The sequence below is a fragment of the Ruegeria sp. CDSC021 genome (genome assembly GCF_059610845.1).
Genome location: NZ_JBXWOK010000003.1, coordinates 172,403 through 287,745 on the forward strand (window position 1 = coordinate 172,403; position 115,343 = coordinate 287,745).

General features: G+C 56.2%; 94 protein-coding genes and 1 tRNA gene (2 of these 95 running past the window's edge). 41 read left to right on the forward strand and 54 right to left on the reverse strand.

Features of this window, described 5'->3' with window-relative positions:
* The 4 genes in view from AC2FGB_RS07705 to AC2FGB_RS07720 are tightly spaced (at most 4 nt apart) and all read left to right on the forward strand, a layout consistent with a single transcriptional unit that may run on beyond the window.
* Nucleotides 1-412 carry the 3' portion of an ABC transporter permease subunit gene (locus AC2FGB_RS07705; RefSeq protein WP_142636316.1) on the forward strand. Its footprint begins 596 nt before the window's first position, so 412 of the gene's 1,008 nt are visible here — the last part of the coding sequence; its start codon lies beyond the left edge, outside the window; it ends in the stop codon at nt 410-412.
* A complete protein-coding gene (locus tag AC2FGB_RS07710; protein ID WP_185956667.1) occupies nt 412-1,314 on the forward strand; it encodes an ABC transporter permease subunit in 903 nt (300 codons plus the stop codon). The genes AC2FGB_RS07705 and AC2FGB_RS07710 overlap by 1 nt, the downstream gene beginning before the upstream one ends.
* A 4-nt stretch (nt 1,315-1,318) precedes the next feature.
* A complete protein-coding gene (locus AC2FGB_RS07715; RefSeq protein ID WP_142636312.1) occupies nt 1,319-2,296 on the forward strand; it encodes an ABC transporter ATP-binding protein in 978 nt (325 codons plus the stop codon).
* Nucleotides 2,293-3,249, forward strand: coding sequence for an ABC transporter ATP-binding protein (locus tag AC2FGB_RS07720; RefSeq protein ID WP_496693756.1), 957 nt, complete (start codon nt 2,293-2,295; stop codon nt 3,247-3,249). Before AC2FGB_RS07715 ends, AC2FGB_RS07720 begins: the two co-directional genes overlap by 4 nt.
* Nucleotide 3,250: 1 nt before the next feature.
* On the opposite strand, the gene AC2FGB_RS07725 is transcribed toward AC2FGB_RS07720, so the two are convergent.
* Nucleotides 3,251-3,928 carry a GntR family transcriptional regulator gene (locus tag AC2FGB_RS07725; protein ID WP_142636309.1) on the reverse strand — a complete coding sequence of 226 codons (678 nt, stop codon included), beginning with the start codon at nt 3,926-3,928 and terminating at the stop codon, nt 3,251-3,253.
* 157 nt (nt 3,929-4,085) lie between these two features.
* On the opposite strand from AC2FGB_RS07725, the gene AC2FGB_RS07730 reads away from it, so the two are divergent.
* Nucleotides 4,086-5,123 (forward strand): GlxA family transcriptional regulator, encoded by a 1,038-nt coding sequence (locus tag AC2FGB_RS07730; protein ID WP_246097212.1) that lies wholly within the window; start codon nt 4,086-4,088, stop codon nt 5,121-5,123.
* A 32-nt stretch (nt 5,124-5,155) separates the two neighbouring features.
* On the opposite strand, the gene AC2FGB_RS07735 is transcribed toward AC2FGB_RS07730, so the two are convergent.
* The 6 genes from AC2FGB_RS07735 to AC2FGB_RS07760 form a co-directional block, all read right to left on the reverse strand.
* Entirely contained in the window at nt 5,156-5,998 is an 843-nt protein-coding gene (locus AC2FGB_RS07735; RefSeq protein ID WP_496693755.1) for a fumarylacetoacetate hydrolase family protein, read from the reverse strand.
* 19 nt (nt 5,999-6,017) lie between these two features.
* Nucleotides 6,018-6,773 carry an SDR family oxidoreductase gene (locus AC2FGB_RS07740; RefSeq protein WP_496693754.1) on the reverse strand — a complete coding sequence of 252 codons (756 nt, stop codon included), beginning with the start codon at nt 6,771-6,773 and terminating at the stop codon, nt 6,018-6,020.
* Between the two features lie 86 nt (nt 6,774-6,859).
* Nucleotides 6,860-7,690, reverse strand: a complete 831-nt coding sequence (locus tag AC2FGB_RS07745; protein ID WP_496689340.1) for an amidohydrolase family protein — start codon at nt 7,688-7,690, stop codon at nt 6,860-6,862.
* On the reverse strand, nt 7,687-8,115 hold the full coding sequence (locus AC2FGB_RS07750) for an RbsD/FucU family protein (protein ID WP_142636301.1): 429 nt from the start codon (nt 8,113-8,115) through the stop codon (nt 7,687-7,689). The genes AC2FGB_RS07745 and AC2FGB_RS07750 overlap by 4 nt, the downstream gene beginning before the upstream one ends.
* Nucleotides 8,105-9,157, reverse strand: coding sequence for an aldo/keto reductase (locus AC2FGB_RS07755; RefSeq protein ID WP_496689342.1), 1,053 nt, complete (start codon nt 9,155-9,157; stop codon nt 8,105-8,107). The genes AC2FGB_RS07750 and AC2FGB_RS07755 overlap by 11 nt, the downstream gene beginning before the upstream one ends.
* A complete protein-coding gene (locus AC2FGB_RS07760) occupies nt 9,154-9,891 on the reverse strand; it encodes a GntR family transcriptional regulator (RefSeq protein ID WP_281995093.1) in 738 nt (245 codons plus the stop codon). Before AC2FGB_RS07760 ends, AC2FGB_RS07755 begins: the two co-directional genes overlap by 4 nt.
* An 83-nt stretch (nt 9,892-9,974) precedes the next feature.
* Here AC2FGB_RS07760 and AC2FGB_RS07765 point away from each other — a divergent pair, with 83 nt between their 5' ends.
* From AC2FGB_RS07765 to AC2FGB_RS07790, 6 genes are all read left to right on the forward strand, one after another.
* Nucleotides 9,975-11,528: a UxaA family hydrolase gene (locus tag AC2FGB_RS07765; protein ID WP_496693807.1), complete on the forward strand. Its 1,554-nt coding sequence runs from the start codon at nt 9,975-9,977 to the stop codon at nt 11,526-11,528.
* Between the two features lie 40 nt (nt 11,529-11,568).
* On the forward strand, nt 11,569-13,095 hold the full coding sequence (locus AC2FGB_RS07770) for a sugar ABC transporter ATP-binding protein (RefSeq protein WP_496693753.1): 1,527 nt from the start codon (nt 11,569-11,571) through the stop codon (nt 13,093-13,095).
* Nucleotides 13,092-14,099, forward strand: a complete 1,008-nt coding sequence (locus AC2FGB_RS07775) for an ABC transporter permease (protein WP_496693752.1) — start codon at nt 13,092-13,094, stop codon at nt 14,097-14,099. Before AC2FGB_RS07770 ends, AC2FGB_RS07775 begins: the two co-directional genes overlap by 4 nt.
* Before the next feature lie 48 nt (nt 14,100-14,147).
* On the forward strand, nt 14,148-15,092 hold the full coding sequence (locus AC2FGB_RS07780) for an ABC transporter substrate-binding protein (RefSeq protein WP_142636294.1): 945 nt from the start codon (nt 14,148-14,150) through the stop codon (nt 15,090-15,092).
* Nucleotides 15,093-15,245: 153 nt separating this feature from the next.
* On the forward strand, nt 15,246-15,893 hold the full coding sequence (locus AC2FGB_RS07785; protein WP_281995091.1) for a GNAT family N-acetyltransferase: 648 nt from the start codon (nt 15,246-15,248) through the stop codon (nt 15,891-15,893).
* Nucleotides 15,894-15,978: 85 nt separating this feature from the next.
* Entirely contained in the window at nt 15,979-17,748 is a 1,770-nt protein-coding gene (locus AC2FGB_RS07790; RefSeq protein WP_281286267.1) for an adenylate/guanylate cyclase domain-containing protein, read from the forward strand.
* A 52-nt stretch (nt 17,749-17,800) separates the two neighbouring features.
* Here AC2FGB_RS07790 and AC2FGB_RS07795 read toward each other — a convergent pair whose 3' ends face one another.
* The 5 genes from AC2FGB_RS07795 to AC2FGB_RS07815 all read right to left on the reverse strand — a co-directional run bounded on the left by AC2FGB_RS07795 (nt 17,801) and on the right by AC2FGB_RS07815 (nt 22,872).
* Entirely contained in the window at nt 17,801-18,406 is a 606-nt protein-coding gene (locus AC2FGB_RS07795) for a pentapeptide repeat-containing protein (protein WP_246097208.1), read from the reverse strand.
* Between the two features lie 113 nt (nt 18,407-18,519).
* Nucleotides 18,520-19,815 (reverse strand): gluzincin family metallopeptidase, encoded by a 1,296-nt coding sequence (locus AC2FGB_RS07800; protein ID WP_281972927.1) that lies wholly within the window; start codon nt 19,813-19,815, stop codon nt 18,520-18,522.
* 44 nt (nt 19,816-19,859) lie between these two features.
* The gene (locus tag AC2FGB_RS07805) at nt 19,860-21,182 is read right to left on the reverse strand and encodes a TfuA-like protein (RefSeq protein ID WP_496693751.1); all 1,323 of its coding nucleotides are present in this window, start codon (nt 21,180-21,182) and stop codon (nt 19,860-19,862) included.
* On the reverse strand, nt 21,179-22,384 hold the full coding sequence (locus AC2FGB_RS07810; RefSeq protein ID WP_142636285.1) for a YcaO-like family protein: 1,206 nt from the start codon (nt 22,382-22,384) through the stop codon (nt 21,179-21,181). Before AC2FGB_RS07810 ends, AC2FGB_RS07805 begins: the two co-directional genes overlap by 4 nt.
* 403 nt (nt 22,385-22,787) lie before the next feature.
* A tRNA-Leu gene (locus AC2FGB_RS07815) sits at nt 22,788-22,872 on the reverse strand.
* A gap of 664 nt (nt 22,873-23,536) precedes the next feature.
* Between AC2FGB_RS07815 and AC2FGB_RS07820 the strand changes: the two genes are divergently transcribed.
* The 16 genes from AC2FGB_RS07820 to AC2FGB_RS07895 all read left to right on the forward strand — a co-directional run bounded on the left by AC2FGB_RS07820 (nt 23,537) and on the right by AC2FGB_RS07895 (nt 46,241).
* Nucleotides 23,537-24,019, forward strand: a complete 483-nt coding sequence (locus tag AC2FGB_RS07820; protein WP_246097206.1) for a hypothetical protein — start codon at nt 23,537-23,539, stop codon at nt 24,017-24,019.
* 2 nt (nt 24,020-24,021) lie between these two features.
* Nucleotides 24,022-26,034, forward strand: a complete 2,013-nt coding sequence (locus AC2FGB_RS07825) for a dynamin family protein (RefSeq protein WP_142636261.1) — start codon at nt 24,022-24,024, stop codon at nt 26,032-26,034.
* 98 nt (nt 26,035-26,132) lie between these two features.
* Nucleotides 26,133-27,758 (forward strand): dynamin family protein, encoded by a 1,626-nt coding sequence (locus AC2FGB_RS07830; RefSeq protein WP_496693750.1) that lies wholly within the window; start codon nt 26,133-26,135, stop codon nt 27,756-27,758.
* Nucleotides 27,759-27,788: 30 nt separating this feature from the next.
* Complete coding sequence (locus AC2FGB_RS07835; protein ID WP_142636257.1) at nt 27,789-28,190, forward strand: hypothetical protein; 402 nt, start codon at nt 27,789-27,791, stop codon at nt 28,188-28,190.
* 22 nt (nt 28,191-28,212) lie between these two features.
* On the forward strand, nt 28,213-29,085 hold the full coding sequence (locus AC2FGB_RS07840; protein WP_496693749.1) for a hypothetical protein: 873 nt from the start codon (nt 28,213-28,215) through the stop codon (nt 29,083-29,085).
* 67 nt (nt 29,086-29,152) lie between these two features.
* Entirely contained in the window at nt 29,153-31,195 is a 2,043-nt protein-coding gene (locus AC2FGB_RS07845) for a dynamin family protein (protein ID WP_496689350.1), read from the forward strand.
* A complete protein-coding gene (locus AC2FGB_RS07850; protein ID WP_271948831.1) occupies nt 31,192-32,478 on the forward strand; it encodes a dynamin family protein in 1,287 nt (428 codons plus the stop codon). Before AC2FGB_RS07845 ends, AC2FGB_RS07850 begins: the two co-directional genes overlap by 4 nt.
* A 334-nt stretch (nt 32,479-32,812) precedes the next feature.
* On the forward strand, nt 32,813-34,972 hold the full coding sequence (locus AC2FGB_RS07855) for a serine/threonine protein kinase (RefSeq protein ID WP_496689354.1): 2,160 nt from the start codon (nt 32,813-32,815) through the stop codon (nt 34,970-34,972).
* 202 nt (nt 34,973-35,174) lie between these two features.
* Complete coding sequence (locus AC2FGB_RS07860; RefSeq protein ID WP_281995082.1) at nt 35,175-36,146, forward strand: FHA domain-containing protein; 972 nt, start codon at nt 35,175-35,177, stop codon at nt 36,144-36,146.
* Between the two features lie 3 nt (nt 36,147-36,149).
* Entirely contained in the window at nt 36,150-36,938 is a 789-nt protein-coding gene (locus AC2FGB_RS07865) for a PP2C family protein-serine/threonine phosphatase (protein ID WP_281995081.1), read from the forward strand.
* A 19-nt stretch (nt 36,939-36,957) separates the two neighbouring features.
* Nucleotides 36,958-38,199: a peptidoglycan-binding protein LysM gene (locus tag AC2FGB_RS07870; protein WP_496689359.1), complete on the forward strand. Its 1,242-nt coding sequence runs from the start codon at nt 36,958-36,960 to the stop codon at nt 38,197-38,199.
* Between the two features lie 44 nt (nt 38,200-38,243).
* Nucleotides 38,244-39,350, forward strand: a complete 1,107-nt coding sequence (locus AC2FGB_RS07875) for a transporter substrate-binding domain-containing protein (RefSeq protein WP_142636241.1) — start codon at nt 38,244-38,246, stop codon at nt 39,348-39,350.
* A 258-nt stretch (nt 39,351-39,608) separates the two neighbouring features.
* Nucleotides 39,609-41,087: a Y-family DNA polymerase gene (locus AC2FGB_RS07880; RefSeq protein ID WP_496693748.1), complete on the forward strand. Its 1,479-nt coding sequence runs from the start codon at nt 39,609-39,611 to the stop codon at nt 41,085-41,087.
* Nucleotides 41,084-44,458, forward strand: a complete 3,375-nt coding sequence (locus tag AC2FGB_RS07885) for an error-prone DNA polymerase (protein ID WP_496693747.1) — start codon at nt 41,084-41,086, stop codon at nt 44,456-44,458. Before AC2FGB_RS07880 ends, AC2FGB_RS07885 begins: the two co-directional genes overlap by 4 nt.
* A gap of 155 nt (nt 44,459-44,613) precedes the next feature.
* Nucleotides 44,614-45,585 (forward strand): ATP-grasp domain-containing protein, encoded by a 972-nt coding sequence (locus AC2FGB_RS07890; RefSeq protein WP_496693746.1) that lies wholly within the window; start codon nt 44,614-44,616, stop codon nt 45,583-45,585.
* A complete protein-coding gene (locus AC2FGB_RS07895) occupies nt 45,585-46,241 on the forward strand; it encodes an HAD family hydrolase (protein WP_496693745.1) in 657 nt (218 codons plus the stop codon). The genes AC2FGB_RS07890 and AC2FGB_RS07895 overlap by 1 nt, the downstream gene beginning before the upstream one ends.
* Here the strand turns inward: AC2FGB_RS07895 and AC2FGB_RS07900 are convergent.
* From AC2FGB_RS07900 to AC2FGB_RS07945, 10 genes are all read right to left on the reverse strand, one after another.
* Nucleotides 46,216-47,334, reverse strand: coding sequence for a glycosyltransferase family 4 protein (locus AC2FGB_RS07900; protein WP_496693744.1), 1,119 nt, complete (start codon nt 47,332-47,334; stop codon nt 46,216-46,218). The two genes, AC2FGB_RS07895 and AC2FGB_RS07900, sit on opposite strands and share 26 nt — an antisense overlap.
* A gap of 3 nt (nt 47,335-47,337) precedes the next feature.
* Nucleotides 47,338-48,357 carry a glycosyltransferase family 2 protein gene (locus AC2FGB_RS07905; protein ID WP_185956666.1) on the reverse strand — a complete coding sequence of 340 codons (1,020 nt, stop codon included), beginning with the start codon at nt 48,355-48,357 and terminating at the stop codon, nt 47,338-47,340.
* A complete protein-coding gene (locus tag AC2FGB_RS07910) occupies nt 48,318-49,265 on the reverse strand; it encodes an NAD-dependent epimerase/dehydratase family protein (RefSeq protein WP_496693743.1) in 948 nt (315 codons plus the stop codon). Before AC2FGB_RS07910 ends, AC2FGB_RS07905 begins: the two co-directional genes overlap by 40 nt.
* A 10-nt stretch (nt 49,266-49,275) precedes the next feature.
* The gene (locus tag AC2FGB_RS07915) at nt 49,276-50,520 is read right to left on the reverse strand and encodes a class I SAM-dependent methyltransferase (RefSeq protein ID WP_271948813.1); all 1,245 of its coding nucleotides are present in this window, start codon (nt 50,518-50,520) and stop codon (nt 49,276-49,278) included.
* A complete protein-coding gene (locus AC2FGB_RS07920; protein WP_142636227.1) occupies nt 50,520-51,722 on the reverse strand; it encodes a DegT/DnrJ/EryC1/StrS family aminotransferase in 1,203 nt (400 codons plus the stop codon). Before AC2FGB_RS07920 ends, AC2FGB_RS07915 begins: the two co-directional genes overlap by 1 nt.
* 24 nt (nt 51,723-51,746) lie before the next feature.
* Nucleotides 51,747-52,880 carry a CDP-glucose 4,6-dehydratase gene (gene rfbG / locus AC2FGB_RS07925; protein ID WP_281995076.1) on the reverse strand — a complete coding sequence of 378 codons (1,134 nt, stop codon included), beginning with the start codon at nt 52,878-52,880 and terminating at the stop codon, nt 51,747-51,749.
* Between the two features lie 8 nt (nt 52,881-52,888).
* Nucleotides 52,889-53,698, reverse strand: coding sequence for a glucose-1-phosphate cytidylyltransferase (rfbF, locus tag AC2FGB_RS07930; protein ID WP_142636222.1), 810 nt, complete (start codon nt 53,696-53,698; stop codon nt 52,889-52,891).
* 96 nt (nt 53,699-53,794) lie between these two features.
* On the reverse strand, nt 53,795-55,429 hold the full coding sequence (locus AC2FGB_RS07935; RefSeq protein WP_496689374.1) for a glycosyltransferase family protein: 1,635 nt from the start codon (nt 55,427-55,429) through the stop codon (nt 53,795-53,797).
* A gap of 1 nt (nt 55,430) precedes the next feature.
* Nucleotides 55,431-55,853, reverse strand: a complete 423-nt coding sequence (locus AC2FGB_RS07940) for a GtrA family protein (RefSeq protein WP_496693742.1) — start codon at nt 55,851-55,853, stop codon at nt 55,431-55,433.
* A gap of 83 nt (nt 55,854-55,936) precedes the next feature.
* Nucleotides 55,937-57,871, reverse strand: coding sequence for a polysaccharide biosynthesis protein (locus AC2FGB_RS07945; protein WP_185956665.1), 1,935 nt, complete (start codon nt 57,869-57,871; stop codon nt 55,937-55,939).
* Nucleotides 57,872-58,891: 1,020 nt separating this feature from the next.
* Between AC2FGB_RS07945 and AC2FGB_RS07950 the strand changes: the two genes are divergently transcribed.
* The 3 genes from AC2FGB_RS07950 to AC2FGB_RS07960 are packed head-to-tail and all read left to right on the forward strand — an operon-like array spanning nt 58,892 to nt 61,100.
* Complete coding sequence (locus AC2FGB_RS07950; protein WP_281972943.1) at nt 58,892-59,497, forward strand: sugar transferase; 606 nt, start codon at nt 58,892-58,894, stop codon at nt 59,495-59,497.
* Complete coding sequence (locus tag AC2FGB_RS07955) at nt 59,494-60,408, forward strand: methionyl-tRNA formyltransferase (RefSeq protein ID WP_496693741.1); 915 nt, start codon at nt 59,494-59,496, stop codon at nt 60,406-60,408. Before AC2FGB_RS07950 ends, AC2FGB_RS07955 begins: the two co-directional genes overlap by 4 nt.
* Entirely contained in the window at nt 60,405-61,100 is a 696-nt protein-coding gene (locus AC2FGB_RS07960; RefSeq protein ID WP_496693740.1) for a PIG-L deacetylase family protein, read from the forward strand. The genes AC2FGB_RS07955 and AC2FGB_RS07960 overlap by 4 nt, the downstream gene beginning before the upstream one ends.
* A 31-nt stretch (nt 61,101-61,131) precedes the next feature.
* Here the strand turns inward: AC2FGB_RS07960 and asnB are convergent, their stop codons facing one another.
* The 3 genes from asnB to AC2FGB_RS07975 all read right to left on the reverse strand — a co-directional run bounded on the left by asnB (nt 61,132) and on the right by AC2FGB_RS07975 (nt 65,473).
* Nucleotides 61,132-63,081, reverse strand: coding sequence for an asparagine synthase (glutamine-hydrolyzing) (gene asnB, locus AC2FGB_RS07965; RefSeq protein ID WP_496693739.1), 1,950 nt, complete (start codon nt 63,079-63,081; stop codon nt 61,132-61,134).
* A gap of 3 nt (nt 63,082-63,084) precedes the next feature.
* Entirely contained in the window at nt 63,085-64,215 is a 1,131-nt protein-coding gene (locus AC2FGB_RS07970; RefSeq protein WP_496693738.1) for a glycosyltransferase, read from the reverse strand.
* A 94-nt stretch (nt 64,216-64,309) separates the two neighbouring features.
* Nucleotides 64,310-65,473, reverse strand: coding sequence for a DegT/DnrJ/EryC1/StrS family aminotransferase (locus AC2FGB_RS07975; protein WP_496693737.1), 1,164 nt, complete (start codon nt 65,471-65,473; stop codon nt 64,310-64,312).
* 424 nt (nt 65,474-65,897) lie between these two features.
* Between AC2FGB_RS07975 and AC2FGB_RS07980 the strand changes: the two genes are divergently transcribed.
* Nucleotides 65,898-67,130 carry a glycosyltransferase family 4 protein gene (locus AC2FGB_RS07980; RefSeq protein ID WP_496689384.1) on the forward strand — a complete coding sequence of 411 codons (1,233 nt, stop codon included), beginning with the start codon at nt 65,898-65,900 and terminating at the stop codon, nt 67,128-67,130.
* A gap of 24 nt (nt 67,131-67,154) precedes the next feature.
* Here AC2FGB_RS07980 and AC2FGB_RS07985 read toward each other — a convergent pair whose 3' ends face one another.
* The 15 genes from AC2FGB_RS07985 to AC2FGB_RS08055 form a co-directional block, all read right to left on the reverse strand.
* Nucleotides 67,155-67,991: a sulfotransferase family protein gene (locus AC2FGB_RS07985; protein WP_496677161.1), complete on the reverse strand. Its 837-nt coding sequence runs from the start codon at nt 67,989-67,991 to the stop codon at nt 67,155-67,157.
* A 33-nt stretch (nt 67,992-68,024) separates the two neighbouring features.
* Nucleotides 68,025-69,188, reverse strand: a complete 1,164-nt coding sequence (locus AC2FGB_RS07990; protein WP_496693736.1) for a glycosyltransferase family 4 protein — start codon at nt 69,186-69,188, stop codon at nt 68,025-68,027.
* Between the two features lie 75 nt (nt 69,189-69,263).
* Nucleotides 69,264-70,475: a polysaccharide biosynthesis/export family protein gene (locus tag AC2FGB_RS07995; RefSeq protein ID WP_496693735.1), complete on the reverse strand. Its 1,212-nt coding sequence runs from the start codon at nt 70,473-70,475 to the stop codon at nt 69,264-69,266.
* A complete protein-coding gene (locus tag AC2FGB_RS08000; RefSeq protein WP_496689390.1) occupies nt 70,472-71,749 on the reverse strand; it encodes an O-antigen ligase family protein in 1,278 nt (425 codons plus the stop codon). The genes AC2FGB_RS07995 and AC2FGB_RS08000 overlap by 4 nt, the downstream gene beginning before the upstream one ends.
* Nucleotides 71,746-73,092, reverse strand: a complete 1,347-nt coding sequence (locus AC2FGB_RS08005) for a lipopolysaccharide biosynthesis protein (RefSeq protein ID WP_496689392.1) — start codon at nt 73,090-73,092, stop codon at nt 71,746-71,748. Before AC2FGB_RS08005 ends, AC2FGB_RS08000 begins: the two co-directional genes overlap by 4 nt.
* Before the next feature lie 173 nt (nt 73,093-73,265).
* Nucleotides 73,266-75,122, reverse strand: coding sequence for a GumC family protein (locus AC2FGB_RS08010; RefSeq protein ID WP_496689394.1), 1,857 nt, complete (start codon nt 75,120-75,122; stop codon nt 73,266-73,268).
* Nucleotides 75,123-75,412: 290 nt separating this feature from the next.
* Complete coding sequence (locus AC2FGB_RS08015) at nt 75,413-76,978, reverse strand: carbamoyltransferase C-terminal domain-containing protein (RefSeq protein WP_496693734.1); 1,566 nt, start codon at nt 76,976-76,978, stop codon at nt 75,413-75,415.
* A gap of 54 nt (nt 76,979-77,032) precedes the next feature.
* The gene (locus AC2FGB_RS08020; RefSeq protein WP_496689398.1) at nt 77,033-78,355 is read right to left on the reverse strand and encodes an alginate O-acetyltransferase AlgX-related protein; all 1,323 of its coding nucleotides are present in this window, start codon (nt 78,353-78,355) and stop codon (nt 77,033-77,035) included.
* 604 nt (nt 78,356-78,959) lie between these two features.
* The gene (locus tag AC2FGB_RS08025) at nt 78,960-81,176 is read right to left on the reverse strand and encodes an NADP-dependent isocitrate dehydrogenase (protein WP_496693733.1); all 2,217 of its coding nucleotides are present in this window, start codon (nt 81,174-81,176) and stop codon (nt 78,960-78,962) included.
* A 220-nt stretch (nt 81,177-81,396) separates the two neighbouring features.
* Nucleotides 81,397-82,422 (reverse strand): trans-3-hydroxy-L-proline dehydratase, encoded by a 1,026-nt coding sequence (locus tag AC2FGB_RS08030; protein ID WP_496689402.1) that lies wholly within the window; start codon nt 82,420-82,422, stop codon nt 81,397-81,399.
* A gap of 11 nt (nt 82,423-82,433) precedes the next feature.
* The gene (locus tag AC2FGB_RS08035; protein ID WP_496693732.1) at nt 82,434-83,672 is read right to left on the reverse strand and encodes an NAD(P)/FAD-dependent oxidoreductase; all 1,239 of its coding nucleotides are present in this window, start codon (nt 83,670-83,672) and stop codon (nt 82,434-82,436) included.
* Nucleotides 83,669-84,601 carry a 4-hydroxyproline epimerase gene (locus AC2FGB_RS08040; protein ID WP_496693731.1) on the reverse strand — a complete coding sequence of 311 codons (933 nt, stop codon included), beginning with the start codon at nt 84,599-84,601 and terminating at the stop codon, nt 83,669-83,671. Before AC2FGB_RS08040 ends, AC2FGB_RS08035 begins: the two co-directional genes overlap by 4 nt.
* Nucleotides 84,592-85,551: a dihydrodipicolinate synthase family protein gene (locus AC2FGB_RS08045; RefSeq protein WP_496693730.1), complete on the reverse strand. Its 960-nt coding sequence runs from the start codon at nt 85,549-85,551 to the stop codon at nt 84,592-84,594. The genes AC2FGB_RS08040 and AC2FGB_RS08045 overlap by 10 nt, the downstream gene beginning before the upstream one ends.
* Before the next feature lie 159 nt (nt 85,552-85,710).
* Entirely contained in the window at nt 85,711-86,769 is a 1,059-nt protein-coding gene (locus AC2FGB_RS08050; RefSeq protein WP_271948765.1) for an ABC transporter ATP-binding protein, read from the reverse strand.
* A complete protein-coding gene (locus AC2FGB_RS08055) occupies nt 86,766-87,572 on the reverse strand; it encodes an IclR family transcriptional regulator (RefSeq protein ID WP_496693729.1) in 807 nt (268 codons plus the stop codon). The genes AC2FGB_RS08050 and AC2FGB_RS08055 overlap by 4 nt, the downstream gene beginning before the upstream one ends.
* Nucleotides 87,573-87,712: 140 nt before the next feature.
* Between AC2FGB_RS08055 and AC2FGB_RS08060 the strand changes: the two genes are divergently transcribed.
* From AC2FGB_RS08060 to AC2FGB_RS08105, 10 genes are all read left to right on the forward strand, one after another.
* The gene (locus tag AC2FGB_RS08060; protein WP_142636170.1) at nt 87,713-88,972 is read left to right on the forward strand and encodes an ABC transporter substrate-binding protein; all 1,260 of its coding nucleotides are present in this window, start codon (nt 87,713-87,715) and stop codon (nt 88,970-88,972) included.
* Between the two features lie 94 nt (nt 88,973-89,066).
* The gene (locus tag AC2FGB_RS08065; protein WP_142636168.1) at nt 89,067-89,990 is read left to right on the forward strand and encodes a carbohydrate ABC transporter permease; all 924 of its coding nucleotides are present in this window, start codon (nt 89,067-89,069) and stop codon (nt 89,988-89,990) included.
* A 1-nt stretch (nt 89,991) separates the two neighbouring features.
* Nucleotides 89,992-90,840, forward strand: a complete 849-nt coding sequence (locus AC2FGB_RS08070) for a carbohydrate ABC transporter permease (RefSeq protein ID WP_142636166.1) — start codon at nt 89,992-89,994, stop codon at nt 90,838-90,840.
* A gap of 22 nt (nt 90,841-90,862) precedes the next feature.
* Nucleotides 90,863-92,203 (forward strand): alpha-glucosidase/alpha-galactosidase, encoded by a 1,341-nt coding sequence (locus AC2FGB_RS08075; RefSeq protein ID WP_496693728.1) that lies wholly within the window; start codon nt 90,863-90,865, stop codon nt 92,201-92,203.
* A 24-nt stretch (nt 92,204-92,227) separates the two neighbouring features.
* Nucleotides 92,228-93,937 carry an IlvD/Edd family dehydratase gene (locus AC2FGB_RS08080; protein ID WP_496693727.1) on the forward strand — a complete coding sequence of 570 codons (1,710 nt, stop codon included), beginning with the start codon at nt 92,228-92,230 and terminating at the stop codon, nt 93,935-93,937.
* Nucleotides 93,937-94,704, forward strand: a complete 768-nt coding sequence (locus AC2FGB_RS08085) for an SDR family NAD(P)-dependent oxidoreductase (protein WP_496693726.1) — start codon at nt 93,937-93,939, stop codon at nt 94,702-94,704. Before AC2FGB_RS08080 ends, AC2FGB_RS08085 begins: the two co-directional genes overlap by 1 nt.
* Before the next feature lie 4 nt (nt 94,705-94,708).
* Nucleotides 94,709-95,602, forward strand: a complete 894-nt coding sequence (locus tag AC2FGB_RS08090) for a 2-dehydro-3-deoxygalactonokinase (protein ID WP_142636158.1) — start codon at nt 94,709-94,711, stop codon at nt 95,600-95,602.
* Nucleotides 95,599-96,204: a 2-dehydro-3-deoxy-6-phosphogalactonate aldolase gene (locus AC2FGB_RS08095; protein ID WP_496693725.1), complete on the forward strand. Its 606-nt coding sequence runs from the start codon at nt 95,599-95,601 to the stop codon at nt 96,202-96,204. The genes AC2FGB_RS08090 and AC2FGB_RS08095 overlap by 4 nt, the downstream gene beginning before the upstream one ends.
* Entirely contained in the window at nt 96,201-97,061 is an 861-nt protein-coding gene (locus tag AC2FGB_RS08100; RefSeq protein ID WP_142636154.1) for an SMP-30/gluconolactonase/LRE family protein, read from the forward strand. Before AC2FGB_RS08095 ends, AC2FGB_RS08100 begins: the two co-directional genes overlap by 4 nt.
* On the forward strand, nt 97,058-98,977 hold the full coding sequence (locus tag AC2FGB_RS08105) for a beta-galactosidase (protein WP_496693724.1): 1,920 nt from the start codon (nt 97,058-97,060) through the stop codon (nt 98,975-98,977). Before AC2FGB_RS08100 ends, AC2FGB_RS08105 begins: the two co-directional genes overlap by 4 nt.
* 27 nt (nt 98,978-99,004) lie before the next feature.
* Here AC2FGB_RS08105 and AC2FGB_RS08110 read toward each other — a convergent pair whose 3' ends face one another.
* From AC2FGB_RS08110 to AC2FGB_RS08175, 14 genes are all read right to left on the reverse strand, one after another.
* Nucleotides 99,005-100,255: an ABC transporter permease gene (locus AC2FGB_RS08110; protein ID WP_496677216.1), complete on the reverse strand. Its 1,251-nt coding sequence runs from the start codon at nt 100,253-100,255 to the stop codon at nt 99,005-99,007.
* Nucleotides 100,252-101,172 carry an ABC transporter permease gene (locus AC2FGB_RS08115; RefSeq protein WP_142636148.1) on the reverse strand — a complete coding sequence of 307 codons (921 nt, stop codon included), beginning with the start codon at nt 101,170-101,172 and terminating at the stop codon, nt 100,252-100,254. Before AC2FGB_RS08115 ends, AC2FGB_RS08110 begins: the two co-directional genes overlap by 4 nt.
* Before the next feature lie 12 nt (nt 101,173-101,184).
* Complete coding sequence (locus tag AC2FGB_RS08120; RefSeq protein WP_496693723.1) at nt 101,185-102,297, reverse strand: ABC transporter ATP-binding protein; 1,113 nt, start codon at nt 102,295-102,297, stop codon at nt 101,185-101,187.
* 116 nt (nt 102,298-102,413) lie between these two features.
* Entirely contained in the window at nt 102,414-103,538 is a 1,125-nt protein-coding gene (locus tag AC2FGB_RS08125; protein WP_496691368.1) for an extracellular solute-binding protein, read from the reverse strand.
* A gap of 141 nt (nt 103,539-103,679) precedes the next feature.
* Nucleotides 103,680-105,644: a beta-galactosidase gene (locus tag AC2FGB_RS08130; protein WP_496693722.1), complete on the reverse strand. Its 1,965-nt coding sequence runs from the start codon at nt 105,642-105,644 to the stop codon at nt 103,680-103,682.
* On the reverse strand, nt 105,641-107,287 hold the full coding sequence (locus AC2FGB_RS08135; RefSeq protein ID WP_496693721.1) for an amino acid ABC transporter permease: 1,647 nt from the start codon (nt 107,285-107,287) through the stop codon (nt 105,641-105,643). Before AC2FGB_RS08135 ends, AC2FGB_RS08130 begins: the two co-directional genes overlap by 4 nt.
* A 65-nt stretch (nt 107,288-107,352) precedes the next feature.
* On the reverse strand, nt 107,353-108,102 hold the full coding sequence (locus tag AC2FGB_RS08140) for a basic amino acid ABC transporter substrate-binding protein (protein ID WP_142636138.1): 750 nt from the start codon (nt 108,100-108,102) through the stop codon (nt 107,353-107,355).
* A gap of 22 nt (nt 108,103-108,124) precedes the next feature.
* Nucleotides 108,125-109,171 (reverse strand): LacI family DNA-binding transcriptional regulator, encoded by a 1,047-nt coding sequence (locus AC2FGB_RS08145; RefSeq protein WP_271948740.1) that lies wholly within the window; start codon nt 109,169-109,171, stop codon nt 108,125-108,127.
* On the reverse strand, nt 109,171-109,923 hold the full coding sequence (locus AC2FGB_RS08150) for a sugar phosphate isomerase/epimerase family protein (RefSeq protein ID WP_496693720.1): 753 nt from the start codon (nt 109,921-109,923) through the stop codon (nt 109,171-109,173). Before AC2FGB_RS08150 ends, AC2FGB_RS08145 begins: the two co-directional genes overlap by 1 nt.
* A gap of 84 nt (nt 109,924-110,007) precedes the next feature.
* Entirely contained in the window at nt 110,008-111,090 is a 1,083-nt protein-coding gene (locus AC2FGB_RS08155; RefSeq protein WP_496693719.1) for an ABC transporter ATP-binding protein, read from the reverse strand.
* A 3-nt stretch (nt 111,091-111,093) separates the two neighbouring features.
* Nucleotides 111,094-112,749: an alpha-amylase family glycosyl hydrolase gene (locus tag AC2FGB_RS08160; protein ID WP_281995050.1), complete on the reverse strand. Its 1,656-nt coding sequence runs from the start codon at nt 112,747-112,749 to the stop codon at nt 111,094-111,096.
* Nucleotides 112,750-112,758: 9 nt separating this feature from the next.
* A complete protein-coding gene (locus AC2FGB_RS08165) occupies nt 112,759-113,907 on the reverse strand; it encodes a carbohydrate ABC transporter permease (RefSeq protein WP_496689429.1) in 1,149 nt (382 codons plus the stop codon).
* Between the two features lie 3 nt (nt 113,908-113,910).
* On the reverse strand, nt 113,911-114,918 hold the full coding sequence (locus AC2FGB_RS08170; RefSeq protein WP_142636127.1) for a carbohydrate ABC transporter permease: 1,008 nt from the start codon (nt 114,916-114,918) through the stop codon (nt 113,911-113,913).
* A gap of 66 nt (nt 114,919-114,984) precedes the next feature.
* Nucleotides 114,985-115,343, reverse strand: partial view of an ABC transporter substrate-binding protein gene (locus AC2FGB_RS08175; protein WP_142636126.1) — the final stretch only. Its footprint extends 910 nt past the window's final position; only the last 359 of its 1,269 coding nucleotides appear in the window; its start codon lies beyond the right edge, outside the window; the stop codon is at nt 114,985-114,987.

Genomic DNA, 115,343 nt, shown 5'->3' on the forward strand with positions numbered 1-115,343 from the left:
TCGGCATTTGATTCTGCCAACGATTGTTCTGGGGACGATCCCGCTGGCTGTCATTGCGCGTCAGACGCGCTCGGCAATGCTTGAGGTTCTGGGCGAGGATTACATCCGTACCGCGCGGGCAAAAGGTCTGTCACCCACTCGGATCAACGGGCTGCATGCTCTGCGTAATGCGTTGATCCCCGTGATTACGGTGATCGGCCTGTCGGTTGGAACTTTGCTGGCTGGTGCAATTCTGACCGAGACGATCTTTAGCTGGCCGGGCATCGGCAAGTGGATGGTCGACAGCATCTTCCGGCGCGATTACCCGGTGGTGCAGGGCGGTCTTCTGATGATCGCCGTGATCGTGATGCTGGTGAACCTACTGGTCGATGTCCTTTATGGCATCATCAATCCAAAAATCCGGAGGCGGTGATGGCTGAACTATCTGCAAACGCACCCAAAACCGAAGACCGCCCAAGCGCCTTGCGCGAATTCTGGTTTTATTTCAGTGAAAACCGCGGCGCTGTGATTGGCCTGTGGGTATTCGCTGCCTTTGTCTTTTGTGCTGCCTTCGCACCTTTGCTGGCCCCCTACGATCCAACCGAACAGTTCCGCGAGCATATCCTGCAGCCTCCGGCGTGGCAGGAAGGCGGCAGTTGGGCCTTCCCGCTGGGGACTGATCCACTGGGCCGGGATATGCTTTCGCGGCTGATTATGGGATCTCGCTATTCCTTCTTTGTCGGTATCGTCGTGGTTTGTGTGGCCGTGTCAGGCGGTGTGGTTCTTGGCCTGCTTTCCGGGTTTGCACCCAAATGGGTCGACACGATGATCATGCGCGTGATGGATATTATCTTGTCCTTTCCGTCGCTGCTGCTGGCACTGGTTCTGGTCGCCATTCTGGGCCCGTCTCTGACCAATGCAATGATCGCCATCGCCATTGTGTTTCAACCACATTACGTGCGCCTCACCCGCGCCTCGGTTCTGGCCGAACGGCAAAAGGATTATGTGACCTCGGCCCGTGTGGCCGGCGCAAGCAAGGCGCGCCTGATGTTCAAAACCGTGCTGCCGAACTGTCTGGCGCCGATCATTGTCCAGGCGGCGCTGTCCTTCTCGACCGCGATCCTGGATGCTGCGGCACTTGGCTTTCTAGGCATGGGGGCGCAGCCGCCCACGCCGGAATGGGGCACAATGCTGGCCGAAGCGCGCGAATTCATTCTGCGCGCGTGGTGGGTGGTAACTTTCCCGGGCCTGGCCATTCTGGTCACGGTGCTGGCAATCAACCTGATGGGCGACGGTCTGCGCGACGCGCTGGACCCCAAGCTGAAACGGAGCTGACGACATGAGCCTGTTGGAAATCCGAAATCTTTCGGTCGAGTTTGCTACTGCGTCGGGTGAGTTCCGCGCTGTGGATGGCGTTGATCTGTCTGTCAACAAGGGCGAGTTGATGGCCATTGTCGGGGAAAGCGGCTCGGGGAAATCCGTTTCAATGCTGGCGCTGATGGGGTTGCTGCCATGGACGGCGACAATCACTGCAGATGAAATGAGCTTTGAGGGTCGCGACCTGACCAAAATCTCGGCACGGGATCGGCGCAAGATCATCGGCAAAGATATTGCCATGATCTTTCAAGAGCCGATGTCTTCGCTAAACCCCTGTTTCACGGTCGGTTTCCAGATCAAAGAAGCACTGCGTATCCATTTGGGGCTAAACCGTAAAGACCGTCATCAGCGCGCGATTGAGCTGTTTGACCTGGTGGGTATCCCGGCACCCGAGAGCCGTCTGAATACGTTTCCTCACCAGATGTCGGGCGGCATGAATCAGCGGGTCATGATCGCGATGGCGATTGCCTGCACCCCGAAACTTCTGATCGCGGACGAACCCACTACCGCGCTTGATGTAACAATTCAGGCGCAGATTCTGGATCTGTTGGTCCGATTGCGCGATGAGCAGGGGATGGGCCTTGTTCTGATTACCCATGACATGGGTGTTGTGGCAGAAACCGCCGAGCGGGTTCAGGTCCAATATGCCGGTCAAAAGGTCGAGGAACAGCCGGTACGCGATCTGTTCCGCACACCGCGCCATCCTTATACCTCAGCTTTGCTGAACGCTTTGCCTGAACGGGCAACTTCGAAATTGCTGCCGACGATTCCAGGTGTTGTTCCTGGTCAATTTGATCGTCCCAAAGGTTGCTTGTTCAGCCCGCGATGCCAATTCGCCGATGACTTGTGCCGGAACACACCACCCGCTCCGCATGGAGCAGATTTCGGCAAGGCCCGCTGTCACCACGTCAAGGAAATCACCGCTGGAGAATTGGCATGACCGCCCCGATCGTTCAGGCAAACGCGTTGGCCCGGCACTATGAGGTCAAAGGGGGATTACTGTCGAAATCGGCAACGGTCAAAGCCCTGTCCGGTGTGGATTTTGCCCTAGAGCCTGGTAAGACGCTGGCCATTGTAGGAGAGTCCGGGTGCGGTAAATCCACCCTCGCTCGCGTCGTGACGATGATTGAAGAGCCCACTTCGGGAACACTGACCATCGACGGCGTCGATATCACCCCTTCAAAATGGGCTGAGATGCGCGAAAACGTGCAGATCGTGTTTCAGGATCCCTATGGTTCGCTTAATCCGCGACAACGGATCGGTCAGATCCTGCAGGAACCTCTGATCATCAACCGGCCCGATATGACCGCTGCGGAACGGGAAACTCGCGCACGCCAAATGATTGATCTTGTCGGTCTGCGCCCCGAGCATTATGATCGCTACCCCCACATGTTTTCGGGCGGCCAACGGCAGCGGATTGCGATTGCCCGAGCCCTGATGCTGAACCCCAAGGTTCTGGTTTTGGATGAGCCGGTATCGGCGCTGGATGTTTCGATCCAGTCACAAATCCTGAACCTGCTGGTTGAACTGCAAGAGCGTCTGAACCTGGCCTACCTGTTCATCTCGCATGACCTGTCGGTGGTGAAGCATTTCGCTGATGACGTAATCGTCATGTATCTGGGACGTGCAGTCGAGAAAGCTCCGAAAGAACAGTTGTTCGCGGCGCCCCGGCATCCTTACTCCAAAGCGTTGTTGTCGACGACACCGCGTGCCGACCCCGAGGCGCGTAAGGAACGGATCAAGCTGGAAGGTGAGTTGCCCTCACCGATGAATATCCCCAAAGGATGTGCCTTTGCTCAGCGATGCTGGCTGGCAACTGACGAATGCCGTGCGGCACCACCTGATCTGCAAGGAACAACCCATCAGGCTGCATGCTTGCATCCGCTGGGTTAGGTTAGCTCTCGGAGCTGCGCGTTGCGGTGACCATCGCAAGCAAATGGTCTTTTGTGCGCCCAATATGTTGGGTCAACAGCGCGCAGGCTTCCTCAACTTGCCCATTCTCGGCCAGCGTCAGCAGTTGGCGATGGTCCTTTTTTGCGGGCTCGCGTTGTTCCATAACGCTCAGGTGCATACGGACATAGCGATCGGACTGTAGATTGATCCGTTGTAGTATATCATTGGTGATCCCACGGTCTGCAGCAGCGTAAAGCGCATTATGGTACTCGTAGTTCAAACCACCCCACCGCCCTACATCATAGGCTTCGTAGGACGTTTCCATTTCGTCCAGAAACCTTTCGCATTCGGCAAAATTTGCTTCGGTCATCTGTGGAATTGCACGCCTGAACAGATCGACCTCCAACATTATCCGGAGGTCAAATATCTCACCGATTTCTGACAGCGAATGTCTTGTCACCGCAGCGCCGCGATTGTTGGTCAGTTGCACAAGACCCTCTGCATCAAGCCGTTTTAACGCTTCTCGTATGGGCATGCGTGACACGTCATAGTCTTCTGCCAGGGCTTCTTGACGGATGGCTTCACCTTCTGCCATCTCACCGCTTAGAATCCGCTCGCGCAGGTCATTTGTGATGACATCGGGCAAACTTTGCCTGGGAATTGCGCGGGTTCTTGGCATTGTTACAGTCTCTGCTGGTGTAATTTTGTATCCAAAATACAAAATAGACACCGATTTTCCAAGAGCCTTGCATTCACTAATGAATATAAAGTGTTGATTGATTTCAAGCCGCCTCGGCTGCCACAGTTAAAATGGTCACGTTCTATAAGGATTAAACATGAAAGAGGATCGTATGGATAATCCGCGCTTTTTGCCAAAAGGCGCAATTTCCGTGGACGTTTCCTATGACGGGCCGCCCAAGGCCTTCTATTTTCTGCTTTTACCCAACACGACGATGCTGGCTTTCAGTGCCGCGATTGAGCCTCTGCGCATATCAAATCAACTGTCCAGAAAGCAGCTGTTCGAATGGTACGTGCTCTCCACCGACGGAGAACCCGTGACCTGTTCCAACGGCATACGTGTTCAGGCGGATCACTCGGTCCATGACCTGGAGAAGGGAGCGTTTGTCTTTGTGTGTTCCGGAACGCAACCGATGAGGTCTTTCAACACAAATGTCCTGAACTGGATTCGGCGACAAAAGGCGCATGGATGTGAGTTCGGTGGGATTTGTACCGGTGCATTTGCCTTAGCAAAGGCGGGCGTGATCGGAACCAGAAACTTTACCGTCCATTGGGAAAACCGGCCTGGCTTTTGTGAGAACTTCCCAACAATGGAGCCGACCCAGAACCTCTATGAAATTGACGGGAAACTTAGAACATGCGGGGGCGGGCACGCCAGCACTGACATGATGCTTGAAGTTATCGAGGAATTGTTTGGCAACGCCTTGGCGAACAATGTTTCGGAAATGTGCCTGCACAGAAGGCTGGGAGAAGGCGGCAGCAAACAGGTATCGCCGGTTTCGGCGCTTTTGGGCACGCGAAATGCCAAATTGATCGAAGCGGTGCAAATCATGCGCGAGAATATTGAAACGCAGCTTAGCCTCGAGGCAATAGCGGATCAGGCGTCCCTGTCCCGCCGGCATATGGAGCGGCTGTTCAGGCAGCACACTAACATGTCGCCGGGACGGTTCTATAATGAACTCAGGCTGGACCGTGCTTTTGCCCTGTTGAATGAAACAAACCTGAGCGTTTCTGAGATAGCCTTTGCATCCGGGTTTTCCAGTACGGATAGGCTTTCTGTGCATTTCCGGAACCGATTCAGAATATCACCGCATAATTTCCGGCGATCCTGGTCCGAGGAAACCCACCCAGAATGACTGGATGAGCACCACTTGATAGGTCCCTGGGACTATCCCTGTATGACGTTCTGACGTTGAACCCCCAGACCTTCGATCCCCAGTTCCATCTTGTCACCAGGTTTGAGGTAAACCTGCGGATTTTGCCCCAGACCCACACCGGGGGGTGTCCCGGTCGAGATCACGTCGCCGGGTTGCAGTGACATGAACTGCGACAGGTGCGAGATCACCGCTGTGACACTGAAATGCATCGTTCTGGTCGAGCCATCCTGATACCGATGCCCGTTCACCTCAAGATACATTGGCAGGTCTTGGGGATCAGGGATTTCGTCCCGTGTCACCAGCCAGGGACCGATTGGGCCGAACGTATCTGCGGATTTACCTTTGACCCACTGACCTGAACGGTGCAGCTGAAAATCCCGTTCTGACAGGTCATTGATCACACAATATCCTGCCACATGGGCCAGTGCTTCATCCTCCGAGATGTATTTTGCTTCTTTTCCGATGACGACGCCCAGTTCCACCTCCCAATCGGTCTTGACTGACCCGCGGGGGATTTCAACGGTGTCATCGGGGCCTATGATGGCGGATGTCGCTTTGAAAAAGACCACCGGCTCAGCAGGTAGGTCCATGCCGCTTTCGGCCGCGTGATCGGCAAAGTTTAAACCGATGCAGATGAACTTGCCGACACGTCCAACACAGGCGCCGATACGGCTGTCGGCATCGACGGGTGGCAGGGTTTCAAGATCCAGCGCGCGCAGCCGTGCGAGGGTTTCATCGCTAAGCGCTTCCCCAGCAATGTCGGCGACGATCCCCGACAGGTCCCGGATAGTGCCGTCTTTATCAACTATGCCCGGCTTTTCCGCGCCTGCTGGGCCGTATCGTAGCAATTTCATTTCACATTCCTCATTTGCTTCAGATCGTCCAGCCGCCATCAATGGCAAAGGGCTGTCCGGTTGTGTATTTGCTGGCATCGCTGGCCAGATAGAGCGCAAGTTCCGCGATCTCATCTGCGGTTCCGATGCGGCCCATGGGTTGCCGCGCGATAAAATCAGTCATTGCTTTCTCGTAATCCCCAGTTGCGCGTAACCGGTCGTGCAAGCTGGGGCTGTCGACAGTGCCGGGGCAGATCGCATTGCACCGGATGCCTTGAGTAACGAAATCGGCTGCGATCGATTTCGTCAGTCCGATTACGGCGGCTTTCGAGGCGCAGTATGCAAACCTGTTTGGAACGCCCTTCAACGAAGAGGCGACCGAAGACATGTTGATGATAGACCCGCCACCATGTTCCAGCATTGTTGGCAGGGCACATTGGATCAGCCGGTACATCGATTTGACGTTCAGCTCAAAACTGGAATCCCAGTCACGTTCATTACATTCCAGAATGGACCCGCCAGCCACATATCCTGCGCAGTTGAACAAAACATCCAACGGGGGCGTGCCCGCGACGAAGTCCTGCACTGCCGCCGTATCGGTTACGTCAAGTTTTACCGACGTAACGCCTTGGATATTTTGCAACTCTGCCAGAGAGGTATCATTAATGTCGCTGGCAAAAACCTGTGCACCTTCGGCGGCGAACAATTCGGCTGTTGCACGCCCTATGCCCTGTCCCGCGGCGGTGATCAGAGCAGTTTTTCCAGCCAGACGGCCAAGGTTTTCGGATGATGTCATATCTAATTCACTCTCCTTCTAAAATCCAAGCTTCTGGGAACCACGACGGCAAAATCCCATCGGCATACAGCCTCGGAAAGATCAATCTAGTTCCTGAGATCATAGGCATGGGCAGCATTACCGCCCCGTATCGCCTGATGCTCGTGTGGTGACAGACCGGTTAACAGCGTATCGGTCGCCTCGAGCCATCGTTCATAACTGCTGTTTAATGTGCAAACCGGCCAGTCGCTGCCCCAGATCAGGCGATAGGGCCCGAATGTGTTCAGCAGGTGATTCACATAAGGCTTCAAATCTTCTACCGTCCAATTCGCCCCGGCCTCGGTCACCAACCCGGAAAGTTTGCACCAGGCATTTGTATTTCGGGCCAATGTCGACATGTCTTCTTGCCAGCCCTCCATGACTCCCTCCCGGATCAGGGGCTTGGCACCGTGATCAATCACCGTGCGCATATGTGGGTGCCGATCCAGCAGCTGTTGAAGCGGCCCCAGATGTCGCGGCAGGGTCAGCGCATCAAAGGTAAGGTTTGACTGTTGCAGAGAGTCAAAAGCCGGTGTCAGCCCATCCTTGAGCATCCATAATGGGTCGGGAATGTCCTGAACCATGGGGCGCAAACCGACAAAAACCGGGTGGGCAGCCAGTCGTGCGATTTGTTCCGGTGCGTCGGCGGCCTCAAAATCAACCCATCCGACAACGCCTTTTATGAACGGGGCCTGCTCGGCGAGTGACAGCAGATATTCGGTCTCAGCAGCTGTCGGCGCAGCCTGTACTAAGACCGTACCGTCAATTCCCGCTCCTTTCAGCAATGGGGCCAGATCCGCGGGCGCGAAATCCGCGTAAATCGGCCCCAGATCCGGTGTCAGCCAGCCATAGTCTTCGCGCGCCAATGTCCAAAAATGCTGATGGGCGTCGATCTTCATCCAAGAACACCCTTTTTCAGGATGATGTTGCCATACAGCCGACGTTCGCCGGTTTGCACGATCGCAAAAGCTGTGGCCGCCCGGTCGTAAAAGGCGAAACGTTCAAGGCCCTGTATCGTGGCCGGGTGGTCCGCTATTTCGCTGATAATGGTCTGAAAATCGGCTATGGCCTCTGGTATAGCATCCGGATCGCCAACAACCTGCATGGTCAGGGCCGGGTCAGGCACAAATGTGTCCAACGGCATGACAGACAAAATAGCTCTTAGGATTTCGCTGGCGCTTGACCCGTCGGCACGTATGCAGCCCGGCCCAGAGCTGGAGCCGGGGAAATTCGCATCCGCAATCACGATTTCATCGCCATGCCCCATAGCGCGCAGGGTGTACAACAGGTCAGGCGACAGGATGGGATCAATATTACGCAGCATAGGCAGTCTCTCCGGGAAGGGGGGCGTCGGAACGGATCAATCCTTCCGAACACAGATCAGACCAAAGCGCAGCGGGGATTTGACGTTCGAGCAGGGCCGCATTGGCCTGCACCTCGGCCGCATTCACCGCGCCGGGGACAACGGTTTTGACGCAGGGATGGCCAAGGACAAATTGCAAGGCAGCAGCGATCAGTGGTGTATCATGGGCTGAGCAGACAGCCTCGATCTGGCGAACTCGGGCAAGGATGTCTTCGGGTGCATCAGCATAATTGTATTTCGCACCGGAAACAGCGCCGGTTGCGAGGATACCCGAGTTGTACGGCCCGCCAAGAATTATGCCCACGTCCCGCTTTTCGCAAAGGGGTAGAAAGCTGTCTAAAGCGTCTTGTTCCAAGAGGGTATAACGGCCTGCCAGAAGAAACCCGTCAAAGTCGCCCAAGCCCAATAATCTTTCGCAGACCTGCCATTCATTTACACCGGCTCCAATGGCGGAGATTTCACCGGCTTCACGAAGTTCGACCAGAGCTTTGTATCCGCCGCCATCGAACAGTTCCCGGATCTTGGCATCAGATGCCTCCTGACTGCCCTGACTGAACGCACAGACGTCATGCACAAGCAGGATATCGGCGCATGAGACACCCAACCGGTCGCGGCTGGCGTCGTAGGATCGCATGACCCCGTCATAGGTATAGTCGAAAACGATACGTTTCTGCGGCACATCAACAAAGGCTTCGGGTGTGACATGATGCGGTGCGCAATCCAGCAGCAGACGCCCGATCTTGGTCGAAAGTTGAATCTCTTCGCGTCCGAACCGGGCAATAGCCTGGCCAAATCGTTGCTCGGAGCGGCCCAACCCATATTGCGGTGCGGTGTCAAAAAATCGGATACCCAAATCAAAGGCTGCCTGCAGCGCAGCCTGCGCATCCTCGTCTGATACTTTGCGATAGAGATTCCCCAAAGGCGCGCCACCAAAACCCATCCGAGTCAGCGGAACGGGTCGCGCCGTGCGGCCATTTAGAAGCTCTGTTGCGGTAACTGTCATCCTGCCTCGCGTATTGGATGAGGGGAGTCCGTGAAAAGGTGGGACTGTTCCTGCTGCAAGCGTTGAATCCGAGGCATCAACTGCCCCAGATGACGTTGCATGGCGTCCTGTGCAGCTTTTTCATCTCTCTCAAGAACCGCGTTGAAAATGGCGCGGTGTTCGGCCAGCGTTTCCACCACCCGGCCCGGGGTAGGCAGCAGCAGCATTCGCGCTCTGGTCACTTGCAGTGAAACGGTTTGCGCGACGTCGCTTAACCTGTTGAATCCTGTGAATTTCATCAGCAGGCCGTGGAATTCTTCATCCGCCTCGTAAAAGCCGGGGACATCTTCATCTTCGATCAGCAGCTCTTGCAGACGCATGTTGCGGCCCAGTATCTTGCGCTGATCCTCGGTCAAATCGCGCGCGACTTTGGCGACCGTCGCAAGTTCAAGTGCTTCACGCAGGAACATGCCCTCGCGAATTTCGGACATCGAGAAATAGGATACGCGCGTGCCGGATTGGGGCACGACATCCACCAGTCCCTCTGAAGCAAGTCGGGCAATCGCCTCGGTCACGGGCGCACGCGAAACGCCAAGGCGTTCGCATATCGGCGCCTTCCTGAGGTTGTCGCCCGGCGCGAAGTCCAGCGACAGGATTGCATGCTTGATTGAGAGGTAAACGCGCTGAGACAACGAGCCCTCAGACGTAGAAATATCGCGCAGGTGCAGAGCGTTTATGTCCTGTGGTTTATTCATATTTGGTGACCTAGCATACTAACATGTTAGTTGACAAGTGCGTGTCCGACGATTAGCAGTCGGGATCAGCAAACAGGAAAATGATGCAACCAGATCAGAAAATAAAGGCTTCTGAGCTCGCAGCGCGCGATACAGTCAGGTTGAACCCGGACGACAATATCGTCATTGCGCTCCGAGATCTGAAGATCGGCACGCAGCCTTCCGGGCTGAATGTCCCGCTTCGGGATCAGGTTCTGCGTGGGCACAAGATTGCAATTACCCCAATTTCTGCCGGAAAAAACGTCATTCGCTATGGTCAGATCATTGGTCAGGCAAAGGCAGATATCGCAGCCGGAGATCACGTCCATGTCCACAATCTTGGTATGGGGGCCCATCAGCAGGACTATGCCCATGCGACCGCAAATACCCCTTTGCCGCATATCGACGAAGAGCGGAGTTTTCTCGGGTATCACCGGTCCGATGGGAAGGTTGGCACGCGCAATTATATCGGAATTCTGACGACAGTGAATTGTTCGGGTTCAGTAGCCCGGTTCATCGCCGAAGCGGCCTTAAAACATGGGTTGCTTGATCCATATCCCAACGTGGACGGGGTGGTGCCCATCGTGCATGGCACGGGCTGCGGTATGTCGGCCAAGGATGACGGCTATGCTACGTTGATGCGCACCCTGGCCGGGTACGCCCAGCACCCGAACTTTGCCGGCATTCTGCTGATCGGGCTGGGATGTGAGGTCATGCAAGTGGCGAGTCTGGTTGATGGCCGCCCCATCCGCGAGGACGGTGCCTTGCGCTATATGACCATCCAAAACGAAGGCGGTACGCGCCGCACGATCGAGCGCGGGCTTGCCGAGGTGGAGGGGATCGCTCGGCTCGCCAATCAGGCCGTCCGCAAGCCGGCTCGGATCAGTGCGATTACGGTCGGGATGCAATGCGGTGGTTCGGATGGTTATTCCGGCATCACTGCCAATCCGGCGCTTGGATATGCCTCTGATCTGCTTGTGCGCCATGGCGGAACAACAATCCTGTCGGAAACCTCTGAAATTTATGGCGCCGAGCATCTTTTGACCCGGCGCGCAGAAACGCCGGAAATCGGCGAAAAACTGATCGAACGTATTCATTGGTGGGAAGATTACACCAAGCGCAATGGCGGCGAGATGGACAACAATCCAAGCCCCGGAAACAAGCGCGGTGGACTGACGACCATTCTTGAAAAGTCTCTGGGTGCAGTGGCCAAGGGGGGCACGGCCCCGATGCGCGACGTCTACAGATTTGGCGAAATTATCGACAAAAAGGGCTTTGTCTTCATGGACAGCCCTGGGTTCGATCCTTGCTCAGTCACTGGTCAGGTGGCGGCGGGTGCCAATTTGATCGTGTTTACCACGGGCAGGGGGTCGGTCTCCGGATATCAACCCACGCCCTGCATCAAGCTGGCAACAAATTCGGAAATGTACGCCCGCATGTCCGAAGACATGGATCTGAATTGCGGCGACATCGTCACTGACGGGGTCAGTATCGAGGCCAAGGGCGAAGAGTTGTTCGAAATGTTGATCCGTGTCGCATCGGGCGAACAAACAAAAAGCGAAGAGCTTGGTTTTGGGGGTGTTGAATTTGTCCCCTGGCAAATCGGCGCTGTTATGTAGCCGCAGGTTCGTCAGAGGTAGGGGCAAAATGGGAGGAGAGATGGAAAAACTGGTCGAAATGAAGGGGATCGAAAAGTATTTCCCCGGTGTGCACGCGCTGAAATCCGTGCAGTTCGATCTGTTTTCGGGCGAAGTCCACGCGCTTATGGGGGAAAACGGGGCGGGTAAGAGTACGTTGATGAAAATCCTGTCCGGGATCTATCAGCGCGATGGCGGCGACTTGGCCATTCAAGGCAAATCAGCCAGTCCCACATCCCCGCGTGAGGCTCAGAACCTCGGGATCGGGATCATCCATCAGGAACTGAGTCTGATGAATGATCTGACCGTAGCGCAGAACATCTTTATCGGACGCGAGCCCCGGAAACGTTTTGGTCGCCTGGACGAGGCTGCGCTGAACGCTCAAACCGCCGAAATCTTCGGGGCGATGAACCTGAATCTCGATCCCAAAGCGCTGGTCGGCGGGTTGACCATTGCCAAGCAGCAGATGGTCGAAATTGCCAAGGCGCTGTCCTATCGGTCCAAGGTTCTGGTCATGGACGAACCGACCGCGGCCCTGAACGACGCCGAGATTGCCGAGCTGTTCGTCATCATCCGCCGCCTGAGGGCCGAGGGGGTGGGGATTGTCTATATCAGCCACAAAATGGACGAGCTGAAACAAATCGCCGACCGTGTGACTGTCATGCGCGACGGTGAATATGTTGGCACTGTCGGTGCCAGTGACACGCCGATCAGCAAGATCATTGCGATGATGGTTGGGCGCGAAGTATCCGAAGACCCTCTGGATGTGCCGGACCTGAGCGATGCCGAGGTTTCTCTGGAAGTCGCAGGTCTGTCGCGAGGCACGGATCTGAAAGATGTCAGCTTTTCGGTCCGGAAGGGTGAAATCTTGGGCTTTGCTGGGCTGATGGGGGCAGGGCGGACCGAAGTTGCGCGGGCAATCTTTGGGGCTGACACTATCGATGGCGGTGAAATCCGGGTACATGGGCAGATCGTGCCCATCCGTTCCCCTGTGGATGCCGTGCGGGCCGGGATCGGGTACCTGTCCGAGGATCGCAAGCATTTCGGCCTCGCCACGGGAATGAACGTCCGCGACAATATCGCTCTGGCTTCGATGGATAGGTTTACCAGTGCCACCGGTGTTCTGAACGATAGCGAAATCAGCACTACGGCCAAAGGCTATATCGCCCAGCTTGGCATTCGCACACCCTCGGATGTGCAAGAGGTGCGCCTGTTGTCCGGCGGCAATCAGCAAAAGGTAGTCATCGCAAAATGGCTTCTGCGAGATTGCGACATCCTGATCTTTGACGAACCCACGCGCGGTATTGATGTCGGTGCAAAATCGGAAATCTACAAACTGCTCGAAGAACTGGCTGCGCAGGGAAAGACGATCATCGTGATCTCATCCGAATTGCCGGAAATCATGCGCCTCAGCCACCGCATCGCCGTCATGTGCGAAGGCCGGCTGACCGGAATTCTGCCCGGCGGAAACAACACCACTCAGGAAGACATCATGCATCTGGCCACCCAACGCACGGCGGCGATGCAGGTCACAGGGACAGCAATATGACCACAGCAACGGATATAGACAAAAAAAAGCCCCTGGCGGGCCTGTCGGAAAGCGGCGCGTATCAAAAGCTGCTGGCCTTTGCCAGTCTCATCGCCCTGTTGATCGGCTTTTCGATCGCATCGCCGAACTTCATGCAGACCTCGAACATGATAGCCATTCTGCAGGCAACTTCGGTCAACGGCGTACTGGCCGTTGCCGCAACTCTGGTGATCATCACGGGCGGAATCGACCTGTCGGTTGGCACTTTGATGACCTTCTGCGCCGTGATTGCGGGCGTAGCCCTGACTTATCTCGGCATGCCCCTGCTTTTGGGTGTTGCTGCAGCCATTGCAGCGGGTGCGCTTTGTGGTCTGTGTTCGGGCACATTTGTGGCCAAAATGAAAATCCCGCCCTTCATCGCGACGCTGGGCATGATGCTGATCCTCAAGGGTCTATCGCTGGTTATCTCGGGCACACGACCGATCTATTTCAATGACACGCCTGGTTTCGATCAGATCTCGCGCGGGTCTCTGATCGGAGAAATCGTCCCCTCGGTACCTATCCCGAACGGCGTGCTGATCTTGTTTTTGGTCGCGATTGCAGCATCCTATATCCTCAGCCGCACTGTTCTGGGCCGCTATACGTTCGCTTTGGGATCAAACGAAGAGGCGGTCCGCTTGTCGGGTGTCAACACCGACGCCTGGAAGATGCGAATCTACGCGCTGGCCGGGGGAATTTGCGGCATCGGCGGCATCCTGATCGCCTCGCGCCTGAACTCGGCACAACCCGCTTTGGGGCTGGGATACGAACTTGAGGCCATCGCGGCTGTGGTCATTGGCGGAACCTCTCTGTCCGGCGGGCGCGGCACGATCCTGGGAACGCTCATCGGCGCGCTTATCATGGCTGTCCTGACCAATGGGCTGCGCGTTCTGTCTGTCGCGCAGGAATGGCAGACCGTTGTCACTGGCGCGATCATCATTCTGGCCGTCTATGCCGACATGGCGCGGCGCAAAAAGACCGGGTGAACAATTTTTAGGACCAAAGAAGATAACGACCAACTGGAGGAGAATATCATGTTAACACGTCGTTTCGTTCTGGGGGCGCTCAGCGCAGCCACCCTCGCAGCTCCGGCCTCGATGGCCATGGCGGAAGAAATCTATATCCCGCTGGTATCCAAAGGGTTCCAGCACCAATTCTGGCAGGCGGTAAAGCAGGGCGCCGAACAGGCAGCCGAAGAGTTTGACGTCACAATCACATTCGAAGGACCGGACAACGAAACGATGGTCGACCGTCAGATCGACATGCTGGCCGCAGCACTGGCAAACAATCCCAAAGCTATCGGCTTTGCCGCACTCGACAGTCAGGCCGCCATTCCGTTGCTGAAGCAAGCAAATGACAAGGGTATCCCGATCATCGCTTTTGACAGCGGTGTCGACAGTGATATTCCTGTTTCTACTGCCACAACCGATAACCTAGCTGCAGCGGGGCTTGCCGCTGACAAAATGGCCGAAAAGATTGGTGGAAAAGGCAAAGTTGCAGTGGTAGCCCACGACCAGACCAGCCGCACTGGCATTGACCGCCGCGATGGATTTGTGAACCGCATTGCGGAAAAATACCCTGATATCGAAGTTGTCACCGTTCAGTACGGGCAGGGCGATCATCTGAAATCAACCGAGGTGACAAAAGCGATCCTCACTGCAAACCCCGATCTGGATGGTATTTTTGGCACCAATGAAGGCTCTGCCATTGGTGTCGTGAACGGGGTACAGGAATTGGGCACCGAAGGCCTTGTCATCATTGGCTATGACAGCGGCAAAGCCCAAAAAGACGCGATCAAAAGTGGTCTGATGACCGGGGCAATCACCCAGAACCCGGTTGGTATCGGCTATGAAACGGTCAAGGCGGCCGTCGCGGCGATGAAAGGCGAAGAAGTCCCGGCCCTAATCGACACCGGCTTTTACTATTACGATGCTTCCAATATTGACGATCCGAAGATCGCGGCAGTTCTTTACGACTAAGAGCCTGACAGCTTAATACGGACCGGTTCGCCCGATCGGCGGACCGGTTTTTTTGTCTTACTGGGTTGCAACAATCATCTTTTCTGTTTGCGGCGTTTTCATGCTATCCTCTACAGGTTATTTTTTTGATGTTTATTAAAGGTTGAAATTCCGGTGAAAAAAAAGCCCAGCAACAAGACCTATGTCCTGCGTCCCCTGGAAAAATCCGATCTTGAGACAATTCTGCCCTGGTTTCAAAATGTAGAGGATTTAGCCAAATTCGAACGCGTGTCCCGCATTCCTCTTAATCTTGCACAGACAGAGGAAAGCTGGAGCGACATGTTCACCGGCTCAGCCATCGGCCGCAGGTGTTGGTTCGTTGTTGAGAATTCGGCGGGAAAACTGGTCGGCATGAGCGGCCTCGAGGGGATATCGCCGATCAATCGCGATGCTGTCGTTGCGATGTTCGTCGATCATTCGGTGCGCCGCCATGGAGTTGGTATCAGGGCGACGGCTTTGGTCGCCGATTTCGCCTTTCGACAACTGGGGCTGAACCGGCTGACGTCGTATTATAGGGCGGATAATGTCAGCAGCAGAGACCTGGTTGCCAGACTGGGGTGCCAGATCGAGGGGTCGATGCGTCAGGCCTGGTTTGCAGATGGTCAATTTCACGATATGGTTGTGGTCGGGTTGCTGAGCAGCGGTTGGTTCGAAAACCGAAATTCACTGGCGAAAGAATTGGGCGGTGAAACCATCGTTAAGCTTGGCAATAATGCCTCGGATTGCTGGTGTTGGCCCCCGCAAGAGACTGGGTCGGACTAAGAGACGTTATTACCAATCGTTTCAAATCTTTTTTTGTTATACAAAAGTTAGGGTTCGTTCAGAACTCAGGAATCGAGTACCGCCAGTGAATACAGTTAACCCGAATTCATCAATCACTCAGAAGCTGGGTGCAGTCTTATTTGCAGATGTCGTCGGCTATTCTCGCCTGATGAGTGAGAACGAACTCGACACCTACAACGCTTTGAAGACACTTCTATCGCAGATCGAAGCCGCATGCGCCCGTTATCAGGGGCGTGTGGTCGAAGTGCGCGGTGACGGCATCCTGGCCCTGTTTGAAACAGCGACCAGCGCGGTCGAATTTGGTGTTGAGCTGCACCAAATTTCTGCCCAGCACAACGATTCAGGATCAGATCAACAGCAAATCAAGTTTCGCGTTGGCATCCATCTTGGAGAGATCCTGATAGATGAGCGTGGAATTCATGGCGACAACGTCAACATTGCAGCGCGATTGCAAGAAATTGCGGAACCCGAGCGGGTCTATGTCAGCTCTGCGGTGTATGATCAGGTTTGTAACCGGTTGCGGTATGGGTACGAATTTCTTGGTCCGCAGCATCTGAAGAACATTCTTTCGCCGGTTTCTACCTACTGTGTCCGCAGCGAGGTTGCCGGTGCTACTTTGGCGGGCACCATGCGTCCCGACGCTATTGTCGATCTGTTGGAACGCCCGGACACTCCGTCGGTCGCTGTGCTACCGTTCAGCATCAGCGGCGGGGATGAGTCTGACGGCTGGATTGCCGATGGTCTGACTGACGACATCATTCTGAACCTTTCCAAATTCAGAAACCTTTTCGTCATCGCCCGAAACTCATCATTCTTCTTCAGGGCGCAGTCCATGCCACCGAAGGAAGCCGCAAGAAAGCTGAATGTCCGGTATATCGCCCGTGGCAGTGTGCGTCGCTCCTCCAGTCGAATCCGCATTACTGCGGAACTGGTCGATGCAAACACTGAACGCACGATTTGGGGTGAGCGGTTTGATCGAAACATTGACGATATATTTGATATTCTGGACGAGGTGACTGAATGTATCGTCGCGGCCACGGCCGTAATGATCGAATCCCATGAGCGCCAAGTTATGGTTCAGGCCGTTCCTTCAGATCTGGAGGCATATGGCTCTGTCCTGCAGGGGCAGCAGCACATCTTCAAATACACGCGCAACGACAACCGCAAGGCACAGAATTTCTATCAATCTGCGCTGGAACGGGACGGCAACTATGCCCGTGCCGCCGCCGCCTTGTCCCGAACGTTGAATCTGGATTGGCGATACTCGTGGACCGAAGATCCAGGCAGTGCTTTCGAGCAGGCGCTGTCTTTGGCACAGCGGTCGATCGAATTGGACCCGACAGACGCACGGGGATTTGGCGAGCTGGGATTTGTCCATCTGTATCGCAAGGAGCATAGTGCGGCGCTACAGTCTTACCAACGTGCTTTGGCTCTCAACCCCAATGATGCGGATATGCATTCGGATTTCGCCGATGCGCTTGCACATTCGGGGGAAAATGAGACCGCCATCACGCATCTGCAACAGGCCATGCGTCTGAACCCGTACTTTCCGGATCAGTATCTCTGGCACCTCGGCGGCGCCTATTACAATCTCAGGCGCTATGAAGATGTTATCGAAACCGTCAACAAGATGAACAATCCGACCGAGGGTCAACGGATGCTGGCCGCCAGCCATGCGCAGCTGGGCAACATGGATATGGCACGTATGATTGCTGAAAAGCACCGCGCCGCACACCCGAACTTTTCTTTGTCACGCTGGGCCAAGGTGCTGCCCGACCGTCTGGAAGACGACACGCAGCACTTTGTCGAAGGGCTGAAAAAAGCGGGATTTTAGAACGGAAAAAGGCGCGAGATCCCGCGCCTTCTTTGCTGACTTTGTCCGAAGATCAGTCGCCGCCGCGTACTTTGGCTCCGCTAACCTTGGCGCCACTGACCTTGGCACCGCTGACTTTCGCGCCACTGACCTTGGCACCACTCACTTTGGCACCGCTGACCTTTGCACCGCTGATAGCAGGGCTGTCAAAGCCAAAATAGAGGTCTAGAAGAACCTGTTCGAACTGGCCTGTCATGACATCCATGCGCATGGTCTGATCGGACTTATCATAGCTCCAGAACTTGATACCGTCAGCGACCTGATAGTCCGCCGCCGCAACACCGCCAATCGAAGGATCCGTGGGCGCGCGCGAGGCCTGGTTTGGTGGCTCGCCCTTTTTGGCGACATCTTGACCATCGCCGTGAACCAGGAAAATCACCGGCTCGGGCAGGTCGTAGTAGGTGCCTTCATAGGCAAACCCGTAGATCTTGGCAAATTTGGCTTCGTCATTTCCTGAATTCGCGAGTTGCTCATCAAGATGTTTGTTGTTGCCTTTTCCTCTGCTTTTCTTTTTCGCAGGGTCGTAATCCAAATCGTCGATAACTCTGCCGTAAATCAACACTTCCGAAAAACTGAGCAAGGATTCCGCCATAAACTCATCTCCCAAATATGGGTCCATCACCCGAACCCCCTTCGATTAAATCCCGAGGATGACCGCATCGGTGTCTCCTCAAAAATCACCCCGCCTCTAAATGCCATAAATCTGCCGAAAAAAAAAGAATTTTGCTGTCATCAGTCTGGAACCTGCGTGCGGACGGAGTGTGCGTGACTGTCTTCATCAGGGTCAGGCAGCCGCGGACCGGCAGTTGCCACCCCGATATCACGCATCCGAAAGTTTCCTTCGATGATCCGCCGGAAGGCACCCCCGGTAATTTCCTGATCCACCGCCAGCATGGCCTTTTCGACACCGAAATAGCTGAGCATATCGGCGTCCAACATGCTCCAGGCGTCGGCCAGATAGGTGCCCAGGAAATCGCGCGCCTCAAGAAGTGCTACGCGGAATCCATCGGGGTTTTCGGCATATCGCTTGTCAAAAATACCCTGCATGACCTCGCTGTAATCGGGTGAATCCTCTAGCTGATCGGACAGGTCTTCCTCTGCCTGTGTGATAAGGCCATGAACCAACAGGCGCTCATGATAGATGTCCACCAAAATGTCGAACATTGCACCTGTCAGTGGCTCGGAAAGTGCATGTTCACTGGACCATCCGGCAGCGAATTCCGATAGTGACCGGTTGTTTGCGGCCGTTCTGATCTGTGCATTTTCCGAAAGCTCGGCAAAGCGATTCAGTCGATTGAAGCTGTAGAGATTGCCTTTGGTGTTTTCCAACAGCGCCTCTACCACCGAGCCAAAATGCAAAGAGGCCAGAAGCGCCACCATATCGGCGGCGGATTCATGGAACCCGTAATACTCACCCGAGACATCTCCGTCGGTGGGCATGCCCACGACGCTGTAAATGATTGAGTGGCCGATTTCATGTGCGACCACGTCGAAATTCAGGCTGTAGGGGCGATATTCGTCCCCGTGTTCATGGGTGCCCCCGGTTTCAAGGAAACCCCAACCGATATGCGCATTGTCCAGGCTTGGCAGCAGCGACAGTTCGAGCCGGTTAAAATCACGGGCGAAATGCCATGGGATTGGTCGGTCAAAATAGCCCTGCCAGACGTCCATCGTGAAATGCGCCGAGCCAAACAGATGCGCTGCCTCAAAAGCCGGGTCCGACGGGCCAATATGGATAAAGTTACCGAACTCATCAGGCATTGCCGGGGGATGGATATATCCGTTCCAGGGCGGCAGATACATTCCCGGACCATCCGGTCCGGGCACGATGGCCCCATAGGGTGTAGTCTTTCCGACAGGGTTAACCGTGTACATGCGCGGACCCGATGGACCAGGGCCGATACTGCCCTGCGGGGCCGATATTTCGACTAGCTCAAGCTGTGGGTCCTCTTCCAGAAAAGGGGATTGCGGATACAGCAGAAATCGCGTTCCAGGCTCTTCTTCATCAAGGTGATCTGGTAAGTTCACAATACCCCCCTTTCAGGCCACGCCTCGGATCCGCCTTGGGGCGGCTAGTCAACGGTACTATTTAATCCGGCATCCGCGTGACAAAACAAATACTCTGCTTCTATCAAATCAAAAAATGCTTCCCGCCCGGCCAATCCAAGTGAAACTGCATATGATTCAAGATCATCCGGCACTGGTTGGTCAAGCTGTGTTTCAAAATACCACATAACCATAGGTAGGCGCCCGCTTGCGGGACCGCCTCGGGCAGTCAATGATTCAGCTCCCCTTAGTGCCTTGCGATGGGCACGATCCCGCAATTCGGCATAGCTCCCGTCACGGCGCAACTCGCGCAAAAGCGATGACTCAAGGACCGAAGCCCGAGAGTTAATGTGGCCATGCACCCGAGCGGCATCGGCCAGCATCGCCTCGTATTCCTCGACACTCAGATCATTCTCGTCCAGCCATGCCATCAAAGCGGCGCGGCGCGACAGGCCGGCTTTTTGCCGGTGCGCATCCATCTGTGCCATCAGGGCAGGGCGGTCAGGCTCTTCATCCCGCCGATCAGCCTCTTCCCGCGCCAGCAGAGTCAGCGCGGCCCGTTCACGCAGCCGCGTATACATGTCCGGGTTCAGCCTGACTTCGTCGATAACCGCCTGATCGGCCTTCTGATCGGCATCCACTCGGGCACGCAGCCCTTTCCACATCAGCGTTTCTTCGGTCGGTTGCTGCGTCGCCGGGAAGGGAAGGTCGTTTGCCAGATCTTCGGCCATACGCCCAAGCATCTCAATGGCATCACGCGCTTTTGCATCAACCTTGCCGTTTGGCAGCCAGTCCACAAAACTCTGGATATCAGAAAGCCCGTTCAACGCGTCAATTATGTTAGGCCAACTGCGCTGACGATAGTTCATGCCTTTGGCAATCCGCAGAACCTCTGCGGCACGTTCAGCGACCAACATGCCTAGATTATGCGCCTCCTCAACCGTTGCTCGGACCGAGACCATGGGTTCGCTCAATGGCAAATAACCCAATTCTGCCGGGCTGTGCAGGACCGCAACTTCGTCGTCATCCTGCAGGGTTCGGCTGTAGAAATCCTCAAAGATTCGACCCACGCCGATCATACCAAAATCAGCCAACTCTGCCGCGCGCAAAGCACCCATGCTGGCACTGCCATAAACGGGGATTCCCTGATTCATGGCCCAAAGAATCTCTTTGTGCCAGACCGACGGGACGCCCTCAAAAAAGCCGTCTATTATCCCGATCGCGCGCGGACGATCACGTGCCACGCGATATACGTCCCCCTGCCGGACCGGGGGCAAGATCACAGGGTCTAAGCATTGGGCCACAGCATCGGCTGTCAACGTCGGGCCCACAAAAATAACGACACTCATCCGTATGTTTCCATTACACGCTGCGCGCGTTCCCCGGCGATGTAATCGGGGTCGTCATGAGGCGCTTCAAGCCCCGGTATGACAGCTCGGACAACGGCGATCTCATATTCCGGGCGCGATAGATCGACCGTGATCACCTGCGAAATACCTACAGTTTCGAGGCGGGTAGTCAGCAAGTTCAAATCCTCTTGGAATGATCCGGTGGCATATGTCGGAGTATTCGAAAAATCCTGCGTCGCGTCCGAACTGTCTATCTGATTGCGAATATAGGCACATCTTTCTATCTGCGCCTGGTCAGTAAACTCTTCTGGGTCCAGATCATCACGCGCGCCAGAGATATAGGTGAGGCGGGTTTGTGCCGCTTCGGTCAGGGCCCGCAACAAAGCAATGGCGCGATCTGGATGGCAGCCATCACCGATACCGATGTGGCCGTTCTGCCCGTCCGGCTCGCAGATCGTACAGCGGAAACAGGCGATTCCGATGTCCGAGGTGGTGTCCCAGATGCCCAGGTTCAGGCCCGCCGCCTCAACCATGCTTATTGCGTCCTTGCACCTGTCATCATCGATAGTGTCTGGGTGGATCCGTGCTGGCGCGGACTGAAATTGCCACAGTGTGGTGGCATCGCGTTCGATGAGTTCAAAGATCGCATGGCAACTGGCTTCAAACAGGTTGTTGCCGGATGCCAAACCGTTTGTCGTTCTGGGAAAAGCAACCTGCCCACCCATCGGCAAAGACGTATAATCGGTATCGACCATCTCCATTGGAACCCAACGGGCGCAAGTGGAATTCAAATCCCGACCCTCTACCCACAATCTGTTCGCATCAGGATCAAATCGGCCACCAGTCACGCGAGGTAGCTTATCAACATCCACCACCGGCGCATCGCGCGCTATATCGGTAAATCGTGCCAGACGTTGAGGCGCCGTTACCCGTTCCGCGTGCCAGCTTTCGATCGCTTCCATAACCCCCGACGCTTGCGCGGCCGGGACTGACAATCCCTTGCCGAGCGACACCGAAACCGATCGGGAATTCGGGCGCGCAACCATGACCGTGGGCAATCCGATACGATCCAGGCCGGTTAAGTTCGCAATTCGAGTAATGCCCATTTCACGCAAATAGGGCGTTACGATTTCCAATGTTTGGCTGGGGCTTCGCAGGCGATGAGTATCAAGCACATATTGCTTTTCCGATACGTCAGACATGATGCAACCTTGCCAAAAACAAAAGAAATTGGCCACCAGGCGAAAATACATGCCGGTGACCGGATCAGCTCAGGATGGGGGATGATTTCATAGGGGTCAACTCTGCCGCCCATAATTGTCTCAACACGACAATCTACTTGCTGGACGATGATGAGCGCGGGCTGAACCAACTGTGTCCAGCAGCCAGCACCTAAAATCGAATTGCAGCTACGATATTCAAAGGATGTCGCATTATTTTAACATAATCTTCATTCTGCGATATTTACTGCGGGACCGGAAACCCAAAATGTCTCGAAAAGCTGTCAGAAGCGCGCCTTCTTTCGTGCGAAGGTCTCAGGGCAATCGGGAAAGTTGCTCTATTGGGTCAAATTTATAAATATAATCAATGCAATACAATGAACTATGGTGCGGGTGGAGGGACTTGAACCCCCACGCCTTGCGGCGCCAGAACCTAAATCTGGTGCGTCTACCAATTTCGCCACACCCGCACGACCAGCAGCTGCTGCCGGAATGCCGCTCAATAGCAAAGCTTTTGAACGAGTGCGAGAGGGAAATTGTAGTTTACACGAAGAATATTGATGCCCGTTTCAGAACAAACCCAACCTCTGCTCAGAGGCACCACACAACCCGAAAACATATGAAAGACCGCACGACCACACCGACCGGAAAGGCCAATGGACTTTCAGCTGACCAAGCTTTGCCTGACGCCGCCCAAAACAGAAATCTCGCAGACCAGGTAGCCCCCAAAAAAGACTATGTGAAACATAGCGTCCTGTTAAAATTCACCATTGATGAACCTGCCAAATTTAAACACCCTCACGTTGTGCCGTGTTGTTGTTGCCTTTCCCGAAAGCACACTTTGTTTGGGCGATGGATTCTGTCTCATGACAAGATTTTGCCAAATATGGAGCTGACCGCATGTATGTAAAACTATAATTTAATAAATAGTTACACCCCATTTGGAGACCAGTTATCAAATTCGGCTCGCTGTGAACTTCAGCAGATATGCTCATATTTTTATACGCTTTTTAGTTTAGTAGTGGGCCCGGGCAAGCCCGCAGCCATACTTGCGCCACAATTCAAACGCCAAAAAATCTTATTCGCGTCAAAATAAGACCGCCTTGCCAGTAGTTGATGGGTGGAAAGGAGTTAATGAGTCTTTTGCCTTCGGGCGTCTTACCAGTTCGTTCGCTTAACTCCAGTACAAGGGTCTTTACCGTGACCAACATGATGAACTCTGCATCTGCCGAGCAAGACGCGATTGGTCTTGCACGCGAAAGTTTTCTTGGTGAACTCAAAACCCTGAATCGCGAACACCCGAATACCGGGTTTGGCATCTCGCTGCGCACGCATTCTGGCGGGCATTATTTGCTTGCCAATTCCCGAATGCCCCTGCCCGAGGTCAAATCCCAGGGTTTCCCAACAGGGCGCAGTGTTGCGTGCCTGGAAAATAGCGACTGCTTCAGCTCGATCGAAGTGCTGGCCGATGCCCGCGCATATGAATCGATCACACCAAGCGCCGAAGCCGCAATTTTGGGTAACGCCCTGAACCTGATCGCCCGGATTGATACGCTGACTAGCGCACCTCACGGGCAGATCGAACCTCATATCGCCGCTACAGGAACCGGAGGCTAACCATGGCGCGTAACGATCATCTTTTGTCTGTTGGAAACGAAGCGCTGACCCCAATGACTTCGGCCATGTCGGCATTGACGACACAGATTGACCAACTGACAGAGGTGGCGGACGCGCGCTCCTCGGCACGTCTTGCGACGCTCAAGACACGCATGGAGAATTTCACTGCCAGCGTCACGCTGGTCGGTCAGGTCAAGGCGGGAAAATCTTCGCTTGTGAACATTCTGTCCGCACGCCCTGCCCTGCTGCCTTCGGATGTGAACCCCTGGACCTCTGTGGTTACCACGCTGAACATCAACACCAGAACCCAGGGTGATACAAAATCCCGGTTCACTTTCTTCGAACAAGAGGAATGGGACAATTTGATGGTTGGCGGCGGCCGGCTGGGAGAGCTGGCCAATCGGGCCGGCGCCGACGATGAAATGGACGATATCCGCCGTCAGATCGGCGAAATGAAAGCTAAGTCCGAGGAACGACTGGGTAAGCATTTCGACCTGATTCTGGGGCAAAGCCATCAATACGACTATTTCGATGAGGAACTGATCCAAAGGTATGTGTGTCTGGGTGATGAAGACGACCCGGACATCAACCCCAAGACCGGTCGTTTTGCGGATGTGACAAAGTCGGCTGAGCTGTACATGGACATCCCTCAGTACCCGATTTCCCTCAAGCTGTGCGACACACCGGGTGTAAACGATACGTTTATGGTGCGTGAACAGATCACCCTGCGCAGCCTGCGCGGGTCCGAAGTCTGCATTGTGGTTCTGGCAGCCAGTCAGGCTCTGACCACAATGGACATGGCGCTGATGCGGATCATCGCTCAGTTCGAAAATCGTCAGATTATCCTGTTTGTTAACCGAATTGACGAACTTGCAGATCCGGTCACCCAGGTTCCTGAGATTCGGGATCGGATTCTGGACACGCTGAAACAGAACAATATCGACACCAAGGCAAGTGTCGTGTTCGGCAGCGCCCTGTGGGCCGAGGCCGCGATAACTGGCAATCCCGATATTCTGTCTGAGGAATCCCGGAAAGCCCTGAACACGTTCTATCTGGCGGCCGGGTTTGGCGATCAGGCCCCGTCACTGGACAAGATTTGGGCGTTGTCCGGTTTGCCCGACCTATTGCTGGCGATGAATGAACGCATTGCCGAAGGCGCAGGAACTCGACTTCTGGACCGTGTACGCCACCGGGCGCGTAACATCGCCAGTCAGATCCGGGCGACCGCCGTGGCCAAAAAACTATCCGACAGCGAAGGGATCGTGCGAGAGCTGAACGGGGTAGCACCCGAAGACGCCGTGGCCGAGGTCAACGCAGAATATGAAAAGAAGGCCGCTGAGCTTACTGCTTCCTTGCGCGCGAAAGTGCTTGAGCGTCTAAACTCGGCCGAAGCCAACTTTGTCAAACGTGCCACCGATTCTCTGATCGCGCATCTTGAGCAAAATGGCGAGCAAGGAACGTGGCAGTACGATCCTGCCGGGCTGCGGACCTTGCAAAAAGCGGCCTATTTTAGCTTTGCCCGGTCGATGCGCAAAGAAGTTGGTGCGTTGTATTCAGCGGCAGCCGCTGACATCGAAGCGTTGTATCAAAGCCTGCTGGGCAACCATCTGGGAGAGTTCAGCATCGAGGCACCAATCGTCCCGCGGGTACCACCTCCACTGGGTATCGGACGCACGATTGCCCTGGACTTGCAAAGCACATGGTGGCGCCGCTGGTGGCAACGCCGCAATGGTTTCGAGGCCTATGCGGCGGATTATACGCGCCTGATCACATCGGAGGCGAATTCGATCACCAAGGATATCGAAGAAAACCAGATTGCAGCAGTTCTTGAAAATGTCCGCGCCGCCCTTTCCGACTTTATGCGCGAGCAAAAGGAGACTCTGTTGAACATTTCGGCCTCGGCCGAAAAGGACCCCGGTCGCAGTGCAGCGCTGATGGAGGGGCTGGCCCCTCAGAAATCCCGCGACGATATCCTCGGCGATATCCTGAAAGATCTTAGTAACGAGGCAGCATAAGTAGCGATATGGCAAAAGATTCACAAACCCGCTTCGTCTCTTCAAAAGCATGGGACCGCATTGAAAAATGGTCCCGCAGGAAACCTGTTTTCGCACTTATGGGGGAATTCAGCGCCGGCAAATCAACCTTGATGAACTTTCTGCTGCGCTCGGAGGCACTGCCTACACAGGTTACAGCCACACAGCTGCCACCAGTTTGGTTCAGTTGGGGTAGAAGGTCGGCCTATGTACAACGCCCTGACGGAACTCGCGAAAACATCAACCTGGACCAGTTGGAACAAGTCGGGGTGAATGATGCCCAGTTTATTCGCATATTTCTGGAATCCGACATTCTTGAAGCCGTCGACCTGATTGACACTCCGGGTATTTCCGACCCCAAGATTTCTACTGATGTCTGGCGACGGGCTGTCGGTCAGGCAAATGGCGTTATTTGGTGTACGCACGCCACGCAGGCATGGCGCGAAACTGAACGGGCAACCTGGGTTTCCCTGCCCGAACGGTTGCAACATAATTCATTGCTGCTGGTCACACGTGCAGACGTTTTGGATGTCAAGGATCGCCAAAAGGTCCTTCGTCGTGTGAACCGCGAAGCAGGTCACCTGTTCAACCGTTCGATCCTGTTTTCAGCCCGTGATGCCATCATGGCCCGCGACAAAAGTGGGGACGCCGAATTGTGGACCCGCAGTGGCGGTGGCAAGATGGTCGACAGCTTCCTGGAAATCACAGAACTGATCATGGACAGCCGCGCTCATCAGCTGGCGCGTTATCAAATTGACACCAGCTTGTCCGATGCTCCTCAGGTACACCCGCTGCGCCCGCGGCGCAATTTCTCGAATGTACAGGGAACCGCTCCGCTGAAGCTGGTAAACCCGCTGCATGAGGGAACAGAGCCCGAGGTGGTGACACAATTCCCCGTGCGCCCTGCCCGGGTCGAACTGCGCCCTGATGAGGTTGAACGTGCCCCGCGCATTGACCCACAAGAGGCCGAACGTCTGCGCGCCGACATGACCTCGGGCGCCGAGATCGTAAAAGAAGAAAAAGAAGACGAATTGCGGGCGTTCTTCCGGGAGACCACTCCCGAGGACTCGGACGTTGCCGATCTGTCCGTTGCTCCTACCGAGGATGATGAAACAGACCCACAGGCCGTATCCGTCATTGATGAAACTGACATTGTTGAAGTTCAGCCACTTTCTGCGGAAGCCGAAGTTGCTGAAGAAGAAAACCTGTTCAGTGACGAAGACGAAGCTGACACATTCATGGCCTCTTTGGAGGACCAGCTTACAGATGTTCCGGAGCCCGAAGAGACCGCTCAGGCAGAGCCGGAAGAAACCCCGGTCGAACTTTCCGTATCCTCGATCACAGCGTTGATGGCTGAACAATCAGATGATGCCGAGGATGAGTTCGAACCAGAGCCGGAAACCAATGGCCTGATGAACACTCAGGTTGTTGCCATGCCAGAGAGCAGACCGGAAATCGCGGGCTCGTTTGAAGACATTGTAAACGTGTCCGTCGACACCCCGCTTAGCGCGGCGGCGATGTGGCGCGAGGTCACGGATGGCGAAGACATGCCCACCAACCCAGAAGCGTTGAAGAAGGTATTTCAAGCATTTCTTGAGGAGTTTGACCAAATCACGGCCGACCACAATGCGCGAAAATCAGATAACGCGGTAAGGCCCATGGCCAATACCTCTGAAGACACGGGTGTTGAACGACATGTACTTTAGCCGTGAGAAACCTAGGAGACAGGGCAACTGATGTCTATCGAAACAGCATTAAACGATGCGATGGCGACCATACCCGACTGCATAGCAGCCGGGTATGTCGACATGAAGACAGGTATGTTGCTAGGCACCCATGTCACAGACTCGGAAAGTGCCGAAGCCTTGGATACTCTGGCCATTGCGGTGGCCAACCTTTTTCAGGGGCGCGGTGTGATCGCGTTTGAGAATCTGCTGCGTTCGACCGACGCCGACGATACGGAAAATCCTGGGTTTGGCGAAATCGCAGTGTTTTCAAAGGATCGGCTGAATATTTTCCTGCGGACCCCGGACTACCCGGACCATGTGGTCTGCTACATCTGTCGCGACAGTGCCAATGTGGGGCTGGCGCTTACTAAATCGCACATAAGCCTAGGGCCGGTTACGGCCGCTGTATAACGGGACCAGAGGGGGTCACGGCATGATGGATACTGACATACTGGACATGCTCGAAGACATCGGGCGGTTGTCGGTCGCCCGTTTGAATCCGACGGTTACATTAGCTGCTGAGACGACTGAGATTCGTCGTGAAAAGATCCTGCGCACCATTCGCGGAACCATTTTGCCGCGCCGGCTGGAATTTACGGCGGCCAATGGCGATTGTCTGGCAATGGAAGTCAACAGCTCTCGGGTAACTGATGTTTTCCGGGTCCGCTCGGGCATGATACCGGATTTTGAAACTACTCCGCGTGAAGAGCTTGCGACCCGCTTGGCCGAATTGGTGTCCGATATTGCAGCAGCCCCTGCCCCGTTGGAGTTGCTTTCTCTGCAGCCGGACACGGCGCTTGAGGTCGATGATGTCGGTGTGACTTTCAGCGAGATTGCAAAGGCTTGCGGCACTATCGAGCTGCCGCCCGAGACGGTCGTTTCTTTGGTTCCCGACGCGCCTGCCCCGCAAGAAACAGATATTCCAGCGTCCGCCGCCGGGGCGACAGCAGGAACCATTGCCAGCGCGTTTTTTGATGGCGCTGAACGGTTCGCATTGGGACGCGCCGAAGTTTCCGTGGACGGTGCAGCCATCTCGCGGCTCGAAGGAGTATGCGACGTCGGGCAACCCATGCACGCCGATCAGGATCTGCTTCGTCAGTTTGCACAGGATCTTGTTGGGTGGGACGGTGACGCCGCCACCGCGCTGGATCATCCTCAGCTGATTGTAATGCGGCCTTCAGGGGGCAAAGGGGATGCGCTTGCCGTTCTGCATGACGGGTCACAATTTGCGCTGGCCATTCATGAAGCGCGCAAACTGGGAGCCGTCGTAAACCTTTGGAAATCAGTTACGGGATCGGAAAAATGATCCGGTGCCAACAGTTCAATTTTTCAACGAATTCGATCCGTGAAATAAAGTAGTCAGGGTATGTGTTATGAGTGAGAATAATCGTCGCGAGTTACTTCGTATAGCCAACGAGATGAAAGGCGTCAGCAATGACGAAACCGGGCAGTTTATCTCTCGGATCATTGGTGATCTTTCGAACCTGAAGCCCTCGATTGCTTTTGTTGGTCAGATCAAGGCCGGCAAATCCCGACTGATCAATGGTTTTACCGGACAGGCCGAATATCTGCCGTCGGATGTGAACCCTTGGACAACCGTAATCACTGATATGCATTTCGGCCACCCGTCGGGCCGGACGCAAGGTGCCGAGTTCCATTTCTTCGACAACCGTCAGTGGCAGTCCCTGATTGCCGAAGGCGAAGAGCTGCGCAACATGTTCCCCGATGACGAAGACAGTTATAAGCGCGAGATGATCGAAGAACAGGTCGACGCAATGAAGACCCGCGCCAAGCTTCGGCTGGGCGATAGCTATGAACAGCTGCTGGGCCAACATCATGATCTGGAAGACCTGAATTCGGATGATTTGGCACGTTATGTTTGCGCAGGCGATGACCCGACCGAGGGTGGGACACATGATCCGGCATCGGACCGGGGCCTTTACAGCGACATCACCCGAAAGGCCGAGGTCTATTTTGACATCGGACATTTCCCATTTCCGCTTACGGTCACCGATACACCCGGCGTAAATGACCCTCTGTTGATCCGCGAAGAGATCTCTCGCCAATACCTCAAAGAGTCCGACTTCTTTGTGGTTGTCCTGTCGGCGCATCAGGCGCTTTCTCGGGCGGACTTGAAACTGTTCCGCCTAATGCAAGCGCTGGAGTTGGGCCAGATCGTGGTTTTTATCAATCGCGTGGACGAATTGGGAAATGGTGCCGAAGATGCCTTCAAGGTGCGGGCCGATGTTTTGGACGGGCTTGAAAAGGCACTTGGGAACTCGAACATTGACGTTCTGACCGGCAGTGCCCAATGGGCGCATTACGCCCTGACCGGTGACGAAGCCGGTATCAATCACGACGATGTCCTGGCCTGGCTGCGCGCGCACCCCGATCAGATGAAGCAATATCTGGACGGTGTCGAAGAGATCAAACAAGGCCCCGGCCCGATCAGCCGCGAAGGTGTTTTGCGCTTTGCCGCTATGATCGCCTCCGGGTTGCCCGATCTGCGCCGGCATGTGACCCGAGCGCTGACAGAAGGCCCGCGCGATGAACAACTGCGTATGGCCTGGCAGCATCTCAACAGCTTTGCCCAAGGTGAATTGGACCGGTCCAAAGCGCATCTGCGCGCGATCGAGAACGACACCACAACCTCGGCAGAAGACGCTGGTGAAAACAACAGGATATTGGCCGATCTGCGGAACTCGGTCAGCGACAAGACCACCAAGATCATTGACGAAATGGATGACGTCCTGGCCAACCTGAGAGGCGTAATGGATGACACCGTGGCCGAGGCCGTGTCGGGCGTTGTTCGCGGCCCGAACGGAGATTCTCCGCTGTTGTCGAAAACCGGAGAAACCGAGCTGAATTTTACGCCGCTGCGCGACCGCATGCGCGAACTTGTTCAGGGGGCCACCCAAGTTGTCCGCCAAAGAATGCTGAGCGAGCTCTACGCAATCGACATGCAAAGCAATGCCACGCTGCGGGCTCTGCCCGGCTGGCAGGACGCAACCGACAATCGGATGAACACCAGCGCAGTTCGCTGGTTCCGTCCGGACACGTCCGCTTTGACCCGTGGCATCACTGTTGAACTTCGGGTAAACTGGTTGTCCCGGCTGATTTCGCGTAAAAGTGTCGTGTCCCGTGCCGAACGCATGATCGTTCAGGAGTTTGAGATGATCGGAGATGATCTGGTGGATACCGCCCGCGGTGATTTGACCGAGCGGCTTAATACCGTGCTGGACCATTATCTGGCCCTGCTCGCCACACATCTTGAACATCGTGCCGGAACCGGCGAAACAAATGCCCGGGCCGAGGCGCAAGCCGCCTTCAACCACGCACAACATATTTCTGACGAGCTGGGCACCCTATTCAGCCAGCATCAAACAGATGAAAGACTAGCAGAGGCAGCGGAATGATCGAATTTCCCGGAACCGACAAGGAAGTGAGGCAGCTTGAGCGCTTTCTGACCGCGACCGAAAGCCTGCCGAGCGACGTGGCGCTCGAAGATATGCGCGCCCGTGCCTTGGCGCATGCCGAACGCTTGTCAAACGCGGTAAATATTGGATTCGCCGGAGAATTTGGGGCGGGAAAATCCAGCCTGGCCAACATGCTGGCCGGGGCAGATATTCTGCCTACCGGGCCGCAACATCTGAAACTGCCGCTCGTTATTGTGGCATATTCCGAAACCCCCGAAACAACTGTCGGGTGGTGGGACCGGGAACCTAAAGTCTATTCTGGAATTGCACTTGAAAAAGCCGCCAAAGACGAACCCGACTTTATCTCTGTTGGATTGAACACCCCTGCCCTGCAAGAGATATCGCTCTACGATCTGCCTGGGTCAGGCGCTTTGGATGATACCTATAAACCGACGCTCGATCTGCTCAAATTTGTGGATTGCGCAATCTGGTGCACCAACGGCACAAATGCATGGCGCGAAACGGAACGCCATCTTTGGGCTAAGGTTCCGGAAGAGTTGCGAGCAAACAGCATATTGGCTGTGACACATACAGATTTGCCTCCGGTACGCGACGCGCTTGACCGGGTGTTGGCCCGCTTGAACAAAGAAAAGCGCAATATGTTCCGCTCGGTTGTGCCGATCGGCACCCCAGTGGCTGTCCGTGCCATGGCGCAAGAGCCAGAACCGGATTTCGCCCTTTGGGAAACCTGCGGTGGACAGGGGCTGGCCGAACAGGTGCTTGATATTGCTTCGAACCGGCGACAGGCAGACCTGAGTTCGGCGCGCGAAGATCTGGAACAGCACTTTCTGCCCTATCTGAAATCGATTGACGTTCAGGTGCCGGACATAGCCGCCCTCGACGCGCCCTCTATGCAGGCTACGCTGGAAAACGTGCTACCCCCTATCGACAATCCGATCCTGGAAGACTGGCTTGCCGCAATTGCCAGTATCTATGAGGACCTGCGGGAAACCTCAAATATGGAGCCTGCGGCTTTCCTGCAAAGCTGTCAGGAAATCGTTGAGGATTTCGCCGAGCGCCTGGAAAACGATGGCGAGATTGACCCGACGGCGGATTGGATTCCGGGTGAGTTCGAAAAGGCCACGGACTTGTTGCTTTTGCTTCAGTTCGAAAGCGGCGTTGCGCCACTGAAGGATGCGATTAGCATCCTGGCACAGCTGAGTGACAACCTTGCTTGGGCCGGCAGCCGGGTTGAATCGGCACAGCCAAAGACCGGAACCTGAAATTTCCGCTCAAAGCTGAGCGGCAATTCCGCGAATCGTAGAAGCGATTCCTACGAATCTATTGTTTCGAATTTGTAGACCAATCCTTAAGAATTTGTTTTTAGCTTTCGATTTTATCACAATATATTTCTATATGTAGTATAAATTGCCAAATATACACTACATATAGATCAATCGCAAAAACGATCCTTAGTGAAGCCATCAGGCGGCCCCAATAAAGTCAAATTTGAATCGTCTAACCGACTTGAGTGTCCTGCGGTTGTTTTTGGTTGTGTGTTTGCGGGCTATTTGCCCAGGTTTTTTGCCGCAAAACGATTAGAACGGGCGGAATGAAATGAGCCATAACCAGGCTGTCGGTGCAACGCACGACGAACCTAAGATTGAAGGACTTGAACCTGGCGCAAAGCTGTTGCGCGGGCAGTATGAGATTCTTCGTTTCCTCAGCAATGGCGGGTTTGGGATTACCTACCTGGCCCGCGACAGCCTAGAACGCGATGTCGTGATCAAAGAGTGCTATCCGGGCGCTCTGTGCCGTCGGAATGGTGACGCGGTTGAACCCATCAATCCCGACCACAAAGAAGATCTGCGCGCGATCATCGACCTGTTCATTCAGGAAGCGCGCAATCACGCCCGACTGGTTCATCCCAATATCGTTGACGTACATCAGGTCTTTGAAGACAACGACACGGCGTATATCGCTATGGACCTGATCCGGGGTTGCGATCTTCTGGATTATTCCGAGAACCCCGAAAACGACGCTGGCCCGGATTTCATTGTCCAAGTCACCGAGAAAATGCTGTCGGCCGTTTCGTTCATCCACCAAAGCGGAATGCTGCATCGCGATATCTCACCGGACAATATTCTGATTGACCAAAACGGAGACCCGGTCCTCATCGACTTTGGTGCCGCGCGGGAACAGGCAGCCAATCAATCAGCTGCCCTGTTGACTTTGCGGGTTATCAAAGACGGCTATTCCCCGCACGAATTCTATGTACGCGGCGCAGATCAGGGACCCAGCAGCGACCTCTATGTTCTCGCGGCGACGCTTTATCACGCCATCAGTGGCGAACGTCCGATCGACGGGCAAACCCGACTGAATGCTTTCAACAATGGCCAGGATGATCCCTATACGCCCCTCGCAGGTCAGTACAGCGACTATCCCGATGGGTTCCTTGAAGCGATCGACAAAGCGATGGAAGTTCACGCAACAGATCGTCTGCAAACGGCCCTGGATTGGCTGCGGATGTTCCGTGGTCCCGGCGTCATGTTTGACTCGTTCGCCTATCGTCCGGTCTCGGTCATCGTAGCGATGGACCGTAAGGACGAAGTCGAAGAGCAAGCCCGGATCAAAGCCGAAAGTGAAAATGCCGAGGCGGTGGTGACTGCCTTGTTGGCTGGGAACCCTGACATTGCCCTGGGTAATGAGGATAAGTTTGAGGGCGATCTGGCCAAGTTTGCACAAAAAGAAGAGGCCGCGGTTGCGGTCGATACGATCGTCAAGAACGGATCAGGCGGCAGCGGTAAAGTCATCGCAGGCGCTGCTGCGGTGGTGGTTGCCTTGGCTGCAGGCGGATTCGTTTTGTTCAGTGGCAGCGAAGAAACCCCCGAACCGACAGCAGCGCCGGTCCAAGTGACCGAGACAGAGGCACCAGCCTCGGAACAGCCGGAAGAAGCCGTGGAAACGGCGGCACCGGCCGCTGCGGAAGAGGTCGTGGAAACGGCAGAACCGGCCGCTGCGGAAGCTGAAGCACCAGAACAAGAAGTCGCAAGCGTAGAACCTGTTGAGCAGACGGATACCCTCACGGCGCAAAACGCCGAAGCGCTACCTGTCGAGGCAGCCCCAGTTGCTGCTGACCCGGTAGAAATCAGCGCTGCTGCTGGCCAACCGGCAGAAACGCAGATTGCGTATTCTCATTGGGATGTGGAAATACCGTTCCAGACCTCGAAACGCCGCGCCTCGACTGGCAGCGTCGTTGTCGTGACCGGCATTGACCCCACGCTGGATACTTCCGTGATCGGAGAATGGGTGCAGCATGGGGCGTCGATTTATACTCTGAACGGAGTGCCGGTCCAGGCAGATGCAAGTTTTGCCGCCCAGATTTTGGATGACCTGAAGGTCGATCCGGATGGGTATATCCGCATCACTGCCCGTTATCGGGAACTCGGAAAAACCCGTGCGCAGAACGGATTGCTGGCCCTGCCCGCCATTCGCATGTTGGGTCTCGAGAATGGTTATGTGTTCACTATCAGAAACAGCAATGGAAACGGCTGGGCAACTGTTGTTGACACTGCACCAGACGCGCCCGCAGCAGGTAGCCTGCGCAAAGGCGATGTACTGATCTCGGAAAATCATACCGGTCAGAACATTACCAACCCTGAAGGGCTGGACGCGCTTTTGCAGCTCCTTGTTTCTGAAAACCAGTCCGAAGCCCGCTTTACAGTTCTGCGCAACGGTACTGAAACGGGTGCGGTTATGCCCCTGGTACAGGAGTAATGATCCGGTCTGATTGTGATCTGCCTGTGTGTGTTTGCTGAGAGTGAAGCGAAAGCCATCACTCTGACGGGGACCGGCCCGTCGCAGAAGGTAAATGAGTTTTTTGTTCCCAATCATCAGTGCCTGTGTACCGAACGTGCAGAGGTGAGTAGCAGCCCCATGGGACGTAGATCCTGTGCCAAGAAACAAAGGTGTCGACACCATGTTTAAATATAAAAGCCCCCTTAGCCGGCTTCTCGAAGGTGCCGGCAAACCTCAAGAGACCGAAACCGAGGAGGTCGCGGCACCTGAGTCTGATAACGCTGAACCGATTGCGGATTTCAACGCACTTCGTAATGCACTGGCAGGCGGCAACACTACCGCTGATAGCTACGATGAAAGCGAAGAACTATTACCCGAAGACAAGATGCCGGAGTTCTCCGAAGCAGAACAAGCCACTGCCGATGAGATTATCGTCGAGGAAGTGGTCGCCGAAGTGCAAAGCGCCACCGAGGTTACAGTTGATGCCGACCCAAAGGACGACGAACCGGTTGTGACACTGCATGTGTCAACCGAAGAACTGACAGCCACGATTGAAGATCCCGCGCCTGAAATGGCGATGGAAGAACCGGTCGTAGACGTAGTCGTCGAGACAGTTGATCCGGAACCAGAAGCGCCTTCTGCCCAAGAGGTCGAGGTACAACCTCAGCCTGCTCCTGCGGCAAAAGAAGACAGACGCAGCCGTGTGAAAACCACCTTCCTGGGCTTCGAGCGCGCGGATACGCATGTTCAGGACCTGATGGAATCGGCCGAGCCGGTGGCTATGGCCAAGACCGAGGCCGCGCAGGCGACATTCCCGGTGGGATGGCTTGTTGTAACTTCCGGCCCCGGCCGCGGTTCCAGCGTTACGCTGACAGAAGGCCTGATGCAGATTGGGCGTAATGATGATCAGGCGATCCAGCTGGACTTTGGCGACACTGGGATTTCCCGCAGCAACCATGCGGTAATTGCCTATGACCCGGAAGACCGCAAATGCTATTTGGGCCATGGCGGCAAGGCCAATCTGGTGCGCCTGAACGGCAAACCCGTTCTCAGCACGGTTCCACTCTCCACTGGCGATCTTATCCGGATCAGTGAAACCTCAATCCGTTTTGCAGCCTTCTGCGATGACGGCTTTGATTGGCGGGATGCTTAATTGATGCTGGCGACCCCGGCATATGATCTTGCGCTGATCCTGGATCAGGGTCAGCGCGACACGCAGGAAGACGCGGTCGCGTCGCGTATGTTCGACGCGGCGGATGCGGGCTATGTCATCGTCGCGGACGGAATGGGTGGGCATGCGGCAGGAGAAGTGGCATCTGAACTGGTAGTCAAAGCCTGGCGCGATGCACTGGATACCGAACTTGAAGCAGACGCTCCGGCTGAGACTGCGCTGATCGACGCCTTACCCTTGGCAGCCATGCAGGCAAATGCCGCGATTTCGACTTACTGCGAGGAGCAGGGTGAAGATTTCAACATGGGATCAACCATGTTGGGAGTTTTGCTGCTGGAAAAGCGCGTCTTCTGGATTTCGATTGGCGACAGCCCCCTTTATCTCTATCGCGACCGTACCCTCAGCCAAATCAACGAAGACCATTCGATGGCTCCGATGATTGATGCTCAGGTTGCTGCAGGTACCCTTACGCCAGACCAGGCGTCGTCTCACCCCGACCGAAACCAACTGACTTCGGTGATAATGGGCGCCGCAATTCCCAAGGTCGATTGCCCGGAAGAACCATTGGGTCTTAGCACCGCGGATGTGCTGATCGTGGGAAGTGATGGGCTGCAATATCTGAGCAACACAGAAATTCAGGCAATTCTTGAGGAAAACGAAGATGCGCTGGCTCAAGATATTGCGGATGCGCTGTTGCGGGCACTGAGAACCAGGAACGACCCGGATCAAGACAATACGTCGATTGGCGTCATCAAACTCAGAAGAAACGACTAGAGGCAAAGCAACCGGACCAATGAAACTCCATCTGATCATATCCAGCCTGGCACTAGCTGCCGCGACGGGCGCTGCTTCGGCACAAGAAGCATGCTCAACCTATGAAATCCAGCGAGGCGACAGCCTGCGGGAACTGACCATCGCAGTCTATTCGACCGAAGATTTTCGGATCATCTTCGAGGCAAACCGCGATGTAATCGGAAATAATCCCAATGTCATCCGCGTCGGCGACGTTTTGACCCTGCCGTGTTTGGAAGATATCGGGCGCGCGGCTGCCGTGCCGCAGACAGAGGCCGAAGCAATGGCCGCCGAAATGGCCGCCGAACTTGTCAAGGCTGCGGAAGATCGCGCTGCCAAAGCTATCGCCGAAGCCGAGTCCCGCGTGGCCGAAGCCAAAGCAGAGGCGGTCATCGCCGCCAAGGCTGCGGCCAAGGATGAGATCGAGGCCGCGCGTGCTGAAGGTGCTGCCCTAATCCGCAATGCAGGTACCGGTGAACGTCCTGAAATCCGGGACCGTCAGTTGATTTTGATCACTGGCGGCAACTATTCCCCGTTCACGGATGAAGCTCTGCCGCATCGTGGTCTATATACAAATCTTGTTGAAACCGCGATGTTGCGCGCAGCGCCGGAACAGTCCTACAAGATCCAGTTCGTCAATGACTGGTCTTCACATCTGGATCTGTTGATGCCGACGCTGGCATTTGACGCAACCTTCCCGTGGTCGCGTCCAGATTGTGACGACGCAGATGCACTGTCTGAAAATGACCGTTCACGTTGTGAAACCTACAATTTCTCAAACCCGTTCTATGAAGTTGTGGACACGTTCTTTGCTCGCGAAGGTTCGGGCTATGAAGAGACCCTGACATATGCGGATTTTGCCGGTGCAACCATCTGCCGACCCGAGGGCTGGTCTCTGTCGCATATGGATGCGGTGGGGCTGTACGAGCCCGCGATCACGATACTGCGCCCGGTTTCGCCGGATGAATGTTTCCATGCATTGATGGATGGAACCGCCGACATCGCCGCAATTGAGGCCCATCTGGCCGTCGAGGCAATCGGTCGGCTGGGTTACGAGCATCGCATTGTAGAAAACCCCAACTTGGCAGCGATCAAGTCTCTTAACATCATGACTCACAAGGATAATCCTGATGGAGAAGCGATCCTTGAAACGCTTAATCAGGGTCTGGCGATCATGCAGCAATCAGGAGAGTGGCGCGACATCGTCTCAACCGCTCTGCGTTATCAAATGGAAAATGGCTAAGGCCCTTATTGGCCTAAACTCAAAAAAGTCTGGAGGAAGTGGACATGTATAAATTTAACCTGAAGAAAGTCGTGATTTCGGCCACCGCCGTCACCGCCCTGAGCGCCGGAGCTGCCGCAGCACAGGAAGCCTGTAGCAACTATACCGTCGCGGATGGTGACACGATGGCGACCATCGCCATCGCGGCTTATGGCACCTCGAACTATCAGCCGATCTTCAACGCCAACCGCAACATCATCACCAACCCAAACGCGCTGGCGCCTGGATTGGTTCTGTCCCTGCCCTGTGAAGACGGTAGTCTGCCGAATGGCCAGTCAGCACAGGAACTGATCGCAGCAGAAGAAAAGCGTGCGGCCAGTGTGAAACGTTCGAACGTCTACGCCCCGCCAATCAAGCTGGTAGCGGGTAACGGATGGGAGCCATTCACGACCGAAAGTCTGAGTGGTGGTGGGATCATGACCCGCCTGGCGACCACAAGTCTTCAGCGTGCCGGCAACAGCCGTGATTTCTCGGTCAGCTTTGTCGACGACTGGACTTCGCATTTGGAAACTCTCTTGCCGCTCGGCGCATTCGACATCTCGATCGCCTGGACAGTTCCAGATTGTACAAATCACACCTATGAGTGGTCTGCAGCGACTGAATCCCGGTGCAACGAGTTTGTTGCTTCGGTTCCGGTCTATGACATCGTCGGCGGCTTCTTCACTTTGCCGGAAAGCGAATACTCACAAGCGACGGCCTTCGAAGACCTCAAAGGTGCAACCCTGTGTCGTATGGACGGCTGGAGCATGGTTGTACTTGAAGAAGTCGGCTTGAATTCCGATAACCTGACGTTGGTTCACCCCAGCTCGGCCCGCGAGTGTCTGGATGCCGTTTTGACCGGCTCAGCCGATGTGGCCGCGTTCGAGGTCGATCTTTTCGCCGCAACCATGAAGGACATGGGTCTGACCTCGGAAGATATCGTAGAAAACCCCTATGTTTCCACGCTGTCCTCGATGAGCTTCCTTGCGCACCGCACCAACCCGTTTGCACGCGAATACATCGCTATGGTCAACAAGGGCCTGAACGAGATGCGTGAATCCGGCGAATGGTACGCGATCATCTCGGACACGCTGCGTGAACAGAACGAAAAGCTGAACGCCGCGTCAAACTAATACCGATACATATGAACAGTCGCAGGGCCGGTCTATGGACCGGCCCTGTCTTTTTTCAAGATCCGAAGATTTTTGCGACAGGAATGAGAGTCCGAATAATGGCTGCCGCAGTTTGATGCCTAAAAGGGCCGACCTTCCCTTCGAAGCCGAAACAACTTGGCCCCGGTGGCACTATCTGCCGGCGTCTGATCCAAAAGACTCGACTCTGTAAAAGTGGAAGCATAAAAAGAACAAATCAAGAACATATTGGTATCTGGCATGTTCGATGGAATGCAGCGTCGCGTCGTTTCATTGTGGTTTCCTCGGTTGGCAAGCGACCGGGTTCTGCGTCGACGCCTGGTGAATGGGCCCTTTGTCCTGACGCTCAAACAACAGAATGCCAATCGTATTTATTGCCTGAACGCTCAGGCTGCGGAACAGGGGCTGCATCAGGGCATGTCCTATGCGGATGCGCGCGCCTTTTGCCCCGCTTTGCAAAGCTGCACAGCCGATCCTCAGGCCGATATGCGTTTCCTGCACATCCTGCGTCGCTGGGCAACGCGCTATTGCCCCTGGGTGGGGATGGAAGGCGAGGATGGGCTGGTGCTTGACGTCACCGGGTCAGCCCATCTCTTTGGCGGCGAAGAGGCGATGTTGGCTGATATGCGCGGACGGTTTGCGCGCGCAGGGCTCTGGGTGCAGATCGGATTGGGGGATACGCGCGGTGCGGCTTGGGCGCTTGCCCGCTATAACGAGGGGGTCGCAGCCTCTGGCAATATGCTGACGGCCCTAAAGTCGCTGCCGGTGGCGGCCTTGCGTCTGGATGAGAAGACCTCGGTCGCCTTACAGCGCATGGGCCTGCGCAAAATTGGTACATTGGCGGCAGCACCGCGCGCACCGCTGACACGGCGTTTTGGCCCCGGTCTGCTGCTCAGGCTGGATCAGGCTCTGGGCGCGCAACCCGAAGCAATCACGCCGCTGTCCGATCCCCCCCATTACGCGGTGCGCATGACCCTGCCGGACCCCATCGGATTACTGTCGGACGTGATGGCTGGGACCGAACGGCTGTTGGCCCAGCTCTGCACCAAGCTGAAGGCGCAAGAGATGGGCGCCCGGAAACTTTGCATGACATTGCGTCGGGTGGACCAGGACTGCCAGCAGGTTGAACTGCGTCTGGCCCGACCTCTGCGCGATCCTCAGCGTATCCTGTCTTTGTTCGAACGCGGTTTGGGGGAAATAGATGCTGGCTTTGGCATTGATCAAATGCGGTTGGAAGCCACCGGGGTTGAAGCGCTGCCAGTACATCAAATCAGCCATGTGTCGGACCACAGCAAGAGCCGGCTGGATGACCTGATCACCCGGCTGGGCACCCGGGTCGGGCTTGAAAACATACAGCGTTTCCTACCTGCGGACAGCCATATTCCCGAACACAGTTTCATCATCGCGGCCGCCGCCTATTCCAACCCCTCCAGCGGCTGGAGCATCCTGAACCCACGCCCGCTCTACCTGTTTCCACCCGAACCTATTGCGGCAACCGGCCCGCATCCGCCCGCGCGGTTCCGCTGGAGACGTATGTCCCTGACAACCGGCCATGCCACGGGCCCCGAACGCATCGCGCCCGAGTGGTGGCATCAGGATGAAAGCTGGCGCTCTGGCCTGCGGGATTACTGGCGAGTGGAAACCACGCAGGGGCGCAGACTCTGGCTGTTTTACACGCCGCAGAATCCGGGCTGGTTTGTACAGGGAGAGTTCGCATGATCACAGCAAACCGCCCGACAGACGCCCTGCACCGCCATATGCCAAAGCCCCATGCACAGGGGCTGGGTTATGCCGAACTCTGTGTCACCACGAATTTCACCTTTCTGACCGGGGCCTCCCACCCCGAAGAGCTCGTCCTGCGCGCCGCCGAGCTGGGATTGTCGGCAATAGCCATCACGGATCACAATTCATTGGCAGGGGTTGTGCGCGCATGGTCGGCACTGCGAGAGCTTAAGCGGCAGACCAAACAGCCCCTTCAAATCAGATCCGAACATCGTGTTGATGCCTCTTCCCGGCAGGAGGTTGGCCACAGGCAGGCGCTTGCGAAACCGGACTGCACTGTTCTGCCTAAACTGATTACCGGCTGCCGGCTGCTGCTGCGCGACAGTGCGGTAGATTGGGTGGCGTTGCCCTGTGATCTGGCAGCCTACAAACGCTTGGCCCGCCTGCTGACTCTGGGCAAACGGCGTACAGATAAGGGCGATTGCGAGCTCTATACGCAAGACATGCTGACGGCCTGCAAGGGCATGATCCTGATCGCCCTGCCCCAGACCACCCTGTCAGAGGCCGCATCGGATATTCAAACCGTGCGGCGACGATTTCCCAATCATGTTTTTCTGGGCGCTGTTCCGCGCTATGACGGCAGCGATCAGGCCTACCTGGCCGAATGCGCCCAACTGGCCCAGAAAAGCTGCGCCCCCATGGTGGCGGTCGGGGATGTTCTGATGCACCGCGCCCACCGCAAGCAACTGGCCGATATCCTGACCTGCATGCGTGAAAATATCACGATTGATCAGATCGGCACCCGCGCATTGCCCAATGCCGAACGCCGCCTCAAATCCGGCCATGATCTGGTCCGGCTGTTCCGCCATCACCCCAGCGCCTTGCGGCGCACGATGGAGATTGCCGACAGGTGCAGCTTTGATCTAGCGGAGCTTTCGTATGAATACCCCGATGAGATTGCAAGCGGGGAACATCCGCAAACGCGTCTGGAACGTCTGGCACACGAAGGGTTGCAGCGCCGGTACCCCGAAGGGCCGCCCGACACGGTGGTCGGGCTGATGCGCAAGGAACTGGCGGTGGTCGCGGATCTGCAGTTTCCCGCTTATTTCCTGACTGTACATGACATCGTACAATATGCCCGGTCGCAGGGCATTCTGTGTCAGGGGCGCGGGTCCGCGGCCAATTCGGTGCTCTGTTACCTCTTGGGCATCACGGATGTCAGCCCCGACCAGATCGCCATGGTCTTTGAACGGTTCGTATCCAGATACCGGGGCGAGCCGCCGGATATTGATGTCGATTTCGAGCATGAGCGGCGTGAAGAGGTGATCCAGTGGATTTACGAGAAATATGGCCGCGAACGTGCTGGTCTTTGCGCAACTGTCATCCATTTCCGCACCCGTGCAGCCATTCGCGAGGTGGGCAAGGTCATGGGGCTGTCGCAGGATGTAACCGCTGGGCTGTCGAGCCAGATCTGGGGCATGAGCAATGGCGGCGTTGATCTGGACCGTATTCGCGAGCTGGGGCTGGACCTCAGCGACCGGCGCCTCATGCAAACCATTCATCTGATTGGAGAAATCATCGGCTTTCCCCGCCATCTGTCCCAGCATGTTGGTGGTTTTGTGATCACCAAAGGACGCCTGGACGAGCTTTGCCCGATTGAAAATGCCGCAATGGAAAACCGCACCGTCATCTGCTGGGACAAAGATGATATTGATGCTCTGAACATCCTGAAAGTCGATGTGCTGGGGCTTGGTATGCTCAGTTGTCTGCGCAAATCCTTTGGCCTGCTGCAACAGCATGAAGGCCAGACCCTGAGCATCGCCAAGGTGCCTCAGGACGACACCGCCACATATGACATGCTCTGCCGGGCGGATGCGATCGGCGTCTTTCAGGTCGAAAGTCGGGCACAGATGAATTTCCTGCCCCGGATGCGCCCCCGCGAGCTTTATGACCTGATAATCGAAGTTGCTATTGTGCGCCCTGGCCCCATTCAAGGGGATATGGTGAAGCCCTATATCCGGCGACGCAATGGGCTGGAAAACCCCGAACCCTTTGGCCCGAAACTGGAACAGGTGACAGCGCGCACATTGGGCGTCCCCCTGTTTCAGGAACAGGCCATGCAGATTGCCGTGGTCGGGGCCGGATTCACGGCGGAAGAGGCCGACCATCTGCGCCGCTCATTGGCTACGTTCCGGCGAATGGGCACAATCGGCACATTCCGGGATAAATTCATCAATGGGATGCTGGGCAACGGCTATGACATCAAAGTGGCCGAGCAGTGTTTTTCCCAGATCGAAGGCTTTGCCGATTACGGGTTCCCGGAAAGCCATGCGGCGGCCTTTGCCATGCTTGCCTATGTCTCGGCCTGGCTGAAACGCCATCACCCGGCGATCTTTGCCTGCGCGCTTTTGAACTCTCAACCCATGGGGTTTTACGCGCCCGCTCAGATCGTGCGCGACGCCCGCGAGCATGGGGTCGAAATCCGCCCCATCTGCGTCAATCATTCCGAGTGGGACAATATACTGGAACGCCGCCCCGATGGCGCGCTGGCGCTGCGGCTGGGATTCCGCCAGATCAAGGGGTTCAGGGAAGAAGACGCCGGCTGGATTGAGGCCGCCCGCGGCAATGGCTATCAGGATCCAGAGGCGCTGTGGCTGCGTGCGGGGCTGCGGCCTGATGTACTGACGCGCTTGGCCGAGGCAGACGCTTTTTCCGATATGGGGCTAACCCGGCGCGATGCACTCTGGCAGGTCAAAGCCATTCAAAGCCCCAAACCTCTGCCCTTGTTCAATGATCCGATTGACGGGGAAACGGTTCACGAACCCCCGGTCAACCTGCCCGCCATGCAGCTGGGCGAAGAGGTGGTCGAGGATTATGTTGCCACCCGCCTGACCCTGCGGGCCCACCCGATGGAACTGCTGCGCCCCTCTCTGCCAGGGCTGACCACACATGTCGCCTTGCTTGAGGTGCCCCTGGGGCGGCACAGCGTTTGTGGTCTGGTTATCACCCGTCAGCGGCCGGGCACGGCGTCGGGTATAATTTTCCTGACGCTAGAGGATGAAACCGGGGTCAGCAATGTGGTGGTCTGGCCCAAGGTTTATGAGCGTTTCCGCCGGGCCGTGATGGGCGGGCGCCTGCTGCGGATCACAGGGTATCTGCAGCGTGAAGGGATTATCGTGCACCTGATCGCCCAGGACGTTCAGGACATGTCACATAAGCTTTCCGAATTGGGGCACCCGCAACCAGAGGTCCTAAGCACCGAAGGGTCCCGCACTGATGATACACCGAAGAAATCCCGCTATCCTGCCAGGGCAATGCACCCACGGGATCAGGCAAAGCGGCTGTTTCCAAGCCGGGATTTTCATTGAGCCGCACTGCTGGATATCTCTGGCCGGGTTCGCACTGTCGGATTGCCGCAACTCAAAACAATATTGAGGCAAACTCACCCCTACCCCGTTCACAGGGCAAGACACCCTGTGCTAGGTTAAGCACGTATAATTGTTTATGAATTGGTGAGTTTCCGATGGCGCGAAAATGTCTGGCAATCCTGATTACGTCGGCGGGTCGCCGTGTTGGCCTGCTGCAATGCTTCAGGGCGGCTGCGGAACGTCTGGATGTTGACCTGACCATCATCGCCTGCGACCTGAACCCAGATGAAAGCGCGGCTTGCGCGCTTGCCGATCACGCCGCCGCCGTGCCGCGATGTAACAGCCCCGACTATGCAACCTCGATCCTCGAGATTGTGCGCCAACACGGGGTCAGCCTGGTGATCCCCACAATCGACCCGGAACTGATGCCCCTGGCACAGGCCGCGCCCGCCTTTGCCAATCTGGGCGCGCGAGTCCATGTCTCGCCGGTGAACGTGATCGAGGTTGTCCGGGACAAGCGCCTGACAATCCAGAAACTGTCCGAAGCCGGGGTTCCAGTTCCGCGCACATTGGATCATCAGGAATTGCTAGAGCGGCCACAGGACATCAGTTGGCCCATCTTTGCAAAGCCAAGTGGCGGCAGTGCAAGCCGGGGGCTGGATGTATTCGAAACCCTCGCTGATGTCCCCTCTGAATTCCCCGAACCGATGATCTTTCAGGACAAGCTGAACGGACCGGAATACACAATCAACATGTTTGTAGATGCCTCGGGTCAGCTCTGCACTGTGATCCCGCATCTGCGCATTCAAATTCGCGCCGGTGAGGTTGAAAAGGGTGAAACCAGGCGACGCAATGATCTGCAAACCATCGCCGAAGGCATTGCACAGGCCCTGCCCGATCTGCGCGGTGTCGCCTGTTTTCAGATCATCGACGACCCAGAACATGGCCCCGCAGTGCTTGAGATCAATGCGCGTTTCGGGGGTGGCTACCCTCTGGCCGATCATGCGGGCGCACAGTTCGCACAGTGGCTTTTGGAAGAGGTCGCCGAATTACCTTCAACCGCTCATAACAACTGGCGCGATGGTGTGAAAATGATGCGATATGACAGTGCGGTGTATCAGGGCTGATGCTGGTATTTGATCTGGACGATACCCTGTATCTGGAGCGAGATTTTGCCTTTAGCGGCTATAACTGGCTGAACGGTTGGGTCCACGAAAAAACCGGCGCTGAAGGGTTCGGACAACAGTGTCAGGCCGCGTACAATGCGGGGGAAAGACGACGCATATTCAATGTGGCTTGCGCGCAGACCGGCCTTGATGCGACCGATGCTTTCATACAGGACCTGATCACCAAATACCGATCACACCCGCCCAGTATTTCGCTATGTAAGGATGCCGAGCGGTTTTTGACAAACGCAGATCAGCCAATGGGGTTGATCACCGACGGGCCCGAAAAGATGCAGCGCAACAAGATCGCCGCGCTGGATCTGGACCGCTTTATTGCGCATATCCGCCCGACCGGCGCCTGGCCGGATGGCTACGGGAAACCGCATCCCCGCGCCTATGAAGAGATGGAATTGGCCGCGCAAAACCCGCGCAGAATGGTCTATGTAGCGGACAATCCGGCCAAGGACTTTATCACCCCGAATGCCCGAGGCTGGCGGACGGTTCAAATCCTCCGACCCGGGGCTGTGCATGATCCGATTCCACCCAGTTCTAAGCATGCCGCATATGCCACGGTCACCAGCTTAGGCCAGCTTACAGAAGTTCTGTCAGACCTTTAGCCGTGCCGGCTTTGGCAGCAACTCCGATTTGCACATTGGCAATCAAAGAATCCCAGTCCGACAGAACGTGCTGCGGTTCCAGCCATTCCCTGTTATGGCGTGCATTCTGACGCATTTTATGCAGTAAGGCATCATCCTTTGACAGGCTGACAATCGCCTTGGTCAGACCGGCAACATCCTCGGCCGGAACAAGCAATCCGTTTCCCCTGTCGCGGATCAATTCCCGTGGACCATAGGCGCAATCGAACGATATGACCGGCAGACCTGTGACCGTGGCTTCGGCAACCACGTTCGGAAACCCTTCAAAGCGGGAGGGGAATACCAGAATATCCGCGTCTTGCATCCAGTCTCCGGGTTTTGGGCTGGCGCCGGGCAATGACACGATATCCGACAAATTCGCCGCCGATATCTGCTGTTCCAAGGCGCCGCGCTCGGGGCCCTCGCCAAAGATCGTCAACCGGATGTCTGGGTTGTTGCGCAGCACTTCGGGCATTGCCCGCAGCAGCATATCGAACCCCTTTTGACGATCCAAACGCCCGACAGCCACAAGCCGGGTCTGTCCGGACCCGATGTGAATCCCCCCCAGCGGAGCACATGGATTGGGGATTACACTGGCCTTTGGGATCAGGTCCGCAGGCAAATCCAAACGCGCACGTTCGGTCTGCATGACAATTCCGGACGCCCCCCGCGCAAGCCTGTTCACCGCTTTCAGCCACATGGGATTTCCGCTTTGGACCAGTGGATTGTTCCGCTCGGAAATTACAACCGGCACCCCGGTTCCACGCGCGGCCAACATGGTCAGCACATTCACCTTGGTCAGAAACGAGATGATCAGATCGGGACGCACAGCCCGGATGATCTTGCGAATATGCAAGTAGCGCCGTGCCTGCGTCAGTCGCCGCGAAATCTTTAGCGGCTGAATCATGTGCAAATGCGCGCACTCAGGATAGGCGAAATAGGAACCAGAATCCTCTGTCCCCATCCCGGCGACGTGAACCTCATCCCCGGCCGAGATCCGATGCGCGGCGATCATTGCGGCGATCTTTTCCGCACCGCCTGCTCCGAACCCAGCTTGCACCAATAACAGTTTCATTTTTCACTCAGCGGCGCTTTTTACACGATCAGCTTGCTGTACCAGATCCAGAGTTTCTGGACGGTTCAACTCTTGTTCGACAATGGGCCGGTTCAGGTCTTTGGACTGAAGGAAAATCCGCCCAATATATTCGCCCATTATTCCCAGGAACATCGCATTCAAGGTCATCGACAGCAGCAACAGGATGGTGGTCGTGGCAAAACCGCCCGGCCAGTTCTGGCCAAAGAACAGCTTGCCGATCACATATCCGATCATCAGCAAAAACGTCCCTGTGCCAACCGTCAGACTGATCATCGAGGCAAGGCGCAAGGGCAGAAGCGAGTGGTTGATCAACCCGTCGACAGCAAGCGACAGCATGGCCCGAAACGGAAATTTCGACTCGCCAGCGGTGCGCGCATTGCGATCATATTCAAAGCCGATCTGGCGGAAACCCATCCCACTGATTAACCCGCGAACATAAGGAGAGCGATCATCGACCCGGCGCAGCTCGTCCAGAATACGCCGGTCAGTCAGCCGAAACTCGCCCGCATTTCTCGGCAAATCATCATTGCTGATCATGTCGATCAACGCATAAAAGCCGCGCCGCGCGGCAGCGACGATGGGGCCGTCCGGCAGGCTACGGCGAATGCCGTAAACCACGTGATATCCCTGCCGCCAGGTATCCAGCATCTGCGGGATCAGCTCGGGCGGGTCCTGCATGTCGCAATCCAGTTGGATCGAACAGGCCCCGTTTGCGGATCGATAGGCCGTCAGAACTGATGACTGATATCCCATATTGCGGGCAAACCGGATAACCCGGACACGGGGATCAGCAGCAGCAATATCCGACAGGATTTCAAATGTACGATCCGTGGAATGGTTGTCAGTGAAAATGATCTCGGGCTCATAAGAGGGCAGATCGTCAAACACCTTGGTCACACGTTCATAGGCCGTGCGAACGTTATCTTCTTCGTTCAAAGCGGGGATCAGGATTGAAACCAAAGTCACGCGTTCATCTCCGCTTGTTGTGACTGTTTTGTCCATTGAACCGTCCTTTCAAGGCCTTCACGCAAAGCGATTTTTGCCGACCAGCCATAACGTTCCGCCATCTGTGAAGGATCCGAAACCAACAATATCGGGTCATCCTTCGGCGGCGCAGAGGAAACCATATCCGGAGCTGCTCCGGTCAACACCTGCAACTCTCTTGCGACCGCGGCCATATCCGGAGCATCGCCGGTGACAACATTAATGACCGACCCCGCCTTGTCCGGCGCGTCAGCAATCAGAAGCAGCGCTTCGACTATGTCGTCAATATGTATCAGATCACGCCGATCATGTGGACGATGAAGGAAAACCGGGGCTTTCCGCAACAGGCGGCCAATGGCATGGGGTATGAAGAAGTCTTCTGACTGTCCGGGACCATAGGTCAGCGCCAACCGAGCCGTAACAGCCTTGAACGGCAGCCGGGGCTGAGCCATTTCAATATAGTGCGTTCCGGCCACCAGAGAGGCGCCATAGGAATTTCGCGGGTTCTCTCGCGAAGTTTCGACATAGGGCAGCTTGATATCACCATATTCCGCAATGGATCCGGTGCGCACAAACGCATTGGGCGGCTGATCACAGATGGCCAAAGCCGACAGGATCGCAACCAGCGTCGAGAGATTTTGCAAAATACTGGCATTCAGATCTGCCAGGTCATCAGTCTCGGCAAATTTTGTCTGCGCGGCGGTGTGCAGAACTACCTGGGGTCGGAACGCATTCGCGACGCGTTTGATCGCGGCAACATCCGAATACCCATCGGTGAAAAAGCGGATTCCCGAAGCACCTTGCAAACGGTCCAGAGAGGAACCCGGCCGCGTAAGCACAGCGACCTCATCGCCCCGGGCCAAACAGGCCCGAGCCAGATGAGAGCCGATGAATCCGCTTGCTCCGGTGATCAGTACGCGCGTCATTGTTTTCCCTTCAGGGAATAACTACTGGCATTGGCAAAGGCACGATGAACTTGCCGCCAGCGGCTTCGAAATCAGCCATCTGCTCGCGGATTTCGTCAAAGAAATTCCAGGCCAAAACCAGCAGGTAATCAGGTCTGCGTTCCATGACCGCTTCGGGGGCCAATACAGGAATAAGCTTGCCCGGCGAATACAGGCCCTGTTTCAAAGTGTTCCGGTCAACCAGAAAATCCAGAGTTTCCGTGCCGATATCAAAATAGTTCAGCAACGTGTTACCCTTAGCGGGCGCACCGTAGCCAGCAATCGTTTTGCCAGATGCCTTAAGCTCGGCCAGCATGGAAACAAGGCTTTCCTGCATCGCGTGAACACGCTCGGCAAATGCTTCGTATGCCTCTTTGTTGGTCATGCCCGCGGCATCTTCGTCAGCCAGCATATCAGCAACAATCGGCGCCGGGGTTTTGTTCAGCGCGGCGGGTTGCATGAACACGCGCATCGAACCGCCATGAACCGGCAGTTTTGTGACATCCACTACATCAAGCCCAACGGACTGGCCCAGTTTGACGACGGACAGAAGGCTCAGTTCAGAGACATGTTCGTGATAAACATTGTCGAACTCGTTGGTCTCGAGGATCATCTTGCCCCAAGGCACTTCGATGATGAAGACGCCGTCATCTGTCAACAGGTCCAGAACACCTTCGGTAAAGCCGTGCAGATCGTCTATATGGTTGAAGGTATTGGTCGTCGTGATGACGCTGGCCGGCCCTTCGGTTTCGCGAATCTGCTGTGCGGTGGCGCGGTTGAAAAAGTCGACATGGACCCGGACGCCCCGTTCACCTGCGATCTTGGCAAGGTTGGCCGCCGGGTCGATGCCCAATGTGCGCCCGCCCTGATCGTTGGCATGGGACAGCATCAGCCCGTCATTACAACCGATATCAATGATCAGCCCACCTTGCGCACGCTCTACCGCGACCGAGGCGAGTTCGGCGAAATGCGTGTGCATTGTTGCCGCACCGGACGGGACATAAAGATAGTCCGTAAAGAAATCAGCAGGCACCTGATCTGCAACCTGGATCAAGCCACAATCCAGACAGGCCTGAGTATTCAGCGGGAAAGCCGGTTGCGGAACATCCTTTTGCTCGGGCCGTGCGAACATATTGGCGGGCGGGTGATCGCCCATCGGCAGCACAAGCATAAGGTTGGTAGACCGGCAGGTACGGCAGGTCGTGCGAACAGACGTATTGATGCTTTGATCGTTCATCAGACCAGGGCTCCTTGGAATTTCAATGCAAATTCTTCAAATTTTGCATGCATATAATCGATTTGCGCTTGTATCAGGCCATGGTGACAAGCCAGCAGAATACCCCCGCGCATAACCGCATCGGAATTGGGATAGCCCGCTGGATCTGCTCGGTATTCTACTTGCTTCATGGCAGGCTGACGCAGAATGTTTCCGGTAAAGACGGGCCGAGTTTGGATGTCTGAAGTCTCAAGGAATATCTGCATCTCGCGCCGCGTGAATGGGGCACCTTCGCGCAATGTCAGCGGGAAGGCCAGCCACCCGGTGCGCGAGTTCGGCAGTTGTTCAGGCAGGATGAACCAGTCTTCATAGCGGGCAAAAAAGGCGCGATGAGCAGCGAAGGCCTCTTCGCGCACGCGGATGTTGTTGTCCAGTTTGCTCAGCTGCACCAACCCGAATGCCGCGCTGATTTCCGAAGGTTCAACGTTATAGCCAAGATCCTCGAACAGAAATTTGGCATCATACTCGATCCCGTCCAGTTTGACGTTGAACCGGTTCTCGATGGCCTCGGATTCCACAAACAGCGAGGACGACCGCCCCCAGGACCTCAGCAAAAGCGCCTTGCGGCCAAGCTCTTCGTCATTCACGCACAACATGCCGCCATTCCCGGCGCCATTGATGACGTGGCTGCCGTAAAAGCTGGTGGTAGAGACGTCGGAATAGACGCCCGTGCTTGTACCGTCGATGGTCGCGCCCAGCGTGTCAGCGCTGTCTTCAATCACCTTCAGGCCATGCGCATCGGCCAGCTCGCGGATACGGCGCCAATCTGGCAGGTTTCCGATAAGTGACGGAATCATGACGGCAGATGTATTTGGCGTGATCATGCGTTCGATCGCGTCTACGTCGATATTATAGGTCCCGACCGCGGCATCCACAAATGTCGGGATCAGGCCCTGACGGACAAGCGGAGCAACCGTCGTGGCAAAAGTCAGGGCCGGAGTGATAACTTCGCTGCCCTTTGGCAAGTCCAGAATCTCGACCGCGAGATAGTTCGCCGATGACCCCGAGTTCACCATGATGCCGTGGCGTTTGGAAAACAAAGCAGCCACTTTTTCCTGCATCTCGCGCACTTTGGGGCCCATCTGGGTGGACGTTTTCAGAACTTCGACAACCGCGTCGATCTCTTCCTGGCCATGCACGGTTTGACCGTAATTCACTCGCATTATTCTTTTCTCCTCAATAACCCGCTATTGCGCGGCGACCGGAGCCCGGTCGAAATCCCGTGAAGACATCAGGTCACTGTAGAACCCGATCTGATTGTTTGTGATCCCACCCATCTCCGCACCGGCGGCATGGGCCTTGTACCAGTCTACTGTCAGGCGAACGGCTTCGGGCAATGTCAGTTGCGGACGCCAACCCAATCCCGTTTGCGCCTTAGTGCTGTCCAGTCGAAGAATACCTGCCTCATGCGGCGCAGCAGAGGTCTGTTCCGCCGACGCCATCGAAAACTGCGGGGCCTCTTCGCCCCAGGCATCCTGCATCAAGGTTGCCAACTGCCGGACATCCACCGTCCCCGACACATCAGGGCCAAAATTCCAGGCGCCAGCAAAGCTTTGCCCATCCCGATACATTCGCGCGGCCAAGGCCAGATAGCCCGACAGCGGTTCAAGAACATGCTGCCAGGGGCGCACGCTGAGCGGGTTGCGGATCACCACCGGTTCGCCCGCCTCGGATGCGCGGATCACGTCGGGGATAAGCCGATCTTCGCCCCAGTCGCCCCCTCCGAACACATTCCCGGCCCGGACTGTTGCCAGTTGCGGCCCATCCGCTGATGAAAAGAAGGAATGACCATAAGATTGCGCCACAAGTTCGGTACAGCCTTTCGAGGCGCTATACGGGTCCCTGCCGCCCATCGGATCGTTTTCGCGATAACCCCAGGTCCATTCCTTGTTGTCGTAACACTTGTCACTGGTGACAACGACCACCGCCTTCAGTGAGCGCATCCCCAAAGCGGCATCCAGAACATGGGCCGTTCCAGATACATTGGTCGCAAAGGTTTCGGCAGGATCCCTGTAAGACCGGCGCACCAAGGGTTGGGCGGCCATGTGGAACACGATTTCAGCGTCCACCCCTGACAGTGTATCCAGCACCGCCTGACGATTGCGGATATCCGCAATCCGGCTGTCGGTCAGCCCGTCAACAGAACAGGCATCAAAGAATGAATGCCCCTGTTCGGGAGGCAATGACAAGCCTGTCACCTCTGCCCCCAGACGCCTCAGCCATGCACAAATCCACCCGCCCTTGAATCCGGTATGCCCGGTCACAAGAACACGGCGGCCGGCAAAAACGCCATCAAACTGAGAATTGACCTGCCCGCTCACGGTTCACCTCATATCGCCAGAGCAGGGTAGCTCTTGCCCGAACCTTCGTTGAAATTAAGCCAGGGCGGCGTTTCACCTTCGCACAGACCGTCCAGCGTATTCCTGTCGCGCAGAGTGTCCATCGGATGCCAAAACCCATCGTGGCGATAGGCCATCAGCTCTCCGTCGCGGGCCATCTGGGTCAGCGGGGTCTGTTCCAGCGGCTCATTGTCATCAACCATATAGTCCAAGACGCCCGGCTCGAAGACGAAGAAGCCGCCATTGATCCAGGTTTCGCGATTGCGGACCTTTTCGGTGAAGGCGTCAACCCTGTCGCCCTTGAGCTCGATGTTACCAAACCGCGCCGGGGGCTGAACCGCAGTTACGGTCGCCAGCTTGCCGTGTGATTTGTGGAAATCAATCAGTGCATTGATGTCGATATTTCCTACGCCGTCCGAATAGGTGCACATGAACGGCTCATCAGGAGTCAGCCAATCCTTGAGCCGACGGATACGACCACTGGTCATGGTATGCGCACCGGTGTCTACCACTGACACATTCCACCCGCCCGGAGCAGAAGGGACCAGTTGCAATTCCCCAGTGTCCAGCGATACCGATATATTGTTGGCGATCAGGTGATAATTGGCAAAGAACTGCTTCAGCAGCAATGCTTTGTACCCGGCAGCCACAACAAAATCACGATGCCCGAAATGGCTGTAGATATCCATCACGCGTGCGATGATCGGACGCCCGCCCACTTCAACCATGGGCTTGGGAATGGAAACCGTTTCTTCGGCCAGACGCGAGCCTAGTCCACCAGCCAGAAGTACCGTTTTCATTGTCTATCCTTCCTTTATTCGATCAATAGAATTGATGGTCATGTGAATGGGCCCGCCCAGGAAAAATATAGGCAGGTTGAGTCGCGCAGGCACTGGTCATTGTTCAGCCCCTGCAGCTTTCAAGTATACCACACCTTGGCCGTAGCGGTTGTTCAGACCTGATAATTCGACCGGGCGGTAGTTGTTTGCCCGCGCATAGCTCAACAATGGGGCTTCCAGAACGGAATCGTATCCAAGCAGGAAAGCCGAAGGCGGGTTATCTGCAAACAGAGCCGGTAAGTCTTCGGCGCCTGCCATCACGTATTTGCCGGCAAGTTCCGGGTCCGTGAAGGGTGCAATTCGGTAAGCGAATGGCCCCGTTGCAAATTCTGGATAAACGCTCAGGCCCGCCTCAAGCGGATAGATCGGCAGCAAAGTCGCGACCGGACCATCAGGCAGTGCACTGCCTGCCACCGCATCCCGAAGGACAGCACCGGAACCGGCAAAACGGGCCGAGGTGAACTTCGAAGGTTCTGTCAGCGAGACCAGGCCCATCCCGATACGCGGGAGTCCCAGGATGACCATCAAGACAATACCTGCCGCAAGCACAGGCACTGCCTCGTGCCGCCGTGGCGGGTCAAGCCGACGAAACAGAACCGCGAGCAGCAGAGGCAGACAGACCAGAGGCTGGATATAATATTGCGGAAAACCGGGCGTTGGAACAAAAGCCATTGAGGCAGTCAGGATAATGATCGCCAGAACAACACCACCATGCCGCAGTTGCGAGGGCTGCATTTCGTCGACACGCGCACCACCACGCAGGATAATCCAAAGCACGGACAGAATGGCCATAACCATCACCAGGCCCACTCCGGCCACCCATGCCGAATGGGCCAGCATCAACTTGCCCGACAATCTCAGGGCCAGCCCCGGTTCTGTTGCGGCGTTGGCCTCCCAATAGGCGACATGTGGTCCGGTGTGAAACCCCAAGACATGCGCCAGAAAGACGCCCGGATCAGCGAGCAGAAAGGCAAACAGGGGCAAGGCCCCGATCAGCCCTCCGATCAGCAGCGGCAGGACCACGGCTTTCAGTCGTCGTGCCATCGAAACATCCGCAGGCAACAAGAATGCGGCAAGAGCAATCGGCGGAATAAACAGTACCGCACTGACCTTCATCCCCGCCGCAATAGACAATGCGACGCCCGATAGAACCAGCGTCAAAAATCGCGGCGCGGGCTTTGACGTCTCGATCAAAAACAGGCCAAGCCCGATGACCGCAAATGGCAGTGGCAACAGATTGTTGGTTGCGGCCATACCGGCACCGGTCAGAAACAGCTCGCATGTCACAATGCCGATAATTGAAAAGACAGCGAGAACCGGTGATCCCGACAAGCGCAGCGTTACCCAGCCAGTCGCCGCGATCAATCCAAGCCAGGCCAGAAACAGGCCGATCCGAGCGGACCCCAACAGGCCGAACTCATCGAACAGAATGCCGGTCCCAAGGTAATACCACGCCGAATAAGGGACGTGATTGTAGAAGAAGTCCGAATAAAGCTCCCACTCTCCGAGCAAACGCGCCGGAGGGACGAACATCAGCTCATCCCGGCGCAGATCATAGGTCATCAGGCGGCCGAACAAACCGGCAATCAGCAACACAAGCCCCAGACCAGCGGTCACGATCCCAAGCATAGCACCCATGCGCGTACTTGACGGGGTGGTGCCCTTAAAGCTTGATATTCTCGCATCGCTCATCTCAGCCCCTCCGATCCATCGCCTGACCCCGGCCAAGCGCACGCGAAATCATGAGGTAAGACAATATGACAACGGGCCCTAATGCGACCGCCTGTGCCAGATAGGGATCAAGCCCAACCTGCATCAAACCGCGCAAAAGCAGCGCATTCACAAAATACAGCACGACATAAGACATCGCATATAGCGGGAAACGGCGGTATCCCTGCACGCCAAAGACAAACCGGGCGTGGATACAAAAATTCCAGATCACACCCAAAATAAACTGAAGCAGAAGCGCAAGCTGCGGATGCATGCCCGCAAAAATCAAAAGGGCAAACACGCTATAGCCAAACGCCGTGTTGATCAGGCCGGCCCAGATAAACCGTACCACCTGCGCACGTTCCTCTGACGGCGCAAAAGCCGAGCGTATATTAAGCCTCGCCATCAAATGTTGGCCCTTTCGGCGGAAATATTAAACACAGAAACCAAATTCGGCAAAATAACCGACACCAGAAAAACAATGCTAAATCAGCTGCCAGCGGGCAGCAGTTCCGGGTTTTCTCCTTCAGACTGACTGACCGCATTTGCTGCGTTTGTGCCAGCGCTTTTGAAAATGGGCTTGGATGAAAATTCCGAGATCGGAACCGGACGCAGGCCATTTGCACCATACCCAGGCACGAGCTCTTTCAGCAGGCGCTTGGCTGCCAGTTCGTCACCTTCTGCCGCAGCCTGTTCCAGTTTCCGGATCATGGCGCGCAGGCGGGCGACGGGAATGCCCTCGGGCCGCGCGGATCCGACGCCCGGAATGCCACATTCGTGGCGCTTCTCAGACGCATCAAACAATTCCTCGAACAGTTTTTCGCCTGGACGAATTCCAATGAATTCGATGTCGATATCCTCATAAGGCTTTAGCCCGGCAAGGCGGATCATCCGTTCGGCCAAATCCACGATCTTGACCGGCCGACCCATATCCAGAACGAAAATCTCTCCGTGGCTGCTTTCCATTTTCAACCCGCTTGCGGCCGCAACCAGAGTCAGTTGCACGGCCTCACGGATGGTCATGAAGTACCGTTCCATCCGGGGATCAGTCACGGTCAGCGGACCACCGTTCGAGATTTGACGTTGAAACAGCGGGATCAGCGAGCCCGACGACCCCAGAACATTGCCAAACCGCACCGAGAAGAACCGGGTTTCTTCCTCGGTTCCGTTGGTTACACGGTCCTGCGCCTGAACGTAGAACTCAGCAACGCGCTTCGTTGCACCCATCACATTGGTGGTGTTTACAGCCTTGTCCGTGGAAACCTGCACCATCGCGATGGCACCATAGTTCCGGGCCGCATCCGCGACGTTACGGGTTCCGATCACATTGGTCAAAACGCCCTCGCAGGGATTCATCTCAACCATCGGAACATGCTTCAGGGCTGCGGCATTGAATACCAGCTCGGGGCGATGACGTTCAAAGATGTCATTCACACGCGACGCATTGCGAATGCTTGCGATATACATCCGCCGAGGAACATCTGGAAAGTTCTGCGACAAATCCATGTCGATGGAATAGGCGTTGAACTCGCAATGGTCGATCATCACCAGTTCCGCCGGATCGAAAGAGGCTATCTGACGTGCCAGTTCGCTACCGATCGAACCACCGGCACCGGTCACCAATACGCGGCGCCCACGGAACATCTCGCGCAACATCGAGCGTTCGACAGCTTTTTGTGGCCGCTCGAGAATTTCTTCCGGGTTGATAATACAGCCATTGGCCGCATCCTGGCCTTCTTCCCCAAGACCCGGCACGCGTGAGACAGCGATACCGTTGGATTCACACCAGCTGGTCAGCTTGCGGATGCCGTCACTTTCAAAATGCGTGATCGGTTCGGTCAGGAACAAGCGTCTGGGCAAATGATCCCAGGCTTTAAGCCGCTCGACCACGCGATCGGCATCCAGAAGAGATCCGATAATCTGAACATCGTGGAAATACAGCCCCATGGTATTGCGCGCATCGTCAATAATGCCCACCGGCTGATACTTGGAATGCGTATTCCGCAAAGACCTGACAAATAGATCACAACTTGCACCTGTACCAACCAAAAGCACCGGAACTTTGTCCTGATGTTCGGCCATCAACCGCGCATTCTGGCGATTCAGCTCACGGCTACGGGCAACTACACGCAGGGCACTGAGCAGAAGGATCATCAAGCCAAGCTGAATAATGAAAGCAGCGAAGGGTACAGCCTTGGTCACTTCGAAAACTGCACTGGCAGCCATGAGGCACAGGACCAACATTGTCGATCCCCGCAGAATCAGACGAATGTCTCGCAGTGATGTCGAGCGTGTGTGGCGCCGGTACATGCCCGCAAGCGGGAAAACCGCCAGTCCAATCAGGCTGGACAAGAGCATCAGCGGGAACATGGCTGGCGCCATCTGTTGCGCTACCGTTCCACCATTCGCAAGATTGATTGCCACTACGGCTGAGAAAGACGAAGCAACAATGTCTCCAAAGACTAATCGATGATTGGCACGCAACTCACTAACAATCTGCGTTTGCCAGCAATGAAAACCCGAAACCATTTACCTCACCCCTTTATCTCATCACCGGCTCAATTCCGGTCGAGAATTACTCGTACATCGTTACCCAACAGGGTCCTGCAGCATCAAAACATTGCCACAGCTCCCAACTGATCACTCACAGACCGCTTGCAGCTGTCCTATATAAACCAAAGGCTCGCGATCAGATGATCAACCGAAAGCCTTGTACCCGTATCTTTGTTTTGCCCCCTTCACTTGAGCTTGTCTCAATCGCCCAAGTTGAACACACTCACTTCACTCGTTAATAATAATAATTCGCGCAAGTAACAAAATTGTTCCTCTGGTTCGCCGGTTAGCGCAATTTCTTCAATCTCCTTCAACGCTAACATACGTTTCCGCGCCCTCAAAAGTAATTTCTTCACACTTCATTAACGAATTGCAGCGTTTTCTGAAGTACTCTTTGACTGATATTTTGCTGAGGGTTGCAGAATTTCCTCCCTGTTTCGGCTGACTTGAGCGCCGATTGACCTAGCGTAAACAAGAGAAATGCTAATCTCACGGGGAAAATTACAGTCATTTTCTCAATCCGATGAAATCTTCGGGGGCCGCTGTCCGGGTCTCAATATTGCCCAATCGATCCACAATAAGCCCCTATCGGGGCATTGTGAACCAAGACGCAACAAAGATGACAACTCCTTTCGGCCAATCCTCTAATGAGTCGCAGGCCGGTTTTCCTGACAAAGGCTTTGTGAACTTGGCGCATGCTTGGAAAAATTTCCGCATAGTCAGGGTGCCGGTCAGCTCTGCCGCTTGAATCGAGAATCGATTTGGGATCAACTCAGCCCAGACTTCGTATCAGTGCGCCGGAACTTGGATCCGGCCAGCAGGATGATCCGGGGAGATGTTGGTTCTTGGTTTGATATTCGTAGTTTTCAGCTACAGTTCTTGGGTTTGAATATGAACAGATTTCTCGAAATACTGTGTTGCCTGATCGCGGGCACGATCGCGCTGCCCTTTTTTCTGGCGGGTTGTGTGATTGTGCTGTTTTCGGTCGGGCAACCTTTGTTTTTTGGCCAACGGCGGGCAGGCTGCAACGGGCGCGTCTTTCGCATCTGGAAGCTGAGAACAATGTCCGACACACGCGATCAAAACGGGGCTTTGCTGCCAGATTCGGAACGTCAGACAAAAACCACCAAGCTTCTGCGCCGCGTAAGGCTGGATGAGATGCCCCAGCTTGTGATCATCTTGCGCGGAGATATGGCCCTTGTTGGCCCCCGTCCCCTGCTTCCCGAAACCATCGAAGAGTTTGGAGACAATGGGCGGTTGCGCTGCACGGTTCGGCCCGGTCTGACAGGGTGGGCTCAGGTCAGCGGCAATACCGCGCTTTCAAATGACGAGAAGCTAAAGCTGGATCTATGGTATGTCGCGCACCGGTCACTGTCGCTTGATCTGAAGATATTGTTCGAAACCATTATGGTAGCCTTGGCCGGAGAGCATAAACGCCCTGACCGAATTCAGGCCGCAGACAACTGGCTGGACAGCCGAAAGGAGACACCTGCATGAAGACGGTATTTGTGGGGGCGGTCGAAGGATCGCATGTCGCCTTATCCGCCATATGTGCCCGAGGGTTTGTACCGGATTTGGTGGTGACACTACCGCCGGACTTGTCTCACCGGCACTCTGATTTTGCAGATCTCAAACCCACTGCAGATCGGTATGATATTCCTGTCCACTATACCGCCAAAAGTGACTCGGCCGGAACAATCAAAACCATTCAAGCCGTAAAACCTGATCTGATACTGGTCATCGGGTGGTCTCAGATTTGCGGGCCGGAATTTCGGGCCCAGGCAAAGATCGGATGCGTCGGGTTTCACCCATCCGCCCTGCCCCGTCTGCGCGGGCGCGGTGTGATCCCCTGGACTGTCATATTGGGCGAAACCGATGTAGGCGCGTCATTGTTCTGGCTGGGTGAAGGGGCCGATGACGGCCCGATTGCGGCGCAAGCTCGATATGCGGTCGATCCCAACACGGTAACAGCGCGCGAACTGTATGACCGGGCGCTTCAGGCCCTGACGCAGCTGCTGCCTCAGCTTCTGACGCAAATCTCTGAAGGCGATATCCCGGCGGCTCCGCAGCCAGAAACCGGGATCAGCCTTTGCGCGCGGCGGCGGCCCGAGGACGGGCTGATCGACTGGACCAGACCCGCGGCAGAGATTAACCGGTTGATACGCGCAGCCGGACCGCCCTATCCCGGCGCTTTCACCTACACTGCCTCCGGTGAGAAGTTGGTCCTGCTGGGTGTACAGAACACCGCCCTGCAGGGCTACTATATCGGCCTGCCTGGTCAGATACAGGCCATCGAAGGAAACCGGTTTACGGTCGCCTGTGGGGATGGGAAATGTCTAGACATCACAAGCTGGACCGGCGCCGATGCGCCGCCCGAACTGCACTCAAAGCTCAGGAATTCCGAATGACAACGCTGACACCTTTTGACGGACAGGACGGACCGGTACTTGTGGTTGCTCCGCACCCGGATGATGAAGTCCTTGGGGCTGGCGGCACCATCGCACGACTGGCAGATGCAGGTCGCGCAGTCCATATTGCGATTGTCACAACGGGTCGGTCGCCCCGGTTCAGCACGGAACAGATCGCCAATGTACAGGCCGAAGCCAGGGCCGCACATGAGCATCTTGGTGTGACGCATACGCATTGGTTGGATTTCCCTGCCGCTGAACTGGCTGAGCACCCCCATGGTGACCTGAACGCAGGTCTGGGAACACTGATCCGCGATCTCGACCCAAGTGTCATCCTGGCGCCGCATCCCGGCGACATCCATCTGGACCACCAGTTGAGTTTCCTTTCGACTTTGGTAGCAAGCCGACCTTATCAGGACAAATACCCGACGACGATCGCGGCCTATGAGACGCTGTCCGAGACAAATTGGAACGCGCCATATCTGACGCCGCCATTCGTACCGAACATGTTTGTGGACATTTCGGATACATTGGAGCGTAAACTGGAAGCATTCCAGTTATTTGCAAGCCAGGTCAAACAGCCGCCGCACGAGCGTTCGGTTCAGAGCTTGAAAGCGTTGGCAACTTTGCGTGGCGCGACGGTTCACCGGGCCGCGGCTGAGGGCTTTGTCTTGGTCAGGTCAGTTATCTGACTGACCTGGTCGCAAAATCGCCAAGCTGTGATCAGCGCATCCACGCTTCGGACCATAGTTGGAACATAAAGACCGTCCACAGCTGAGCACCCCAGTTGCGTTTGCCTGATTGGTGCTCGGCCCAGCATTTTTCCAGCGCTGCCTTGTCCACGAAACCCTCAAGCCCGTTCCCATCCAGAAGAATGCTGGAAACACGGGACTTTAGGGGCCCGCGCAACCAAGCGTTGAGTGGGATACCGAACCCGCGCTTTGGCCGGTCGTACAGCGATTGCGGAACCCGCTTTTTCAAAAGCTCCTGCAACGCCACCTTGCCAACCTTCCCGTCGCACCGAAGCGATGCCGAAGAGCGCCAGGCGGCGGTGACAACGCGGTAGTCCAACAACGGCGCGCGCATCTCAAGGCCCACCGACATCGAAGTGCGGTCGGCCTTCACCAGAATATCATCCGGCAAATAATAGAGCGAATCCAACAACATCATGCTGTCCAACTGGCTCAACCCTGCGGGCAAATCATGCGTTCCGATCTCATTGCCCAGCGGGATGCCGGACTTTCCAAGCATACCGGAGGACCAGATCGAAAACTGGGCCTGATAGCGGCACTGGAACTCTCGTCCCTGCAGAACCGGCGCAAGCTTGGCCAGACGGTCGGCGCTCAGATCATCGCGCATGCTGCGCGGGGCGAATGGCCTTAGGACTGGCAACAGAGCGGCAAGAACCGATTGCGGCGCCTGCGACAGGGCTTGAATTGCCAGGTCGGGCATCTTGCCCTTCAGGCGCTCAAAGGCCTGCATCCGAACATATCGGGCATAGCCACCAAACGACTCGTCACCGCCGTCGCCGGACATGACGACCTTAAGCTGCTGGCGCGCCAGTTGCGAAACCAGCAGGGTTGGTAGTTGCGACGGGTCGGCGAAAGGTTCGTCAAACACCTGCGGCAAGCCTTCGATGGCTTGAAACGCCATTTCCGGCGTCGCCGTCACCTCGTGGTAATCCGTCCCAAGATACTCGGCGATGGCTTTTGCATGGTCGGCTTCGTTGGTGTCTTCGTCCTCAAAGCGTACGGTAAAGCTGGGAACCTTCCTGCTGGATTGCTCTTGCATCATTGCAGTTATCAGCGACGAGTCGACGCCTCCGGACAGAAATGTCCCAATCGGCACATCCGCAACCATCCGTTCGCCCACCGCGCGCAGCAGTTCGGATTCGATTTCAGCTATGGCCGTTTCATCGTCAGGATAGGGGTTTGCGCGCGCCTCGGTGACTACGGCCTCGATATCCCAAAACCGCTCGATCCCTTGCAGAAGCGCATCCAACGAGGCCGGTGGGGTGTCAAGTTTGATCTCGACCATAGAGCCCGCAGGTAGTTTCAGGACATTTGGGTAAATCGTGCGCGGCGCAGGAATATATCCCAACCGAAGAAACGATCCCAAGGCTGCGCGGTCCACCTCTGCCGGTCCAAATTCCGGATGCGCGCGCAGTGACTTCAATTCGGACCCAAACAGAACGGTTTTCCCGGCCAGGCCCAGATAGAGAGGTTTTTTGCCAATCCGGTCGCGCGCCAATGTCACGCTCTGGGTTTTCCGGTCAAACACGGCAATGGCAAACATCCCGTGGACGCGGTCCAGTGTCTTGCGGATACCCCAAAGCTGCATCGCCGCCAGCAAAACTTCGGTATCGGACGTGCCCCTGAAGCTTATGCCCAGATCCTGCAATTCCTGACGCAGTTCCAGATAGCCATAGATCTCACCATTGAACACAATGGTGAACCGACCATCTGCGGAATCCATCGGCTGGACCCCGGTTTCCGACAGATCAATAATGGCCAGACGCAGATGCCCCAGGGCCACACCCTGATCCGGGTCCACAAACAACCCGGTTCCATCCGGGCCACGGTGTTCAATCGATTGACACATCCTGCCAAGGACGGATGAGGCCTGAGACCGATCAACGGTGCCAAAGTTGATAAATCCGGTGATGCCACACATCGCTCAGATCCCCTTCTGTTCTGGCTGAGAGGCAATCTTATCGGGATCAAGACTGCCGCTCTCCAAAATGTTCCGATACTGCGCGGCAATGCGGTCAAGCTGGTAGGTACTGGCCACAATCGCCCGGGCTTTTTCTCTTTTTTCCAGATACTCTGGGGCCGACCAATTTGCGGCATGGACCAAAGCGTCTGCCAGCAATTCCGCGTTGCGGGGCGGTACGATCAATCCGCAGTCGCGAATGATCACCACCGCATCACCCACATCCGTCGACACAACGGGGTGGCCATAGCTCATCGCTTCGACAATGACATTCGGAAACCCTTCGGTTCGGGATGAAAGCACCAGCGCATCAATCCGTTTGTAGAATGCAGCCATATCATGCAGGTCGCCGCACAGCTCTACATTGTCGGCAGTTAGGTTATAGCGCGCCAGCAATGATTGTACTTCGGAGTTTTCAGGCGACATATTCTCTCCGGCCGCGATGATGCGCAGATCGGGGACTGACAGCAGCGCCAGGGACAGAGCCTGGAAAAGGGTTTCGTGATCCTTCTGTGGATGAAACCGCGCCGCAATCCCGAAAACCCTGGGCGGATCGTTCCGCACCAATTTCACTTGCGGCATGACCAGACCGTTCGGAATGACGCAAGACCGCGCAGCAGCAAACCCGTTCTTCGCGTGCTGATCCAATGCGCGTTGCGAGTTATAAATGATCCCTGCACACCTGCCCGACAAACGCCGACACAGATCAACGGCAATCCGCGTGCTGCGCGTGAATGAGCTGGTATCGTCCAAAGCCTGCCTCACCGTCCAGTAAATTGGCACCTTTCGACCTGATATCCAGCTGGCAATCAGCCCGATGACCATCGCATGGTACATCCAGCACAGAACCGCCTGCGGTTTATACTGACGGATAAGACGCGATATCTGCAATATCGCGCGGGGCATGGACGACAGTGATCTGGCATTCAATCCGATCAGAACGGCGTTTGGATTTGCACATTGGCTTTTGATCCTGTCCGAAACCTCCGTCAGCGACACCACCAATACCCGATCCCCGGATTTGGCAACCAGCCGCGCCAGCATCGCCTGGGCCCCGCCCTGACCGGAAAAATCGGTGATGACATGCATGATCATCCGTTCAACACCCGAAACTCACTAACCTGATCCGGCGGCACATGCCGGGTCGGAACCTTCAGACACGCGCCCTGGATGCGGCGGTGTGAATTGCCTATGCACGCGCCCGAACTCCGATTTCGCGTACAAATTCGGCCAGACCGACGATATCTTGATGCGACCAGGTCGGATCAACCAGAAAAGCAAGGCTGGTTTCACCAAGCTCTTTCGCCACCGGTAAGGGATCAACCGGGCCAACACCAAGGCGTGCGAACATCTCTTCTCTATATATTTCAGAACAACTGCCCGAGAACACGGGGAAACCCGCCGCAGAAATCTCAGCTATGATGCGATCCCTGCTCCAACCCGAGGCCAGATTCTCAGGTCTTATGAACGCATAAAACCGGTAATAGGCGTGTGTCAGCCCGGCAGGTGGAACAGGTACCCGAAACGCAGCGCATCCGGATAGAGCTTCCGCCAAAATCTCGGCATTTCTGGTTCTATGGGCGCGCCACCCGTCCAGTTTCCCCAGCTGAATGCGCCCGATGGCGGCGGAAAGCCCGGTCATCCGCAGATTGGTGCCCGGCTGCCCACTATGTAGCCAGCGAAACCCCGGAGGGTGGCTTTTGTTAAACACGTGTTCATAGCTTTTACCGTGATCCTTATAGCTCCAGACCTTGGACCACAGCTCATCATCATTGGTGATCAGCATTCCGCCTTCGCCGCCGGTTGTGATGATTTTATCCTGACAGAAAGAATACGAGCCGCAGGTGCCAAAGGTTCCCACGTGCTGGTCACCGATCATGGCACCATGCGCCTGCGCACAGTCCTCGATCACCCAGAGGTCGCGGCTGCGCGCCAGATCCATGAGACCCGCCATATCCGATGGCCACCCGGCCAGATGGACCGCGATAATCCCCACGGTTCTGTCGGTCAGAACCGGTGCAATCGTTTCTGCGGTGATGTTCTGGCTGTCACGATCCACATCTGCAAATACCGGCTTGCCACCGGCCAGAAGGATCGAACTGGCAGACGCGATAAAGCTACGCGGTGTGACGATAACCTCGTCTCCGGGTCGGATGTTCAACGCCAGCAGCGCGGCGTCCAGAGTGACCGTGCCATTTGCCATGGCGATCGCATGCTGCGCGCCGGTATAGGCGCTGTATTCACGTTCGAACTCTTTGACATCGGGGCCGGTCCAGGCATTCACGCAACCGGATCTTAGCACTGCGCTGACAGCATCAATTTCATCTTCTTCGAAGAATGGCCATTTGGGCATCAGCTGTTTCCCTTCAGATAAGCGGCCAGAGGATAGCCGATGGAAGATGGGCCAAGCCTATAATTGCTCAAATTTAGACAGCAGGATTTCCGGATCATTTCTTTACCTCGCGCCAAACCATCCGAGGAGGTCAGGCAAGCTCAACAATTAACAAATTTTTGGCGCTCAGCGCCTGAATTGGAAACAAACTCCGCAGGTTCGGAAATATCTTTTTGTGCCGCGGCAGGCGAAACCTGACCTGAATCGATTGCTTATGCAAGGTTCCAGGTCACTTAACAGCGTGATTTTTCAACAATCAGGCCGCAGACAGTCAGAGGTGAAAAATAGGCAACAATCGGCTTTGGTGACAGCGCCGTTGACAGCTTCGGCGACATGGATCAGCATCGCCTCAACCTTGGTTTTTAAAGTTTGAAATGTTTCTTTGATGAGTGATTTTCCCGACACCGCTTCCGGTGCCCAAGCCGTACCTGCCGAACGAGGTTCGACAACTGGCGGACGTCCAAAAGTTCTGTTTGTCGGCAATCTTACGACCTCTTTGACCAATTTTCGTTATGACCTGCTGAAAGAGCTTGCTGAACGCGCAGACGTACTTGCTTGCGCACCAGAAAACGATGCGGCGACCGAAGCAGCCCTTGCCGAGATCGGCGTGACATTTCGGCAAATCCCCATGGCGCGCGCGGGGTTAAATCCATTTCAGGATCTGTCCACCCTGTTCACACTGATCGGGATCTGCCGGGAAATACGGCCCGATATCGTCTTTGCCTATACGATGAAGCCGATCATCTTCAGCGGCCTTGCGGCGCGGTTGACCGGCGTTCGGCGGCGGTTCGCGATGTGTACCGGTTTAGGTTATGTATTTGCGGATGCCAAACTGACCCTGCGCCGAAAAGTGCTGAGAGCGGTGGCGACAGGCCTTTACCGCATCGGATTGAAAGGTGCCGACGAAGTTCTGGTTTACAACTCGGTCGACGCCGAGGAGTTTCGCAGCAGACGTTTGCTGGCACCTCAGGCCGCGCTGTCGATTGTGCCCGGTTCCGGTGTCAATCTCGCCAGATACGCAAAATCCCATCAGCCTACGGATCCACCCGTGTTTCTGATGATCGCACGTTTGCTGCGTGACAAGGGCGTGTTCGAATATGCCGAAGCCGCCCGGCAGCTTAGGGAACAATTCCCTGATGTGCGCTGTCAGCTTTTGGGTCCGCTGGATGACAACCCGGACTCGGTCAACGCACAGCAGCTCGAAGAATGGGGCCAGCTGGGGCATATCGAGTATCTAGGCGAAACCAAGGATGTTCGGCCATTTCTCAAGGAATGTTCGGTCTTCGTACTACCCACCGTCTATCGCGAGGGCATCCCCCGCGCCATTCTTGAGGCGATGTCGACCGGGCGCGCCGTCATTACGACCGATGCCCCGGGATGCGCCGATGCGGTCAGCGACGGGGAAAACGGGTTTATCGTCCCCAAACGCAATCCAGAGGGGCTGGCGGATGCGATGAGAAAATTCGTTGAAGACCGGAGCCTAATCGAATCCATGGGTCAGGCCGCGCGGGCGCGTGCCGAGCAAGAGTTTGACGTCGCGCGGATCAACACGATCCTGCTACGGAAAATGGGGCTGATCGACAGCGATACCACGCTGCCCTCGACTGCCACCGACTGATCCACACCCATTCTAAGCTGACGTCTAATCCGAGAAACTGCGCCACCCGCGGCTGAGACCCGGATCAATCGCATCAAGCTCGGCAACGTCTGGCCTGTAGAAATCGGCCATTTTCTGCGCCAAAGCATCGGGCAATTCAGGGTATTCCACCTGCCGCGCCACCGCTCTGCGAATGGCCTTTAACGGCCCCGTATGCCGGATCGGGTCAAGCAACGGTCGAAGCGGCGCCAGAACCCGCCTCAGAGGCAAGGGCACGATTGGCGTATTTTTGTTTTTGACCCGCTCTTCTAGTGGCGGCTCCACGACGCCGGAATAACCGATGTGATCGGCAACACGGCGCAAGGTTTCCACCGGTTGCGAGACGGTATTTTCATAGGCCAGTAACAAAATCTGATCGGTCGGAAACAGATCGTAAAAGCGGCGCAGGTGATAGCCATATCTGCCGTTGTGCAAGAACCTTTCATCACCGGCTTTGTCGGGGTCCAGATACCGATGAATGTCGTCCCCGACAGTGCCCCGGCGATACAGCATACAGTAATCGGAATAAGCCCTGCGAACCGGATCGCGCATCTGCAGGATCAACCTGACATCAGGATGATCCTGGGCGATCCTTTTGGCGGCCTCTGGATGTGTCAGGTAGGTATTGCACTTTTCACCCACGATACTCTGGCCCGAATATCCTTCGTATTGATCGCGATACCAGGCCGCCCCCCGGTCATAATGATCCGAGAAATAGTGCAGCTCGGGGTCCGGCATGAAAATCTGCGGTGTCGCGGTCAAAGAATTCTGCAACCAGGTGGTCGCACATTTTGCAGCACCAAAAATCAGGAAATCTATTTTTCGCTCGTTCGCCAAACCCATTTTACCCTCTAAACCCTACAATTCGCATCGGGATCACGATACCAATTCCCGGTACACGTCGGACACTTCGGCCACGTGTTTATCCAACCCAAAATTATCCTGCACATATTGGTAAGCCGCCTGTGTTACCTGCTGTCTCAGGCTCGGGTCCTCAATCAGAGAGACGACCGGCTCAACAAAGGCCTCGGGGTCCTGCGGATCTACCAGAAAACCGGTTTTGCCATGATCGATTGCCTCGACATTGCCGCCGTGCCGTGTGGCCACAACGGGCAGCCCAAGGTGCATGGCCTCGATCAAGGTGCGTCCAAATGGCTCGTTCAAGGCCGGCACAAGGGTGGCATCCATGGCGACCATGCACTTTTCAACATCCTGCCGAAAACCCATCATATGAATCTGCGCGCCCATCCCCTGTTCTCGGGCCACGTCCATGGAGCCTGAGTCCAACCCGTCATCGGGATTGAGTACTTTGCCAAACAGCAGGCCATGTACCGGCCTGTCCCCAAACTGTTTCTGAATGGCCACAAGGCTTTGGACAAAATGAACCGGCCGTTTTCGCGGTTCCAGATGGCCAAAATATCCCAGAAGAACTGCATTTTCCGGCGCACCGATTTCGTTCAGGATCATCCGACGCGCCGCGTCTGGATCCGGGCGCTGAATGCTCAGGTCGAAGGGGCTGCGGATGACTTGAAACTTTTTGTCAACCGAGCGTATCGGACGCGAGGGTTTCGAAAAATACGACACGCTTAGGATACGGTTCGAAAACACCGGCGCGACATAGTTAACGCCTACCGCGCGCGGATCCTGCCTGTGGTGCCAGATATGCTTGATCCCCAACCGTCTGGCCGGAAACACCCAATTCACATGCAATCGGCCCTCATTTGTGTGGACGATATCTGGCTTTTTGTCCCGCAAAAACCGGACGAGCTGGCCGTAGGTCCGGGTCCAGTATTCCGGAAAGCCAACATCTGCATCCGTTTTGTTGTTTGGAGGGCCCATAAGCCTGGGGCCCTGCAAAACTTCGACATTCAGACCCAGCGATTGTGCATACTGCCCGACTGACCCCGCTTCGTTGTGGCAAAGGACCAATGGTTCAAACTGATCCCGGTCCAGACAGGACGCAAGTTTGAGCGCGGAAACATGACTGCCGCCCAGATCTGCCCAACCTGCAAAGGGAAATAAAACGCGTATCTTTTTCATTCTGGCCTGCCGCCTTTTTGGCTCAGCGCCGGACATCAGGACCGCGCGCTGAACCATAAATCATTGAACTGAAATCTATTGTGTTTGCGTGACGAAGGTTCGAGAAACCGAAAGCGTATCCCCGGGGGACAAGACAGTGTCACCCGAAATCGCCGTTGCGGCTCCTCCGGCCGCGCGGGTGACTGAGTATTCGATCACGATCTCTTCGACCGCATCAACCTCTTCAACAACGCCAAGCGCTGCCAGCTCGGCCTGCAGGATTTTCGCGGTGCCCAGCCGGGTCTGCAAATCCTCGAGTTCGATCTGCACCAGATTCAGCCGCACCAGCGCATTCGAGCGCGCGGTATCAAGCAACTCCAGCTCATCGCGTTGCGCGCGGTTCAGCTGTTGCCGGGCCAAGCCCAGAGCGATCTCGATATCCACACTTTTGCTTTCCAGATCGTTCAACGAGTTGGACAGAGATGACACGCGCGAACTGACCGTAAGGCCCTTTTTCTGTAGTGCCAGAGCATCATCCAGATCATTGCGCGTGATCGCGATCTGATTTGCCCGCAATTCCAGCTGCCGTTCGAGGCTATCGATCTGATCTTTGAGGGTTTCCTGTAATTGGATGATGCGTTCACCCTGCCCTTCCCGGGCCTGTTGATCCGCTTGCAGAATCTCCCCCTGCAGACCTTGTGGGGGTTCAATTTTGGCATCACCGCCGTCCGGAGACAGTGTTGACAGATCAGCCAGCAGTCGGCGTTGTTCGGCTTGCAAAGCTTCAATCTGTTCATTGTACAACTGAACTTCACCCTGAACCCGCAATCCGGTAAAGTTCGTTCCTACGTCATTTTGCAAAGGCAACCGGTATTCCCCGCCCGCAAGCGCCATCGCCTGCTGCGCGGTCAGTTGTGGCCGATAAGGGTACGAGCCTGGAATCTGGACATCCCCCAATATGTATACAGGCAGATGGCCGATGACTTCGATCGCCAGATGAGGCGGTTCTGCCATCCCCACGCGAGTGCGCATCTGAGTTTCCAGCAGCAGTACCAGTTCTTCGGTCGTTCGCCCTTCAGCATGAACCTGGCCGGCCAGAGGCACCATCAGCATCCCTCCCGAAGAAAGCGCATATTCACCGGAAACGCCTTGCCAGTTCACAAAAGACGCAACCACCGGATCCCAACGCATCGCACGCAAATTGATCTTGTCCTGCGGTGCCAGAACATATTCCTCGGCCTGAAGCGCACCGATAAAACAAGCCGAAGCCGCGATCACAGAAAGCATCAGTTTTTGCAATAATTTCACGACAATCTCCTAAGTGTATTCGTTGGTCCTAACACCGGCAGGCGCGACACGCTAAGCGCAATGGCAAGGACAAAGGGTACGTTCCAGAACCGGGCATAAAAGGTCGTCGCCCCGGCAAGCAGCACGACATACATCAGCATGGCAACGATGGTCAGTGCCCCGACCGATGGCGAGCGGCCGACAGAAATGGCCATCCAGGCCAAGTATATGCTGGCCAAAATAAAGCCGACCATACCGAGCAGAGAAATCAAGCCACCTTCGGACAGAGTCAGCAAATAGGCCGAATGAACCACGATTCCCTGTTCGCTGGCCAGGCTGTACTGGTTTGCACCCAGCCCGATCAACAAAGTGCCACGGGATACCTCGAAGGCCTCTTGCAGCAGGAATAGCCGGTCAGAGAACGTGCCCGCCTGGCTAATGTCACCTGCAAGAACGGCATTCAGAACTCGTTCGCGAAAGACCTCGGGCAAGAAAAGCTCACCAAAGTTCAGGACCACCAAAACCGCAATCAACGTGCTGGCGATCAGGATCACAACATGACGCGGGGACCCGCTGCTGAGGATAATGGCGACAGTCCCCACTATGGTCACGATCAGACCAGAATTCGAACCGGTCAGAATGACGCCGTAAAACAGGATTGGCAGCACGATCAGCCCCCAGATGCGGCTGCTTTGCTTCTGCAGGATCAGGCTAAGCAGGAAAACGATGGCCATCGCCAGCATGAGCGCGCATTCATTTGCCCGCTCGACCAGCGAAAGCATGCGACCATTGGCGGATACAAACCGGTGTGTCGGGTCTTCCATGAAGTTGATTGCATAGATGCCAAACAGCACAACAATGCCCATTCCAATAATAAATGCCTTCATCAGCAGGACGATCTGATCAAAGCTTCGATTGCCGATCAGGATTGGCAGCACGATCAACGAAAAGAAGTACTGAACAAACACAGTCAGCAGCTCGGTCGGATCTCCGTTGATCAACGAACCTACGGTCAGGCCCCCTGTGAAAAACAGGAACGAACTGTACCAGAACCCGCTTGCGGGACCGAATATCTTAACCGGCAGCTGGCCAGTTGCCAGCATGACAAACCCAGCCAGCACAAAGAAGAAATCCGAGAGGGTGAAATAGACGAAATCCACTCTGAGATAGTTCATCGGCGCCAGGGCTACAGCCGCCATCAGGAAATAGAGAGCTGCCATGTCTACGCTTGGCAAATAGCCGATTCCATTGGTCGGCTTGCCAAAGGAAACTGATTGGACCGATGCAGGTCTCATGGGCGCACCTGCTCCTTTCCGTGTAATGCAGGGTTCAGCAATGTACGCCGCAAGTGTAACACACACAGCCCTAACCAAACGGAATTACACAGCATATGCGCCACTGCGGCACCGACCACGCCCAAAACAGAAACCATCGGTGCAATGAGGATCAGAAACAAAATAGTGTTCAACAAACCGATCCGAACCAAGGCCCGGTCTTGCCCCAGACTCAGCAGTGCAGGGTTCAGCAGTATCCCACCAAGATAAATACCTACCGCGATTGCCTGCACGCGCACGACCGGTACTGCAGGGGCATAATCCACACCAAAAATCGCAGTAACGATCGGTTCCAGCATCAAGATCACTGGAATCAAGACAAGGGCAATTACCCCCCAGAACCCGGCGCTGAGACCCGTTAGCATTTTTTGCAAACGGTCAAATTCATTTCGGGCGGCAAACCGGGTGAACTCGGGATAGATCGCCTGGCTTAGCGGTCGTCCAAGACGCAGTGCAGCTTCGCCGCACCGTTTCGCGATATGGTAATATCCCACCATCGTCGGTGAAATCAGAACACCCAATATGATCACGTCCAGGCGCTGCGTGGTCTGACGCAAGATGACAGAGAGATTGCTGTTCCAAACAAAGCGCAGAAACCCGGAATTTTCACCCAGAGTTTGTTTTATTCCAAGCATCGGACGGCCATAGCCATTCCGCGACATTTCTCGCAGCCCCGCGGCAAAGGCCAGAACGCCGTCTAAAAGGCTGACAGCAACAAATATCGCGACAAAGCCAGGCAGCCCAAACCCCAGTTGCCAGGCAATCACCCCCAGCACCATCCGCACAGACGCTGCGAAAATATCCAGTTTGGCCAACAGATCGAACCGGTCGAAGGACCGCAACAAAGCCAACCCGGTTGGCCTCAGCGAAACCAGAATTCCCAGCGATGCGACCGGCAGCACCCATGCAAGATCCTGATCCAGCCCCAGCCATCCGGCGATGATCGGTGCGAATGCGATCGCAGCGCCGGCGGCCAATACGCCCCCAACCACGTCAATCAGGACCGACAGCCCGACAAGTCGGCGAAATCGTTCGCGGTCTTCTTCCTCCAGCGCAGTGCTTCCATATCTAATCACCGCCTGCCAGGGCTCAAGATGAAGGAATCGGGAAACGATCCGCGCATAGGCCTCGCCTATTGCCATTACCCCCAAGCCTGCGGCCCCAAGTGCGCGGGCGGCCACCGGCAGAAACACAAGGCCCAGCAAAGCGACTGCTATCTGAGAGGAAAAGATCCATTTCAGATTGCGCAGTAAACGCCGAAGCACAGCAGTCGGGATTGAGGTTGCGCCGGGCTGAGAGGTCATGTCTGACCCACCCGCCCGCCGCACAAACGACCGGCCAATTCCACCCCTTGGCGGCTGCCGGTCATTGGACCACGCCGCAAAAGCGTCGCGGGCGCTGTGCCCTCATATTCGCAAATAAAAACCAATACCCAATCACCAATCTAACAAATCCTACAAGGGTCTGCGAACCGTAATCAGCTGCTTTTCCCAGGCTCATCCGAGTAATGATATGTATAGGCACCATACCCATATTGCCTTTGCTTCCGCATGTTCACACCATTCATGATCGTACCGGAAATCTTGATATTGCTCATCCGCAGCTTTTCGATTGCATCCTTGAGAATTTTTTCGGTGGTCTGCCCCCAGCGCACCACCAAGAACGTACCGTCGACAAGCGGCCCAAGTCGGATCGTGTCATCAATGACCAATGTCGGCGGCGTATCGACCAACACAAGATCGTACTGATTGCGCAACATGCGCCCGTATTCGCCAAGTTGCTGCATCAACTGTTTGCGGGATATTTTTGGACGCAGGTTCAGACTGATCGACGAAACCCCCGGTACCCGTTCGCCATCGACATAAATCTGGCTGGGTTGCACGGCACCGCTCAGCGCGTCCTCGATTTCGACCGGGGCCGCCCCGTTAAGACCCAGTGTTTTTGAGGCACGGCAACGGTGGTTATCCATATCCAACAATAGAACGCGCATCCCATCTGTACCCGCCACTAGGGCCAGCGAAACCGCAACCACGGTCTTGCCTTCTCCAGGAACACCAGAGGTAACCATGACGATGCTGCCGTCATCATTTGTGTTAAACCACATCGTCAAAACACTACGCAGCGCCTCTACATACGGCGAGCGGCCCTGATCACGGATAAAGCGCAACAACTCCTGCTGACCATCCGTGTCCGAATCCATCACCGTATCCGGCAGGAAACCCAGATTGGTCAGATCGGTTTGCTGTTCGATCTGGTTTTCGTTGACGATCCGCGTGTTGCTGCCCTCCATCAACAGGGCGATCACAAATGCCAGAGAGAACCCGACAATCGCGCTGACTGCGACGGCGACTTTGGTATTCGGCCAGAATGCCGAAGTCGGCGCATGAGCAACCGAAACCTGCTGAACCGCCTGGCCAAGAAACTGTTGCTGGGTTTCGAAATCATTCAGCTTTTCAATCGTCGTCTGATACCGGATCCGAAGAAGCTCTAGCGCGCGTTCCATCCGCAGCAATGCAATTTCCGAACCGGTCCGGCTGCGCAATGCCTGTTCAACAACGGCAATCTGGTCAGCAATTTTGTCGACCTCTTCGCTGCTGGCTCCGTTGATCTCATGCACATCTTTTTGCGAGTTCAGCCGCGCAAGTTCCGACCGAAGCCTACCCGGCACGGATTCATCCGCCAGATTTTCTTCAAGAATAAAGGCCGCCATCTGAAGTTCGTCACGGGTCAGTTCGTCACCCAGCTCATTTACGCGGTCCTTAAGAAAAGAAATGGAAGATGAAAGTCCCTGCTGCCGCCGCTGCTGCAGGCGAAGGATAAAGGTTTCTGCAACTGTATTGGCAATATCGGCTGCCAGCTGCGGGTCTTCGGCTGTTGAGATGATCTCAATCGCAAGGCTCTCTCCTTGCCGAAGTACGTTATATGTCGACAGTGTATTGTCGATTACACGATTGCGGATAACGGATGTGGATTGCGGGTTTGCGGGATTTTGTGCCCCGGCAAAAGCCTCATTCTCGAACAGGTCCAGCGCTAGGGCGACCTCTGCCGCAAACTCCCGTGACCGCAGGATGTCGATCTCGGTTTCAATTAGGGTGCGGGTCAGTTCATAGGATTCAAGTTCGACACTGTCGGCGCGGACGCGCATATCCAGAGATGTGAGAACGATTTCGGCGCGGGATTTGTATCTTGGGTCCAGTTGATTGACGACCATAAACGTGCCGACGATCACAGCTGCGGTCACTCCGAGGATCAACTTCAGATGACGGTAAATCATCCGCCATATGCCATCCAGACGCTGCTGGCCAAATTGGTTTGCGATATGGTTTTGATCCATTCTCTATCGTCCCTTGTAGCGACCAAGATCACCGTCGCCTGAAATACAAATCTTTGATGCTGCGCCCATGTTCGAACGAATTCTTATCCTATTGATTGGACAGCTTGGCCATTTTTCCGAGTTTTCTTGTCGTTATTTGCTCAATGTTTCCACACAAGAGACAATAGGCCGGAATCCTTGCTGTTGCAGAAGCTAAGAGGCGGCGTCTTTCAAAGTTTTGCAGACCTGATTCATACGACAAAGTACTTAACCTCCAAAAGTGCGGCGACACCGCAAGCGCGCCAATATTACTAGTTAAACCTGTAAAACGTGTTTCCTGCGACAAAGCCGTCCAGCTTTGCCGATCTTGCATAGTGATGCAGATCACTGGTTTTGTTTATGAACCCCGCTCCGCGAAAGTTCAGTGATGTATTGCACAATACACCCGTGCCCGACGCCGACTTGAATGCGTTCAGCAGGTCGTAAAAGAAAGCATTCTGATCCCGGCGGACTGTTTGGACCCTTGCTGTCCCGTCTACATGCGTGATCGCGGCCAGGTTCTGATTGGTCACCTTCTGCAGATGCAACATATAGGGCGCGGAGTTTTCCCATTCAAAATGTTGGCTGACATCTTCCTCAAGGCAAGACGGTGCCACGGGGCTTGTATCCGGGCGGTTTTTAGCCCTGTTCAGGCGCACGCGGGTTTCGGCCCAGAACGGGGCCGCCAGAATCGAGCGGTTGCCCAATGCGCGCGGACCGATTTCACAGTTCCCTCTGGCCCAACCGATGAGCTCACCGGACATCAACGCATCCGCGACATCGTTCAGACGCAGCTCGCTGACCCGCATGCCGCTACTGTCGATTTTATCATCCACAAAGGACTGTCCGGAATAAACCGTCCAATCCAGCTTTGCCTGGCCCGTATAGTGGCGCATGGCATCAACCGCAGTTCCTATGGCGCAGCCGGAATCACTGCTGCAAGGTGGTACAAATACATCTCGGAACAAGCCGCAATTCTGCCACTTGGTGTTCCAATCGCAGTTCAATCCACATCCGCCGGCAATCACCAGCGGATAACCCTCTGTCAGGTTCTGTTCGGCAAAGGCAAGGAACCGTGAAAAAATCGCATCCGAGAGTTTCTGTGCAAGATTACTGAACTGCTGGCTGTGCATTCCGACATTGAAAAACGGGGAATCGGTCAACCGATCCTTGCGCAGAATTTCGGCCAATGGTTGATCTGACAAAAGATAATCTATCAGCGCATGTTCATCCGCGTCATGTGAACCGGGCTCTGCATAGGCACATGCCGCCATCATCCTCCCGGGATCCTCACGCCGTTGTTCACGCGAAAGCACGGGATAATCGGGATCAACCAGTGCGCTCAGGAATGAATATCGGGCACCTGGCCCGGTCATCACCCGACCAACATGAGACAGCTTTAGATCTTCATCAATCTTGTAGAAATCGCCAAGCGTGTCTTCCCAAACCAACACATAACAAGGTTCACCCTGACGAAACGGAGACATCCCATAAGCGCCCCAGATATGTGCCCTTTCATGGGTCGATGAGAAATAGTCGATCTCTTTGCCAAAAAACGTTCGTTTCCCCACGGTCTGAGCATCTTCGCCAATGCCGAAATACCCTGCCCCCGAGGTCGTCACATGTTGTGTTCCGGTCGTTGACCAGCCGCTAAGGGCCAGGATATCAGGCAAGTCCCGGAACCACAGGCCAGAGTCGATAAATGTATCCGGTGTGACTGACGTATTGCGGGGAAAACTGTCTTTCTCGGATTCATAGGAAAACAGCAGGTTACCGTTTTGGGCATCAATACCCGCAACCGTACCGTCATGCCCCGACTTGAATGACAAAATCTTCATTTCACACCTCTTTACCGCGCTTGTTGCGCGGTCCTGGCAAAACACACCAATTCGTTACTGTTCTATCAAATTGCGTTGACGCAGCCCCTCTGTAATTGCCCGAGCGGCCAGTTCTGCGCCTGCTTCGTTGAAATGAGAATCCGGCGCATAATACGATGCCGGATCCTCTTGCATTTCGATAACATCCGTTAAGTCTATCACGTCCAGCCCGGCCTGCGCAGCCGCATCTTTCACCAATACTCGCAGCGGGTCGTGGATAAAGGGCTGGGCGACCAGACCCATATAGCGGCTGACCGTCGGCACATACACAATGGCAATCTCACCATCCCATTCTGATGTAATCTGTTTTGCCCGCATCAGAACATCGGTAAATACCGGATTTTCATCAGTTGCCTTGGGATAGTGAATCCCAAGGATCTCGGCCGTTTTCTGCAATGCCAGAAAGTTTCTGAACACCCGTTGCGCCCGCAGGTAATCGCCCCAGGATAAAGTGGTCTCTGCCCACCATCCGGATATCACCGGTGCGGTTAATTCCGACTGGTCCGGATGCTCGATTGGGCCAAAATCTACAGCCGGGTCTAGTGCTGCGCTCAACCATGGCTTTTCAAGCTCTCGTTCCAGATTGCGCCAGTCATTGCCCGCAAAGAAAGAGAACAGCGTGAGGTCGGGCTGGAACTCTGGCCCGTACCGGCCCAAAATCGCCAGCTGATACAGCGGGCCAATGCCCCTGTGGCCGGTGTTAAGCAGGTTCGGCATGCCCTGACGCAGCTTATCCGCCAGATGCTCACCCTCTCTCAGGCAGAACCCCTCGGAAAACGAGTCACCCAGCAGCATCACACTCACATCGTTTTCATAGACCGATGGTGGATTGCGAAACCCCAGACGATCCGGCGTGTAGGTCACCGGCTCGCCCAACACCGAGCACAATAGCATCTTGTCACCCGGCATGGGGGCCAGATACGCAGATTCGAGCAGTTGTGTATCCAGCGCATCGTTTACATGTTTCATTGTCCTGCCCGGAGGCAAGTTTTCCTTGTATTCTTCGACGCTTACCTCATCGCCGACAAACCCGACTAGCCCTAGGCGTCCGGGGATTATTTTGATGGTCAGATAGGCCTCAAATGCAAACAGAGCCGCCAAAAGCGATACCGCGCTCAAACCAACAGTCAGCCTGGCTTCGTTCGACAAGAAGACCGCGCACAAGGCCAGCACCAGCCCAATCGCGCCCGGGGCCAGAATGTACCGGATCAGCCGCGCGGTTCCATTGGCAAATTCCGCTGAATTCATCAGCGCGTATGCGACGACCCCAAAGAAATAGAGAGCGGCGACCAGACATAGGATTGACCCGAAACGCGAACTGCGGGTTTTTTCAGTCATTCCATCTGGTCCCTTTCGACCGATATCGACATTTGCCGTCATTAACGGCGAAACCGGGCGAATTCAGTTGAACCGATTTGCGTATCATCGGCAAGCTTTTCTGCGGCGGCCTGAAAAGCGCAGGAAGCAGACGCATCGCCTGACCCTCTGGAATATGAAAAACGCTCAAAAACAACAGGATAAATACACACAGCACACAACACTCGAATACAAAACAAAAACCAGATTTTTTTACCACCGTTATGCCGAAAAGCAAATCACCCGCTCTTTCAACGCCTAGTGGGCGCACGGCGCTATCACATTGCGCGCATAATCCGTCCTTGTACGGCCTATTGTTCCCGAATTCAGTACGGCGACATAGTCCTTTCCGTCGCCGGAGGACAATGAATTTGGCGGGTGTATCGTCAGCGGCACAGCAGACGGATGAATATACGGGAAACCCCTAATATCCAGCCAGCAGGGTTTTGTTACAGTTAACGCAACTACACCGGAGAGGTTTCGGCCTCCCCACTCGCTCAAAAAGGGACTGACTTTGGGGGTCGGTCCCTTTTTAATTTTCACGCCAGGTTCAGAACCCTGCCCAAATCAGGACAGGGCACCTGGATTACCCGTCAATGATACCATTGAGTGTCGCGCTCGGGCGCATGACTGCTGCAGTCTTGGTCGGGTTGGTGTGATAGTAACCACCCAGATCTGCCGCTGCCCCTTGTGCGTTGGCCAGTTCGGATAGGATCTGCTGTTCTTTCGCGGCCAACTCTGCAGCAATCGGCGCGAACTCGGCGGCCAGATCAGCATCATCGGATTGCGCGGCCAGCGCCTCGGCCCAATAGCGCGCGAACCAGTAGTGGCTGTCTCGGTTATCCGGCTGCCCGACTTTGCGGCTGGGCGACTTGTTGCTGTCCAGAATACCCTGCGTTGCGGCCTCGGCAGCGGCGCCAAGAACTCCGGCTTTGGCGTTGCCTTTGCTGTCGGCCAGGAAATTCAAAGACTCGCCAAGCGCGCAGAACTCACCCATCGAGTCCCAGCGCAGGTGGTTTTCCTCGACCAGTTGCTGCACGTGTTTCGGGGCAGACCCACCCGCACCGGTTTCGAACAATCCACCGCCCTGCATCAGCTTGACGATCGACAGCATCTTGGCCGAGGTGCCCAACTCAAGGATCGGGAACAGGTCCGTCAGATAGTCACGCAGCACGTTGCCGGTGATGGCGATGCTGTCGTTACCGGCCGTGATGGTCTCCAACGACTGGTGGGTCGCCTCACGCGGTGCCAGGATTTGGAACTTGTCCGCCACGCCAGCAGCTTCCAGTGTTGGTTGGACGGATTTGATCAGTTCGGCATCATGGGCACGGTTTGCGTCCAGCCAGAAGATCGCCTCGGATCCGGTCAGACGCTGACGGTCCAGCGCCAGTTGAATCCAATTCTCGATCGGAGCCTTCTTCACGGTGCAGGCACGCCAGATGTCGCCCTTTTCAACCGTATGCTCGTGCAGTGTCTCGCCATTTGCCAGAACGATACGAATGGTTCCATTCGCAGGCGCCTGGAATGTTGTCGGGTGGCTGCCGTATTCTTCGGCTTTCTGAGCCATCAGACCCACATTGGCCACAGCTCCGACGGTGGCTGGGTTCAGCGCGCCATTGGCTTTGAAGAATTTGACGGATTCATCATAAATAGACGCATAGCAGCGGTCGGGGATCACACAGTTGGTGTCACCCTTGGACCCGGTTTCGTCCCAACCCTTGCCACCAGCACGGATCACGGCAGGCATCGAGGCGTCGATGATCACATCAGACGGCACGTGCAGGTTGGTGATACCCTTGTCGCTGTCAACCATATACATGGACGGGCGGTCGCCCTTGATCGCGTCAATGGCGGTCATGATATCGGCGTTGCCTGCAACCCGCTCCAGCAGATCGCCCAGACCCGAGTTCGGGTTCACACCCAGCGCATCCAATTCAGCGCCATAGGCCTCGAATACCGGGGCAAGCCACGCCTTGACCGCATAGCCGAAGATGATCGGGTCGCTGACCTTCATCATTGTGGCCTTCAGGTGAAGCGAGAACATGGTGCCGTCTTTTTTGGTGTCTTCGATGGCCTCGGCCAGGAAAGACGACAGCGCATTGACGGACATGAAGGTCGCATCGGCAACGGTGCCCTCGGCCAGCGGCCAGCCGTCTTTCAGAACCGTAGTACTGCCGTCTTGTCCGACAAATTCGATTTTGGCGTCACCGGCTTGCGCCGCAGTAATGGTGGCCGATTTCTCGTTCGCGTAGAAATCATTGCCGGACATGGACGAGACTTTAGTCTTGCTGTCAGCGGCCCATGTACCCATCGAATGCGGGTTCTTCTGGGCATAATTCTTGACGGCGCGCGCGGCGCGACGGTCGCTGTTACCTTCGCGCAGAACCGGGTTCACAGCCGAACCCTTGATGGCATCATACCGCGCGCGGATCGCTTTTTCTTCGTCAGTCGCAGGTTCTTCGGGATAGCTCGGGATGTCATAACCCTGTGCTTGCAGCTCTTCGACGGCGGCCACCAGCTGCGGCACCGAGGCCGAGATGTTGGGCAGCTTGATCACATTGGCATCGGGTGTCTTCACCAACTCACCCAATGCGGCCAGATCATCGGTGATGCGCTGCGCATCTGTCAGCTTTTCGGGGAAGGTCGAAATAATCCGCCCAGCAAGTGAAATATCCTTGGTTCCGACGCTGACACCGGCGGCGGATGCAAACTTTCGAATGATGGGCAGGAATGAGGCGCTGGCCAGCTCGGGCGCTTCGTCTACAATGGTATACAATATGTCGAAGTTCGATTTATCTGCCATATTCTTTTACCTTTTTTAAGCCTTTCGGGGCGTGCGATCCAAGAGTTGGGGCCACATCGGCGTGGCGCGTAAGGGACGTAACAAGACTGCCGTCCCGGGATGACTCTGTATTGACAGGGCCTCCCTTAAATGACGTTTGGCTTGGGATCAATCGCCAGAGACCGCGCATTTTGACACGGTTTGCGGAAAATCATCAAAACTGCTTGCCAATGGGCAAAATTCAGACGCCCCAGGTATCGCTGAGCTTATATCCGCCCGGCCAGGGATCGTCCGGGTCAAGCATGTGTTGATGTGTACCGGTAATCCATCCGCGGCCACTGATCTCGGGAATGATCGCGGCACGCCCCCCGATCGTTGTGGCCTCGACGATCTGTCCGGTGAAAGACGAGCCGATGATCGAAACCGCCTGGAAAGATTGCCCGACTGCCATTTCTCCCTTGGCGGCCATCAAGGCCATGCGGGCAGAAACTGCGGTACCGGTAGGGGACCGATCAACTTTGCCCGGCTGGATCGCCACGGCGGATTTTCCGCGCAGGCCATTTGCTACCCGCTCGGTCGGGCCACAAAAAGCGCAGAATGAAATGTGATTCCAGTCCGGGTTTTCGGGATGCGTAAACCCAATTTGTTCGTTGGCCGCATTGGTGATCGCTACACCCAGCCGCGCAATGTCACGCGCCTCGTCCTGCACGATGTCAAACCCAAGCGCCGCCGCATCGACCACCACGAAACTGTCGCCCCCATAGGCCGTATCCACGGTCAGTGTGCCAAGGCCCGGCACTTCAAGCGGAACGGCGAGCCGGTCTACAAAACTGGGCAGGTTCTGCACAAATATGCGCTCGGCCTTGCCATTCCGGCATTCGGCGCGCACCGGGACCAGCCCGCCCGGTGCCTCAAGCGTCAGATGTGTAACCGGTTCCTGCATCGGAATGATCCCGCTATCCAGCAGCACGGTGGCCACGCAGATCGAGTTTGAACCAGACATTGGCGGTGTGTCTTCGGGCTCCATGATAATGAAGCCTGCATCTGCTTGCGGATGTTTGGGCGGCACCAACAGGTTTACATGACGAAATACACCCCCGCGCGGTTCATTCAGGACAAAGTTGCGCAAGGACTGGTCGCGCGCGATGAACGACCGCTGCTCCCATAAGGTATCACCGGGTGGCGGAAGAACACCGCCAACGATGACATCTCCGACCTCGCCTTCGGCATGGGCGGAGATCACGTGGAGAGTTTTGATACTGCGCACGACCCCCTCCCTCAGAACCGGCCAGCAGCAAAGGGGGCTGGCGAAATCGGGGGGGCCTGACGGTCAACCATGGCCCCAACAAGCTCGGCCGTGCCTGCGGATTGGGTCAGCCCAAGATGCCCATGGCCGAACGCATAGAACACGCAAGACGCATTTGGAGAAACACCGATGACCGGGATGCTGTCAGGCATCGACGGCCGGAACCCCATCCATTGCGTGCCTCCTTCGGTCTTGAGGCCGGGTAGAAACTCTTCGGCTTTGTGCAATAACGTGTCGGCTCGTTTGAAATTGGGGGCGAGGTTCAGACCGCCCAACTCGACCGCGCCGCCGATCCTGACGCCATTGTTGATCCGGCTGGCAACGAACCCATGCCGCGAGAAGGACAGGTGCATCCGCAGATCAAATGCACCTTCGGGCAGGGTCGTGTTGTATCCACGCTCGGTTTCAAGCGGGAATCGGTCACCAAGAGTTCGGGCGATATGATGCGACCATGCGCCGGCAGCCACGACCACTTTCGTCGCGTCCACGGGCCCTTCCGCCGTTTCAAGGCGCATGCCACTTTGCTGTGGCACCAACGCCTGAATATCGCGCCGCTCGATCCGGCCTTGCCGGTTTTGAAAGGTCTGGGCAAGGCGCTCGACCCATTTCTTGGGATCAACAGTATTCAACCAGTTGGGCGTAAATCCCGCATGAGTGAACCGAGGACTGAGACCCGGCTGTTTTTCGGCAATCGCCTCGGGGCTTTCCAGCAGTTCAAAGTCGATACCATGCTGGCGGCGCACCTCCCAGGCGGGCAGGCTTGCACGGTATTCGGCCTCGGATTCGTACAGCTGCATCTGACCGTCGCGCTGCATCATCGCCTCGCCGTCAACCGCTGGGATCAACCGTTCAAGGGCGGCACTGGACAGTTGCATGAGGCTGGCCTGAGCGGCCAACAGCTCGGCATAGCGACCGGGCTGGCTGGCCCGCCAGAAACGGTACATCCAGGGTGCAATCTGGACTGCATAGGCAGGCGGGATAGACAGGGGACCCAACGGGTCCAGCAGCCACTTTGGTGCCTTTTTCATGATGCCGGGCGTTGCCAGAGGCTCAACCTCGGAAAAAGCAAAGGCCCCGGCATTTCCGGCTGATGTCTGCGCCGCAACGCCTTCCTTGTCCAGAACCAGCACGGCATGACCCCGGCGCTGTAATTCCAGCGCAATGGTCATGCCAATCGCGCCAGCTCCGATGACGACGATCTGCTGGGTCATACCTCAATCCCCGAACGGAATGGATCAGCCTCGGCAAACATCAACCGCGATTCCGCCATGACATAGGCCTGCCCGGTGATCGAGGGGATGACACCGCCGTTGGGCCCAGCCTGATAGGACAGGCGATAGGTGCTGCCAATGACACTTTGCTGGACGATTTCCTGCCCCGGGGCCAATAGACCCTCAGCGGCCAGACAGGCCAGCCGAGCAGAGCTGCCGGTGCCACAGGGCGACCGGTCGTAATTGTCATCCGGGCACAGAACAAAGTTGCGGCTGTGAATCGCTTGCTCGGGCGATGCGTCCTGAAAGATTACATGATCAATCGGTTCACCCTGCTCGCCGCCAACCCCCTGCGCGATCGAGGCTTTGCGGATAGCAACGGCCCTATCGGTCAGCTCCCGAATATTGGCCGGAATGACGGAAAGCGGGCTTGGATCGACGATAAAGAACCAGTTTCCACCATAGGCCACATCCCCTGCAACCTCTCCGAAACCGGGCACATGAAGTGAAATGTCGCTGTGAACGCGGCGGCTTTCGATATTCGTGACCGTGACAGTATTGGCATCGTGCAGCTCGACCGTGACAACTCCGGCTGGCGTTTCGATCCGATGTATTCCAACATCGATCCGACCAAGATGCGCCAGTGTCACGGTCAGGCCAATGGTTCCGTGGCCGCACATTCCCAAAACAGCATCGACATCAAAATAGATCACGCCGGTGACACAGGTTGGATCAACCGGTTCCACCAACAAGGCCGCGACCATGGCCGGTTGTCCGCGCGGTTCAAGCATGACCGAACGATAGAAATCCCTGTATTCGGTGTCCAGCCGCCGGGCGCGTTCAGCCAGAGGGCCAGAGCCCAGATCTGGAGCGCCATCGAGGATGACCCGGGTCGGTTCTCCTCCGGTGTGGCTGTCGATCACATGCATTCTGCGATCACCCCACCTTGTTTCAACCAATCGGCGAACCAAGCCCCAAACAACGCGTATTGCTGTTCGCAATAATTCCGCTGTGCATCTGTCAGGGCATCAGTTTCATTGAAATGCAGGCGGTATTCCTCTTCCCCGTTCAACACCAGAAGATGCTTGTAATACAGCACAAGATCCGGACCCTCATCAAAACTGGACAGCACCTGAATGGCCTCGGTCAGTTCTTGCGCCCGTAACCGGGCTTCGGCATCGCCCCGCGCGGCCTTTTGAGAAAGCGCAGCCAACAGCAACGCCTCACGTGGGAGGGCCGTTCCGATCCCGGTGATCGACCCGGTTGCCCCACAGTTGACGAAACCGTGGTAAACCTCGGTGTCCACACCCACCATCAACGTCACATCATCATCCTGACTGGTGATGTTTTCCGCAGCATAGCGCAGATCGTCCTTGCCCCCGAATTCCTTGAACCCAATGAGGTTAGGGTGTTCGGCGCGCAGGGCAAAGAACAGATCAGCCTTTGTTGCGAAACCATAATATGGGCTGTTGTAGATAATTGCCGGCACGTCCGGCGCAGCGGACAGGATTACCTTGAAATGGTTCTTTTGCGCAGTTGATGAGCTCCCGCGGGACAGAACCCGGGGAATGACCATCAACCCGACAGCGCCGACCTTTTGCGCATGTGCAGCGTGGGCCTCGGCGGATTTGGTGTTGATTGCCCCGGTTCCGACCACAACCGGCAGCCCGGCATCCACCAGACGTTCCACCCCTTCCATGCGCTGCGCATCCGTCAAAAGCGGCCAGTCGCCCATGGATCCGCAATAGACAACCGCAGACATGCCTGCGTCGATCATTTGCTTGCCCTTCCGAACAAGTGCGTTGAAATCCGGCTGCCTATCCGCCGAGCAAGGGGTCATGAGCGCGGGCATCGTACCGCTAAATACATTGGTCGACATACGGTGCTATCCTCTAGTTACAGGGGTCCAGATAGGCGTCAGGCGCCCGTTTTCACGCGATAACGGATATTGGATACAAAATCCATATATAATTCGACGCAAAAAGCCCGCGTTGGACCTTTCGTCTGACGCGGGTGTTTTTGACTGTCTAAACGGCAATTATCTCAACCGCAGGCCGGTTTCAGGGTCAAACAGCATGGTGCGTTCCGGGCGGATCGAAATACCGATGCGTGTACCCTGCTTACTGCGCTCGTCTTCGCGCTCTTCAACGATCAGCTTGTCGCCATTCGATGTCAGCAAATAGGAATAGCTGACGCCGCCAAGCGCCTCGGTCAGATCAACGGTGCAGGTATCGCCCGATCGGTCGACCTGAATATGTTCCGGGCGGATACCCAGCGTGACCCGAGACAGACCCAAAGGAACCGATGCTGGGACGGGCAGAGGCTGAGTGATCGCCGGATGAGTCACCTGACCATCGACGATGTCGCAATCCAGAAAGTTCATGGCGGGCGAGCCAATGAACCCTGCTACAAACTTGTTATCTGGATCCCGATACAGATCCATCGGCGCACCGACCTGTTCGATCCGACCATCGCGCAGCACCACGATCTTATCGGCCATGGTCATCGCCTCGACCTGATCGTGAGTCACATAGATCATGGTCGCGCCAATTTCATTGTGAAGCCGGGCAATTTCCACACGCATCTCAACGCGCAATTCGGCGTCCAGGTTGGACAGAGGTTCATCGAACAGAAACACCTCGGGGCCGCGCACAATCGCACGCCCGATGGCAACGCGTTGGCGCTGACCACCCGACAGAGCCTTGGGTTTGCGTTTCAGATACTGGTCCAGCTTCAGGATACCCGAGGCTTCCTGAACCTTCCTGTCGATCTCGGCTTTTGCCACGCCGTTCATCCGCAGGCCAAACCCCATATTCTCGGCCACAGTCATATGCGGGTACAGGGCATAGGTCTGGAACACCATCGCCACGCCCCGTTTCGCCGGGTCCTGATGCGTCACCTCACGCGCCCCGATGTGAATCTGGCCCTCGGTCGTTTCCTCAAGCCCTGCGATCATCCGCAATAAAGTGGATTTTCCACATCCCGATGGGCCAACAAAGACACAGAATTCACCATCCTCGATTTCGAGGTCGATCCCGTGAATCACCTGTGTCTGGCCATACCGCTTAATCGTTTGGTTCAGAGTTACTCCGGTCATGTCGCTTGTATCCTGTCCTTCTGGCCATCGGGGCGTGTTTCAGGGAACCGCCAGGCCTGAGCTTCGGCCGCGATTTGTTCGGCCACCCGGCGCACGCGGGGAATCCAAGCCTCGAGCTGGTCGAAATTCATCCGCTCGGTCGAGCCGGTCACCGATATTGCACCCAGCATCCGCCCGCCCGGCGTTCGGATCGGGCAGGCAACACAAATGATCCCCGTCTCGTGTTCTTCATCGTCCAGGGCGTAGCCCCGGCTGTGGATCAGCTCTAGATCGGACCGCAGCGCAGCTTCCGAGGCCAAGGTCTTATCCGTAAACCGGTGAAAGCTTTGCTGTGAGATCACCTTGTTCAGCTCAGCCTCGTCCAGAAAGGCCATCATCGCCTTGCCCACACCCGTACAATAGGCCGGTCCGACCTTGCCCGCCTGTGAATACATCTCAACCGGCTGGGCGGCATTGCGCTTATCGACATACAGAACCTGACCAGAATCGAGCTGCGCCAGATGCACAGTCTCGCCCGTTTCACCGCTGAGCGTATCGAGAAAAGGCCTGGCAATCGGCGCCAGTGAGCTTTGCGTCCACGCTGCATGGGCCAACCGAACCAGCCTCAAACCCGGTGCATAGGTCTGCCTATCCGGGTCATAGGACAACATCCCCTGATTGGTCAGGGATTGCAGAAACCGATAGAGCGTTGCCTTGGGAAAGCGGCTGCTTTCCAGCAGTTCCGCAAAGCGAACCGGCCGCTGAAACGCGGCCACCTGATCAAGCACGTCACATGCTTTCCCTATCGTTCCATCACCTGCCACGGGCGCTCTGTCTCCTCCAGTTAACCTTCGGCCTCAGCCAAGAGGGTCTTGACAAGACTAACCGAGTCGATGTGTAGTTTTCAACATATAAAACTAAGTTCCAATATATGGAACTAAAATGGAAGCTAAGGGAGGAAACCATGCATTCCATCTACAAGCGCACCACGGCCGCTCTGGCCATGAGCGTTGCACTTGCTGTTCCCGCCTCTGCCGAGCTTACCGGCGAATTGCGGATATTCCTGGACACATCGAACCCGGCACCCCGGGCCACGATGGAAGCAATGATCGACAGATTTCAGCAACAGCATCCGGATTTGGCCATCGAGACAACGGTGATCGACCGCGAGGCCTACAAAACCCAGATCCGCAACTTCTTGACTGCGGATACTCCGGATGTCGCCACGTGGTACGCGGCGAATCGGATGAAACCCTATGTCGAGGCTGGCCTGTTCGAAGACGTCTCGGACCTGTGGGCGGAACCTGCGATTGCGGACAATCTGGCTTCAACCAAAGGTGCGATGACGATCGACGGCAAACAGTGGGGCGTGCCCTACACCTACTATCAGTGGGGCGTTTATTATCGCAAAGACATCTTTGACGAGCTGGGCCTGACCGAGCCCGCAACTTGGGAAGAAGAGCTGGCGAATTGCCAAAAGATCGTCGATTCCGGTCGCGCCTGCTATACGATCGGCACCAAGTTCCTGTGGACTGCCGGTGGCTGGTTCGACTACCTGAACATGCGCACCAACGGCTATGACTTCCACAACCAGCTGGCCAATGGTGAAATCAGCTGGGAGGATGACCGGGTCAAGCAGACCTTCGCCAACTGGAAACAGCTGATCGATATGGGTGCCTTCATCGACAACCACCAGACCTATAGCTGGCAAGAAGCTCTGCCCTTCATGGTCAACGGTGATGCGGCGGCTTATCTGATGGGCAACTTCGCCGTGGCGCCACTGCGTGAGGCGGGCCTGAGTGACGACCAGCTGGACTTCTACCAGTTTGTTGCCATCAACCCCGATGTCGAACTGGCCGAAGATGCACCGACCGACACGTTCCACATCCCGTCAAACGCGGCGAACAAAGAAGCCGCCCGTGAATTCCTGCGCTTCGTTGTGTCTGCGGATGAACAGACCGAGATCAACAATGGCTCGAATCTCGGCCAGTTGCCGGTCAATGCTCAGTCCTCGGTAGATGCCGACAAGTTCCTGCAGCAGGGCTTTACCATGCTGTCGTCAAACAGCCCGGGCGGAGTCGCCCAGTTCTGGGACCGCGACGCACCGGCAGAAATGGCCAAGGCGTCGATGGAAGGCTTCCAGGAATTCATGGTCAAGCCAGACAATGCGGACAAAATCCTGGCCAAACTCGAACGGGCGCGTCAGCGCATCTACGACAACTGAACCGGTCAGGATTGGCAAAGCCAATCCTGAGCCATGACCTGCGTAAGGCGGGTATCAACCCGCCTTACTCCGCCTACCAGAACCGGGGACGCCCATGACCGCCGTCGATACCCACGAACAAGAAAGCTGGTTCCACCGAAACCAACAGCGCATCGCGCCCTGGTTATTTTTGGCCCCAGGCCTGTTGTTCTTTATGGTCTATGTGATCATTCCGGTCTTTCAGTCCTTCAACCTGTCGCTTTACGAATGGGACGGCCTGGGGGCTGCCGAATATGTCGGCTTTCGCAATTATGAAGACCTGTACTGGGAATGGTCGGACCGGGATGCCTTTTACATCTCGCTCAAAAACAACCTGATCTGGCTGCTGCTCTATCTGGCGGCGATTCCGGCGGGTCTGTTCATCGCGCTGTTCCTGAACCAGACGGTCTGGGGCATTCGCCTGTATAAATCCCTGTTTTTCTTCCCCTTCGTGATTTCTCAGGTGGTCGTTGGCCTTGTGTTCACATGGTTCTACGATCCCACATTCGGCCTGCTGAACGAATTCCTCGGATTCTTTGGCATGGGCCCGGTGAACGTGCTGGGTGACGAGCGTTTCGTCACCTATGGCATCATCTTTGCCGGTCTCTGGCCGCAGACAGCTTATTGCATGATCCTTTACCTGACCGGCCTCAACGCCGTGGACCCCGAACAAATCGAAGCCGGGCGGCTGGACGGTGCCAAGAGCTGGCGGATGTTGTGGCATATCATCCTGCCGCAACTGCGCCCTGCCACCTTCATTGCCTTTGTCGTCACCATCATTGGCGCGCTTCGCAGCTTTGACCTGATCTCAATCATGACACAGGGCGGTCCGTTCGGATCATCGCGCGTGCTGGCCTATTACATGTTCGAGGTCGCCTTGTCCGAGTATGGCTTCCGCATGGGGTATGGCGCGGCTATCGCGGTGATCCTGTTCCTTATCATGCTGTGTTTCATCGGTTATTTCCTGTGGTCAATGTACCGCGAAGAAAGGGGGCACTGAGATGTTTCCCAAGCCAATCGAAAAACAACCTCGTGCAGCGCAGATCACCTATCAGGCGTTGCTGCCGCTGGCCTTGCTTTTGTGGCTCGGGCCGTTGCTGGCCGTCGCCCTATTCTCGGTCAAACCCGCCGCGGATTTCACCAATGCCAACTACTGGGGGATGCCGTCCAGCTTTGAGGGCGCATTCAACTATGGGCAGGTGTTTTTCAATTCGGATATGCCGCGCTATCTGATGAATTCCTTCCTGATCACCGTTCCCACGGTCATCGGGTGCGTCGCGCTCAGCAGCATGACGGGGTTTGCACTCGGCATCTACAAATTCAAATCGAACCTTTGGATCTTCTTCCTGTTCGTAGCGGGCAATTTCGTGCCTTTCCAAATCCTCATGGTGCCCGTGCGCGACCTGACGCTGGACCTGGGCCTGTACAACACCAAGACCGGGCTGGTCTTGTTTCACATCGCGTTCCAGACCGGGTTTTGCACCCTGTTCATGCGGAATTTCATCCGCGCCCTGCCCTTTGAACTGATCGAGGCGGCGCGGGTCGAAGGGATCAGTGAATGGCGTATCTTCTGGTACGTGGTGCTGCCGCTGATGAAGCCCGCCATTGCGGCGCTCAGTGTGCTGATCTTTACCTTCATCTGGAACGACTATTTCTGGGCAGTAGTGCTGACGCAAGGTGCTGAGAGCCAGCCTGTAACCGCAGGGATCACCAGCTTTAACGCGCAGTTCCGCGCCGCCTATCAGCTGATGAGTGCCGGTTCCATTGTCGCGGCGCTGCCGCCGGTTGCCATGTTCTTCCTGATGCAGAAACATTTTATCGCGGGCCTGACACTCGGTGCCGTAAAATAACATCAAGCTAAAGGTTTGCCTGATGACCAAAATCACTTTTATCGGGGCCGGTTCCACGATCTTCATGCGCAATATCGTGGGCGATGCCCTTTTGACCCCCGCCCTGGCCGACAGCCATTTCGCCTTGATGGATATCGACACACAGCGCCTGGCTGAGAGCGAATCCGTGGCCCGCGCCATGGTGCGCTCGGTCGGCACGGGGGCCACCATAACCACCCATACCGATCGGCGCGCCGCATTGGAGGGGGCGGATTTCGTGATTACCGCCTTTCAGATCGGCGGGTATGACCCCTGTACAGTGACTGATTTCGAGATCCCCAAGCAATATGGCCTGCGTCAAACCATCGCCGATACGCTGGGCGTGGGCGGGATCATGCGCGGGTTACGCACCGTTCCGGTTCTGTGGGACGTGGCGCAGGACATGATGCAGCTCTGCCCCAACGCGACGCTGTTGCAATATGTGAACCCGATGGCGATCAACACTTGGGCTCTGGCCGAACGGTTTCCGACATTGAAACATGTCGGACTGTGCCATTCGGTGCAAAACACGGTCGAGGAACTGGCCCATGATCTGGACCTGCCCAAGCAGGAGTTTCGCTATAAGGTCGCAGGCGTCAACCATGTGGCTTTCTTCCTCAAGCTCGAGCATCAGGGCCGCGATCTGTATCCTGCGCTCCGACAGGGCTATGCCGGTGGACAACTGCCGAAACCGCCCCTTTTGATGCCACGCTGCCCCAACAAGGTCCGGTACGAAGTGATGGAGCATCTGGGCTATTTCTGCACCGAAAGCTCGGAACATCTGGCCGAATATGTGCCCTGGTTCATCAAGGACGGGCGCGACGATCTGATCGAGCAGTTCTCGATCCCGCTGGATGAATATCCCACCCGCTGCGTCGAGCAGGTCGAGGACTGGAAAGAACAGGCCAAGACCCTGACCGACGGGCGTGCGGTTGAGGTGTGCCGCAGCCACGAATTCGCGGCGGACCTGATGAACGCCATCGTGACCGATACGCCCTATACTGCCTATGGCAACCTGCCCAATACCGGTCAGATCCCGCAACTGCCCTTGGGGGCTGCTGTGGAAACGCCATGCCTGGTGGACAGCAACGGGGTGCAACCCTCGGTCGTGACCGACATCGCACCGCAGCTGATTGCGCTGATGCGCACCCAGATCAACGTGCAGGAGTTGACCGTGCGGGCGCTGACCGACCAGAACCCCGAATACATATACCACGCCGCCATGATGGACCCACATACCGCCGCCGAGCTTGACCTGCGCCAGATCCGTAATCTGGTCAGCGATCTTTTGATCGCGCATGCGGATTGGTTGCCAGACTGGTGCAAACCGGCCAAAGCGGCATGACCAAATATTAAAGGGCTGAAAATAATGACAAAAAAACGCCGCTCGCAGCATTGGTATGGCAAGCTGGACAAGGATGGTTTCATCCACCGGTCCTGGATGAAGAACCAGGGCTTTCCCGACCATGCCTTTGACGGGCGTCCCATTATCGGCATCTGCAATACATGGTCCGAACTGACGCCGTGCAATTCCGGCCTGCGCGATCTGGCCGAAGGCGTCAAACGCGGCGTGTGGGAGGCCGGCGGCTTCCCGGTCGAATTTCCGGTCATGTCGCTGGGTGAAACCCAGATGAAGCCCACCGCCATGCTGTTTCGCAACCTACTGGCCATGGATGTCGAAGAATCCATCCGCGCCTATGGGATTGACGGCGTGGTTCTGCTGGGTGGCTGTGACAAAACTACGCCGGGGCAACTTATGGGAGCCGCCTCGGTCGATCTGCCCGCCATCGTTGTCAGTTCCGGCCCGATGCTGAACGGTAAGTATCGCGGGCAGGATATCGGCTCGGGCACGGATGTATGGAAGTTTTCCGAAGCCGTGCGCGCCGGGGAAATGACCCTGCAGGATTTCATGAATGCTGAATCCGGCATGTCGCGCAGCGCCGGTGTCTGCATGACCATGGGCACCGCGTCGACCATGGCATCCCTGGTTGAGGCGATGGGCATGAGCCTGCCCACCAACGCCGCGCTGCCCGCCGTTGATGCTCGCCGAATGGCGCTGGCGCATCTGACCGGCAAACGGATCGTCGAGATGGTGGATGAAGACCTCAAACCCTCGGGCATTCTGACCAAAGAGGCGTTTGAAAATGCCATTCTGGCCAATGCGGCCGTGGGCGGATCGACGAACGCCGTGGTGCATCTGCTGGCTTTGGCCGGTCGTGTAGGCATCGACTTGACACTGAAGGATTTTGAGATCGGGTCGGATATCCCGCTGCTTGTGAACTGTATGCCCTCGGGCCAATACCTGATGGAGGATTTCTGCTATGCAGGTGGCGTGCCTGTGGTTTTAAACGAACTCAAACCCTTCCTACGACCCGCCAAAACGGTCCTGAACAAGGATATTTCGGCCCATTACGAAGGTGCAGAATGTTTCAACCGCGATGTGATCCGTCCCTTCAACGACCCAGTGAAACCTGCCGCAGGCCTGCGTGTGCTGCGCGGAAATCTGGCGCCGAACGGGGCCATTGTGAAACCTTCGGCGGCCACGGACGCACTGTTGGAGACCGAGGCTGTGGCCCATGTCTTCGAAAGCATCGAAGATATGAAGGCCAATATCGACAGGGATGACTTGCCGGTGACGCCCGAGACAATATTGGTGCTGAAAGGCTGTGGACCCAAGGGTTATCCCGGCATGCCCGAGGTTGGCAATATGCCGATCCCGGCCAAGCTGGTGAAGGACGGTGTGCGCGACATGATCCGTATCTCGGACGCACGGATGTCCGGCACGGCATTTGGCACTGTCATCCTGCATGTCAGCCCCGAAGCCCAGGCGGGCGGCACGCTGGCGCTGGTCAAGACCGGTGACCGTATCCGTGTATCCGCTAGCAAGGGCGCGCTCGAGTTGCTGGTTGACCAAGTTGAACTGGACGCCCGACGCGCCGCATGGCAACCGGATGCTCCGCATTACACCCGCGGCTATGCCAAGCTTTACATAGACCACGTCCTGCAGGCCGATCAGGGTGCGGACCTGGATTTTCTTGTCGGCAAAGACACCCGCCTTGTGACCAGAGAGAGCCACTGATGGACCAACCCGCCACTTTCCACGACCTGAACGGTGCATCCGTCTTTATCACCGGAGGTGGTTCTGGTGTCGGGGCCGCTTTAACGGACGGATTTCTGGCGCAGGGTGCGCAGGTCGCCTTTATCGGGCGCTCCGACGCCAGTGCCTTTGTTGATGAGATGCGCGCCAAGCACGGGCGCGGGCCGCTGTTTCTGCAAGGCGACATGACAGATACCGACCTGCTGCGCGCCACAATGGCCAAAGCCGCCGAGGCCCATGGCCCCCTTGATGTGCTGATCAACAATGCCGCCAACGACAAACGCCATTCGCTTGACGAAACCACGCCCAAATTCTGGGACTGGATGATCGAGGTGAATCTGAAGGCGTATTTCTTTGCCTGCCAAGAAGCCGCACGTCAAATGCAGGACAAAGGCGGATCAATCATCAATTTCAGCTCGATCAGCTATATGATGGGTAATTCCGGTTATCCGATCTATACGACATCAAATGCCGGGATCACCGGGATGACCCGGTCGTTGGCGCGCGAGCTTGGCCCGCAGAAAATCCGCGTTAATGCGCTGGCCCCCGGATGGGTTCTGACACAGAAACAGCTGGACATGTGGGCCACGCCAGAAGATCTGTCCGCACATCTGGAACGCCAATGCCTAAAGGACCACCTGACGCCCGAGGATATGATCGCACCGACCCTGTTTCTTGCGTCGGAAGCCAGTCGCGCCATGACCGGGCAATGCATGGCCGTTGATGGCGGTGTTGTAGTAACAGGATGAGAACATGACAATCGAATGGATCGCTGTTGATTGGGGAACAACTCATCTGCGGGCATGGGCAATGCAGGGTGACACCATTCTGGACCAGGCTCAGTCCGCAAGCGGCATGGATCAAATTCCCCGGGATGGGTTTCAAAAAGCACTGCTGGACCTGATCGAGGGCTGGCTTGGCGATACGGTCATGGATGTGGTCGCCTGCGGTATGGTGGGTGCGCGCCAAGGCTGGGTCGAGGCACCATATTCCGCTGTACCTTCGGTTCCTGTTCCCGATGCACCTGTCCGCGTTCCGGCAACAGATCCCCGTATCCGCGCCTTTGTCGTACCCGGGCTAAAGCAAACAAGCCCCCCCGATGTCATGCGCGGAGAAGAGACACAGATCGCCGGTTTTCTGGCCCACCGGCCAAACTGGGACGGCATCATTTGCCTGCCCGGAACGCATACCAAATGGGTACAGGTCAGCGCGGATGAAGTCGTCAGCTTCCGCACATTCATGACAGGCGAAATCTTCGGATTGCTCAGCAATCAATCCGTCCTGAAACATACGGTCAGCGAAGGCTGGGACGACGCAGCTTTTGCCGAGGCTGTGGCGGATGCCCTGTCCCGACCGGAACAACTTGCCGCGCGCCTTTTCGGCCTGCGGGCCACTGATCTGCTGCAGGGTCAGGACTCCGGTGTCGCACGCGCGCGTCTGTCGGGATACCTGATCGGAGCGGAACTGGCCGCGTCCCGTCCCTATTGGTTGGGCCAGCAGATTGCCATTATCGGGGACCAAAGCCTCTCGGAAATCTATGCCATCGCGCTGAAACAGCAGGGTGCATTTGTTGAAATAGCCGACAGCACGCAATCTACATTGGCAGGTCTTTTGCAGGCCCGAAATCTGACGAGGCAAACCGCATGAGCCGTCCTATCATTGCAATTCTGCGCGGTCTGCAACCCACCGAGGCCGCCGAGGTCGGGCAGGCCCTGATCGACGCGGGCATAAACCGGATCGAGGTGCCCCTGAACTCACCCGATCCGTTGACCAGCATCGGCATTCTGGCGGAACGTTTCGGCGATCGCGCATTGATCGGCGCCGGAACCGTCCTGACCATCGAACAGGTCGATGCGGTGGCCGGGGTCGGCGGCAAGCTGATTGTCTCGCCAAATTTCGACGCTGAGGTGATACAGCAGACGATCAAACTGGGCATACAAAGCTGGCCAGGCGTCTATACCCCGACCGAGGCCTTTGGCGCGCTCAGGGCAGGGGCAACCGGGCTCAAACTGTTTCCGGGCGTGATGGCGGGGCCCTCGGGCCTGGCCGCAATACGCCCGATCCTGCCCAAGGACGCGCTGGTCTTTGCCGTCGGTGGGGCAGGCCCCGAAAACTTTGCCGAATGGCTCAAGGCCGGGACGGACGGGTTCGGGATCGGGTCGGCCCTGTATAAACCGGGAATGGCCGTTGCCGACATTGCAGAGCGCGCGCGAAAGATCGTCTTGGCCTATGACAAGGCCGCCCAATGAGTGTCGTGTTTGACGACCGTCCCTGCGATCTGGGCGAAGGGCCTTTGTGGCACCCGGAACGGGCGCAGCTATTCTGGTTCGACATCACCGGCAACCGCCTGATGACCCAGAAGGACGGGCATCAGCAAAGCTGGCAGTTCCCGGAAAATGTTTCAGCAGCGGGCTGGGTGGACAGGGACACGCTGTTGATGGCTTCCGAGACCGGGCTGTGGCGCTTTGACCAGAAAACCGGCGCGCGTAGCTTGGTCACCCATCTAGAGGCGGACGATACGGTCACCCGTTCCAACGATGGCCGCGCTGATCCCTGGGGCGGTTTCTGGATCGGCACCATGGGCAAGAACGCCGAACCCGGCGCTGGGTCCATCTATCGGTTCTGGCGCGGAGAACTGCGGCGGCTGGTGCCGGATGTCACGATCTCGAACGCCATCTGTTTTGCGCCGGATCGCTCTTGCGCCTATTTCACCGACACGGTCACCAGACAGGTCATGCGCTGGAGTTTGGACCCGGAAACCGGGTGGCCAGAAGGCCAAAGCACCGTGTTCCTCGACCTTACCAAAGACCAGCTGAACCCTGATGGAGCAGTGGTCGATACGAGCGGAAATATCTGGATCGCCCAATGGGGCGCCAACCGCGTGGCTGCTTACTCGCCTGAGGGTCGGTTCCTGAAGGCGGTCGGTTTTGACGCGGCCCATGCCTCGTGCCCGGCTTTTGGCGGGCCAGACCTGACAACGCTGTTCTGCACCACCGCTCGCCAAGGGCTGGATGCGACACAGATTGAAACCCAACCTACCAACGGAATGACCTTTGCCGCGCCCGACGCAGGCAAAGGTCAGGCAGAGCACAGAGTCATCCTATGAACCCGGAACTTGGCGTTTGCTATTACCCCGAACATTGGCCAGAGGCGATGTGGGCGGACGATGCAGCACGTATGGTCGAAACCGGCCTGACATGGGTGCGGATAGGCGAGTTCGGCTGGAGCCGGATGGAGCCCACGTCGGACAATCTGCACTTCGACTGGCTGGATCGCGCGATCGAAACCTTAGGTTCTGCCGGGTTGAAAGTGGTGCTGGGCACGCCAACAGCGACGCCGCCACGCTGGATGCTGGCCAAATACCCGGACATGCTTGCCGTGGATGCGCATGGTCAGCCGCGCAAGTTCGGCTCTCGCAGACATTATTGCTTTAGCCACACCGGGTATATCGAAGAATGCGTTCGGATCGCACGTGTCATGGGCGAACGCTATGGGCGCAACCCGCATGTCGCAGCATGGCAGATCGACAATGAATATGGCTGCCACGAAACCACTGTCAGCTATAGCCAACCCGCCCTACACGCCTTTCAAAACTGGCTGGAAGGTCAATACAGCACGATTGAAACCCTGAATGCAGCGTGGGGAAATGTGTTCTGGTCAATGGAATATGACAGGTTTGATCAGATCGACCTGCCGAACCTGACAGTAACAGAACCCAACCCGGCCCATGTTCTGGCCTTCCGGCGGTTCAGTTCAGATCAGGTGGTGGCCTTCAACAGGGCACAGGTCGAAGTGCTGCGGCCCCTGACCGATGCGCCTTTGCTGCACAATTACATGGGGCGTGTGCTCGATTTCGACCACTTCGCAGTGGGTACCGATCTGGATATCGCCACATGGGACAGCTATCCGATCGGGTTTCTATCTGACCGGCTTGAGGCGGATAAGGCACATAAGTCGGCCTTTCTGCAGCAAGGCGATCCCGACATGCAGGCCTTTCATCACGATCTGTATCGCGCTGTGGGGCGCGGGCGTTGGTGGGTGATGGAACAGCAACCCGGCCCGGTCAATTGGGCCCCTTACAACCCTGCGCCCCTGCCGGGCATGGTGCGCCTGTGGTCGCTTGAGGCCGTGGCGCATGGGGCAGAAGTGGTCAGCTATTTCCGCTGGCGGCAGGCGCCCTTTGCGCAAGAACAGATGCATGCAGGGCTTCTGACGCCGGACAACCGCTCTGCCCCGGCTTTGGCCGAGGCGCGCCAAACCGCCGATGATCTGGCCGGGCTGGGAGCAATCACACAGGCCCGAACGGATGTCGCGATCCTGTTCGACTATGCCTCGGATTGGGCCTGGGCGACGCAACCTCAAGGGGCTGGGTTCGACTATTTCAAACTGGTCTTTTCCACCTACCAAGCGCTGCGCCGGGCTGGATTGTCAGTGGACTTCCTGCCTGCGGATAACATCCCAAAGGCGGGGTATAAGGTAATCCTTGCACCGGGTCTGGCAACCATCAGTCCAGATCTGGAACAGCGCCTGACCGATGGTTGTGATCTGACTGTTCTGGGCCCGCGCTCTGGCGCCATCACGCTGGACTTTCAGATACCCGCAACTGGTCGCCCCGGGCTGACTGCACTGGATTGCACTGTCGATCTTGTGGAAACTCTGCCCCCTCAGGTGACCCGGGAAGTTGATGGTGGCGGCGCAGCCCGTCACTGGGTTGACCGCCTGTCAGGAAAGGCCCCGGACCTTTTGACATTTCAAGACGGAACACCTGCCCTGAAAGGGACCGACCACATGTGGTATCTGGCCGGGTTCCCGAATGACACGTTATGGGATCGCGTAATCAGCAAGGCCGCTGCTCGGACAGGCATTGCCTTGCATCCGATGCCTCAGGGTCTGCGGCGGCGCCAGACGTCCGGGCATACATTCCTGATCAACTACAATTCGGCGCCCGTTGAATGGAACGGCCGGATGATCGAAGCCTGTGATGTGTTCATTCAGGAAAATGACACGCCCGCCGAGGGGTAACCTCGGCGGGCGCAAACTGCGAGGCGCTTAGTTCGCCTGCAAACTGTTGGGATCAAAGGCACCGCCATTGCCCGAAGGCGTTTCAGTACCAGAATCCTCTTCTTCGTCACCCAGAGTATTCGGCGCAAACACATTGCCGAAACCGCTGTTATTCGAGGGTTTCGGGGCCGATTCCTGCGCACCCTCTCCCTCTTGCTCAGCCGCTTCCGCCTCGCGCTTTTTGCGCTGTTCTTCGCGCTGATTGCGCAGCTCTTGAATACGCAGGTCAGCTTCAAGGCGCTTTTGCTCTTTGACATCTGCGACACACTGAGCCGGATTATAGGCGGTTGCGGTTCCGACCACAGTGATCGTGGCAACCGCAAAGACAACCAGCAGAACCGCAGCAAGGTTCCCGGCAAAGAAGCTGGGAAGCTTGATTTTACCCGCCAGTTCCTCGACCGTGGCGTTCTTGCGTGCAGCAGCCACCAGTTCCTGTCGCTTCAGCTTGGCCTCGTTCAGCAAGGCAAAGAACACCGTCAGCGCCACGATGATGAAGGCCAGCGCCGAGATCGAGGGCGTGATGCCATAGCGCACCTTCTGTGCCAGTTCGATGGTCAGCGTGGGGTATTCACCAAAGGTGAAGGTGGTGGTGTTGTAGTTCTCGAACGAGGCCAAGAACGCCAGCACTGCCGCGCTGGCAATCGCCGGACGCATGAACGGGAGCATGATCTTGCGGAACGCCTGAGCATGGGTTGCACCCAGATCCAGCGCGGCCTCGGTCAGCGCCATATCATAGCGCTGCAACCGTGCCACCAGCACCAGCATGCAATAGCTGGCGATAAAGGTGGATTGGCCGATCACCGTCAGGAATATCCCGTTTGACAGGAAACTGTCGGCACCCAAGCCCAACATCCGGTTGATCCGGTCCCAGAACACCAGTGTCGAGATACCCAGAACAACGCCCGGGATCAGGATCGGCGCGATGATGACCGTATAGTAGGTCGCACGCAGTTTCGGCCAGATCTGCGTCAGCATCAGCGCGCCCGCTAGACCCATCGCCACCGATAGAACCACCGTTCCGGCACCGATGATCAGTGAGTTCTTGATGCCGTTCAGGATGCGTTGGTCCTGAAACAATTCGCCAAACCACTGGAAGGTCAGACACTCCCACGGTGTCATCCTTGGGAATTCGGACGAGTTGAAGGCCGTGACCGACATGATCACCAGCGGACCCAGAAGGTACAGGAAGAACAGCACCAGGTAGACCCAGATGCTTACACGGAGGAAGGACAAATTCATTTCCCTATATCCCCCATATTCACCTTGAACAGGCGCATTACGGCCAGCACGAACAAGATACAGGTCACCAGCAGAACGATGGCGTAGGCGGCACCCTGCGGCCAGTCATTGTTGTCGTTGAACTGCTGATAGATCAGCTGCGTGAACCACAGGGAGGACGGCCCGCCCAGAATTTGCGGCGCGGCCAGCGCACCCGCGGACAGCATGAACACCATAGTACAGCCCGAACTGATCCCAGGCTTGGCATAGGGAATGACCACGCGCCAATGGATACGCCACCAGGGGGCTCCCAAATCTCGCGCCGCCTCGATCTGGTTTTTATCCAGACTTTCTATGACGTTATACATCGGGAAGATCATCAGCAAGATATAGGCATAGCCCAGCCCGGCATAGAGCGCGATGTCATTGCGGATGAAATCAAACGGCATATCCCAGACCCCCAGCCCAGTGAACAGCGTGTTCAGTACACCGGTTTCGCCAAAGATGATTCGCAGGGCAAAGGCGCGCAGGATCTCATTGATCCAGTAGGGGATGATCAGCATGATCGCAAAGATGCGGATGTGACTGCCCTTGGACTGACCCAGATAATAGGCGATCGGATAGCACAGGATCAGGTTGAAGATCGTAACGCATACCGCGGCCAGAAGGGTGCGGAAAAACACCCTCAGATCGACGGCGTTATAGTCCTGGCTGCCGCCTTCCGGGCCATAGATCAGGTATTTGTAGTTCTCCAGCGTATAGACATCTTTTGGCCCCCCGATCTCGGGCGGGGGCAGGTTTGGCCGGAATGAGAAATCCAGCATCGACAGCTGCGGCAGGATGATCAGGCCGATGGTCCAGAACAGGACCAAACCCAGTATCATCAATCCCATGCCGGTGCCGTTGCGGTTGAAGAATTCTTTCAGAAAATGGGGCATATTTTTATCCCCTTATTCCGCAGCCAGCTCACCCGCTGGAACCAGAACCGCATTATGGGTCTGATATTCCAACGTGATGGTCTGCCCGGTATGGTCATCGAAAGATTGGCCTAGATTGGGCAGCGATACCTTAATTTCCTTGCCGCCATCGCCTTCGGTGAAAATATTGAAGGCGTTACCTTCGAATTCTTCATGGTTCACGCGGGCGGTTACAAAATGGTCGCCCACTGCACCGTCCGGGGCAATCGCCAGCGCCTCGGGGCGAATGAACATCATCGCGTCATCGCCTTCTTTCAGCTTGCCCTGATTTACAGTCGAAATCCGTGCAACCAGATCGCCGGATCGGTTGGTTGCAATCAGCGCCTCATCTCCCATGACTTGCTTGATCTTGCCGCGGAAAACGTTGTTTTCGCCAACGAACGAGGCCGCAAAAGCCGTGTTGGGGTCATTGTAAATTGTCTTGCCATCGGCAATTTGGTCGATCACTCCTGCACGCATTACGGCGATATTGTCCGACATGGTCAGCGCTTCGCCCTGGTCGTGGGTGATATAGATGAAGGTGATACCGACACGCTTCTGAATTTCGCGCAGCTCGGTGCGCATATGCTGACGCAGCTTGAGGTCCAGCGCCGAAAGCGGTTCGTCCAGCAGCAGTACATCGGGTTCGGCACATAGGGCGCGGGCAATCGCCACGCGCTGACGCTGACCACCCGAAAGCTCGCTGGGCAGCTTGTCACCCTGTCCCGGCAGCGCGATCATGTCCAACAGCTCATCGGCCCGCTTGCGGCGCTCGGCCGCGCTGGCGCCTTTGATCTCCATCGAGAAAGTGATGTTTTCCCAGACTTTCATCAGGGGAAACAGCGCGAGGTTCTGAAAGATCAGGGCAGTCGGGCGCTTGTTGGGCCCGATGCCGCGCATGTCATTACTACCGATCAGAACCTTACCCTCGCTGGGGTCCAGAAACCCCGAAACAGCGCGCAAAATCGTTGTCTTGCCGCAACCGGATGGTCCCAGGAACGAAAAGAAATCGCCCCCGTTTATGTTCACATTTGCGTCCCGCACCGCGACAAAATCGCCGAAACGGATCCACAGGTTTTCAAGATCTACACCGACCCCTGCACTCATTTTTGGTATCTCCGATTGATGCGCTGGTGGTGCGCACCCAAATGGGTTCCGTCACGCAGTGGCGTGCGGGTTGGGAGCCCCCCGCGTTTAGCGGAGGGCACTTCTTTGAAAAGCTATCAGGCGCTTTTGAACTTGTTGACGAACTCGGTCCGGGTTTCCGCATACCAAGGCGCTTCGGCCGGCCACGGGTTGAGGTTGGCCAGCGAGTCGCCCGGATAGGCTTCGGCGAAGTTCTTCTTGTAGGTGTCGCCCGAATATTGGTCGGCACCCAGAACGGGCGAGTTGTACCCGTGGCTGTCGATCGCAACACCGGCCGGTTTGGCCTGGTAGGCAAAGTCGATGAAGGCATAAATCTGGTCGATATTGGCAGCACCTGTTGGAATTGCCATACCATCAACCCAGGCCATCGCCCCTTCAACCGGAGCCTGATAATGCACGGGCTCACCTGCAGATTTAAGTGCCAGCGGCGGGCCATCCCATGTCTGGCCAACAATCACGCCTTCGTTCAACAGACCGTTTTTCTGTGTGTCGGCGTCGTTCCAGATCAGCTTGATGCGGTTCTTACGTTCGATGCACCAATCTGCGATCTGACCCCAAACCTTGCGCATGGTATCTTCGTCGCCATAAGCGGCCCAGACGGAACCGGGCTCCATCTCGCCTGCGCGCTCCATGTACAGGCCTGCGCCCAGCATCATCGAGTGCGCGCGGCCCATGGTCTTACCTGCGTTTGCTTCGGACCAGACGTCGCCATAGGACGGTGCGTCACCTTCAGGCAGCCACAGGTCAGTCCGATATGCGATGCCTTCAGTTCCCCAGATATGTGGCAACCAATGCACACCGGAATCGCCAAAGTTCCAGGCATCTGTACCAATCGCTGCCATCGCCGGGTTCACCAGATCAATCGGAACCTTGTTCATGTCGAAAGGCTGCAACAGCTCAAGCGGTTCCCACTGCAAAGACCGGTTATTGGTCGGCGACACGATGTCGAAACCCTGACCCTTGGTGGCCTTCATCTTGTTGATGATTTCTTCGTTCGACCCGATACCTGTATAGTTCACCTTAATTCCGGTCAGTGTCTCGAATTCCTGCAAGAATGCTGGCGGCAGGTAATCGGACCACATCAAGATGTTGATCTCACCCGAGGACGCCAGCGCGCTTTTGCTGTACAGCGGTGCAGCAAGTGCTGCCGCCCCTGCGCTCTTCAAGATAGTACGTCTGGAAAGGTTTTTCCGTTCGGCCATATTCGATTCTCCCATAGTTGGACTTTCAGTCCTATTGTTATGCAATCACAGGCTAGAGGGTTGCTGCAAAGCTGTCAGTCCAAAAGGGACAGTTTGCAGAATTCATAGGTCCAGTTTGCAATCATGTCCGCAAGCTCTGGTTTACTTCCACTTCCAGACTGAGACACCATAGGATGGGATTTCTGAAGTACCAACAATATATTGCCGATTTTCGTCATCCGGCAGAACCTGTGCGGCAGCCCCGAAGTTGAACCCAAAGCCGAGGTCACCCCGCTGTGTAACACGAAGGTCCGGGCCACATTCCCGTATCGGAAGGCCCGCCCATGTCAGCGCTTTAATCAGGATCGCCCGTAGCAACGGCCCGTTTGGGATCATCGCCAGATACATAGCCCGGTCCGATTGCACAATCGCCGGGCTGCCAGCCCTGTAAGCACTTACGAAATGCGCGATTACCTGATTTTCGGTCTCGATGACTTCCCGCCAGCCTTTAAAATCAAAGGTTCCGGTGCTCTCGAGGCTTACGGATTCACCCGCCAGATCCGGCAGGGATTCGACGCGTATGACTTTTATCCCTGCAAGATCGGCCAACTCTCCGGGAGCGAGATTTTCAGGGGTCCACATGTCCACAGTCTTGCTGCCCGCACGGGCACCGATCAGCAATTTGGCCTGGCTGTGGTGCAATCTCTTTGCCAGATCTGGCGAGATGATCATGTTTTGCGGCAATACGATCAATGAATACCCCGTCAGATCATCATCGGGACCAACGAAATCCAGATCGACCCCCAATGCACGCAGGCCAGCATACCAAACCCGGAAAATCCCGGCATTCGGGAATGCGTCGTCATGCGGCAGGATATCTGCAGCCCAGATGGATTCGTAATCCAACAGAATTGCCACAGCTGCCTTCTGCCGGGTGACTTCCGGCAGGGCAGCACGCTCTTTTGCAACCTGCGCCAGTTCAAGCGCGGCCTGATCCGGGCTGCCATCCGATCGCAGAAGCGCCGTGTGGAATTGTTCCTGCGCGAACTTCGCCTGACGCCATCGGAAGAACATCACTGCCTGTGCACCGTGGGCAAAAGCGGCCCACGTCCAAAGCCTGACCATCCCATCCGCTGGTGAGGGGTTCTTTTCGGCCCAGTCCACCGGGCCGGGCTGTTGTTCCAGAACCCACATTCGGCCCCTGCCCTGGCTGCGATACAAATCGCAGTGAAACCCCTGATAGTCCGGCGCGCCTGTTCGCAGGTATCGACGTTTGTCTTCATCAGACAGCGACGATCCCAACAGGTTGCCAAGCGGATAGCTGTCAAAACCGACTACATCCAGATCCGCCGCAACAGCGTGATGGTCGAACTCAAAGCTGCCTGCCATGAAATTATGGGTAATATCGCGGCCCGGCGCAAACTTGCGCAGAATATCCGCCTGAGCACGATTGAAATCCCGCACCCGATCCGAAGAATAGCGGGCAAAATCCAGAGCATGGGTCGGGTTCGGGCTGGCCACCAAACTTATAGGCAGTTCGATCTGATCAAAATCGGAATAGAGCGACCCCCAAAACACTGTCCCCCATGTTCGGTTAAGCGCCTCAATCGTGCCATAGCGGTCTTGCAACCATCTGCGAAAACCGGTGCGAGCGGCATTGGAATAGCTCAGAACCGTATCGTGATCGTTATATTCATTGTCGATCTGCCAGGCACGAACAAATGGATTTTCGCCATATCGACGGGCATATTCCGTGGTGATCCGACGGGCCTCGGTCAGGTAGATATCGCTGGAAAAACAATAATGTCGGCGCGACCCGAACCCACGCACCCGGCCATCCGGCCCAACTGGCAGGATCTCAGGGCAGTCATCCACTAGCCATTTCGGAGGTGCAGCCGTAGGCGTTGACATCATCACGCGCAAACCGGCATCGCCCAGAATGCCGATCACCTCGTCCAGCCAGCCCCATTGGAACCGGCCTCTTTCCGGCTCGATCAGGCCCCAGGTGAATTCAGCAATCCGAACCCAATCCAGACCCATATCGACCATGCGCTTTGCATCGTCGCGCCACAGCGATTTGTCCCATTGCTCGGGGTAATAGCAAACGCCCAGCTCAAGCCTGCTCATCGGTTTTCCCGTGCGCTGCGGCGTTCGATCCATTTGAGGAAACTAGCGCAACCAAGCGTCACCACGACATAGAGGATCGCCGCTGTGTTGAATGGCGCGAAGGGCAGAAAACTTGAGGCCTGAAACTCGCGCATGCGCTGAGTCATGTCGCGGACCGACAGGATGGACAGCAATGAGGTATCCTTGATCATCGCGATAAATTCATTGCCCAAAGGTGGTGTCACTATGCGCAATGCCTGGGGCAGGATAATAAGCCGGGCAGTCTGCCAGCGGGACAGCCCAAGCGAGCCGCCTGCTTCGATCTGACCTCGAGGGATGGCCTCAATCCCTGATCGGAAAATCTCGGCCATATAGGCCGAATACCCTATGGAAATGGCGATGATGCCGCGGGTCATGTTGGTCATGTCGATGCCGCCACCTGTCGCATCCTTGACCGCACCGGCAAGCGGCAAGCCGATATAGAGGATGATGACCAGCATTGGAATGCCGCGAATGGTATCGACAAAAAACTCGGCCCCTACAGCCAGCGGATGTAGCTTGTGCTGCGCGCCTCCGACCGTCAGTGTCAGAAGCAAAAACCCGAAAACCGCAAAAGTCAGCGCCGGGTTACGAAACTTGTCCGGTAGAAAACTGGATTGCCAGATCACCGGATAGCCCTGCGTATGAACGCCGGCCGGAACAAAAGCACCAGACACACTGTCGACGGTTGTGATCTGATCCAGCGCAGAGACGGCATCGGGGGCGCTGCGAATGCGATACTGTTGGCCTTCACCTCCGTCGAACTCTCCGAAGCGGATCAAATCCGCCTGGGCCTGCGGCGTACCCCGAACAATGGCAATTCTTGCTTCAGTACTGCCAACCAGAACAAAGCTCACCTTTGGTTGCATAAAAAAGAACGCCGACACGGCCAATAGTGTCAGGCTGATGGACCCATAGACAACGGTTGTCCGAGCTTTGGGCTTGAAGGACTGCAAACCGACCCAGACCAGACCCATAATGGCCGCAAAGATATAGGCAAAGATCGCTGCACGGAACGTTATCGCGACCCCGGTCGCAAATTGCCAATGCGCCAGAAACATCAGGTAAAACAATACCAGCCCGGTCAGCAGTTCGAATCCAATCTGAACATAGGCTTGCATGGATCGTGGGAAACGGGCCGTCAGAGGGATCACCGCGACCACCATCGCAAACCCTACCAGCAGGGCCTGTAGTCTCATTTGCACCTTTGCGACGATCTCGGGGAACAAGACCCAAGGTTGCGAAGATCGGTCAATGAACTCAGACGTATTTTCGCTGAGCGCATTAAAGAAGACGGATTCCGCAAAGGGCATCAGCACCTGAGGCTGGAAAAGTCCAAGGATCGCCAACCCGGCCGAGGCCGGGATTGCCAAAACCGCCGCAATCCTCAACCAGTTCGGCGCGATGGTTTGAAACCGGATGCGGCGCGCCGAGAGATAGGCCAATATGGCCACGGCCAGTATCAGAAGAAACCCAACAAAAATGGGCCCCGCATTTTCACCAATCCCCAAAATGGCAACCAATGACCTCAGATATTTCGAGGATGAGGCAAACAGGTAGATGATGAACGGGGCAGCGGCGAGCAAAACAAGATTACTCGGCCGGATCGAGCTTAGGCGGATCATGGCGTCCCTCGGGTTATGCGTGACCCGGCAGGTTTTCCCGCCGGGTCAGAAAGGGTTTCAACGGCTCAATCAGTGCCCCAGTATTTGGCAACCAATGCGTCCATCGTACCGTCAGCCTGAATGGCGGCCAGCCCTTCGTTTATGGCGTCAACGGTTGCGTCACCTTCCTGAAACACAATACCCAGCGGATCAGACTGAAGGCCTGTGATGCCTACAGCCAATTCCCCGGCAAATTCCTGTTCATATGCCGATGCCGAGGTTCCATCAATGATTACCCCCTGTACGTCAGCATTCTGCAACGCCAGGATCGCAGCAGAGAAATTGTCATACAGGCTGACATTCTCGCGTCCCACCAGTTCTTCGGCCAGCTGGGCATTGGTGGTGCCAGTCTGCGCGGCTAGCTTCTGACCACCTGCTTTGAAGTCATCCAACGTCATGTCAGCATTGTCGACCTGCAGCAGGATCGCCTGACTTACAATGATATAAGGCTCGGAAAAATCCATGTTTTCTTCGCGTTCAGGCGTGATCGAGACGCCCGAGATCACGAGGTCGAACTCCCCTTGCTGAAGCGCGGCAAAGATCCCATCCCAGGCTGTATTTACGAAATTCGGGACGCAGTTCACCTTTTCACAGATCGCATTCATGACATCGACATCAAATCCCACAATCTGACCCGTGGACTCATCGACCGTCTCCATGGGCGGATAGGTGGCATCTGTTCCGATCTTAAGTACGCGCCCTTCAAGATCCGCTGCAAACACAGCAGGCGCGGCAAGCGCGGTCAGGGCGGCGGCGGCAAATAGGTTTCTTAACATCTCCGGTTACTCCTTTGTTGGTTCAGGTGTTTAGCGCCGCTTCCGGCGCGACTGTGTCAGGTTGCCGCTCGATCAAAATGGCCCTGATCTTTTTTTGTGTTTCGGACGGGTCAACCCCGTCCAAAGCCTTGAGCATATACTCACCCAGCAATCGACTGGTTTCCTCAATAGGGACGTAATAGGTGCTGGGCGGAGGGACAAAATAACGGCTAAGTTGCAGATCATCGGTCGAGATCACGGTCAGTTCGCGACCGACCTCAACACCCGCCGCATGGGCAGCAGAAAGCACACCCAGGGTCATGGCTTCGTTCGCGCAGATGATCGCGGTTGGCCTGTCGGATAGCCGCATCAAGGCTTCAAAGGCATTATACCCCGTTCGTGCGGTCGTAGGCCCGCTGAAGATCAGGGCCGGGTCAACGGTCAGACCGGACGCTCTGAACGCCTGGGCATAGCCCGTTCGGCGTTGCGTCGCATAAACCAGGTCATCCGGAGGGTTCACCAGGGCAATCCGGCGATGCCCCAAGGCTAGCAATCGTTGCGTTGCATCGTGACCTGCTGCCTGACTGTCGATATCGACATAGGCATGTGATCTGCCGCTGTCGCTCATACCCATGGTGACAAAGGGGAAACCATTCTGTTGCAGATAGGCAATGCGCGGATCGGCGTGGCGCGTACCCGAGAATATCACCCCGTCCGCCAATCCGTTCTGAACGATTTCCTTCAGCGTCGCCATCGTTCCCTGCAGGCCCGCCACGCTGTGAACGCCAAGTTCATAACGCGACCCTTTCAAAGCCCGCGAAATACCCGCGACAATGCGTGTGAATTCGACACCTTCCCATTCTTCATCTGAATCAGGTGACACGCTGACCAGAACGCCGATGCGATAGGACTTTTTTGTCCGCAGCTTCAGCCCGTCCAGATTGACCCGGTATCCAAGCTGTTCGGCGGCGGACTGAATCTGCTGCCGCGTTTCTTTCTTGACGGTTTCCGCACCACGCAGCGCGTTCGAGACGGTTCCGACAGAAAACCCCGTCTGCTTTGCAATCGACTTGATCGTCGCGCGCGCCACTATGTCACCTCAACGCTGCGCATTCGCATCAACAGGTCATGTCCCGTCTGCAATGTTTGCGCGTGATCGGCAGTTTCATCATGTTCCACAAAAAGGTCAGCGCAGGGACTGTCAGCCAGAACACGCAGGACCAGAGGCCAGTCCACAACCCCCTGCCCCAGATTTCGCCAGCGCTCGTCGCCTTGTCCGGCCAATGGATCAACGTCTTTAGCATGGACGGAAACGATCCGGTCGGAATAACGGCTCAGCAGTGCAGCGGGGTCAGAAAGCGCCGAATACAGCCAACCGATATCCGGCTGCCATCCAATGGCCTCATGCGACAGGACCATATCCAATGGCGAGCCCTGCCCAAGATCGACAAGGTCAAAATCGTGGTTATGATAGGCAAGGCGCACACCGTCGGCAGACAGGGCATCAGCCCATTTCGCCAACCGGCCCGACACTGCCTTCCACCCCTCGGCGGTGCCGGGCCGAGCCTTGGGCGACAGCCAAGGCATGACCGCCACAGGGCATTCCAAAGCTTCAAGCATTCTAAGAATGTCATCAAGCCGTGTTTCAAATTCTTCCCAGTCAAAATGGGCCGATCGAACGGTGAAACCAGCCTGTCTAACCACATTGGTAACCTGCTTGGGGGTAAGATCGTGGAGCCCGACCGTTTCAATATCGGTGAACCCGCAGGCACGCACCAAGTCAAGCTGGGCCGCCAAATCCCCAACCTGCCGGACTGTGTATAACTGCGCTGAAACTCGCATTTTCACGGTTCTACCACAAAATGAAACGTTTCAATCAAGTTGAAACAGCATCAGGGGTCTTGTCAAGAACCGTGTTGGAAAGGGTTATTTCCGCATGGAAACCCCCTGATGGAACAAATGAACCTTGTCAGGATTCGCTGAGACCATCACAGTCTTGCCCCGCATATTCTTCTGAACGCCCGGAAGCTTGGCAATAAGGGCATCCGTCCCATTCTCTACCGCGAAGTATAACAGCGTCACCTCGCCCAAAGCCTCGGTAAAGTCTACGACCCCTTCAAGGATTGGGTCGCTGTCCACGGACACAAAATCTTCCGGGCGGACGCCGATATTCACCTGCTTGCCTTCGTCTCCAGCCTCGGTTGGTACCGCTGATATCGCCGTGCCGCCACCGTCCAGCTTGACGACTGTCTGTGCGCCGGTGGCGGTAATGACCCCCGACATCAGGTTCATTGCTGGTGAACCGATGAATTGCGCGACAAACTCATTGTCGGGCGTCTCATATAGTTCCAACGGCGTCCCAACCTGAGCGATCCCTTTGTTGGCCAGCACGACGATCCGACTGGCCAATGTCATCGCTTCGACCTGATCATGGGTGACATAGATCATCGTGCTGTCCGGCATCGCCTCTTTCAGGCGGGCGATTTCGATCCGGGTGGCGACACGCAGCGCCGCGTCCAGGTTCGAAAGCGGTTCGTCGAACAGGTAAACCTTGGGGTCACGAACAATGGCGCGCCCGATTGCGACACGCTGACGCTGACCACCGGATAGCGCTTTGGGCAACCGGTCCAGATAAGGTTCAAGCTGTAGGATGCGGGCCGCCCGATCGACCGCGGCGCCAACTTCAGCCGCCGGCATTTTGGCTATCTTCAGCGCAAAGGCCATGTTTTCGCGAACGGTCATATGCGGGTACAGCGCATAGCTTTGGAACACCATCGCGATACCTCGCTGTGCTGGCGGCACATCGTTCATCACCTGCCCTTCAATCTCGAGCGTTCCGCCCGAGATCTTTTCCAACCCGGCGACCATGCGCAGCAAGGTGGATTTGCCACAGCCCGAAGGCCCGACGAAAACGATCAACTCGCCCCGCTCAATCTCAAGATTGATGTTCTTCAGAACATCCACATTGCCATAGGTTTTGGCGACATCTGTGAGGTTTAGCTCTGACATGGTTTATTCCTTCTCCCTCAACAGCAGGCAGAATTGTGCAGCACCCAGAGACACTGTCCCCGTTCCCGCGACGCCACCCAGCTCTTCTCCGATCACGCGCCAGTTCCCGCCTGGCAAGATTACTTCGGAACGTTCGGTACCGAGGTTAAATGCGCAGAACACCTCTTCCGCTTGATCTTCACGTGTGAAGGTCAGAACGGTCCCGATCTGCGTCATGTTCTTTTGCGCCCCCAACATCAAAGCCGGATGGGCATGGCGGAATGCAATCGCACGACGATAATGGTGAAGCATGGACTTGGGCTCAGCCTCTGATCGGTCCACGGCACGCTCGGCCTGAGGGTCACTGACAGGCAACCAAGGCTTGCCGGTGCTAAAGCCCGATTGTTCATCCTGCGCAGCCCAAACCATCGGCGTCCGGCATCCGTCGCGGCCCTTGAACTCAGGCCAGAATTCGACGCCATACGGGTCTTGCAGATCGTCAAAGGCCACGTCCGCCTCGGGCAGGCCCAACTCTTCGCCTTGATACAAGCAGGCCGAGCCGCGCATGCACATCATCAAAACTGCATGCTGTCTGGCGGCTGCATCGTCCAGACGCCAGCGCGACGCGTGACGTTCCACGTCATGGTTCGAAAATGCCCAGCAAGGCCAGGCATCACCTGCTTTGTCCTCGAGCTGATCAAATACCTGCTGTGCATAGCTGGCAGTCAAAGCGCGCTTTTCAAGGAACTCAAACGCATAGCACATGTGCATGCGCTTATTACCGCTGGTGTATTCGCCCATTATCTCAAGCCCACGCTGTGCGTCGCCCACCTCGCCCAGACAGGCGCGACCTTCATATTGATCGGTCAGGGCCCGCAGGCGTTCCAGAAAGGCAATGTTCTCGGGCTGGCTTTTGGAGAACAGGTGGTCCTGATGGTTATACGGGTTTACCATCGGCGCGATTGAGGCATTGCGCTGATCGACGGGCAGGGCAGGATTATCTCGCAACTGTTTGTCGTGGAAATAGAAGTTGATTGTATCCAGACGAAACCCATCGACACCCAGATCAAGCCAGAACCTGGCAACATCCAGCAAGGCGTCTTGCACATCCGGACAGTGAAAGTTCAGATCCGGCTGCGAGGTGAGGAAGTTGTGCAAATAATACTGCAAACGTCGCGAGTCCCACTGCCAGGCCGAGCCCCCGAAAATCGACAACCAGTTGTTCGGGGGCGTACCGTCCGGTTTTGGATCGGCCCAGACATACCAATCGGATTTGGCGTTTTCACGGCTGGCGCGGCTTTCGCTGAACCAAGGGTGCTGGTCTGACGTGTGCGACAGAACCAGATCAATCATCACCTTCAACCCCTGGGCATGGGCGTGATCCAGCAGGTCCCGAAAATCCTCCATCGTGCCGAACATCGGATCAACATCGCGATAGTCGCTGACGTCATATCCGAAATCCTTCATCGGAGATTTGAAGAAGGGCGAAATCCAGATCGCATCAACGCCCAGAGAGGCAATGTACCCCAATCGCTGGGTGATGCCTTTCAGGTCTCCGATCCCGTCACCATTGCTGTCCTGAAAGCTGCGCGGATAGATCTGATAGATGACGCCACCACGCCACCAGTCAGCGGCCACCTTGGTTGCATTGGAAAGTTCTGCTGTGTTCTGCACGTTCATCAGACGCCTCTATTTGACCGACCCGGCCAGCAGACCACGGACCAGGTATTTTTGCATTGCGAAGAAAACAGCCAACGGCACAGCGATCGAGACGAACGCCGCCGTGGCAAGGATTTCCCAGTTTCCACCCCGCGTTCCAAGCAGCTCGACAATCCGGTTTGTCATCACTGTGGTCTGGCCGGACGCATCGATTAGGAACACTTTGGCAACCAACAGATCATTCCAAGTCCAGAGAAATTGGAAGATGGCAAAAGACGCCAATGCCGGAAAGCTGAGTGGCAGGATCAGTTTGGTAAAGATCTGGAACTCGGTCGCGCCGTCTACACGTGCGTTTTCGATCAGATCGCGCGGCAGCCCGGCCATGTAGTTGCGCAACAGGTAGATGGCCAATGGCATCCCGAACCCGGTATGGGCCATCCAGACGCCCAGATAGCCTTTCTCAATTCCGATGCTCAGGTGAAATTTCAGCAGTGGGATCAGTGCCAGTTGCAGCGGCACCACCAACAGGCCAACAACCGCGGCGATTAACAGTGCCCGACCTGGGAAATCCATCCAAGCCAGCGCATAAGCGGCAAAGGCGGCTACTAGGATCGGAATGATCGTCGCCGGTATCGTGACCGTCAGCGTGTTGAAAAACGCCCGCCCCATACTGTCAGTGCTGTCTTCAGCAAGCAGGACCTTGTGGTAATTGGCCAGGGTGAACTCGGGAGGCAGTTCCGCCGTCACAAAGACGCGCGTGCCGCGACTGCCGGTGAACTCTTCGGTGTTTTCCATCCGGTATTTGCCGTCGGCATCCACCGTGATCGTGCCACCCTTGCGCAGCTCTGCCGTGTCACCGGGTACAAAATCATCAATCGCCCGGGAACTGGTGCCCCATTTTGAGATCGCCGCCTGTGTGCCCGCCTCGAACAGGTTGCCTTCGATCACGTAAACGCCATTCTCCAGCACCTGAGTTTCAGGTGCTGCAGCGCGCAGGGTCAGGTTCTGCTCGGATGGGAACAACGACCGCCACCAGCCGCTTGTGGCAATCTGGTCGGCAGTACGAAAGGATGAGATCAACAGCCCCAGCGTCGGCACCACCCAGAGCACGACCAGTAAAAGAACCGAGGCATGGACAGCCCAGCGAAGGGCGGGTTTGGTTCCTGCTATTTCGCTCATGGCCTACTCCATCTCTTTGCGCGCATTGCGCACATTCCAGACAAGGATCGGTGCCACCAGCAGCATGATCACCATGGCCGAAGCCGAGCCCACGCCCCAGTCATTGGTGCGGAACAGCTTGTCATACATGTAATTGGCCAGAACCTGCGTTTCCCACTGGCCGTTTGTCATGGCAAACACGATGTCAAAGACCTTGAGCACGGTGATGGTGATCGTGGTCCAGACCACCAGGATGGTGGTCTTGATCTGCGGCACCTTGATACGGAAGAAAATCTGGAACGGATTGGCCCCATCCAGAATGGCAGCTTCGATGGTTTCCTCGGGAATGCCGCGCAGGGCGGCTGACAGGATGACCATGGCAAAACCAGTCTGAATCCAGACCAGCACAACCATAAGAAAAAAGCTGTTCCAGAAGGGGATGGTCAACCATGTCTGCGGCTCGACCCCTCCGAAAAAGATGTAAAGCGCGTTCAGCATCCCGATCTGGTCCTGCTCAACCGGACGGGTGTCATAGACCAGCTTCCAGATCACCGAGGCCCCCACGAACGAGATGGCCATCGGCATGAAAATCAGAGACTTGGCGATGTTGCCCCAGCGGATGCGGTCGGTCAGCTGAGCCACCAATAGGCCAAACGCTGTCGACATTGCAGGCACCACGATCAGCCATAACATGTTGTTGCGCATGGCTTCCCAAAACTTGGGCTCCTTGGCCATCTGGATATAGTTGTCCAGCCCGACCCATTTGTAGCCGCCGCCTGGGACACGATCAGTCAGTGACAGGCGTAGGGTTTCGACAACCGGATAGGCCAGATACAAGCCCAAAGCAGCCAGCGCTGGGAACAGAAACAACCAAGGCCGGATCATGTTCGCGCGGTTGATATTCCGGCCAGCATTCGGCCCCCGAGGCGGGAACAGAACTTTGTCCAGAAACTGATTGGATAGATAGAAGTAGCCCACGCAACCTGACACGCCGATGGCGATGGTCAGCAGGCCTTGAAATGCCGGGTGCATGCCGCTCTCCCTTGCGACGATAGGTTCGGGCAACCCGGCAGAGCGGGTTGCCCAATCTCAGACGCTTTAGTCCAGCGCGTCCCACGAGGATTGGATTTCGTCGGCGACGTCCTGGGCAGGTGTTCCGCCCGTATAGTCGACCATACCAGTCCAGAAGGTGCCTGCACCCACGCCGCCCGGCATCAGGTCAGAACCGTCAAACCGGAACGTCGTTGCACCAAGAAGAATGTCGTTCATCTTCTTCAGCGTTGGGTCTGAGAAGACCGAGGTATCGACGCCTTTGTGCGGCGTCAGGAACCCGGTCAGAGCCATCCAGGCTTCATGCGCCTCGGGTGTCTCCAGGTATTTCATCAGCGCATGCGCGCCCGGGCTGTCATTGGTGATTGCCCAAACTGTTCCGGCCCCAAGGACCGGGCTGCCGAGAT

Coding starts and splice junctions, on each gene's coding strand:
- AC2FGB_RS07710 (WP_185956667.1), top strand. CDS start 412: ATGGCTGAACTATCTGCAAACGCACCCAAAACCGAAGACCGCCCAAGC.
- AC2FGB_RS07715 (WP_142636312.1), top strand. CDS start 1,319: ATGAGCCTGTTGGAAATCCGAAATCTTTCGGTCGAGTTTGCTACTGCG.
- AC2FGB_RS07720 (WP_496693756.1), top strand. CDS start 2,293: ATGACCGCCCCGATCGTTCAGGCAAACGCGTTGGCCCGGCACTATGAG.
- AC2FGB_RS07725 (WP_142636309.1), bottom strand. CDS start 3,928: ATGCCAAGAACCCGCGCAATTCCCAGGCAAAGTTTGCCCGATGTCATC.
- AC2FGB_RS07730 (WP_246097212.1), top strand. CDS start 4,086: ATGAAAGAGGATCGTATGGATAATCCGCGCTTTTTGCCAAAAGGCGCA.
- AC2FGB_RS07735 (WP_496693755.1), bottom strand. CDS start 5,998: ATGAAATTGCTACGATACGGCCCAGCAGGCGCGGAAAAGCCGGGCATA.
- AC2FGB_RS07740 (WP_496693754.1), bottom strand. CDS start 6,773: ATGACATCATCCGAAAACCTTGGCCGTCTGGCTGGAAAAACTGCTCTG.
- AC2FGB_RS07745 (WP_496689340.1), bottom strand. CDS start 7,690: ATGAAGATCGACGCCCATCAGCATTTTTGGACATTGGCGCGCGAAGAC.
- AC2FGB_RS07750 (WP_142636301.1), bottom strand. CDS start 8,115: ATGCTGCGTAATATTGATCCCATCCTGTCGCCTGACCTGTTGTACACC.
- AC2FGB_RS07755 (WP_496689342.1), bottom strand. CDS start 9,157: ATGACAGTTACCGCAACAGAGCTTCTAAATGGCCGCACGGCGCGACCC.
- AC2FGB_RS07760 (WP_281995093.1), bottom strand. CDS start 9,891: ATGAATAAACCACAGGACATAAACGCTCTGCACCTGCGCGATATTTCT.
- AC2FGB_RS07765 (WP_496693807.1), top strand. CDS start 9,975: ATGCAACCAGATCAGAAAATAAAGGCTTCTGAGCTCGCAGCGCGCGAT.
- AC2FGB_RS07770 (WP_496693753.1), top strand. CDS start 11,569: ATGGAAAAACTGGTCGAAATGAAGGGGATCGAAAAGTATTTCCCCGGT.
- AC2FGB_RS07775 (WP_496693752.1), top strand. CDS start 13,092: ATGACCACAGCAACGGATATAGACAAAAAAAAGCCCCTGGCGGGCCTG.
- AC2FGB_RS07780 (WP_142636294.1), top strand. CDS start 14,148: ATGTTAACACGTCGTTTCGTTCTGGGGGCGCTCAGCGCAGCCACCCTC.
- AC2FGB_RS07795 (WP_246097208.1), bottom strand. CDS start 18,406: ATGGACCCATATTTGGGAGATGAGTTTATGGCGGAATCCTTGCTCAGT.
- AC2FGB_RS07805 (WP_496693751.1), bottom strand. CDS start 21,182: ATGAGTGTCGTTATTTTTGTGGGCCCGACGTTGACAGCCGATGCTGTG.
- AC2FGB_RS07810 (WP_142636285.1), bottom strand. CDS start 22,384: ATGTCTGACGTATCGGAAAAGCAATATGTGCTTGATACTCATCGCCTG.
- AC2FGB_RS07820 (WP_246097206.1), top strand. CDS start 23,537: ATGAGTCTTTTGCCTTCGGGCGTCTTACCAGTTCGTTCGCTTAACTCC.
- AC2FGB_RS07825 (WP_142636261.1), top strand. CDS start 24,022: ATGGCGCGTAACGATCATCTTTTGTCTGTTGGAAACGAAGCGCTGACC.
- AC2FGB_RS07830 (WP_496693750.1), top strand. CDS start 26,133: ATGGGGGAATTCAGCGCCGGCAAATCAACCTTGATGAACTTTCTGCTG.
- AC2FGB_RS07835 (WP_142636257.1), top strand. CDS start 27,789: ATGTCTATCGAAACAGCATTAAACGATGCGATGGCGACCATACCCGAC.
- AC2FGB_RS07840 (WP_496693749.1), top strand. CDS start 28,213: ATGATGGATACTGACATACTGGACATGCTCGAAGACATCGGGCGGTTG.
- AC2FGB_RS07845 (WP_496689350.1), top strand. CDS start 29,153: ATGAGTGAGAATAATCGTCGCGAGTTACTTCGTATAGCCAACGAGATG.
- AC2FGB_RS07850 (WP_271948831.1), top strand. CDS start 31,192: ATGATCGAATTTCCCGGAACCGACAAGGAAGTGAGGCAGCTTGAGCGC.
- AC2FGB_RS07855 (WP_496689354.1), top strand. CDS start 32,813: ATGAGCCATAACCAGGCTGTCGGTGCAACGCACGACGAACCTAAGATT.
- AC2FGB_RS07860 (WP_281995082.1), top strand. CDS start 35,175: ATGTTTAAATATAAAAGCCCCCTTAGCCGGCTTCTCGAAGGTGCCGGC.
- AC2FGB_RS07865 (WP_281995081.1), top strand. CDS start 36,150: ATGCTGGCGACCCCGGCATATGATCTTGCGCTGATCCTGGATCAGGGT.
- AC2FGB_RS07870 (WP_496689359.1), top strand. CDS start 36,958: ATGAAACTCCATCTGATCATATCCAGCCTGGCACTAGCTGCCGCGACG.
- AC2FGB_RS07875 (WP_142636241.1), top strand. CDS start 38,244: ATGTATAAATTTAACCTGAAGAAAGTCGTGATTTCGGCCACCGCCGTC.
- AC2FGB_RS07880 (WP_496693748.1), top strand. CDS start 39,609: ATGTTCGATGGAATGCAGCGTCGCGTCGTTTCATTGTGGTTTCCTCGG.
- AC2FGB_RS07885 (WP_496693747.1), top strand. CDS start 41,084: ATGATCACAGCAAACCGCCCGACAGACGCCCTGCACCGCCATATGCCA.
- AC2FGB_RS07890 (WP_496693746.1), top strand. CDS start 44,614: ATGGCGCGAAAATGTCTGGCAATCCTGATTACGTCGGCGGGTCGCCGT.
- AC2FGB_RS07895 (WP_496693745.1), top strand. CDS start 45,585: ATGCTGGTATTTGATCTGGACGATACCCTGTATCTGGAGCGAGATTTT.
- AC2FGB_RS07900 (WP_496693744.1), bottom strand. CDS start 47,334: ATGAAACTGTTATTGGTGCAAGCTGGGTTCGGAGCAGGCGGTGCGGAA.
- AC2FGB_RS07905 (WP_185956666.1), bottom strand. CDS start 48,357: ATGGACAAAACAGTCACAACAAGCGGAGATGAACGCGTGACTTTGGTT.
- AC2FGB_RS07910 (WP_496693743.1), bottom strand. CDS start 49,265: ATGACGCGCGTACTGATCACCGGAGCAAGCGGATTCATCGGCTCTCAT.
- AC2FGB_RS07915 (WP_271948813.1), bottom strand. CDS start 50,520: ATGAACGATCAAAGCATCAATACGTCTGTTCGCACGACCTGCCGTACC.
- AC2FGB_RS07920 (WP_142636227.1), bottom strand. CDS start 51,722: ATGCGAGTGAATTACGGTCAAACCGTGCATGGCCAGGAAGAGATCGAC.
- rfbF (WP_142636222.1), bottom strand. CDS start 53,698: ATGAAAACGGTACTTCTGGCTGGTGGACTAGGCTCGCGTCTGGCCGAA.
- AC2FGB_RS07935 (WP_496689374.1), bottom strand. CDS start 55,429: ATGAGCGATGCGAGAATATCAAGCTTTAAGGGCACCACCCCGTCAAGT.
- AC2FGB_RS07940 (WP_496693742.1), bottom strand. CDS start 55,853: ATGGCGAGGCTTAATATACGCTCGGCTTTTGCGCCGTCAGAGGAACGT.
- AC2FGB_RS07950 (WP_281972943.1), top strand. CDS start 58,892: ATGAACAGATTTCTCGAAATACTGTGTTGCCTGATCGCGGGCACGATC.
- AC2FGB_RS07955 (WP_496693741.1), top strand. CDS start 59,494: ATGAAGACGGTATTTGTGGGGGCGGTCGAAGGATCGCATGTCGCCTTA.
- AC2FGB_RS07960 (WP_496693740.1), top strand. CDS start 60,405: ATGACAACGCTGACACCTTTTGACGGACAGGACGGACCGGTACTTGTG.
- asnB (WP_496693739.1), bottom strand. CDS start 63,081: ATGTGTGGCATCACCGGATTTATCAACTTTGGCACCGTTGATCGGTCT.
- AC2FGB_RS07970 (WP_496693738.1), bottom strand. CDS start 64,215: ATGATCATGCATGTCATCACCGATTTTTCCGGTCAGGGCGGGGCCCAG.
- AC2FGB_RS07975 (WP_496693737.1), bottom strand. CDS start 65,473: ATGCCCAAATGGCCATTCTTCGAAGAAGATGAAATTGATGCTGTCAGC.
- AC2FGB_RS07980 (WP_496689384.1), top strand. CDS start 65,898: ATGAGTGATTTTCCCGACACCGCTTCCGGTGCCCAAGCCGTACCTGCC.
- AC2FGB_RS07985 (WP_496677161.1), bottom strand. CDS start 67,991: ATGGGTTTGGCGAACGAGCGAAAAATAGATTTCCTGATTTTTGGTGCT.
- AC2FGB_RS07990 (WP_496693736.1), bottom strand. CDS start 69,188: ATGAAAAAGATACGCGTTTTATTTCCCTTTGCAGGTTGGGCAGATCTG.
- AC2FGB_RS08000 (WP_496689390.1), bottom strand. CDS start 71,749: ATGAGACCTGCATCGGTCCAATCAGTTTCCTTTGGCAAGCCGACCAAT.
- AC2FGB_RS08005 (WP_496689392.1), bottom strand. CDS start 73,092: ATGACCTCTCAGCCCGGCGCAACCTCAATCCCGACTGCTGTGCTTCGG.
- AC2FGB_RS08010 (WP_496689394.1), bottom strand. CDS start 75,122: ATGGATCAAAACCATATCGCAAACCAATTTGGCCAGCAGCGTCTGGAT.
- AC2FGB_RS08015 (WP_496693734.1), bottom strand. CDS start 76,978: ATGAAGATTTTGTCATTCAAGTCGGGGCATGACGGTACGGTTGCGGGT.
- AC2FGB_RS08020 (WP_496689398.1), bottom strand. CDS start 78,355: ATGACTGAAAAAACCCGCAGTTCGCGTTTCGGGTCAATCCTATGTCTG.
- AC2FGB_RS08025 (WP_496693733.1), bottom strand. CDS start 81,176: ATGGCAGATAAATCGAACTTCGACATATTGTATACCATTGTAGACGAA.
- AC2FGB_RS08035 (WP_496693732.1), bottom strand. CDS start 83,672: ATGACCCAGCAGATCGTCGTCATCGGAGCTGGCGCGATTGGCATGACC.
- AC2FGB_RS08040 (WP_496693731.1), bottom strand. CDS start 84,601: ATGCATGTGATCGACAGCCACACCGGAGGAGAACCGACCCGGGTCATC.
- AC2FGB_RS08045 (WP_496693730.1), bottom strand. CDS start 85,551: ATGTCGACCAATGTATTTAGCGGTACGATGCCCGCGCTCATGACCCCT.
- AC2FGB_RS08050 (WP_271948765.1), bottom strand. CDS start 86,769: ATGACCGGAGTAACTCTGAACCAAACGATTAAGCGGTATGGCCAGACA.
- AC2FGB_RS08060 (WP_142636170.1), top strand. CDS start 87,713: ATGCATTCCATCTACAAGCGCACCACGGCCGCTCTGGCCATGAGCGTT.
- AC2FGB_RS08065 (WP_142636168.1), top strand. CDS start 89,067: ATGACCGCCGTCGATACCCACGAACAAGAAAGCTGGTTCCACCGAAAC.
- AC2FGB_RS08070 (WP_142636166.1), top strand. CDS start 89,992: ATGTTTCCCAAGCCAATCGAAAAACAACCTCGTGCAGCGCAGATCACC.
- AC2FGB_RS08075 (WP_496693728.1), top strand. CDS start 90,863: ATGACCAAAATCACTTTTATCGGGGCCGGTTCCACGATCTTCATGCGC.
- AC2FGB_RS08080 (WP_496693727.1), top strand. CDS start 92,228: ATGACAAAAAAACGCCGCTCGCAGCATTGGTATGGCAAGCTGGACAAG.
- AC2FGB_RS08085 (WP_496693726.1), top strand. CDS start 93,937: ATGGACCAACCCGCCACTTTCCACGACCTGAACGGTGCATCCGTCTTT.
- AC2FGB_RS08090 (WP_142636158.1), top strand. CDS start 94,709: ATGACAATCGAATGGATCGCTGTTGATTGGGGAACAACTCATCTGCGG.
- AC2FGB_RS08095 (WP_496693725.1), top strand. CDS start 95,599: ATGAGCCGTCCTATCATTGCAATTCTGCGCGGTCTGCAACCCACCGAG.
- AC2FGB_RS08100 (WP_142636154.1), top strand. CDS start 96,201: ATGAGTGTCGTGTTTGACGACCGTCCCTGCGATCTGGGCGAAGGGCCT.
- AC2FGB_RS08105 (WP_496693724.1), top strand. CDS start 97,058: ATGAACCCGGAACTTGGCGTTTGCTATTACCCCGAACATTGGCCAGAG.
- AC2FGB_RS08110 (WP_496677216.1), bottom strand. CDS start 100,255: ATGAATTTGTCCTTCCTCCGTGTAAGCATCTGGGTCTACCTGGTGCTG.
- AC2FGB_RS08115 (WP_142636148.1), bottom strand. CDS start 101,172: ATGCCCCATTTTCTGAAAGAATTCTTCAACCGCAACGGCACCGGCATG.
- AC2FGB_RS08120 (WP_496693723.1), bottom strand. CDS start 102,297: ATGAGTGCAGGGGTCGGTGTAGATCTTGAAAACCTGTGGATCCGTTTC.
- AC2FGB_RS08125 (WP_496691368.1), bottom strand. CDS start 103,538: ATGGCCGAACGGAAAAACCTTTCCAGACGTACTATCTTGAAGAGCGCA.
- AC2FGB_RS08130 (WP_496693722.1), bottom strand. CDS start 105,644: ATGAGCAGGCTTGAGCTGGGCGTTTGCTATTACCCCGAGCAATGGGAC.
- AC2FGB_RS08135 (WP_496693721.1), bottom strand. CDS start 107,287: ATGATCCGCCTAAGCTCGATCCGGCCGAGTAATCTTGTTTTGCTCGCC.
- AC2FGB_RS08140 (WP_142636138.1), bottom strand. CDS start 108,102: ATGTTAAGAAACCTATTTGCCGCCGCCGCCCTGACCGCGCTTGCCGCG.
- AC2FGB_RS08150 (WP_496693720.1), bottom strand. CDS start 109,923: ATGCGAGTTTCAGCGCAGTTATACACAGTCCGGCAGGTTGGGGATTTG.
- AC2FGB_RS08155 (WP_496693719.1), bottom strand. CDS start 111,090: ATGTCAGAGCTAAACCTCACAGATGTCGCCAAAACCTATGGCAATGTG.
- AC2FGB_RS08160 (WP_281995050.1), bottom strand. CDS start 112,749: ATGAACGTGCAGAACACAGCAGAACTTTCCAATGCAACCAAGGTGGCC.
- AC2FGB_RS08165 (WP_496689429.1), bottom strand. CDS start 113,907: ATGAGCGAAATAGCAGGAACCAAACCCGCCCTTCGCTGGGCTGTCCAT.
- AC2FGB_RS08170 (WP_142636127.1), bottom strand. CDS start 114,918: ATGCACCCGGCATTTCAAGGCCTGCTGACCATCGCCATCGGCGTGTCA.